Origin of the sequence: Samsonia erythrinae (assembly GCF_004342665.1) — a bacterium.
GTDB lineage: Bacteria > Pseudomonadota > Gammaproteobacteria > Enterobacterales > Enterobacteriaceae > Samsonia > Samsonia erythrinae.
Map to the genome: position 1 here is coordinate 1 of NZ_SMBY01000001.1, position 115343 is coordinate 115343.

The following is a 115343-nucleotide window of genomic DNA, read 5'->3' on the forward strand; positions in this document are numbered from 1 at the left end:
GCCCGGGTGACCGGATTTGGCTTTCTGCACGCCATCCATGCTCAGCGCGCGGATAGCATTGGCAAGTTCTTTACGAGAGGACATGCTTGACTCCAAAAGTTACAGCTTGGCTGCCAGCTGCGCTTCCAGCTTTTGTTGATCGGCAGCGAACTGGCGAATGCCTTCCGCCAGTTTATCGACGGCCATGGCATCCTGATGGTGTTCCCAGCGGAATTCAGCTTCAGACAGCGGTGAAGGATGATGGAATCCTTCGGTTGACGGTGTCAGTTGGCGTTCAACCGGATCGCTGCTGTTTTTCAACTGCTCCAGCAGCGCAGGGGAAATCGTCAGGCGATCGCATCCCGCCAGGGCAAGAATCTGTTCCACTTTGCGGAAACTGGCACCCATGATGACGGTTTGATAGCGGTGGCGTTTGTAATAGTCATAGATATTGCGCACGGAGATCACGCCGGGATCGCTTTCGGCCTGATAGTCGCTTGTGGGCTGTTTTTCCTGATGCCAGTCATAAATCCGGCCCACAAACGGCGAGATCAGAAAGACGCCCGCTTCAGCGCAGGCACGCGCCTGAGCAAATGAGAACAGCAGCGTCAAATTGCAGTTAATCCCTTCTTTTTCCAGCTCTTCCGCGGCGCGAATGCCTTCCCAGGTTGCGGCGAGCTTGATCAGAATGCGCGAGCGCGGAATGTCTTTTTCCTGATACATCCCAATGAGTTTACGGGCTTTGGCGACGCACATCCCGCGGTCGAACGAGAGGCGGGCATCCACTTCGGTGGAGATGCGGCCCGGAATACTTTTCAGCACTTCTGCGCCGATGTTCACCGCCAGCCGGTCGCTGGCGTTGATGAGCCGCGTTTCCGGGCTACCGCCTTGCTGGTTCGCATAGGCAATCGCGTCATCAAACAGCGGTTGGTATTGGGGCAGGGTAGCGGCTTTCAGAATTAAGGACGGGTTCGTGGTGGCATCTTGCGGTGAAAATTGACGAATGGAGTCGATATCACCGCTATCGGCGACCACCACGGTAAACTGCTTAAGGGCTTCTAATTGATTCATGATTGAGCTCCTTGATGTCAATAGAGAAATGGCATGCGTAAAACAGAGCCAACGCACTGCACCATGAGGTCGTGGAATAACATGCGCTTTTTCCGATTGCTGCGGTTGGGCTCTCTCGACTGAACACTATTTTGCTGCACGGGAAGTCGGCTAAACGCACAGTAAGACTGACGGCCTGTCAGTCTGAGGATCACCACGGGCCGTCAGACAGGATTACCGGTGGTTTTCCTGATGTTCGTAGTAGCTGATTTTCTCGACTTTTGGTGCGGATCCGCCGCCTTCAAACTCAGACTCCAGCCAGGCGCCGACAATCTCTTTTGCCAGTTCCGGGCCGATAACCCGCGCACCCAGAGCGATCACCTGCGCATCGTTACTTTTTCTGGCCCGCTGAGCGGAATAGGTGTCATGGCACTGAGCGGCACGAATGCCATTGACCTTGTTAGCCACGATACTCATGCCGATCCCCGTGCCGCACAGCAGGATCCCACGCTGATGCTTACCGTCTTTAATCGCATGCGCCAGCGTGTAGGCGACATCGGGGTAGATCGGGTTTTCCCCAGAGGGATCGTAGCTGTAGTCGGTCACCGTCAGACCCTTCTGCTGTAAATAATCAGTAATCGTATTTTTCAGATCAATCGCGGCGCTGTCTGCGCCAATTGCAATCGAGAGCATATCTATCTCCTGCCTGGCTGAGGGTCAAAGTGAGCCTGATATGTCGCTTTCGTTAGATTGTTTATAAAACCATGAATAAACAAACACTAACGAGAATCTCCCTGCCTGATTCCGTACATTTCCGGCCTTTTCATGGCTAAACATATACCGCTTCTTTCAAATGTTCAATGTGTGATTATTTGTTTTTTATTTTCTCAGAGAAGAAAAGGGGATTAAAAGAGTGATCTTGGTCACTTTTATGGCTTTTAAGGCGATATTTTACCTTTTTGATACATATTTAGATCATGCTCACAATTTTTAAACAGAGAGATAGGCAAAAGATTGGGGCAAATATATCGTTCATATGTTCACAGTGTGTGTTAATGATCTAAATCTTTAGAGGGCATAACAATGTGTCAGACCTGTATGCAAACCATAAAAAAGACAACAAACAACAAAGGTCACACCGGGTATCGAATGACGAGAGAGGATGAAATGCAGGAACAGCCTGGCGTAAAGGCAATGACAGGGAAGGGGTTGGCTATCGGTAGTAAGGGGGTTGTATGAGTAAAGTATCGGCTGCTGCAACGGCGGGGCAATCTGCAACAAAACCGTCCATCACAACACCATCTGCTGTAGAACAATCGGCCATTCGTAAGGTCTCCTGGCGTTTGGTGCCTTTCGTCGGCTTGATGTTTTTCATTAACTTCCTCGATCGTACGGCCATTTCGTTCGCGGGACCGAATGGTATGAACACCGATCTTGCGCTAACCGTGGCACAGTTCGGGCTGGCTTCCGGCATTTTCTTCATTGGTTATATTCTGCTGGAAGTCCCGAGCAATCTGGCGCTGCACCGCTTCGGCGCGCGCAAATGGCTGTCGCGCATCATGGTGTCGTGGGGCATTGTGTCATTGCTGTTTACCTGGGTAAGCAGTATTGAAGGGTTATATATTCTCCGTTTCCTGTTGGGGATTGCAGAGGCGGGCTTTTTCCCCGGCGCGATCCTGTTCCTCAGTCTGTGGGTGCCAGCCCGCTATCGCAGCAAAATCCTGTCACTGTTCTATCTGGCACAGCCGCTGACGGTGGTGTTAGGCGCACCGTTGGCTGCCTGGCTGATTGAGCAGCACGGCTTGTTCGGCCTGTCCGGTTGGCGGGTGATGTTCCTCGGCGTATCCGTTCCTGCCATTGTCGTCGGTATCATTACCTGGTTCTATCTGGTGGATCGTCCGGCCGATGCCAAGTGGCTTAACGCCGATGAGAAACGCTGGCTGGTCAGTGAACTGGAAAGCGAACATGCCACCAAAAATCACAGCAAACACCCTGGTGTGATGACCGTGATGTTCAACAAACGCGTCTGGGTACTGTGCCTGATTTACTTTGGTTTTATTTACGGCCTCTACGCGCTGGCGTTCTTCCTGCCCACGATTATCGCGGGTTTCCAACAGCAGTTCGGCACGACGTTCAATGTCATGGATAAAGGGCTGATTACCGCCATCCCTTATTTGCCTGCCGCCATCGTGATGTATTTCTGGTCGCGTGATGCAACGCGTCGCGGTTGTCGTTCATGGCACATCGCTATCCCTGCTTTGACCGGCGCGATCAGCATTCCGTTGGCGCTGTTTATGGAGTCCCCGACGGCGACCATTGCGGTGATTACCGTAACTGCCTGCTCCATCTTCGCCGCGCTACCTAACTTCTGGACATTACCGACTCAGTTCCTGACGGGCGCGTCAGCGGCAGCGGCCATCGCGCTCATCAATACCATTGGCAATGTTGCCGGATTCTCCGCGGGATACATCACCGGTGCGGTGCGGGGTGTAACGGGAACCTATGTGCTGCCCATGATGATTGTCGGCGGGTTGATGCTGCTCTCCGCCGTATTGATTGTCCTGCTCAGTCGTTCGGACCGGTTATCGAAAACCGCATCAGCCACACAGGAGCATTGATATGACGTATTTGTTCAACCAACCTTCCGCCTTTGCCCGGGAACTGACCGAAGGCTTTGTGGCAGCGCATGCTGACAAAGTGCGTCAGGTGCCCGGCGGCGTAGTCAGAAGCACTCGCAGTCGTGAAGGTGGGGTCGCCATTGTGGTCGGGGGTGGCTCCGGCCACTACCCGGCGTTTGCCGGGCTGGTCGGGCAGGGACTGGCGCACGGCGCGGCGATGGGTAACCTGTTTGCTTCGCCATCGGCCCAGCAGATCTGCGCCGTCGCCCGCGCGGCACACAATGGCGGTGGCGTGCTGCTGACGTTTGGAAACTATGCGGGCGATGTGCTTCATTTCGGACAGGCCAGGGCGCGTCTGAACGCGGAAGGTATTCCGTGTGAGCTGCTGGCGGTGACCGATGACATTTCCAGTGCGCCACTGAACGAATGGCAAAAGCGTCGCGGAGTCGCGGGTGATTTGATGGTCTTTAAGGCGGCTTCTGCGGCGGCGGAAGCGGGCTACGATTTGGCCGCGGTGCTTGAGGTCGCCGAACGCGCCAACCAGCGCACCCGCTCGCTCGGCGTGGCCTTCTCTGGCTGTACTTTACCGGGCGCAGAACACCCGCTGTTTACCGTTCCTGAGGGCATGATGGCGGTGGGCATGGGGATTCACGGCGAGCCGGGCATCCGTGACGTTCCCATCTCAACCGCCGATGAACTGGCCGAACTGTTGGTCGGTTCACTGTTGAAAGAGGTGCCGCACGGTATTACGACGCTCTCCGGGCAGCGGATCAGCGTGGTGCTCAATGGCCTCGGGGGCGTGAAGTATGAAGAGCTGTTTGTGGTTTATCGCCGTATTTCGCAACTGCTGGTGGATCAGGGGCTGACGGTGGTCGAGCCGGAAGTCGGTGAGCTGGTCACCAGCTTCGATATGGCCGGCCTGTCGCTCACGCTGTTCTGGCTGGATGAAGAATTGGAGCGTTTCTGGCGTGCGCCTGCCGATGCACCGGCATTTCGTAAAGGCAGTCTGTCGCCCGCCGAACCGCTGGCTGAACGGGCATTCACGGCAGAACTCGATGTGATCCCAACCGCTACGGCGGCATCGAAAGCGGCGGCACACTGTGTCGCGGCGGCGTTGAATGCGGCGCGCGACATTGTGCTGGCTAACGTTACCGAGTTAGGCCGTATCGACGCGATTGCCGGAGATGGCGATCACGGCATTGGTATGGAGCGCGGGGTGATTGCCGCCGCGGAAAAGGCCGCGGAGATGCTGGAACGGCAGGCGGGTGCCGGCACGTTATTGCAACGTGCGGCAGATGCCTGGGCCGATCGGGCCGGAGGGACGTCTGGCGCAATCTGGGGTGTCGCGCTAAATGCGCTGGGAACCGTATTGGGTGATGAACAACGCCCTGACGGTCGTCGCGTGGCGGACGGGATACGTCAGGCCAAAGAGAGCGTGATGCATTTTGGTAAAGCGAAACCGGGGGATAAAACGCTGGTGGATGCGCTCATCCCTTTTAGTTCGGCGCTGACACAACGAGTTGAAGCAGGAATGCGCTTGCCAGAAGCCTGGCAGCAGGCTGCTCAGCGTGCCCAACAGGCCGCTGACGACACGGCGCAACTGTTACCCAAAATTGGCCGCGCCCGGCCGCTGGCAGAAAAAAGTCTGGGAACGCCCGATGCGGGCGCGATATCGCTCGCCATGATCCTTGATGCGGTGTCGTCCGTGTTGAACAGCGATACGACGCCGATTCCTTCTCATCAAACAGCGACGCAAGCGGAGAGTGAACGATGAGTTCGCGCAAATTGACGCTGGGCGTCAGCCTGAAAATGTATTTCGGCTATCAGCAGACGCTCGACTGGTGCCAGAAAATCCACGAAATAACCGAACAGCATCCGCTGGCGTCACTGCCCTCGGCCCGGCTGTTTGTGTTGCCCGCCTTCCCGACGTTAGCGCCTGTGGTGCAGCGGTTTGCCTCGTCAGCCGTTCATGTCGGGGCACAAGATCTGCACTGGGCGGATAACGGTGCCTTCACCGGGGAAGTGAGCGGCACCATGCTGCACGAAATGGGGTGTCGCTATGTCGAAATCGGGCACGCCGAGCGCCGTCGCTATTTTGGTGAAACGGATGAGCATTTCGCGCTGAAAACGGCGGCGGCCTGGCGTAATGGGTTAACGCCGGTGCTATGCGTCGGAGAGGAGAAACGTGGCTCGACGCAACAGGCAATCGACACCTGTCAGGCTCAGCTAGAAGCGGCACTGAATCTGGCTCAGAAGCAACAGCTGGCGGGCGATCTGGTACTGGCCTACGAGCCGCAGTGGGCGATTGGCAGCACGGAGCCCGCCCCGACGACATACATCCACGAGGTGTGTCAGGCATTAAAACAGCATTTTCCAACACAGGCAGGTGTGCGTGAGGGCCGAATGATTTACGGCGGTAGCGCTGGACCGGGATTGCTGAGTCAGCTCGGCGACGCCGTTGATGGCCTGTTTCTGGGGCGCTTTGCCCACGAGCCGGCCGCGTTTAACGCCATTATGGATGAAGCCTTCGCGCTCTGCTCGCAGGCGTAAGAGAGAGGAAATAAATATGGCAATTGGATTAAGTACCTATGCGTTCTTCTGGCGAGCCTCTTCCCGCGTGCCGGATCCGCTGGGGTTGGACGCCATGCTGGAGCAAACGGCGGAGTCCGGCGCGGGCGTTTTTCAGATTTGTGATTACGCGGCGGTGGAAGCACTTTCGTCTGCCGAGTTGGAAAAATTGCGACAGCGTGCGGCCGATCTCGGTATTCAGTTGGAGCTGGGAACGCGAGGATTAGCCACCGAACACCTGACGCGCTATCTCGCTATGGCTCGTGCGCTGGATGTCCGTTTTATCCGCACCATGTTCAACACCGCAACACATAAGCCGACGCAAGATGAAGCGTTGGCCTTGCTACGTCGCGTACTGCCTGAGTTTGAGCGCTACAACATCCAACTGGGGTTGGAAACCTACGAACAGGTCAAAACGCGCGATGTGCTGGCGGTGGTTGACGCCATCGACAGCCCGGCGCTGGGAATCTGCCTCGATCCCGGTAACTGTGTCGCGGCATTGGAATACCCGCATGAGGTGATTGAATTAACCGCCTCACGGGTGGTTAACCTGCACATCAAAGATTTTGCGTTTGCCCGTCAGGAAGGGTGGGTGGGCTTTACCTATTCCGGCTGTCTGCTGGGAACGGGCCTGCTGGATTACGACGCACTTCACCAGATCGTTCGCCCGAACGAACGAAACATTAACCAGATCGTCGAGCATTGGCTGCCGTGGCAGGCTAACGCGGAGGAAACCTGCCGTCTGGAAGACGCCTGGACGCGCCATAGCCTGAATTATCTCTACATGCGTAATCCCGATGCGAACCGTTCATCACACATTCTTTGAATATCCTAATCTGAGGAGTAATAATCATGGCTGCTGAATTGAAAACCATTACCGTACTGGGCGCTGGCGGAAAAATGGGCATGCGTATTTCTGCCAATTTCCAGAAAAGTGACTATCGGGTGTTTTACTGCGAGAACTCGCCGCGCGCGCAGGAGCAAGTGGTTGCCGCTGGCAGAGAATTGTCCGTTGCTGAACAGGTGATTCCTGAAAGCGATGTGGTGATTTTAGCGGTGCCGGATATTGCGCTGAAAGCGGTCTCCGGGATTGTCGTTCCGCAGATGAAAAGCAACGCGGTGCTGCTGACGCTGGACCCGGCGGCGGCCTACGCCAATCTTATTGCCAAACGTGATGATATCAATTACGCCGTCGCACATCCGTGCCATCCTTCAGTGTTCCTGGATCGCTTCACGCCGGAAGAACACGCCGATGCTTTTGGCGGCGTGGCCGCGCCACAGCACGTTGCCGCCGCTTATGAGACGGGCAGCGACGAGCAGAAAGCCGCCTTAGCTCGCGTAGTGAAAGTGATGTATGGCCCGGTGCTTGATGTGCACTGGGTGACGGTAAAACAGCTGGCCTATCTGGAACCGACGCTGGTTGAAACGGTAGCCTGTATGGTTGGCACCTTGATGAAAGAAGCGCTGGATGAAACCATCAACACCATTGGCGTGCCGGAAGCCGCGGCGAAAGCGATGCTTTACGGTCATATTCAGATCGCATTGGCGGTGGCTTTCCGCAGCACGAACCCGTTCTCGGACGCGTGTATGATCGCGATTGAATACGGTAAAGAGAACATCATCAAGCCGGATTGGAAGAAGATTTTCGATGAGAAAGAGCTCGATCTGGTGATTGCCAAAATGCTGAAGATCGATGCCATTCAGCGGTAATGTGTCACGTTGCCGGAGTCAGCCTTTTCCTCTGGCTTCGGCGCTTCTGCTTCTGTCCGTCTGCACCCCCATCAGGGATAATCTCGCTGGGCTTGAGCCTCTTCTCCCGGCGTGTAACAATTATTCATCGCGACGGTTTTCATCTGTAGACACAGCGTCTGTATAAACCGATCCCCTTGCGTAAGGAAAATGTGACCAGATGGAAAAACAATCAGGATCTCAGGAAAGCGAACTTCTGACTGAAATTGCCGTCGCTTATTATCAGGACGAAATTACTCAGGAAGAGATCGCTAAGAAATTCGGAATTTCGCGTATCAAAGTCGGGCGTTTGCTGAAACGCGCGAAAGAAGAAGGCATTGTTGAAATTACCGTGCGTTATCACCCGGTCTTCAGCACGCGTCTTGAACAGCAGATGCTGGAGCGTTTTTCGATCAAGCGAGCGCTGATTGCACTCGATCATCAGGATGAAGAAGAGCAGCGGCGGCAGGTTGCGGCACTGGTTTCCAACTATCTGGCGCTGTCGTTGAAAGACGGTACGGTAGTCGCGGTGGGTCAGGGGCGTAATGTGGCGGCGGTCGCCGACCATGTGAGCAATGTGACGGAACGTAACTGTCGCTTTATCTGCGGTATCGGCGGAACACACCGTCCCGGCGATGCGATTAACGCCGACCACATCAGCCGCCGTCTGGCAAAGAAATTCGGTGGCAGTAGCGAAACGCTGTATTCCCCTGCTTATGTCGAAAACCGGGCGCTAAAAGAAGCGTTCATGCAGAACGGCACGATTAAGGAAACGCTGGATCGGGCGCGCAAAGCCGATATCGCGCTGGTGGGCATTGGGGATATGAACGAGAACAGTTACATGGTTAAACTCGGCTGGTTCACTCCGCATGAAATTGTCGATGCCAGCCTCAATCAGGGCGTGATTGGGGATATTGCCGGATATGATTTCTTTAACGCGCAGGGGCAGCATGTCGATACGGTGATGAACGAACGGGTGATTGGCGTGAGTATTGAAGAGTTACATCAAATCCCCTGTGTGATTGCGATTGCTTCTGAAAACACCAAAGCCTTAGCGATTCTCGGCGCACTGCGCACGGGAGCCATCGATATTATCGCCACCAGTGCAGGCAACATCCGTACGATTCTGAATATGACGCAGTAACCTACCTTTCTCCGTTGCGTGGTGTGTTGGCATCACGCGACGAGCCTCTCCCTGTTCGCCGAACGACTTCCGGTTATCCCGCGCGGTGTATCCGACCTCGCCAGCGAACCGGGCAAAAAACCGTCAGATAAAATAATTATATTAACCTGCATTCCCCCTCAGTTTTTGCCATCCTCGGTAGTTTAACGCTTGGCAAACATTATACTGGGTACTCTTTACCCTACAAACAACAAAACCGAAAAGGTACATAAAATGGATGAACAGCTGAAGCAAAGCGCCCTTGATTTTCACCAATATCCTATCCCCGGAAAAATTCAGGTTTCCCCGACGAAACCGCTGGCGACGCAGCGCGATCTGGCGCTGGCGTATTCTCCCGGTGTCGCCGCGCCCTGTCTGGAAATTGCGGAAGATCCGCTGGCTGCTTACAAATACACCGCGCGCGGCAATCTGGTGGCGGTGATCTCTAACGGGACCGCTGTGCTGGGCCTGGGGAATATCGGCGCACTGGCCGGTAAGCCAGTCATGGAAGGTAAAGGCGTCCTGTTTAAGAAATTCTCCGGTATTGATGTATTCGATATCGAAGTGGACGAGCTGGATCCGGACAAACTGATCGACGTGGTCGCCGCGCTGGAGCCAACGTTCGGTGGCATCAATCTGGAAGACATCAAGGCGCCGGAGTGCTTCTACATTGAGAAGAAGCTGCGTGAACGCATGAATATTCCGGTCTTCCACGACGACCAGCATGGCACCGCGATCATCTGTACCGCCGCGGTTCTGAACGGTCTGCGCGTGGTCGAGAAGAATATTTCCGATGTGCGTCTGGTGGTATCCGGCGCGGGCGCGGCGTCTATCGCCTGCCTGAACCTGCTGGTGGCGCTGGGGATGAAGAAGCACAACATTGTGGTGTGTGATTCGCGCGGCGTGATTTATCGCGGCCGCGATGAAAACATGGAAGAAACCAAAGCCGCGTATGCGGTGGAGGATAACGGCGCGCGCAAGCTGGCGGACGTGATCCCTGACGCGGACATTTTCCTGGGCTGTTCCGGCCCCGGCGTGTTGACGCAGGATATGGTGAAAACCATGGCGCCGCGCCCGTTGATTTTGGCGTTGGCGAATCCTGAACCGGAGATCCTGCCGCCGCTGGCGAAGGCGGTGCGCCCGGATGCGATTATCTGTACCGGTCGTTCGGACTACCCGAATCAGGTGAACAACGTGCTGTGCTTCCCGTTCATTTTCCGCGGCGCGCTGGATGTCGGCGCAACCACGATTAACGAAGAGATGAAGCTGGCCTGCGTCCATGCGATTGCCGATCTGGCGTTAGCGGAACAGAGTGAAGTGGTCGCCTCCGCCTATGGCGATCAGGATCTGTCGTTTGGCCCGGAATACCTGATTCCAAAACCGTTCGATCCGCGTCTGATCATCAAGATCGCCCCGGCGGTCGCGAAAGCGGCGATGGATTCCGGCGTAGCTACGCGTCCGATCGACGACTTTGACGCCTACGTCGAAAAACTGGCCCAGTTTGTTTACAAAACGAACCTGTTTATGAAGCCGATCTTCTCACAGGCGCGCCAACAACCGCGCCGCGTGGTATTGGCGGAAGGGGAAGATCCGCGCGTGCTGCATGCCACGCAGGAGCTGGTCACGCTGGGGCTGGCGTTTCCGGTTCTGATCGGTCGGCCGAGCGTGATTGAAATGCGCCTGCAAAAACTGGGGCTGCAACTGACCATCGGCAAAGATTTTGAAGTGGTCAACAACGAATCCGATCCGCGCTTCAAAGAATATTGGAGCGAATATTTCGAGATCATGAAACGCCGTGGCGTATCGCAGGAAAAAGCGCAGCGGGCGGTGATCGGCAACCCGACCCTGATTGGCGCCATTATGGTTCACCGTGGCGAAGCGGATGCGCTGATTTGCGGCACGATCGGCACGTATGAAGAACACTTCGACGTGGTAGAGAGCGTGTTCGGTTACCGTGAGGGCGTGCATGCGGCTGGCGCGATGAATGCGCTGATGCTGCCGAGTGGAAATACCTTTATCGCTGATACCTATGTCAATGCAGATCCGACGCCGGAACAACTGGCGGAGATCACCCTGATGGCTGCGGAAAGCGTGCGTCGTTTTGGTATTGAGCCGAAGGTCGCGCTGCTGTCGCACTCCAGTTTCGGTACGTCGGATTCCCCGACGGCGCAGAAAATGCGCGAAACGCTGGCATTAGTCAACAAGCTGGCGCCGGAGCTGGAAATTGATGGCGAGATGCACGGCGACGCCGCGCTGGTGGAAGCGATCCGCCGCGAACAGATGCCGGACAGCCCGCTGAAAGGTTCGGCTAACATCCTGATTATGCCGAATATGGAATCTGCACGTATCAGCTATAACCTGCTGCGCGTGTCCTCTTCAGAAGGCGTGACGGTGGGACCGGTGCTGATGGGGATTGCGAAACCGGTACACATCCTGACGCCGATTGCCTCTGTGCGTCGTATTGTCAACATGGTGGCGCTGGCCGTTGTGGAAGCACAAACTCAACCGCTGTAAGTTATTTCCATTAATACAGACAAACCCAGTCGACTGTTGGCTGGGTTTTTTATTTACCGCAGTTTATCGACCAAAAAAACCGTCTAACCAATATGAACCCTGTGGCATAAGTTAAATCAATGGAATAATTTTCATTTTATGCCATGATCCTGCCTCGTCTGTAGGAGCCTCTTTCCACAGACTCGATAAAAAAACCAACGAGCGAATATCGGCTATGGCAACATACGCAGTGCAAGAAAATACAGTAGAAAAAAGCGATACAGGAAAGCGTCTTCCTTCGCTGTTTGGCGGATCGATGATTATCGCCGGAACGATTATCGGCGCCGGGATGTTTTCCCTGCCGGTGGTAATGTCAGGGGCCTGGTTTTTCTGGTCATTAGCCGCGCTGGTGTTAACCTGGTTTTGTATGTATCACTCAGGATTAATGATTCTGGAGGCAAACCTTAATTATCCGACCGGCGCCAGCTTCGATACGCTCACCAAAGATCTGCTGGGTCAGCGCTGGAACGTCGTTAACGGCATTTCGATTGCCTTTGTTCTCTATATCCTGACTTATGCCTATATCTCGGCGAGCGGCTCCATCATCCATCATACGCTGTCTGAGATGTCGATTGATTTCTCCGCGCGGCTCGGCGGCTTCCTGTTTGCGCTGTTTGTCGCGCTGACCGTTTGGTGGAGCACTGCGGCGGTGAGCCGCATGACCGCTTTTTTTCTGGCGGCGAAGGTGCTGACCTTTTTCATGACGTTCGGAAGTTTACTGTGGAACGTCAAGCCGCTTGTGCTACTCAATGTAGCAGAAGAGGCCCCCAGCTACCTGCCGTATGTGTTGATGACGTTGCCATTTTGCCTGACCTCTTTCGGCTTTCATGGCAATGTCCCCAGTCTGGTGAAGCATTACGGCCATAAGCCACAGGTCATCAAACGCTGTCTGTTTATTGGCAGCGTGCTGGCATTGGGCATGTATGTCATCTGGCTTATTGGCACGATGGGAAACATTGCCCGTCCTGATTTTATCGCGATTGTGGCGCGGGGCGGTAATATTGATGTGCTGGTTCAGGCATTGGGGAGCGTATTGAACGCGCCTTATCTGGACGTGTTGCTTACCGTCTTCTCCAACTTCGCGGTCGCCTGCTCATTTCTTGGGGTCACGCTGGGGCTGTTTGATTATCTGGCTGATTTGCTGAAATTTGACGATAGCCGAATGGGACGTTTTAAAACGGCGCTGGTGACGTTCCTACCGCCGATTATCGGCGGCTTGCTGTACCCAAATGGTTTTATTTATGCGATTGGTTTTGCCGGACTGGCGGCGACGATATGGGCGGTGATTACGCCCGCGCTATTGGCGCGCGCGTCCCGGCGCCGCTTCGGTAGCCCGCAGTTTCGCGTGCGAGGCGGCAACGTGATGATTGCGCTAGTACTGCTGTTTGGCATCGGCACGGCGCTGATACACATTCTTTCCAGCCTCGATCTGCTGCCGGTTTATCGCTAAGTCAGAGGTCTTTCCTGGCACTTTCCTTTCTGTCACACAGTGCGGCGGGGGAAAGTGTCTGCCTGATGGTAACCACGATGCTCACACGTGAGGGAGTTAGCATTTGCTCCGGCGATCTTCACTTGGCGTGAGGTTGAATGCTTGCTTATAGGCTGTGGTGAAATGGTTACTATTCGAAAAACCACATATAAACGCGATTTCCGTAATCGGCTTTTCCGTTTCTCTGACCATCACTCGACCGGATGCAAGGCGTAAACGCTTCAGATAGTTTTCTGGCGTTAACCCAGTCACTTCTTTTATTTGTCGGTAAATTGTTCTTTGTGTTAATAAATATTCTCCCGACAATGCTTCCCAGTCGATATTACTAAAGTAATTCTCTTGAAGATAACCAAGTAACTTATGGATTTTGTACTTTGTACTCCCTTTAGCGGTTGAATCACCCTGTGTCAATATGGTGGAAACCAATTGAAAAAATAGCGATTCCTGTTGGAAAGTGTGATCTGAATAAGATGGGCTGATATTAAAGATATTATCAATTAATGATTTGCAGGTAAATTTTGCTGTCGGAGAAAGCCAGCCGTATTGATTGGGTTTTCTGGCATCCAATTGATTTAAAAGTGAATACATATTAGAAAGGTATGTGAAATCTACATTAGGGTTAAGTAAGAGATTAATTAGCTTCAGGTTTCCCAATTCATCATAAAAATGATAGTCCTTATTACTGACGAAGAATACATCACCCGATTGAATAAAAATAGGGTTCCCGTTAATGACCTGTAAGCCATGACCGGAATCGACAATCACAAGTTCATGAAAATCATGACCATGCTCTTTGTTATTATCTTCAGGGTCGCTGATATAACGTGATAACGTTTTATCTGGTGAAGTAAAGTATTCATCAATGCTTAATATTGTCATGGTGTTTCATCATCATTTTATTGTTTATCTCTGTTCGAACCGTGCTGAGGGTAGAATATCTCACCGTGCAGCGCTAACGAATGTTTCTATTTTGTGATCCTCGCCGCTCAAACCCCATTCTCGTTGCCAACAGTGAACGTTGAATGTCATTTTCAGACGGGTCACCCCCCTGCCTCTCCTCTACTCTATGTCTTAATGACAGTTAAATGGAGAAACACCATGACGCAGATGATGCAGCACTGTGCCGGGTTAAAAACAAAACGTAATGAGGCCTTTCTCGCTATCGCGGAATCATTAAGGCCAGACCTATATTGTGAGATCCGTCATCCGGTGGGGTTGATCGAGACTGTTGCTGATGCTCAGGAACTGCATGGTTGGAAGGCGGTGCAGGCAGGAGAAAAAGAGGATATTTATCAGCAAGTCATCAAACCCGGTGAAGAATTCATCGTTGATTTAGGTACACATTGCGTTGGCTATATCACGCTTTCTTTTGAATCGGTCGGTAGTCCACCGGATGCGCCTGCGCATGTTCAGCTCATTTTTGGCGAAACGTTAGCCGAAATGGCTGAGCCATTTTCTGAATATCAGGGCTGGTTGAGTAGTAGTTGGTTACAGCAGGAAGACATTTATATTGATGTTCTGCCAGCAACATTGTCACTCTCGCGACGCTATTGCTGCCGCTATGTGAAGGTCCGGGTTATTTCCACTTCGCCCAAATTTAATCTGCGTCTACGCGATATCCATATTCAGCATGTTTCATCGGCGGATATGACGTCGTTATTACCACTAATGACGCAAGATAGTCTGTTGAAAAGAATCGATGATGTTAGCGTATTAACATTGCATAACTGCATGCAGGATGTGTTTGAAGATGGCCCTAAACGCGATCGACGGTTGTGGTTAGGCGATCTTCGGCTACAGGCTCAGGTTGCGTATTATACGTTTGAGGGTAGTGCGGACCTGGTGAAGCGGTGCTTATATCTCTTTGCTGGCGTCACACGCGAAGATGGTTTGGTTTCCGCGAATCTGTTTATGAAACCTGATGTTATCCCTGACGATACATTTCTATTTGATTACTCTCTATTTTTTGTTTCAACGCTTCATGACTATGTTCAAGTCACGCAGGATCTTTCTACGCTTGCTGATTTGTGGCCGACGGCATATAGGCAAATCGAACTTGCGCTTGAACATGTGGATGATCGGGGAATTATTCAGGATCAAGATTACTGGTGGTCTTTTGTCGACTGGCATGACGCATTGAATAAACAGGCTTCGTCACAGGGTATATTCATTTATGTACTGAGTCATGCGATTAATCTTGCTCGCTTGATCGACAGAGAAAAAATAATTTTTCTGGAGAAAGTACAGGATGAACTCAAAGCCAATGCATTAAAAATTTTGTGGGATGAAGAAAAAAAATTCTTTATTAGTGGAAAAGAAAAACAGATATCTTTCGCGTCACAAGTTTGGCTTATTTTATCTGAGGTAGGGGACAAGGAATTTAGGAAGAAATTAATTGAGCGACTCTATAATTACCCTCCTGAAATAAAATTAAGAACGCCGTATATGATGCACCATTTTATTGATGCTCTAATGCAGGAGGGGGAAGTCGAGCGCGCAATCATGGAAATAAAACGATATTGGGGGGGGATGATAAAACTCGGGGCTGATACGTTTTGGGAATTATTTGATCCGGATAACCTTAATCACTCGCCCTATGGAAGTAAAATTATAAACAGCTATTGCCATGCATGGAGTTGTACGCCTGCTTATTTTATTAGGAAATATTCATTGTAACTAACCTAGCAACTAATTAATTTTATAAATTCAGAGGTGTTATTATGTCTGGTTTCGCAAGTCTTTGGCGTCAGCGCCTGGGATATGGTATTGCCGATTTGTCCTGTAATCTCGTCTGGCAAATGATATCGTTATATCTCATGTATTTTTATACCGATGTGATGGGGTTGCCAGCTTATTGGGTAGGGTTAATGTTTCTTGTTACCCGTCTGGTTGATGGCGTTGCCGATGTGTTGATGGGATTACTCATTGATAATACCACGACTCGATGGGGACGATGCCGCCCCTATTTATTGATCGGTGCTGTACCATTTGGTGTGCTATGCGTTATGGCATTCTATGTGCCTGATTTTGGCGTTGTCGGTAAATTGGTTTATGCTTTTCTTACGTATCTACTGCTTTCCTTAATGTATACGCTGGTTAATATTCCCTTTTGTGCGATGTTACCATTTATTACCAGTGATTCAAAAGAGCGTACAATATTATCTGCGGTACGAATTTTATTGGGTTCATTAGGGGCGACGATCGTTGCTGTAGCAACGTTGCCTTTAGTTAATTCGCTAGGTGAAGGGGATCAAACGGCTGGTTTTCTGAAAACAGCAGTTATTTTTGGTTTGTTAGCGACATTTTTTCTTTTGTTAAGCTTCCGAAATGTTGAAGAAAAAGTTTTTCTTCAACAAGAAAAGATGACATTGAAACGTGCCTGGCAAGGATTGCGCGAAAATAAACCATGGCACGTTTTTTCTGCGAATATTTTCCTGATGTGGGGGGCTTTTTTCTTCCAGACTGGCGCACTGGTTTATTACTTTAATTATTATATTGGTCAAGCTGATATCACCGCCATCGTCGCGGGTATTTCAACCTTTGTTCCTTTGCTCGGAACGTTAACGGTGCCGTTCCTGGCCAAGAGAATGGTTAAACGCAATGTTTATTTATTATCGTCCTTCATTAACCTGGTCGGTATGATAATCATGGTGATTGCAGATACGCATATTACGATCTTGTTAGTTGGTGCGGTAATAACGTTTTTTGGCGCAGGGCAACGCACTGCGATCTATTTCTCTATGCAGGCCGATCCGGTTGATTATGGTGAATGGAAAACCGGCATTAATACCGCAGGTATTCTGACATCCATTAACGGCTTTTTTGGTAAGGTCGCGATGGCCGGTGCGGGCGCCATTACCGGTATTCTGCTGTCAAGTGGCGGATATGTGGCTAATCAGGTACAAACGGCAGGATCTTTACTGGCGATAAAATCTTGTTATCTCTATATCCCGATGGCTCTTATTTCGCTTTCTATGCTGTGGATGTGGCGCTATTACCGTCTTGATTTTCAATATGAAAAAATCCGTGTTGAGCTGGATTCGCGTAATGCAACCGCTGAAGTGTCGGCATCAACCGCGCATAACTGAATGCATCGGAAAATCATAAATCATTAGTTCTCACTGCTAATCATTTTTATAAGAAGGGTGTTATGCGTAAAAAGACACTTTACGTTGCTGTTGCTTGTTCGTTAGCCACCGGGATTCATACAGAACACGCATTCTCTGCGATGCAGGATAGGTCGCTGGAACAACGTATGCAGTTACTTGAAGAGCGTTTGAATCTTGCGGAAAAAGAGCTGCGTCAGGCATCTTCACGCACGTATCAGGCGGAACAGAAAATGCAGCGAGCGGAGAAACGGGCATTAGCCGCAGAAATGCAGGTGAAAGTCTTGGAACAACGTACGGTACAGGTTGAGCAAAAAAGTGACAGGACCGAGCAAAAACTAGCAAAAAATATCGCCGTGCAGGAGAAAAAAACCACTGATGATAAAGATTCGGGTTTTGAATTTTCCGGCTATGCGCGTTCAGGTTTGCTGGTCGGGGGGAGTGGGCGTGGCGGGCGCGGTGGACCTGGCGTCTCTCCTGCCAGTTCAATCGGCGGGGATGCTCATATAGGCCGTCTGGGAAATGAAAAAGACAACTATGTCGAACTCAGCCTGATTAAAAATTTCCATTACGATGATGGTTCGTGGGCCCGCTTCAAAACGATGCTGGCCGATGGCGCGACTAATCCAGACCCCTGGGTTGATGACAACGACAGCCACCATTTCAATGTGCGCCAGTTGTATGTCGAAATGGGCGATCTGCCAAGCTTTGGCGGCGTAGCGCAGCACGCGACGCTATGGGCAGGAAAACGCTTTGATCGGGATAATTTCGATATCCACTTTACCGATAGCGATATCGTCTTCCTTGGTGGAACCGGAGGGGGAATTAATGACGTACAGTGGACGCCGTCTTTCAAGAGCAACTTCTCCGTTTATGGTCGTAACTTTGGCGATCTTGGCAGCGATCGTTATGAAGATAACGATATTCAGAACATTATGTTTACCGGTAATAATTTCTGGAATAACTGGCAACTGATGCTGACTGGTATGGTAGCGCAAGGCAATGATGAGCTTAAAACGTCCTCCACGACGGGGAGCTATGCTTTGCGCAGTGATAATACGGCAAAAAGTGGCTATTACGCGATGTTGGCTTATCATGACAAGGAACGGTTCTATGGCATTTTACCCGGATCTTCAGAAAGCGCGTTGCAATATGGTTATGGACTAGGAGCCGAAACTCGCCAACCCGGCAGCGATGGCGATTTGACGAAATCGGCAAATTCTGTCCGATTTGCGTCTTACGGTATTTTACCTGTGAACGATATCTGGCAACTCGCGCCATCTGTTATTGCGCAGCACAGTGAAGATCGTTACCGGTCAGGCGATCGCTATGATTGGGCGACGTTTAACCTGCGCGCATCGCAGAAGATCACCAGTAATTTTGCGTTGCTGTATGAAGCCTCATGGCTGTATATGGATCTTGACCCTAATGGGCGCACATATCGTTCAGATGGGGAAACATATCGTTATAACGCCGTAAAAGGCGATGTGTATAAGCTGACATTTGCCCCGACGTTTAAAGTTGATGATGTCTTTGATCTTAAGGCTCGCCCGGAGATCCGCTTCTTTGCCACCTACATGAAATGGGATGACGAGTTGGATCGTTATGCTATCAATGATGACTTCGGCAGTGCGGGCTTTACCTCTGGCGGTAACTGGAACTTTGGCGTTCAAGCTGAAATCTGGTTCTAAGTCGGGGAGTGATGACAAAGGGCTGATTCGTGCCGTGCTAAACACCCCCTCTGTCGCAGTGATAATGTGACTTTATCGACGTCAGAGGGGGCAAGAAAAGGCGTGGCTATATCGAATAGCCGCAGGCTTGTCTCAGCCATGCCCCAGCACCCAGTAAACCGGGGTAACGATGGGTGATCAAATAAACCGGAATGCGGCTTACATAGTCTTGAAAACGCCCTTTATTTTCAAAAGCGGCACGAAAACCGGACTGGAGGAAAAAATCTAAAAAGCGGGGCACGATGCCACCAGCGATATAAACACCGCCAAATGTTCCCAATGTGAGCGCCAGATTACCGCCGAAACGTCCCAACAGTATACAAAACAGAGACAAAGCACGGTGGCAGTCAATACATTGGTTTTCAACGGCATTTCGTGAAATATCTTTGGGCGACAGTGGTTCAGGCGATCGGTTATCAGCCAGTACTATCGCGCGATAGAGATTTACCAGACCAGTACCGGAGAGCAGGCGCTCGGCAGACACATGGCCGAACTCTTGTTGTAGAACCCGTAAAATTAACCATTCTTCTTCATTGTTAGGCGCAAAATCGACATGTCCGCCTTCTCCGGGGAGGTTTATCCACTGGTTGTTGACCTGGATTAGATGAGAAACGCCGAGCCCGGTTCCCGCACCATAAACCGCAATGGGTTTACCTGCGACAGGTTTTTCACCGCCAAACTGTATGAGATCCCGCTCTGAGAGTACAGGTATCGCCATACTGACGGCGGTAAAATCGTTGATGACTTCCAGGCGTTCAAACTGTAAGTTCAGTCGGATTTCTTCAATAGAAAACGCCCAGCCATGGTTGGTCATTTCCACCCAGTCACCGGTGATTGGGCAGGCGATAGCAATACAGGCCAGTTTGATCGTTTGGTGCGCAAATTCGAGGAGATAGTGGCGAATAACGGTTTCCAGACTGTCATATTCCGATACCGAATAATTTTTATAATCAGATATCTCGCCATTTTCTAATGAGCACAGTGCGAGACGCGCATTAGTGCCGCCGACATCGCCGACTAAGGCAAAATGATGCATGAACGTACCTCCAATTCAGAACAGATTAATGCGAGCGGTCAAACGCCCCGCAAATGCGCTATGTTATTCTGATTCTGGCCGATATCGCCTTTTCTGGACTGTCACTGTAATGGTTCGTATGGCAGCCATGCCTGTTTTCTTCGTTTTGGATCACAAAATAGAGAACAAGGCGATCATCCAATCGTCCTATCAGGCTGTTGCAGTGAAGGCGCCTATTTTAATCAGCGCCTTCACTCACTGAAAGCTGATATCAGCCTATCCTAACGCTTTTGCTGCAACCACTTATCCAACTCATTAGCAAACTGTTGGCGATCCCGCTGGTTTAACGCGCTGGGCCCGCCGGTTTGTATCCCGCTGGCGCGCATGGTGTCCATAAAATCCCGCATGTTCAGCCGTTCCCGAATGGTATCCGGCGTATAGCGTTCACCACGAGGGTTCAGCGCGACGCCGCCTTTTTCGATCACTTCCGATGCCAGCGGAATATCCGCCGTGACCACCAGATCGCCAGCTTCGACGCGGCGCACGATCTCATTGTCGGCGACGTCAAAACCGGCCGAGACGCGCAGCGTGCGAATAAAACGCGAAGGCGGCACTTTTATCGTCTGGTTGGCGACCAGCGTGACTGACGTTTGTGTGCGGTCCGCCGCACGAAAGAGCACGTCTTTGATGACGTTAGGACAGGCATCGGCATCAACCCAAATCTGCATGTTTTATGCTTCCTTATGGTGCGCTACGTTCTGCCAGCCAGTCTCTGGCGGGTAAGAAATCCTGATACAACGCCGCTTCCTGACTCCCCGGTTCAGGCTGATATTGGTATTCCCAGCGTGCCAAAGGCGGCATGGACATCAGAATCGACTCGGTGCGCCCGCCGCTTTGCAAGCCGAACAGCGTACCGCGGTCCCAAATCAGGTTGAATTCCACATAGCGGCCACGGCGATAGAGCTGGAATTCGCGCTCGCGTTCCCCCCAGGTCAGCGTTTTACGTCGCTTAACGATGGGCAGGTAAGCATCAAGGAAGCCGTTGCCGACGGCCCGAATAAAGGCGAAGCTGGTCGCAAAATCCGGTTCGTTCAGATCGTCGAAAAAGAGCCCGCCGACGCCGCGTGCTTCGTTACGGTGCTTGAGGAAAAAGTAATCATCGCACCACTTTTTATAGCGGGGATACACATCGTCACCGAACGGCTGACACAGGTCGTGGGCGGTCTGGTGCCAGTGTACGGCATCCTCTTTGAAACCGTAGTAGGGGGTGAGATCGAAGCCGCCGCCAAACCACCAGACCGGCTCTTCTCCCGGCTTTTCGGCGACAAACAGGCGTACATTGGCGTGGCTGGTCGGGATGTAAGGACTTAATGGATGGATCACCAGCGAGACGCCCATGGCTTGAAAGCTGCGCCCCGTTAGTTCAGGGCGGTGCGTACTGGCCGAAGGCGGGAGGGATTTACCGCTCACGTGAGAAAAATTGACGCCGGCCCGCTCAAAGACGCGCCCGCCGGACAGCACGCAGCTACACCCGCCGCCGCCTTCGGCGCGCTGCCATTCATCCTTCGCAAAGTCGGCCCCGCCATCGATCGCTGCAAGCTGCTGGCAGATATCTTCCTGTAAGTTAAGTAAAAAATTTTTTACTGCATGAATGTCAGTTAAGCTAGGCATCTCATTTCCATTGCGATGTTGGCAGAATAATCAGGCGAACAGTATATCATCAATAAAATCGATTCCCTGCCATCTGTTGTGTCATCTCTGATGACGACGCGTAATTTGAGATTGCGTCTGATAAAAATCACGCGATAATCATCATTATCCTTATTGCAAAATGGCGAATGTGATGGAAATCCGCGTATTCAGGCAGGATGACTTTGAAGCCGTGATCACCCTCTGGGAACGTTGCGATCTGCTGCGCCCGTGGAACGATCCTGAAATGGACATCGAACGTAAGCTTAATCACGATCCCGATCTGTTTTTAGTCGCAGAGGTGAGCGGCGAGATCGTAGGGGCGGTGATGGGGGGCTACGACGGCCACCGGGGGTCGGCATACTATCTTGGCGTGCATCCTGATTTTCGCGGTCGTGGTATTGCAAATGCATTGATAAGCCGTTTGGAGAAAAAGCTCATTGCTCGCGGTTGCCCGAAGATCCACCTGATGGTGCGTGAAGATAATGATGCCGTGATAGGTATGTACGAAAAACTCGATTATGACATTGTCGATTGCATCACGCTGGGAAAACGCCTGATTGAAGATCGGGAATATTGATCGATGCCGTTTCGCTGACGGGGGCTCGTTTTCCTCATTGCTTATATACTTTCCTTCCAGCATGAGGCGCATTCAGCGTGTGCGCCGCTCACTGTATTAAATCTCGATTGGACTTTTTGTCATGATTCTGTCTGCAATTTGCTAAGTTTTAGAAATAATTTTGATTTGTAAAACGATTCTCATTTGTATTATTATTTATTGGTAAATGTTGTGTGCGCGGTTCCGGCGTATTTTCCGTGTCCCGAACCTGCTTATCTGCAATTGGCTGTAAACGCTTACATTTTTACCTGGAAGATTGTGATAGCGCGACTGGCTCCAGGAAGTTGATGTTCGAAAGTGGAGTTAGCGAGTGAAGGGTGAAAATCGTCAAGGGGTTTTATCGGGAGGCCGTCGCAATGACGCGCTGAATTCCCATTCTCTTGCTTATGCTTCTTCAACCATCGCGCTGGCCCATGATACGGCTAACTGGCGCCCGTTGGCATTTTTCGTGCTGTCCTGTGTGGTTCATGCGGTACTGGTCGCTTTTCTTCTGTGGCGCGGCTCGCCGCCGCGAACAACCGAGGAGATGGCAGGAAACGCGGGCGGGAACGTGCAGGTGACGACGATGGCGGCACCAATGCCGTCTGCTGCTACTGACGCTCTCCCGACGCCTGAATCACCCGCCAGTCCAATACCTGTTGTTATGCCGGTTTTAACACCGTTGCCAGTACACCCTGCTCCCGTCATTAAACAGCCCGTCGCGGAGCGTAAAACGGTAATGGAAAAGAAGCCGCCAGTACGTGAGAAAAAACAGCCGGACAAGACGCCAGACAGAATCGTCCAACGGTCGATCGCGCAGCAGAAAGGGGAGAAAACACACGATGCGCCCGATGCGCCCGCGCGTGGGGAGGAAAGGGGGTCGCCCGCACCATCATTAGCGGAACAGTCCGGGAGTGCAGCAGCGGCCAAAGCAGGAGAAAGCGATAGCGGTCAGGCCGCTCGTGGTGCAGGGAAAAGCAATAGTCAAAATTTTAAAGCGCTGCATCGTCGGGTGAATTATCCCTCTCGGGCAAAAGCACTGGGTGTGGAAGGAAAAGTGCGCGTCAAATTCGATATTACCGGTAGCGGTACGGTCACTAACGTACAGATTCTGTCTGAAACGCCAGACGGCGTATTTGGCGATGATGTGATGAAAGACATGGCACGTTGGCGCTATCGGACGGAGGCACCGGTTGAGAATCAGGTGGTTTCCATCATTTTCAAACTGAATGGACGCGTTCAGGTTAACGACTAGCAGTCAGATGATATGCGGTACAAATAACAATAATTTTTTATTTTTTTAGATGATAAGGTTCACCGGGGATTTTAAATAAATGAATAAGAACGTCTATTTAATGATGCTGTTGGCATTATTATCAGGGCCGGCATTTGCACAGCAAGATGAAAGTTCTTCCGACGAAAATCAGCAGAGCGATTCCTCTTCGGAAGAAAGTGAAGATACCATTTTAGTTCGCTCAACCCCGACCAGCCAGTCGATGGGCACGCAGATCCTGAATGCCGAGCAGATTAAAAAAATGCCGATCGGAAACGGTTCGATAACAGAGTTATTGAAAAATAACCCGAACGTACAGTTCGCCAATACGGCAAACAGTAGCAATACACCGGGTGAGCTGGCACCGGAAAACGTCTCGTTTCACGGCGAGAAATTTTACAACAATAACTTTATGATCGATGGGCTATCGAATAATAACAATATTAACCCTGGTGCTAATAATGGTGAATTAAGCAATACACCAGATGGCTATAATGCTACAGATTTACCGGGCGGAGGAGCCCAATCGTACTGGATTAACTCAGAGTTGATTGAGTCTTTAGAGGTGTTTGATAGCAATATATCTGCTAAGTATGGTGATTTTACTGGCGGCGTGGTGGATGCCAAACTCAAAGACCCAAAATTGGATAAAGCATCTGGTAAAATATCTTATCGTATAACTCAAGATAGTTGGACTAGCTATCATGTTGATGATGCCATTCAAGATGATTTTTATTCTGCTACCTACCTGCACTACCAGCCGAAGTTTAAAAAACAATTTTATTCCGTATCATTCAATCAACCATTAAGTGACAAGGCTGGGTTTATTTTTGCCTACAATCGTCAACAGTCAGATATTCCAAACTATCACCAGTACTTACAAATGTGGGGTGATCAGGAGCGTATTAATGAAACATATTTGCTGAAGGGGACGTATCTGTCTGATAACGGAGATATTTTTCGTTTTACTGGCATGTATGCGCCGCATGAATCTAAGTATTATAAGAAAGATATAAAGAATGGTGCATTTACTAATACAGGCGGTGGCTATCGTTTCAATATGGAATGGGAGCATAATGCCAGTTGGGGGAAAATGACCAGTTTGGCTGGATATCAGTATGAACAGAATAAAATTGAACATGAGTTTAATTCGTTCCAGACTTGGTATCGCTATCATGATACATATAATTTTGTTTCTAATGAGATTGATTGGGTTAGTGCCCTTCCGACTCGTCGCTATCAAAACTCATTAATAGGAGGGTTCGGGAAATTTGCAACAGAAAAAAATACAATTACATTAAAGCAAAACTATGAACTTAACCCGTTGGCGATTTGGGGAACTCAGCACCAATTCGATTTAGGCTGGCAAGTTGATTCTTATAGTGCAAAATATCGTCGTTTTAGTGATGTTTACTCTGGCCGTGCTACTCCAACTGTAGATCAGGGCGTAGTATGTCAGTCTGGAGATGATTTTTGTATTAATGGCGAACAGTACTACAAGGGCCGGACTCTATATCCAGAACGTACCGTTGAAGGTGATTATGTAAACTATGCTGTTTATCTTCAGGATAGTATATCTTTTGGTCGTGCTGAACTGACGCCTGGTGTTCGCTTACAATATGATGATTATCTGAAAAATACGAATGTCGCCCCTCGTTTGGCTGCGTCTTATGATTTGTTCGGTGATCGCTCAACCCGTATTTTTGGCGGCGCCAACCGATATTATGCTGCGAATATGTTGGCTTATAAATTACGAACAGGGATTAGTTCTAATATTGTACAGAAACGAAATGATGCGAATAGCCCTTGGGTTAGCGATCCGATAAAAACAGATTCTATAGATTATAAAGTCTCTGATTTGAAAACACCTTATAGTGATGAGTTATCTTTGGGCATTTCACAGCGAGTTCTGGATACTATCTGGACGGTGAAATGGGTTAACCGTCAAGGTAAAGAACAGTTTGGGCGTAAAACGACGACTGATAGTAATGGTAAGCGCTATTACGTTTTGGATAACACTGGAAGAACAGAAGGTAACTCATACACGCTGACCGTTGAACCAATTAGTCCTTATCGATTTAGTTTTGCCGATGTGAAGTGGTCACTGGGAGCCGCGATAGAGAAGAATAAAACTAACTCACAACTTTATTACGATTTGACTAATCAAGATGATCAGCGAGTTATCTTTAATGATAAATTGATGAATCGTGGTGATCTTGATGCGATGAATTTCAATACGCCGTGGACGGCATTCCTTAATGTGGATACCTATGTCCCTGCAATTCGTCTCAACTGGGGGCAGCGTCTGGGGTATACCTCAGGATACAAAGGGTATGTCACCTCTGCGAGCTTCGTTCAATGTCCCGGAGGCCATGTCGCGTGCGGTAATGAAACTGGAAGTTTCACTGAATATACGGGCATGAAATACAAAGACTTTATCTCCTACGATTGGCGTTTCTCCTATTCTCAACCGGTATACAAAACTCAGACGCTGGATATCACGCTGGATGTACTGAACGTTTTAGATAACGTGGTAGAAACCAACCAAACGGGAAACTTTACCAAGTCTATTGTCACCTACAAACCCGGCCGTCAATTCTGGCTTGGCGTCGCTTACACCTGGTAAATCCTATGCCCTGTCGTTGGCTAATGTCTGACAGGGCATTTTGCATTGATGCAATCCGGAAATTGCCCTCAGGCAACAAGAAAAACGAAAGGTTGTTATGAACTGGAAGAAATATTGCTGGTTGTCGTTAGCGGCGGTCAGTCTGCTAGTGGGAAGCGTTGTGAGTCAGGCTGGTGACATAAAAAGTCCGTTGCCGGTGATTAAAGAAGGGACGCTGGCGAATGGACTGCGTTATACCCTTGTGCCACTGGCCGGGCAGGCGGCACGGGTTGACATCCGCCTGATGGTGGATGTCGGTTCCATTGATGAGAAAGATAACGAATCCGGCGTGGCGCACATGGTGGAGCACATGGTGTTCCGCGCCAGCGACGCGTTTCCTCTGGGTGTGAGCACGGAACTGCACAAGCAGGGATGGGCGCGCGGGCAGCACTATAACGCCGTGACCAATTACGAACGTACGATGTACATGATGAGCCCGCCGAAAGGGAATCGCGAGCTGGGAGCGACGTTACGGGCGCTGAGCCAGATGACGGGCCATGCCAGGCTGTTGCAACGCGATCTCGATGACGAGCGTAAAATCATTCTGGAAGAGTGGCGCGGCAAGCTGGGCGTAGCAGAGCGCATGAACCAGCAGCGCGTACAGGCGATTCGCCATGACTCCCGTTATCCTTCCCGCCCGACGATTGGCACCGAACAATCGATTAACGACACGCCAGCCAGCGTGCTACAGGATTTCTATCAGCGTTGGTATCACCCGTCGAATATGCGCTTGATGATTATTGGGGATATCACGCCAGCGGATGCGGAACGCGAAATTCAACGCTACTTTGCACCGCTGCCTACTGTCGCGGTGCCAGCACGTGATTACTACGAACCGTTGCTGAAACCGCAGCTCAAAGTCGCGCGTTTGCAGGATAGCCAAAGTGGCAGCAGTCAGGTGTCTTTTGTCTATCGTTTCAATGATAAAGACACATTCGGACAACCCGATTTGCGTCACCGCTTACTGACACAAATCACGATGTCTGCGGTCACGCGTCAGGTTCGTCGGCAGAAAGCGGAACTGCCGCAGGACGTGGGTAGTCTGGTGGTGCGTAAATCGGATATCGGTAAGACCACGGCCGCGCTGGGTTTTTTTGCCAATGTGATGCCGGGCGGCTATGACGCCGCCATTTCCGCCGTACTGAAAGAAATTGAGCGGCTAAAGCGTTACCCGCTAAACGAACAGGACATTACGGCGATCAAATCTGATATCCGTGAAGTCGCACAGCGTATGAGCACCACCCCCGAAATGCGTGAGTTTGCAGACTGGGTTCAGCAGTTGACCATCGTCTGGCAGCAGGGCCGTCTTTATGTCGGCAGCCAGCAGCGTGGTAAAGACGCCCTGGAAGCGCTGAACACCATCACGGCAGAAGATGTGAATCATCATTTGCAGCGTTGGTTAGCTTCTCCCGATACGTTAGTGCAGTTTAGCGTGCCGGGCGCGACGCCTTTCACTCTGCCGAAACCGGATGCGATTAAACAATTGCAGAAGCAGTGGGCGGTAGCGCCGCTGGCGCCGCTACAGGTAGAAAAAGAGCCCGTCATCCCTGCGCTTCCTGTCGTGACGCAAAGTGGAAAACGCACGGCGGTCAAAACCTTTGCCGCACAGAAGGTGGAGCAATGGCAGTTGAGTAATGGCGATCGCGTCGTGTGGCTACGTGCGCCGGAAGCCGGTAAAAAAGTGTATCTCACCGCCGTCAGTCAGGCAGGGTTTATGGCAACCGCGATGAATCCGTGGCAGGCGCAATTGGCGAGTCAACTCGTCAATCAAAGCGGCCCCGCGACGTGGAGCGGTGAAGCGTTAAATCATTGGAAAAAGGAAAAAACGCTGTCGTTGAGTATCGAACAGGACGCGGATCAACTGACGCTGAGCGGGAACGCCCCGATTAAACAACTGGCAAATCTACTGGGACTATACCGTGAACTGAATGTTGCGCCGGGTATCGATCCTGAAGTGATGAAAGAAAGCATGATGAAATTGGTGCGACAAAAAGCCAATGACGAGCAATCTGTTTCAGGAAAACGGGCGGGTGAAATCGCGAAACTGCGTTTCGATGAACCCGCCTGGCGGCAGCCTGACATCACACAGTTGAAGCAAATTACCGGACCGGCATTGCTGATGCAGTGGCATAAAGCAGCCTCCGCGCCTGTTACCTACTATCTGGTGGCGGATATGCCGGCGGCACAGCTCTTGCCACCGGTTGAACGCTATCTGGCGACAATTCCGCGCCAGCCTGTCAGTGAGATCGCTTCGTATCTGGCGCGACCCGGCAAACGTGAGGCGATATCGGCGATCAATATCGAGCCGCGCGCCGTTATCAATACCTGGAGTTTCACGTCGTATAGGTGGACGCCACAGGCGGCGGTACAGGTGAGTATTGCCCGCAATATTGCGAATCAATATCTCAAGGCGAGCCTGCGTGATGATGCATTGGGTATTTATCGCATGCGTGTCGATAGCGTGCTGGAAGACAAAAGGCAGCGAATTGAGACGGAAGTGAGCTTCACCAGTGCGCCGGAACGGGCGCATGCGCTGTGGAAACTGGCGGAACAACAGTTTGCTGAATTGCCGTCAAAGCTGACTCAGCAGGATGTGGATGAGCAGAAAGCGCAGTTTATCCGGGCGGAAAAAGAGCGTCAGGGTGATATCACGACGATACAGCGCCGCCTGATTTTAAGCTATCGCCACTATAACGATCCGCGATATTTGAACAGCGCATCCAGACTGGCGGATAGCATCACGCTGGAAGGCGTGCGCGCGATGGCCGCAAAACTGTATAACCCGGAAAACCGGGTGCTCTACATCACCTTGCCGCAGGAGGGGAAAGAATGACAAAGATGGCGACACAGTTTGTCGATCTTTGCCGCCCCTTTTGGGGCGGTAAACGAAGCTGGCAGGCATGGCTTCTGTTGCTTGTGACCATCTCGATGGGGGGAACGATCGTCTATCTCAACGTGTTGATAAACGAATGGAGTAAATCGTTTTATGATGCGTTAGGCGAGTTCGACAGCAATCTGCTGGTTTCGCTGATGAAGGACTACGGCATTTACATCCTGATTTATATCGGGGTCGTCGTGTATCAGGAGTGGTTTACCAAACTGCTGATTATCCGCTGGCGCAGTGCATTAACCGCAGAGCTGGTGGATAGCTGGTTGGCGAAGCGGGCGTTTTACCGGATGTCGGTCGCGAGCAAGATTGATAACCCCGACCAGCGTATTGCCGAAGATATCCACCTGTTCGTCGACAAAGCCATTAGCCTGTCGGTGGAGTTTTTGATTGTCACGGCACGACTGTTTTCTTTCATCGTTATTCTGTGGGGGCTGTCAGGCGTTCAGCGCTTCACCCTGTTTGGCGAAGAGTGGGTGGTTAAGGGCTATCTGGTCTGGGTTGCGATTCTGTATACGCTGATGGGTAGCCTGATCACGCATGTGGTCGGAAAGCGCCTGCACGATATCAACTATGAGAAGCAAAAAGCAGAGGCGGATTTTCGTGCCGCATTGTTGCGTAAACATGATAATGCCGAGCAAATCGCGCTCTATGGCGGTGAGGCGCAAGAGAAAAGTCATCTCCAACGCCATTTCTCCTCCATCGTGTCAAACTGGCGACGTTTTATGAATGCCGAACGTAATCTGGGCTTTTTCACCACGGGCTATATGCGCGTGAGCCTGATCGTGCCGATTTTTGCCGCTTTGCCCGTTTTCCTGAGTAAGACGGTGACGCTGGGCGGGTTAATGCAAATCCGCGGGGCGTTTGGTCAGGTTCACGGCGCGCTGAGCTGGTTTATCCATAAATATAAAGAGCTGGTGATTTTATCCGCCAGTATGGCGCGTCTCAGCCAGTTCAAGCAGGAAATTCAGCGCCATCAGTCCAATCAGGTCGACGCGCCAGTAGGCCCGGCGTTGCGGGTTGAGCAGATCTCCCTGACCACGCCGCAGAGTGTTCCGCTGTTGCAAAACGTGGATCTGAGCTGTGAAGCAGGGAGTTGGAGCAAGCTGTCCGGTCGCAGCGGGTTGGGGAAATCCACGCTGTTGCGTACCTTAAACGGCTTATGGCCCTATTACGAGGGGAGTTGGCAGTCGCCTGAAGGACGCAGCCTGCTGTTACCGCAGCAAAGCTATCTGGGGCAGGGGACGCTGGCGGAGATCCTCTGTTATCCGCATCCGGCGCTGGCGGACAGCGAGATGCTGAGGCAAACGTTGGATAGCGTCGGGCTGGGGGCGTGGCGCGATCGTTTGGATGAGCAGCTTAACTGGGATCGGGTATTTTCCGGCGGTGAGCGGCAGCGTATCGCTTTTGCCCGCGCGCTGATTGCCAAACCCGATACGCTCTATCTGGATGAAGCGACCAGCAATCTGGACCTCGATTCCGCCAGACAGTTGCTGGCGCTGGTGAAACACGCCTTGCCCACGTGTACTGTGGTAGCGATTACGCACCAGACGGAGTTGGACGACCTGTTCCCGCATCGCTATGACTTAACGGCGTTCGCCTCGTCGCGCGGTTGATGGCACCGCTGGCCTTCCGACTTTCGGGGGCCAGCGGTTTCGGTAGGTTTCTGGCCTCATCATCCCTATAATCTTTTCTGGGGTATCCCGTCTTTTACGGCACTTTTCGTTAATCACAGACTCGAATTTTGCTCTTGCTGCGCTGGCTGACGAGGGAAGCCGTTCAATTTTGAGGAGAGGACATACCATGAATTTTCGCCCGCTGTTGTTGGGTTTTACGTTGCTGCTGACTGGATGCGGCACGCTTTCTCATTTCTCCTGGTCCAGCCTGTCGCCGTTTAACTGGTTCGGCAGTCCGTTACAGGTTAGTGATGCAGGCGTCGGCGGCATTAATACGGGAACGCCGCTGTCTGAAGGGGCGTTACAGCACGCGCTGGAGGGGAATTACTCACTGCGCAGTGGCATGGAAACCGCCAACGGCCAACTGGTCGCGTTTTATCAGGCGCTGGATGGAAAAAACGTCAAGATGATCGTCAGCGGCGAGCCGAAAGGTAGCGTGCGTAAAGTCGAGGTGATGGATTCTGAGATTGCCAGCGTATGGGGCGTGAAAATCGGCGACGCGTTCAGCGACACTTACCGCAAAGCGTTCGAGTCCTGTCAGTTGGGACAAGGCGATGATGCACAAAGCGTCGAATGCGTCGCGCCGCAGAGCAGGCACGTCAGCTACATCTATTCTGGCGAATGGCGTGGGCCGGAGGGCCTGATGCCATCCGACGATATTTTGAAAAATTGGAAAGTCAGTAAAATTGTGTGGCACGCGCAGCCACGAAACTAATTTGTTTTCACGCAAAGTAAAAATCAGGCGGCTTCCGGTATGCTATAACGGTGCCGCCTGATATTTTTCGGGGGCGCCGCAGACAGCGGCCATGGCAGCAAGACGTGACAACCACGGTAGTAAGTCATAACAACAAAGAAAAACTGACGCTTGAGGAAGCAGAAATGACACCAATTCAGAGCGGTATTTTATTGGAACACCGCCGTTTTGCCATTTTTATGGAGGCGATGGTTCAGGGGGAGTTTGACGCTATCCGGCAGGGATGCAAAAAATTTTGTCAGGCTCTGGACGTGCTACAGCAGCAGTATCCTGATGCTGGTCTGGGTGCGGTACTGGCGTTCGGCAACGATGTCTGGCGCGATTTGGACAGTCAGCACGGCGCGCAAGCGCTGAAGCCGTTTACGCCGCTGGGGAAAGGGCTTGCACCGGCAACGCAGCGCGATCTGCTGATCCATATCCAGTCTCTGCGCCATGATGTTAATTTTTCTCTGGCACAGGCGGCGCTGAACGCGTTTGGTAGCGCGATTCGCGTCGAAGAAGAAACGCACGGCTTCCGCTGGGTAGACGATCGCGATTTGAGCGGTTTTGTCGACGGCACGGAAAACCCGCAGGGCGACGACCGTTACGCCGTGGCGATTATTCCTGAAGGCCAGCCGGATGCCGGCGGCAGTTACGTCTTTACCCAACGCTGGGAGCACAACCTGAAACAGCTGCAACGTTTTAGCGTGGAACAGCAGGAACAGATGATTGGCCGCACCAAGCAGGACAATGAAGAGCTGTCACCCGATGAGCGCCCGCTGACGTCACACCTCAGTCGCGTGGATTTAAAAGAAGAGGGGAAAGGACTGAAAATCCTGCGCCAGAGCCTGCCTTATGGCACGGCAAGCGGGAAGAACGGGCTTTACTTCATCGCTTACTGCGCGCGTCTGCATAATATTGAGCAGCAGTTGCTGAGCATGTTCGGCGATCGCGACGGCAAACGCGACGACATGCTGCGCTTAACGCGTGCCGTCAGCGGCAGCTACTTCTTCGCCCCTTCTCTGGAACGCCTGCTGTCATTATGATGGTGAGGGTTCACTTCTACGGGGATGGCTTTTGACAACGCTTGAACATCATATCGGACAGACGCCGCTGGTAAAGCTGCAACGTCTGACGCAAGAGACGGGAAGTGAAATCTGGCTGAAGCTGGAAGGGAATAACCCGGCGGGTTCGGTAAAAGATCGGGCCGTGTTGTTTATGATCCAGCAGGCGGAGCGCCGCGGCGAGATTGCGCCTGGCGACCAACTGATTGAAGCAACCAGTGGCAATACCGGTATTGCCTTGGCGATGATTGCCGCCGTAAAAGGCTATCGGCTGCGTTTGCTGATGCCGGAAAACATGAGTCGCGAGCGGCAGTCCGCGATGCGCGCCTACGGCGCGGAGCTGGTTTTGGTCAATCCCGAAATGGGGATGGAAGGCGCGCGTGATTGGGTGCGTCAGATGGTGCTGTCGGGGGAGGGCAAAACGCTCGACCAGTTTAATAACCCGGACAATGCGCTGGCGCATTTCCTGACGACCGGTCCGGAAATTTGGCGGCAGACGACGGGCAAGCTGACGCATTTCGTCTCCAGTATGGGCACGACAGGAACGATTTCCGGCGTTAGCCGCTATCTGAAGCAGCAGGGTTCCGCAATCTGTACGGTAGGGCTACAGCCGGCTGACGGGAGCCACATTCCCGGTATCCGGCGCTGGTCGCCGGGCTATATGCCGGGCATTTTCCGCGCCGATCTGGTCGACCGAATTCTGGATGTGACGCAGGAAGATGCGGAGCATAGGCTGCGACAGTTGGCGCGGCTGGAAGGCATTTTCTGTGGCGTCAGTTCGGGCGGTGCGGTGGCGGGGGCGCTGCGGATTGCGGCGGACAACCCCGGCAGCATGATTGTGGCGATTGCCTGCGATCGCGGCGACCGTTATCTGTCCACTGGGGTATTTGATTAAGGGCTGATGCCTTATCCGCCGCGATAAGGCATCAGGGGTTATTCTCGCTCCAGCGCGTGAATCGGCTCCATCCGCGCTGCACGACGAGCGGGGAAGAAGCCGAAGAGAATACCGATCAGGCTGGAACACAGGAACGCGGTGATAATCGACGTGCTGGAATAGACCATCGCGAAATTGCTATTGAACTGCGCGAACAGTACGCCGATCCCCAACGACAGCCCTACGCCCAGCAGACCACCGAGCAGGCAAACCAGCACGGCTTCGATAAGAAACTGCTGCATGATATCGCTGGTGCGCGCGCCGACCGCCATACGAACGCCGATTTCCCGGGTACGCTCCGTCACCGAAACCAGCATGATGTTCATCACGCCAATGCCGCCGACCAGCAGTGAAATCAGGGCGATCATGGAGACGAGGAGCGTCAGGGTCGTGGTGGTTTTCTCGATCATTTGTCGGACGCTGTCGGTATTGAAGATAAAGAAATCTTTCGTACCGTGCCGCTGCGTCAGTAGGCGAGTGATATCTTGTTCAGCGGTGTCCATCTCAACATTGTCTTTGATCCGCACCGTGATGCTGGCCAGATAGGACTGCCCGACCAGACGTGTCATCAATGTGGTGTAGGGCACCCAGACGTTCAGACTCTCATCGCTGCCGAAGCCTCCCTGATTCTTGCTGACGACGCCAATCACGCGAACCGGCAGCGACGCCAGAAAAATCACTTGTCCAATGGGGTCTTCACCGTGGGGAAAGAGTCTGTTGTAAGTGTTTTTATCGATGACGGCGTCCTGTGTCAGGTTATCCACGCTGCTGCGGGGGAACAGGATGCCGCGTAGCAGCGTGTAGCCGCGCACGGTAAAAAACTGTTCGCCAACCCCTGAGACGCTGGCCGTTACCGCGATATTCCCGTAGCGCATCGTCGCGCTGGTGGAGATGGTCGGCGTCACGCTGTGTACGTATGGCTGTTGCGACAAGGGGCGAATATCGCTGGCGCGCAGCGTCTGGATCGCGCTGGCGTCCATGTCGCCGAAGTCCGAGCCGGGGAATATTTCCAACGTACTGGTGCCCATCGAATTGATATCGGCCAGTACCCGTTCCTGCGAGCCTTTTCCCAGCGCCACGACGGAGACGACGGACGCGATGCCGATAATGATGCCGAGCATGGTCAGGAACGTTCGCATCCGCTGGGCGTTCATCGCCAGCAGCGCCATCTTGAAGGCATCAATAAAGCGATCTTTAAACTGATTCAGCGCCGATGTTGTCGGCGACGCCGGGGGGACAATGGCCGGGACGCCAGCCTCAGCAGGCCGCGTTTGCCGATCGGCAATCACCTCGCCATCGCGCAGTTCGATGATACGCTCGGCGTGTTCGGCGATGGTCATATCATGGGTGACGATGACGATCGTATTGCCTTGCTTATGAAGGTCGCGCAGGATGCTCAGGACTTCATTGCCGCTGTGGGTATCCAGCGCGCCGGTAGGCTCATCGGCCAGAATGATGCCGCCACCGTTCATCAGCGCACGGGCGATACTGACGCGCTGTTGCTGGCCGCCGGAAAGCTGACTGGGACGGTAGTGAAGCCGATTTTCCAGACCAAGCCTGGTTAACAGCTCTGCCGCCCGCCGACGGCGATCCATACGGCGCTTCCCGGCATAAATTGCCGGGACTTCAACATTGCCCAAGGCGCTCAGGTCGCCGAGCAGGTGGTAGCGCTGAAAAATAAAGCCGAAATGTTCGCGGCGCAGTTCGGCTAACTGGTCGCTATCCAGCCCGCTGACGGCACGTCCCTCAACCTGATAATCACCGCCTGATGGCTTATCCAGACAGCCGAGAATATTCATCAGCGTGGATTTACCCGATCCTGACGCACCGACAATCGCCACCATTTCTCCCTGATTAATGGTCAGGTTGATGTTTTTGAGGATAGTGACTTCCTGCTCTCCGTTGGAAAAATGGCGCGTAATATCAGTCAGTTTAAGCAAGGGGATCGACATGGATTACCTTCCTTTCGCCGGTTCGGGCGGCATGGACGCGCCATCACCGGACGATTGGCCGATAACAACCCGTTCGCCTACGCTCAGCCCGGAGCGGATTTCGGTGCGGACGTTGTCATTGAGGCCAAGCGTCACCGCACGGGATTCAACCTTCTGGTTCGCGCTGACGACCTGTATATGCCACTTCCCATCGCGCATGGTTAACGCAGTGGCGGGAACGACGAGGGCATTTTTCACCGAAGAGAGCAGGATATGCACCTGTGCTGTCATTGAGATACGTAAGATACCGTCAGGGTTTTTTACCTCAAACTGACCGTTGTAATAAACCGCACTATTGGATGATGAGCCTGAACTGCTCATACCGGAAGAGGAGACGGCGTCATCGTTGATGGCGTCCGGAGCGGGTTCAATGGAACTCAAGGTGGCTTCATAACGTTTGCCGGGTTCGCCCAGAATACTGAACCAGACCGGCATGCCGGTTTTCACCTTGACGACATCGGCTTCTGATATTTGCGCTTTGATCGTCATGGTTTCCAGATTGGCGACTTTGGCAATGGTGGGCGTAGTCTGGATCGCATTGACCGTTTGGCCGGCTTCAACAGGAATCGCCACGACGGTGCCATCCATCGGTGAGCGAATTTGGGTGTAGCCCAGGTTAACTTTGGCGGTGTTGACGGTGATCTGCGCCTGCACGATTTGGGCATCCAGCGCGTCGATGTTGGCTCTGGTGGCATCAAGCGTCGCTTTCGCGCTGTCGTAGTCCGCTTGTGCGCCAAGGCCGCGCTTCATCAGCATTTTCTGGCGTTGCCAGCTTAATTCATTATTCCGTAATTCCGCCAGCTTGGCCGCACGCTGTGCCTGAATATTTTTTAGCGCCGCTTCGCCATCCCTCAGCGTATCCTGCTGAGTCAGATCGTCAATCTCGGCGATCAACTGCCCTTTCTTGACTTTATCGCCGAGCTTCACGTGCAGGGCTTTGATTTGGCCTGTGGCCTGCGCGCCGACACTGACCTGTTTCTGCGCTTCAATTTTTCCGTCAGCGAGTACCGTTTCTTCGAGATCCGCAATTTCTGCCGTGGCGGTGATATAGTTTGACGCAGGCGATGACCGGGAGAAAGACAGATGAATAAGCACCCCAGCCGCGATGAGGACAAGAATTATCGCGGCACGCCGTCGTGTCAAAAATCGTGATTGCATGAGTGTGAGTCGTCCTTAATAACTGCGCGGAGGTCAATGACCCCGATGGGTAATTTACGCTGAGTATGCAAGGGTAAAGGTAATCTTTCGTGAAGGGAATGGTAAGGATTCAGTAAATTTAGCTGCGAATACTCACATCAGGCCTGAAAATGTATCGGCTATCTCTTTCATACTTCAAGCGCTATGTGGGTTTTCTTCCCGCACTCGAATTCTCTGGGGTATATCCGATTTAAAGAGGACAGGATATGAATATTTTGCTGGTTGATGATGATGTGGAGCTGGGCGATATGCTCTGCGAATATCTGAATGCGGAAGGATTTTCGACATCCCGGGTGCTGACGGGCAAAGAAGGTGTCGAACGCGTGATGTCGGAAGATTATACCGCGGTGATTTTGGATGTGATGCTGCCGGATATGAGCGGGATTGACGTGCTGCGTCAAATAAGAAAAAACCACCAGTTACCTATCATTATGCTGACAGCGAGAGGCGACAACATCGACAGGGTGATCGGTCTGGAAATGGGCGCGGATGACTATATGCCCAAACCCTGTTACCCGCGCGAGCTGGTGGCGAGGCTGCGGGCTGTGCTACGCCGCTATGACGACCAGCCAAGTACCGCGCGGGATGACAGCGTGGCGGCCTGCGGCGATCTGGTTCTCAATCCGGCAACGCGCATCAGCGAATGGCGTGGGCAGCCGTTTGATCTCACGGCGTCTGAGTTTAATTTGCTGGAGCTGCTGTTGCGTTTCCCGGAGCGAGTGGTGTCAAAAGATGAGCTGTCTGAAAAATGTTTAGGCCGTAGCCGCGAAGCTTATGATCGCAGCGTGGATGTTCACATCAGCAATATTCGTCAGAAACTCAGCGCATTAACGGGGAATACGTTGACGATTGAAACCGTGCGCAGCGTAGGGTATCGGATCCGCTAATGATGATTCGAGGCAGACTGTTCTGGAAGATATTGCTGGGGTTCTGGCTGACATCCCTCGCGATGTCCCAACTGCTGTGGCTGGCGTTTTCCATGTATGGTGAACGCCTTAAACCGCTGGAAGAAAACGTCGTTTTGCGTATTGCCGCGGTGCAAACGAAAATGGTGGCGATGGCGTTACAGCATGGCGGGTTAGACGAATTACACGATGTGATGTTGCTGCTGCCGTATAAAGAGCGACAATATATTTCCGTGACGGAGTCAGCGTTACCACAGTCAGAACGGTCGCTGCTCTCCGCGCCGCAGAGCGCCATGCTCGACGATGATTTTGCACTGAATAATCACGGCGAGCAGCAGACCGCGCTGGTGATCAAACAGGTCAATGGCCCTGGCGGAAAGTGGTATCAGATACGTTATGACGCCGAGCTGCTGCGCAGCGAATTCCGTCCACCGCGCCCGGTTGAGTTTCTCAATGTGCCTGCGCCGTTCGCCGTGATTGCAGGGCTTGGCGGCCTGTTGTTTAGCTCGGTGCTGGCATGGAGTCTGGCGCGCCCGCTCAATCAGTTGCGCGCTGGCTTTGATCTGGTTGCCCAAGGGGATCTGAGCGTGCGGCTGTTGCCCGTGATGCGTAAGCGGCATGATGAAATCAGCGAGGTGGCACGTGATTTTGATTCCATGGTTGAACGCCTGCACAGGCTAGCCAGCACGCGCGAGCAGCTCCTCCATGATGTTTCGCATGAGCTGCGCTCCCCTCTGGCGCGGTTGCAGCTTGCCATCGGGCTGGCAAGGCAGAACGCTGGCAATATCGAAAGCTCCTTGCAACGCATAGAGCGTGAGGCGGCGCTGATGGATAAGATGATCGGCGAGCTGCTGACGCTATCGCGCACGGAGAATGCCAGCATAGAGGAAGCCTATTTCGATTTACTGGGGCTGGTAACGGCAGTGGTAAACGATGCGCGCTATGAAGCGCAGGTGACCGACGTTGAGATCCTGTTAGCGGCGGATGAAGATGAAGACTACACGATCAAAGGCAACGCGGAACTGATGCGCAGGGCGGTCGATAATGTGATGCGCAACGCGCTGCGCTTTTCCGCCCCCGCGCAGCGGGTTCAGGTGTCGTTAATTCGGCATGAGCAGGAATGGATGATTCAGGTTGAGGATCAAGGGCCGGGGGTCGATCAAAGCCGGCTCTCCAGTATCTTCGATCCCTTTATTCGTATTGATTCGCCGCTGTCTGGCAAGGGCTATGGTTTAGGACTGGCGATTGCCCGCAAGGTCGTGCTGGCGCACGGTGGACGTATTGAGGCGGAAAATGGAGAGACGTGCGGATTAATTATTCGTTTGTGCGTGCCGCGTTGGAAAGCCTGAAACGAACACGGCACCTTCCCGGTGCCGTGTTCGTGCAAACGTAGTGAACCACCCGTAGCGTGGCAGTTTACTTCTTGATACGGATAACCGGCGTTTCACCGACGACAACCGTACCACTCAGCTTGGTCAGTTCCTTAATTTCGTCCATGTTGGAAATAACCACAGGGGTCAGCGTCGATTTTGCTTTTTCTTCCAGTAAGGCGAGATCAAATTCAATAATGAGATCGCCTTTCTTCACGCGTTGGCCTTCTTCGGCGATACGTTTAAAGCCTTCGCCTTTCAGTTCAACGGTATCAATACCAAAGTGCACAAACAGCTCGATACCGCTGTCAGACTCGATGGAAAACGCATGGTTGGTTTCAAAAATCTTACCAATGGTGCCGTCTACCGGTGCGACGATTTTGTTTCCAGTTGGTTTGATGGCAATGCCGTCACCGACGATCTTTTCTGCAAATACGACATCAGGCACATCTTCAATATTGACGATTTCACCGGACAGCGGGGCAATGATTTCAATGCTGCCTGTGTCTTTTTTGTCATCAGAAACCAGAGATTTCAATTTATCGAACAAACCCATGATTCTCTCCTAAGCATTAATATTGGGCCAGCATATACCCTAATCTTTCAAGTTGTTGCGGCATTAATTGATGTTGCCCCCGAACGTGCTTATCACCCGTCGAGGGCGCTGATTGCCGCCACCTTGAGAACGATGAGGTAACGCAGAATCAGCAGAGCGTTTTTTCTTCAATGAAACGGCTCACCAGATCGCTTAACTCTTGTGCTGTCGGTTGGGTTAATGCTTGCTCCGCCAGCGCCTTCGCATCTTCGTAATTCGCATTACGGATGATTTTCTTGATGCTCGGGATAGAGATCGCGCTCATGCTGAATTCGTCCAGACCCATTCCCAATAACAGTAGTGTAGCACGTTCGTCACCGGCGAGCTCACCACACATCCCTGTCCACTTGCCTTCGGCGTGGGACGCGTCAATCACCTGCTTAATCAGGTTAAGGACGGCGGGGGACATCGGGTTATAGAGATGAGAAATCAGCTCATTACCACGATCAACTGCCAGAGTATACTGGGTTAAGTCATTTGTCCCAATACTAAAGAAGTCGACTTCTTTGGCCAGATGCGGCGCAATGGCCGCCGCCGCCGGCGTTTCAACCATAACGCCGACTTCAATGCTTTCATCGAAGGGTTTCCCTTCTTCTCTCAACTGCGTTTTCAGCAGCTCCAGTTCGGCTTTCAGTTCGCGAACTTCTTCCACGGAGATGATCATCGGGAACATGATACGCAGCTTGCCAAAGCTGGATGCACGCAGAATCGCGCGCAACTGGGCATGCAGAATTTCTTTACGGTCCAGACAGATACGGATGGCACGCCAGCCCAGGAACGGGTTCTCTTCTTTCGGCAGGTTCATGTAAGGCAGGTCTTTATCTCCGCCGATATCCATTGTCCGAACGATAACAGCCTGATCGCCGAGCGCTTCAGCAACGGCTTTATACGCCTGAAACTGTTCTTCTTCCGTCGGCAGCGAATCACGATCCATGAAGAGGAATTCGGTACGATACAGGCCGACGCCTTCCGCACCGTTACGCTCGGCGCTGGCGACATCACGCACGGTACCGATGTTGGCGCAGACTTCAACCTGATGGCCGTCCAGCGTGACCGCCGGTAAATCCTTCAGCTTGGCCAGCTCATATTTTTCTGCCTGGTATTGCTGCTGGAGGGCTTTTAATTCTTCAATTTTTTCTGCGGTGGGATTCAGATAGATCTCGTTATTGACGGCATCCAGAATCAGATAGTCGCCGTTCTTGACCTGACGGGTCACATCCGTTGTGCCGACGATTGCCGGAAGCTCCAGCGAACGGGCCATAATGGAAGTGTGAGACGTCCGGCCGCCGAGGTCGGTGATGAAGCCCAGCACTTTATCCAGGTTCAACTGCGCGGTTTCAGACGGCGTCAGATCGCTGGCAACCAGAATGACTTCATCCTGAATATCGCCCAAATCGACGATAGGCATATTGAGAATGTTTTTCAGCAAACGCTTCCCAATATCGCGCATGTCTGCGGCGCGTTCTTTCAAGTATTCATCATCAAGCTCTTCTAGCGCTTTAGCCTGATTTTCGATGACGGAAAACGCCGCGGCGTCGGCAGACGCGTATTCCTCTTTAATCAGGGCTATGATTTCCTGCTCGAATTCTTCATCTTCCAGCAACATGATGTGGCCTTCGAAGATGGCTTCTTTCTCTGCGCCCAGCGTTTCACCCGCTTTCTTCTTGATGGCTTCCAACTGCGCAGATGCTTTGGAACGGCCAGTCAGAAAACGTTCAACTTCTTGATCTACCTGATCCGCAGAGATTTTTTTCCGGTTGATGATGATGTCATCTTCTTTCAGTAACAGCGCCTTACCAAAAGCAATACCCGGTGATACTAATATGCCTGAAATCATAACCCTACCTTACTCGATTCTGATGTTGACTAAAAAAGCTCGTTGTTACTCGAGTTCGGCCATCAGCTTAACCAGATGTTCAACCGCTTTTTGTTCGTCTTCGCCTTCCGCGGCGATAGTCACCACGGTGCCTTGCGTTAAACCGAGCGTTTGTAATTTGAACAGGCTCTTGGCGCTGGCGCTTTTGCCGTTGGATGTCACGGTGATTTCAGAGGCGAAGCCTTTAGCTTCTTTGACGAACTGAGCAGCGGGACGAGTGTGCAGGCCATTCGGTGCGGTAATAGTCACTTCTTGCTGGAACATTCTGTTTTCCCCAACTTATGGAATAGATTAATGTTGTGGAGCTAAAGTTTAGTTGATTCCCTGAACTTTAGCCTGTTTGGTTAGCTCCTGATGTATGTTACAGGGGCGGGCCACGATGCGACAAGGAAACGATAAAAAGTTTTCCTGAATAAAATATCATCAAACACCGCAGATTCTGCCTCAATTATTCTAACCCCGCTCGCAAAACGGCGATGTGGGCTATCGTGCGAAGAGGACAAACAATGTGATGAGGCGCGATGTCTGTTGAAGATTAATTTCACGCATCAAAATAATTGTTCGGTTAAATACTAAACCTGATGCAGAAAAGCAATGTGTAGGTGGTGGAAAGTTTGAACCATGCCACAAAAAAGCACCTGAATAGGTGCTTTTTTTGACAATCTGGTCGCTTTTTATGCAATGACGACGAGGTAGGTTACTGTTGCAGCTCCTGCTCGGTGAACAGGTCGGCAAACAGTGCGGTACTGAGGTAGCGCTCGCCGGAAGACGGTAAAATGACGACGATCGTTTTATCGTCAAACTCTTTTTCTTTCAGCAAGTTCAGTGCTGCGGCAACGGCGGCGCCAGATGAAATACCGGCCAGAATGCCTTCTTCTTCCATCAGACGGCGTGCCGTGCCGATCGCTTCTTCGTTGGTGATTTTTTCTACGCGGTCAATCAGCGCCAGATCCAGGTTGCCAGGGATAAAGCCTGCGCCGATACCCTGAATTTTGTGCGGACCCGGTTTCAGCTCTTCACCTGCCAGCGCCTGGCTAATGACCGGCGAGTCGGTCGGTTCCACGGCAACCGTTGTAATCGCTTTTCCTTTGGTGTTTTTGATGTAGCGGCTAACGCCCGTGAGTGTGCCACCGGTACCGACACCGGAGATAAAGACGTCAACCTGACCATCGGTATCTTCCCAGATTTCAGGGCCGGTCGTTTTTTCGTGAATTTCCGGGTTTGCCGGGTTGCTGAACTGCTGCAATAGCAGATAGCGGCTCGGATCGCTGGCGACAATTTCTTCTGCTTTGGCGATAGCGCCTTTCATGCCTTTCGCGCCTTCGGTCAGAACCAGTTTGGCGCCCAGCGCTTTGAGCAGTTTACGACGCTCTATGCTCATGGTTTCCGGCATGGTGAGCGTGAGTTTGTAACCGCGAGCGGCGGCAACGTAAGCCAGAGCGATGCCTGTATTTCCACTGGTGGGCTCAACCAGCTCAATGCCCGGCTTCAGCACGCCGCGTTTTTCTGCATCCCAAATAAGGTTAGAACCGATACGGCATTTAACGCTGAAGCTGGGGTTGCGGGATTCCACCTTGGCCAGAATGCGTCCGTTGCCGATACGGTTCAGACGAACCAGCGGCGTATGGCCGATTGTGAAAGAATTGTCTTCGTAGATCTTGCTCATAGCCTGTCCTTATAACTGTATGAAATTTTTGCGAACGTAAAGAGAATACTCGTTCATATTTTTCAGTGAAGTAAAGAATTGCTATATCGTTATGTTCTTAAGAAATATCTTTTCATTACAATAGTAAGTCATGGTGATGACTTAACGGCCTTCCTTTTTGCTTATGACGGCGGTGTGTTTTTCGGTAATGTCGTTGATAGGTGGCGGTAGCGGTCCACCCACAGCTGTGTTGCGCCGCAGACGGCGATAGGCATGATAACCAGATTAAGAAAAGGCACCAGCGTAAACAGGCTGACCAGCGCCCCGAACTGCATGTTAGTGACTTTATGGCGTCGCAACGCCTGACGCATGGCCGAAAAACTCACTTTATGGTTATCGAACGGGTAATCGCAGTATTGAATGGCCAACATCCATGCGCTGAACAGGAACCATAAAACCGGCGCAACAGTTTGCCCGATGCCGGGAATGAAATAGAGAATTAATAACACGACGGCGCGGGGCAGATAGTAGGCCAGCTTTTGCACTTCGCGCTTCATGATGCGTGGAACATCTTTGGCGATGCCGAGTAGACCGCCGTCAGGCTGCGTTTCCCCGGTTAACCGGGCTTCCAACTGTTCGGCTAATAGGCCGTTAAAGGGGGCGGCGATAAAGTTGGCGATGGTGCTGAATAGATAGCCGAACACCAGTAAGATGGAGAACACGGCAAGTGGCCAAATCAGGTAGCTCAGCCATTGCAGCCAGTTCGGAATATGGCTCATCAACTGAGGGATCCAGTCGCCTAACCGGGTAAAGAGCCACCAGAAAGCGCTGCCCATCAGCACAATGTTCATCAGCAAAGGGAGAATGACAAAACGTCGAATACCCGGCAGCGAAATCAAACGCCACCCGGCAAGAAAATAGTGTATGCCGCTACGAGTCTGGTTTACGTTATGGCCGTAAGGCGATTTTTCGGAAGACGAAGACATAGTGTCGATGAACCTGATGATGTGTTTGTTAGGGCATCATATCGGGATGATCTTAAGCTGACCAGCCTGCATTTGAATGAAAAAACAGCAAAAAAGTGCGTTGTATCTATCTTTATTGTCATAAAGCACCGTGTAGGCTTGCACTTGTGTACGCAGGCAAATAGAGTTAGAGGTATAAGTATTTGCCGTGGTGGCAATGTATTGTTGGAACAATTGGGATTGCAATGATGCAGGACTTGCGTCTGATATTAATCGTTGTTGGCGCGATCGCTATAATAGCGCTATTACTGCACGGCCTGTGGACCAGCCGTAAAGAGCGCTCGTCCCTTTTTCGTGACCGCCCGGTTAAACGTGTCAAAAAAGTGCGCGATGAGACGCCGCTCGAAGAGCTTGATGAAGGCGTTGGTGAGGTTCGCGTGCAAGGTACGCGTTCGCCGCAGAATGAACCGTCATTTGGCCGTTACTCTCCCCAAGAGGACGATCGGCAAGAGGCGCAGTCGCCCTTTGAGTCGATGTCGCCGATCTCTTCTTACGATCCCCTGTTGGATGAAGCGACGCCGGTCGATTCTTCGCGCTCTCAGGTTCGTGGTGACGTCGAACCGCAAGTCGTTGTCCCTGACGGGGAAAATATTCCTGAACCGGACATTGCCGCGCCACGCGATGGGTTTGCTTATGATGTTCCGCCCGCGGAGCCGCCCGCCGTGCATCAGCAGCAGGAGCGTTCACCTGCGCCGGCGCAGAAAGCGCCTGAGCCTGCTGAATCCGAAGCGGCGAAAGAAGCGGTTTTGGTACTGCATGTGGTGGCACATCAGGGCGGCGTGATCGGCGGCGAGCTGTTGTTGCAAAGCGTGCTGCAGGCGGGATTCCAGTATGGTGAGATGAATATCTTCCATCGTCATGTTAACCCTGCCGGTACCGGGCCGGTGTTGTTCAGTTTGGCGAATATGGTTAAACCGGGTTCGTTTAATGTGGATGAAATGTCGGAATTCTCGACGCCCGGCGTCTCTATCTTCATGATGGTGCCCTCTTATGGCGACGCCAGCCAGAATTTTAAACTGATGTTACAGTCTGCCCAGCGTATCGCGGACGACGTTGGCGGCGTGGTGCAGGACGACGAGCGCCGGATGATGACGCCGCAGAAGGTTGAGTCCTACAAGGCCCGCATTCGCGATGTGCTGAAAGCAAACGCCTGATAGCACACAGTGTGCGAACGCATCCCGTAGGCGAATGCAGTGAGTGAAAGAGAAGCCTCCGTTCATGGAGGCTTTTTTTATTCTGCGATTTGACCGGATATCGCAAAGCAAGAAAAGGTGAAACGTGGTGAGTGAAGCAAAAGGATTAAAACAAGAGCTGGGGTTGATTCAAGGAGTGGGGTTGCTTTCTACTTCACTATTGGGAACCGGCGTGTTTGCGGTTCCCACGCTGGCGGCACAGCTGGCACAGCAGGACAGTCTGTGGGCGTGGCCGCTTTTGATCATGTTGGTTTTTCCTATCGCGATTGCTTTTGCCGCTCTCGGGCAACGTTTTCCTCATGCGGGCGGCGCGGCGCATTTTGTCAAGATGGCCTTTGGGCCACGCATGGCGCGCGTCACCCGTTGGTTATTTCTATCCGTCATCCCTCTGGGCTTACCCGCTGCCTTACAGATTGCCGCAGGGTTCTGGCAGGCCGCGTTTGGCTGGAGCGATCTGGGGTTGTTGTGCGTACAGTTGCTGACGCTGGGAAGCATCTGGCTACTTGGGCTGCGCGGGGCGGGGTCTAGCGCTAACATCCAGATTGTTATCGCGCTGCTGGTGGTGGCGCTGGTGGCGGCGATTTGGTGGCAGGGAGATATTACGCCGGCACAGATCCCCTGGCCGTCGCTGGCTGCGTTGTCATGGCCGAATACCTTCAGTTCGCTGGCCGTGATGTTCTGGTGCTTCGTTGGTCTGGAAGCCTTTGCCCATATGGCGACGGAGTTTCGGGTGCCGGAGCGGGATTTCCCGCGTGCGCTGCTCATTGGAATGTTGGCTGCCGGCGCGGTTTATTGGGGATGTACGGTAGCGGTATTGCATTTTCAGGCCTACGGTGAGGGAAGGGCGGCAACCGCCTCGCTGCCGGGGATCGTTGTGCAACTGTTTGGTCAGCACGCACTATGGATTGCCTGTCTGGTGGGGTATTTGGCCTGCTTTGCCAGCGTGAATATCTATACGCAGGGCTTTGCCCGTTTAGTCTGGTCTCAGGCCCCGAAAGGGAGCGCATTGGCGAAGCTGTCCACGGGGCAGGCACCGGTTAATGCGCTGTCGATTGTCGTAGCGTGTTGTCTGGCGTGTTGCCTGCTGATTTACTGGCTCCGTTTGCCGCTGGAGGTACTGATTGTGTACGCGAACGGCATTTTTGTGTTGGTTTATCTGCTGTGTATGCTGGCCGGGTGGCGCTTGCTGCAAGGGCGCGCCAAAGTGATGGCCGCCATAGGAAGTCTGCTTTGCTGCGCGCTGCTGCTGATGATTGGCTGGAAGTCATGGTATGCGCTGATTATGTTAGCCATGCTGTGGTTTTTCTTACCCCGTCGGTCTGCTGATTAAGCGGCTTTTTTCGACCATGTCGTGACGCGTACGGTGGTGACGGAAATGATGGCAGAGAGGAAAGGTAATGCCCTGCGCAGGGCATTACCTCGTGATGCTAACTACTCGTTTTCCGGTGCGGCGGCTGGCTTTTCTTCCCCGGACAGCTTCGCTTCCAGTTCGGTCAGACGTTGTTCCAGACGAGCAATCTTCTCTCGCGTGCGGAGCAGAACCTGTGTCTGAATATCGAACTCTTCGCGGTTAACTAAGTCCAGCCGGGTGAGTTGCGCCTGCAAGACCTGACGGATCTTTTTCTCCACATCATCACCCAATTCCCGGATACCTTTTGGCATGGACTCATGCACTTGGCGGGCGATTTGCTCAATCTTCTTTGGGTCAATCATGTCGCTTTCCTGATAGGTTAAGTAAGGTAATGGCTACAGTAAGTGTAATGCGAGTTGCGGGATGGATAAACTAAATCTGACATTTATCCCCGCCATACTTCAGTGGGGCCGTGTATCGCCCAAAATACGAACGTTTTATCCTGCACTTGGGTGATTCAATGGTTTTCACCTGTTCAACTTTTGCTTACTGAATTTCCGCTTATGTTTTGCCTTATTTCCCGTGGCGGATCAATTGCCCTGTCGAGGTATTCGCGTTATAGTAAATGCGCTTATTCTCAGGGCGGGGTGTAATTCCCCACCGGCGGTAAACCAGTGAACGCAGCATCTGCGCACTGGAAGCCCGCGAGCGCTTACGCTGTGTTTTCCGGCCATTGTCGCCGGTTTAATCGGCGTGAGGTCAGCAGATCCGGTGTGATTCCGGGGCCGACGGTTAGAGTCCGGATGGGAGAGAGTAACGGTACCTGTCGGGCTATATGCCCGCTCGCGTTATTTTGTTAACTATTGCCCCGCAACCGGTGGTAATGGTTACTCCTCAAGTTCGCCCTGATTCTGGTAATTCATAACAACATTGAGGTTTTTACCATGAATCAGACATTACTTTCTGAATTTGGCAATCCGACCGAACGCGTAGAGCGTGCACTTGATGCATTACGTCAGGGGCGCGGCGTACTAGTGCTGGATGATGAAGATCGTGAAAACGAAGGTGACATGATTTTCTCCGCTGAAAAGATGACCGTTGAGCAAATGGCGCTGACGATCCGCCACGGTAGCGGCATTGTGTGCCTGTGCCTGACGGAAGAGCGCCGCCAGCAGTTGGAATTGCCGATGATGGTGGAGAAGAATTCCAGCCATTATCAAACGGCGTTTACCGTGACGATTGAAGCGGCTGAAGGTGTGACGACCGGCGTTTCAGCGGCAGACCGACTGACTACGATCCGCACCGCCATTGCGGATAATGCCAAGCCGAGCGATCTCAACCGTCCGGGGCATGTCTTTCCGCTGCGTGCTCAGCCGGGCGGCGTGTTAACCCGTGGTGGTCACACTGAGGCAACGGTGGATTTGATGACGCTGGCGGGTCTGAAACCCTTTGGCGTACTGTGCGAACTGACGAACGATGATGGGTCAATGGCTCATGCGTCGGAAGTCATTACGTTTGCTAAACAGCACGACATGCTGGTGCTGACGATTAAGGATTTGGTGGCTTACCGCCTGGCAGCAGAGCGCAAAGCCAGTTAATCACGGACCATATAGGCTGCCCGGCGTTAAGGCGATAATCGGGCGGCCATAGCGCGAGGTGCCTTGTCGGCACCTTTCATTCCTGTGCCAGTCTGTATTGGCACCGCGTACCCAGAGCTTTTCTATTCCAAAGCGCGGTTCGCCAGATATTCCGGTTCGCCGATGCCGAAAAAAACTCTCCCCGCTTTGCCCAGTACCTTAAAACAGGGAATTATTCACGGGCGCATGATGTCCTGTTTGTCAGGGGATGATGGTCGTAAAGATATCTTTCATGGCTAATGAAGCCTTTTTGTTCTCTAAATCAAGGAAATGTCCGGCATTCTTGATGGTATAAAACTCGCTATTGGGGAGATGATTCTTCAATAGCTTGACTTCATCACTGGTGGTGTATTCATCAAGTTCCCCATTAATGAAGATGACCGGAGTGGATGTTCTATTAATCAGTTTCCTGTAATCACTGTCTTTAAGTTTTATTATCTGCTCAAGGTGAAAACATGCTTGCTTATATTCATGCTGGTCCAGATTAGAGACGTGCCTGTAGTTAGTGCGTTTCAGCGCACGCGGCAAGTATTTACCCACTTCATCATTTAATAAAATCCCCAGCTCTGAGAAATTGTTTGTATAAACGTAATCACGAGCTTTAAGAATATAATATTCCATTTTCTTATTAATCGTCGTAGAGAATGAAGCGACTACGGCTTTTTTAATAATATCGGTATTCTGGCTCATCGCCATGAGCGCTGCCAGACCGCCCCAGGAAGCAGACATGATGATCTCTGGCTTATAGCGCTGGATGAGGGAGTTAATGAGTTCGACTTCTTGCTCTTTGGTGATAATATCCAGCGAGTCATTCATTAGTTTGGATTTTCCCGCGAAGGGCAAATCAAAAAGAATGGTATTCACCCGACCTTCTAAGTGCCTGACCCAGTTATAGAAAGAAGAAGATGTCGCTAATGCACCGTTAATTAATATGGCAGATTTTAACTGTGTATCATGAATATAGCGTTCAACATTGATTTTGAAGCCATTAAAGACAACAGTCTCTTTTTCGATCACCATCAATTGCCTCCATTAAAAAACATTCCATGTGTTATTAGTGGATGATAAAAACCAGCACACCGATATCATTGTCGAATATAGATCTAAGGGTGGGTTTTTTCCATGATTATTTTAATAAAAGAGAATATTTCACTTTAGTGAAGGGATTGTGATGATTTCAATGAATATTAATTACATTGTTATCTTTAACAGGCAAAGATTTTTTATTTCTTATCTGAGTGATAATATGAGAAAAGTCATTTTTTTATTTCTTTTCGACGGTGAATAAACAGGAGAATACACTGCTGTATGAACATATTATTTCAGGGAACATGAACCTGTCTGATGACGCTGATAGGGAAGCACGCTGGTTGGAGAAAATCGCCAGCGTGGTGCGATAGATTACGGTTTTTGCGCCAGCAGCGTGGCAAAGCGCAGTTTAATACGATTACCCTGTGCATCTGTTTTGTGTAACTCGCCAATATCCTCATTGTATTTAAGGATATTCCAGTCGGCATAATAATTTTTCAACTCGCCCTCTTTGAACGTAAACGGGAAAGGCATGGGGCACGGATAATCTTCGGTCGACATTGCCGCAATGATCAGGTTATAGCCGCCGTTAACGGTGCTGTCCTGCATATTACTGATGATATGCGGAATGCGATCGCGTTCCAGAAACATCAGCACGACGGTCGAGAGAATAAAGTCGTATTGTTCTTTGATGGCCGCCAGATTGATGTTGTAGACGCCTGCCCGGATATTTTCCAGCGCTTCGCTTTTGATGATGTTATTCAGCGAATCAATGCTTTGCTCGCTCTTATCACAGGCGGTAACGTCAAACCCGCGCAGATTCAGATACAGCGCATTACGACCGCCGCCACAGCCTAGATCCAGCGTTTTACAGGGCTTGATGTACTGCATTGCGTTGATGACTTCGGAATGGGTGCGCGTCAGGCCATACTTTTTATGATAGAAATCTTCCGGGGTGCAAAAAAAGCTAAGCTGGCACGCCAGATCGTCAGAGAATGAGACGATACGGTGCCACGCCTGCGGTTCCACAAACGGCGGCTGATGCTGTGCGGAGAACTGAAAGGTTTCCAGCGTCTCCCCTTCCTCGGTCAGCATGGAAAAGGTCATCTCTCCTTGCAACACCGTCAGTTTTGCCCAGGTGCCTTCCTGCGTGTTGTGCTTTTCTTGAAACGCGGCAGGCAGCGTTTGGCTGTTCCACTGCGGCATCTTCTTATAACAAATGAGATCTTGCATTGTTACCTCGGTCTGTAGATTGCAAAAGCGATGGCCGTATTCTATTTATCCCTGCGCGGGCTGACCAGAAATATGTATTTCATATGCATTATTTGTGTTTTCGCGTCAGGCGATGGAGGAAAGCTGTCGCAGAAGCGGAAACGCCTCTTTCATCCGTTCTCCGCCGACGACAAAGGCACGCAGTATTTGCCGATCGTCCAGCGCTTTGGCTACCAGTCCCTGAGCGTTCCACTCCTGCTGCCAGTGTAAATCGTTATTGGTGGTATCGCCGGCCATCTGTAAGGGAAACAGCGGCGTTTTGATTTTAACCAGCATCGGCGGCAGGGTTAGCGCCTCACTGGCCCCCAGCAGGTTTTTCGCCAGCGTAATGGCGCCAAGCTGAATCGGTTGCAGGAAAGGCAGAAGCCTACCGTTAATCTCCGCGCAGTCGCCCAGCGCATAAATTTGTGGATCGCTGGTTTGTAACTGCGCATTGGTCTCGATACCTTTTTGCACCGTTAACCCCGCAGCTTTCGCCAATTGTGCGTTGGGCTGTAAACCGATGGCGGAGATGACGTCATCCACTTCCAGGGTGCGTCCATCGGTAAACCTGGCTTGCACGCCGCTTTCCGTTTTTTCCAGCGTCTGCAAGGTGGTATTCAGCAGTAGTGAAATCCCTTGCTGTGTCAGCGTAAAGTGTAAGCGCGCGCTGACTTCAGGCGGCATCAACGCGGACAGGATGGTGCCGGCACAGTCGACCAGCGTGACCCGTTTCCCGGCGCGACCCAGATCCATTGCCAGCTCGGTGCCGATAAGTCCAGCCCCTAAAATCAGTACCCGTTCGGCCTGCCAGAGCCGCTCTTCGTGCGTGCGATACTCTTGCTGGCTATTGAGCGTCATCATGTGTTCGCGCCCCGCGATCGGCGGCACGATGGCGCGGGCGCCGGTGGCGAATACCAGCTTATGGTAATCATAACGTTCCGCGCCGCAGATGACCTGCTGCGAATGGCGGTCAATCGCCGTAACGCGGGTATTGGCCTGTAGTGTAATGCGGGTTTCCTCGGCAAACGTCGCGGCCTGCATTTTGGTCAGATCGTCCGCATGCTGCCGTTGACTCATCACATGACTTAAATCCGGTTTGTTATACTCATCGCCGCTGTCGGCGGTGATCAGGCGGATGGGGCAGTGGGCATCCTGTTTGCGTAGCTGTCTGATAAGCTGGCGGGCAGCAAAGCCCGCGCCGATAATCACAATGTCTTTCATCAGCCTCTCCTTAGCGAATCGGATTAAAGACGTCTTTACCCAGCCCGCACTCCGGGCAGAGGAAGCTGTCTGGCACATCCGACCATGTCGTGCCGGGCATGACATCCTGCATCGGCTCGCCGACTGCCGGATCGTAGATCCACTGACAGACGCTGCACTGCATACAGCCGCTTTCTGACGCTGGCGCCGCGGTTTCATGGCATCCACTGGCGTTCTCGGCAAGGGCGCGTTCGTTTTGCGGCGCAGGGGGAACTTGCGGTGCGGCGGCCTCCTTGAGCGGGGAGAGGACGCGACGGGCTGGCGTATCATCCAGCGGGTGCAGCGCCCACTGGCGGGCGATTTCCCGGCCGTGCTCGCGGCAGACTTCCAGCGCAGAACCGTCAGGACGCCACTTGGTTTTCAGCGCCAGCGTTGTTTCAAATCCGGCGTCCATCAGGCGGGTTTGAATACGATCAACCGCGCCGCCGTTCCAGCCGTAGCTGCCGAACGCGGAGGCTTTCTTGTTTTGGAAACGCAGGCCGGTGATCTCTTCCAGCATGGCGGCGACTTTCGGCATCATCACGTTGTTCATCGTGGACGATCCCACTAATACGCCTTTCGAACGGAAAACCTGCGTGAGGATTTCGTTCTTGTCGTGTCGGGCGACGTTATAGATTTTCACCGCCACGCCGGGGTCGACATCGTTGATGCCTTGCGCAATGGCGTCGGCCATCATGCGGGTGTTATTGGACATGGTGTCATAAAACAGCGTGATGCGATCTTCCTGATAGCTGTCCGCCCACTTCAGATAGAGATGGATAATTTGAGCGGGGTCATCGCGCCATACCACGCCGTGCGAGGTGGCGACCATCGACAGCGGCAGGTTAAAGCCCAGCACTTCTTGGATCTTGGCGGTCACCAACCGGCTGAATGGCGTCAGGATATTCGCGAAATAGCGCTGGCACTGTTCGAACAGCTCAGTCTGGTCGACTTCATCATTAAACAGGTGCTCATCGCAATAGTGCTGGCCGAACGCATCGTTGCTAAACAGCACTGCATCCTCTGTCATGTAGGTCATCATGCTGTCCGGCCAGTGCAGCATCGGCGTTTCGATAAAGATGAGCTGCTTGCCGTTACCGATATCCAGCGTGTCGCCGGTTTTTACCGTGTGGAAATTCCACTCAGGGTGGTGGTGGTGACCGGTGATGGAGTCGATCGCGTTGTGGGTGCAGTAGATCGGCGTGTTGGGAATACGGGCCATCAGTTCGCTCAGTGCGCCGGCGTGATCCTCTTCGGCGTGGTTGATCACGATGTAATCAATCGTATTCAGATCCACTTCCGCCATCAGGTTCTGCACAAAGTCGCGGCTGAATTTGTGATCGACGGTATCGATCAGTACGGTTTTCTCTTCGCGAATTAGGTAGCTGTTGTAGCTGCTGCCTTTTAACGTTTTGTACTCTGTGCCGTGAAAATCACGGACTTCCCAGTCGCGTTGCCCAACCCAGTGAATGTTGTTCTTAACGTGAATCGCCATCGTCTGAAACCTCAATAATCATAAACGGGAAAATATGCTGTAGAGATTGCAGAAAGCGTGCCAGTTTTTAATTCATTGATTTTTAAATATTTAGTAAATTACCGTTGTCATAATGACATTGCTTGTCTATTGTCTTAATGACACATCTTCTGTCATAAGGACATACCGTGGCGCTTTCTATCAATGATCTCGCGCGTATCGCGATTGAACTGCAAATGGGGATCTCGAATCAGGATCGTTTTCAGCGCCTGATTAACAGCCTGCGCCAACTGCTGCGCTGTGATGCATCGGCACTGCTGCGTTATGAAAATCAACTGTTTCGCCCGTTGGCGATTGATGGTCTGGCGCCGGATGTGCTGGGCCGGCGTTTTCGCCTGTCCGACCACCCTCGGTTGGAAGCGATAGCCCGCGCCGGGGATGTGGTGCGTTTCCCGGCGGATAGCCAACTGCCCGATCCGTATGACGGCTTAATTCCCAGTCAGGCGGCGCTTAAAGTTCACGCCTGCGTTGGCCTACCGCTATTTGCTAATCAGAACCTGATCGGCGCGTTGACCGTCGATGGCATGGATCCTTACCAGTTCGACCATTTCAGCGATGAAGAACTGCGGCTGGTGGGCGCGATGGCGGCGGCGGCGCTCAGTAACGCGTTGTTGATGGAGCGCCTTGAACGGCAATTGCCCGCGCCGGTTCACGCTGAAAGCCCTGCGGCGGAAAGCGTTGATGAGATGATTGGGCTGTCGGAGCCGATGCAAAGATTAAAAAAAGAGGTGGATATCGTTGCAGGTTCCGATCTCAACGTGCTGATTATGGGGGAAACCGGCGTCGGTAAAGAGCTGGTGGCGCGGGCGATTCATCGCGGTTCCCAGCGTGCCAGTCACCCTCTGGTGTACCTGAACTGCGCCGCGCTGCCGGAATCGGTCGCGGAGAGCGAGCTGTTTGGTCATGTGAAGGGGGCGTTTACCGGCGCCATTCATCATCGTACCGGCAAGTTTGAAATGGCGGACAACGGCACGCTGTTTCTGGATGAGATTGGCGAGTTATCCTTAACGCTACAGGCGAAGCTGTTGCGCGTCTTACAGTATGGCGACCTGCAACGGGTGGGCGATGACAGCAGCCTGAAAGTCAACGTGCGCGTGCTGGCGGCGACCAACCGCGACCTGCGGCAGGCGGTGCTGGATGGCGCTTTTCGCGCAGATTTGTTCCATCGACTGAGCGTGTTTCCGCTGTCCGTGCCGCCGCTGCGCGAGCGCGGGCAGGATGTGGGGCTGCTCGCCGGTTTCTTCTGCGAACGGAGTCGTGCGCAACTGGGGCTGACGCGTCTGGCATTAACGGCGGAGGCGAGCGCGCTGCTGGAGCGGTACGATTGGCCGGGGAACGTGCGCGAGCTGGAACACGCCATTTATCGTGCCACCGTGTTGGCGAAAGCAGGGCAGGAATCGGGCGAGGTGCTGTTGGGGCCTGAGCATTTCAATCTCGAACTTTCCTCCCAACCTGTCCTTTCCGCCGTCGGTGCGTCTAATGCGAACGAAAGTTCCCCCGTTTCTTTCATCGGCGGCGGTCTGCGTGAGGCAACGGATGACTATCAGCGTCGGATCATCCAGCAAACGCTGAACCACCATCAGGGAAACTGGTCCGCCTGCGCCCGGGCGCTGGAAATGGACAGCGGTAATCTGCACCGTCTGGCGAAGCGGCTGGGTATCAAATAAAAAAACGCCCCGATAGTCGGGGCGTTGGCACACGAAATATCTCCTAACCTCTCATCACGACAAGACTGAGTTAACCGCATTTCACGCATTTGGCGCTCTGGATCACCTGGAAGAAATCGTTACCTTTATCATCCACCAGAATGAAGGCGGGGAAATCTTCCACTTCAATCTTCCAGATCGCTTCCATACCGAGTTCGGGGTACTCCACGCAGGTCAGACTCTTGATGCTGTTCTGCGCCAGTATCGCCGCCGGGCCGCCGATGCTGCCGAGATAAAAGCCGCCATGTTTTTTACAGGCGTCGGTCACCTGCTGGCTACGGTTGCCTTTCGCCAGCATGATCATGCTACCGCCGTGGGCTTGCAGTAAATCGACGTAAGAATCCATACGGCCAGCGGTGGTCGGGCCTAGCGAACCGGACGGGTAGCCTTCTGGCGTTTTCGCCGGCCCTGCGTAGTAGATAGGGTGATCTTTGATGTACTGCGGCAGATCCTCTCCGTTATCCAGACGCTCTTTCAACTTGGCGTGGGCGATATCGCGCCCCACGATGATGGTGCCGGTGAGCGACAGGCGCGTGGAGACCGGATATTGCGACAGCGTTTTCAGGATCTCCGCCATCGGACGGTTCAGATCGATTTTCACCGCATCGCCTTCGCCGGCTTCACGCAGATGCTCTGGGATGTATTTGCCAGGGTTCTGCTCCAGTTGTTCGAGCCAAATGCCCTTGCGGTTGATTTTGCCTTTGATGTTACGGTCTGCGGAACAGGACACGCCCATGCCGACCGGACAAGAGGCACCGTGGCGCGGCAGGCGAATAATCCGCACATCGTGCGCAAAATATTTGCCGCCGAACTGGGCGCCCAAACCTAAGTCGCGCGCCGCCTCCAGAATTTCCTGCTCCAGCGCGAGATCGCGGAATGCCTGACCGTGTTCGTTGCCTTCGGTCGGCAGTTCATCGTAGTACTTGGTTGAAGCCAGCTTAACGGTTTTCAGCGTCGTTTCCGCCGACGTGCCGCCGATGACAAAAGCAATGTGATACGGCGGGCAGGCTGCGGTGCCCAGCGAGCGCATTTTCTCGATCAGGAAGCTTTTCAGCTTACCCGGCGTCAGCAACGCTTTTGTTTCCTGATACAGATAGGTTTTGTTAGCCGAACCACCGCCTTTGGTGACGAACAGGAATTTATAGTCTTCGCCGTCGGTGCTGTAGAGGTCAATCTGCGCCGGCAGGTTGGTGCCGGTGTTAACCTCTTTATACATATCCAGCGGGGCGTTTTGCGAGTACCTAAGGTTGTCTTCAATGAATGTGTTATACACCCCGCGCGACAGGGCTTCGGCATCGTTACCGCCGGTCCACACGTTCTGGCCTTTTTTACCGACGATAATCGCGGTCCCCGTGTCCTGACAGGTCGGCAGGATCCCTTTGGCGGAAATTTCCGAGTTGCGCAGGAATTGCAGTGCGACGTATTTATCGTTTTCGCTGGCTTCCGGGTCGTGAAGAATATCGGCAACTTGCTGCTGGTGGGCGGGACGGAGCATAAAAGAGGCATCGTGGAAGGCTTGCTGAGCCAGAAGCGTCAAGGCCTCCGGTTCGATTTTCAGAATGTCCTGACCTTCAAACTGCGCGACGGAGACAAAATCGCTGCTCAGCAGGCGATATTCGGTATCATCTTTACCGAGTGGAAAAGGCTCTTGGTAATAAAAGGGTTTATTCGACATTTTTTTCTCACTTGCAATTGCGTTAATTAGTAAATTTTCACCTTATGTCCCCGTCATACTCAGTGGGTTAGCGTATATGATTAAACGTCTTGTTATTAAGGCGTATTACCGCAGCACGACAGGAATATCTCGAATACAAATTAGTCAACGCGACAATAGTATGGCTTTTTATCGGGAACTACTACTTTAGTACATCACAATAATCATCATGTGGCGGGTTATTTTTTATTCCATAATTAATTAAGTAAATAAAATGGTTAAATCAGGAACAATATCCGTTTTATTTTTGATTTTATCTGGCGCGACAGCTTTTACATTGTCCGGCGTTATCATGCCCTGTCAGGCTATCTCTGGGGGTGCTCAGGGAAATGCGGGCGACGGGAGAGAGGCGCGGTTTCATATTAACCAGAGGAGTTATCGCGATGAACCTTGATTTATTCGCTGATGAAGCGCCGCGCCGCTGGACGGAAACGCTGGCGCCTCAGGCGACTGTTCTGCATGGCTGGGCCGGTGACGATGCGCCGGCACTGATGGCGGCGCTGCAATCCATCATTGCTCGCGTGCCGCTGCGTCATATGGTGACGCCGGGCGGTTTTGTGATGTCAGTCGCGATGAGTAATTGTGGACGGCTCGGCTGGGTAACGGATGCGTCCGGCTATCGTTACACCTCGCACGATCCGTTAAGCGGGGAACCGTGGCCCGCCATGCCGGAGATCTTTTCCCAACTGGCGCGACGGGCAGCCAGCGAAGCGGGTTTTGCTGATTTTGAACCCGATGCCTGTTTGATCAACCGCTATGATGTCGGCACGCGTATGTCTCTGCATCAGGATAGAAATGAACGGGATTTTCGCCAGCCTATCGTTTCGGTTTCGCTGGGCCTCAGCGCCACGTTCCTCTTTGGCGGTATGGCGCGTCGCGATAAAACGCGGCGGGTTGCGCTGATGCACGGTGATGTGGTGGTTTGGGGCGGTGAATCACGCCTCCGCTTTCACGGTATCCTGCCGTTGAAAAAGGGGGCTGTCCCTGAAGGGATGCCGGATGACTGCCGCTTTAACCTGACGTTTCGTAAAGCCGGGTAGCACGGTTTTCTCTGCCTGAGTAATCTTTCCGGTACCGCATGGCGGTGCCCATTCCCCCGCGGTATTGACGATGTTTGACTCGTCCTTTGTCTGAAAAACAGCCCCTATATGCATAAATGTGAAGCAATTCAAGTTATCTCTATGGATATACTTGTATGGTAGTATCCATAAAGTGAATCATTCTATGTAAAGAAGGATAAGTAACGTGAAGATTGTCAGCGCTGAAGTGTTTGTCACCTGCCCGGGACGGAATTTTGTCACCCTGAAAATTACGACAGACAGCGGATTAACCGGTCTGGGCGATGCGACACTCAACGGGCGTGAGCTGCCGGTGGCCTCTTACCTTAAGGATCATGTCTGTCCGCAGCTGATTGGCCGCGATGCGCACCAGATCGAAGACATTTGGCAGTATTTCTACAAAGGCGCCTATTGGCGTCGCGGCCCGGTGACCATGTCGGCCATTTCGGCTGTCGACATGGCGCTGTGGGACATCAAGGCGAAAGCCGCCAATATGCCGCTTTATCAACTGCTTGGCGGCGCGTCGCGCACGGGCGTGATGGTCTATTGCCATACGACGGGCCGTACCATTGATGAAGTGCTGGATGATTACGCCAAACACCGCGATATGGGCTTTAAGGCGATTCGTGTGCAGTGTGGGGTGCCCGGTATGGAAACCACCTACGGGATGGCGAAAGGCAAAGGGTTAGCCTATGAACCGGCAACGAAGGGCAACTGGCCGGAAGAACAGCTGTGGTCGACGGAGAAATATCTCGACTTCACGCCAAAACTGTTTGAAGCCGTGCGCGATAAGTTTGGTTTTAACGAACACCTGCTGCACGACATGCATCACCGTCTGACGCCGATTGAAGCGGCACGCTTTGGTCAGCGTATTGAGGACTATCGCCTCTTCTGGATGGAAGATCCGACGCCGGCGGAAAATCAGGAATGCTTTCGTTTAATCCGTCAACATACCGTCACACCGATTGCGGTTGGCGAGGTTTTTAACAGCATTTGGGATTGCAAACAGCTGATCGAAGAACAGCTTATCGACTATATCCGTACCACGATAACCCACGCCGGGGGGATTACCGGTATGCGCCGTATCGCCGACTTTGCGTCGCTCTATCAGGTGCGAACCGGTTCGCATGGCCCGTCGGATTTATCGCCTGTCTGCATGGCGGCGGCGCTGCATTTCGACCTCTGGGTGCCAAACTTCGGCGTACAGGAATACATGGGGTACTCAGAGCAAATGCTGGAAGTGTTCCCGCATAACTGGACGTTCGATAACGGCTATATGCACCCGGGCGACAAGCCCGGTTTAGGCATTGAGTTTGATGAAAAGCTGGCGGCGAAATATCCCTATGATCCCGCTTATTTGCCGGTTGCCCGCCTGGAAGACGGTACGTTGTGGAATTGGTAAGACGAGGCCAAAACATGAAAAGCATTGTGATACAGCAGCCGAATGCGTTGGTGATTGAAGAACGCCAGATTCCCCAGCCCGCGGCGGGCGAAGTGCGAGTAAAGGTAAAGCTGGCGGGCATCTGCGGTTCGGATAGCCACATCTACCGTGGGCATAATCCTTTTGCCAAATACCCGCGCGTGATCGGGCATGAATTTTTCGGCGTGATTGAGGCCGTTGGCGAAGGGGTGGATGCTGCCCGGCTTGGCGAGCGCGTCTCCGTCGACCCGGTCGTCAGCTGCGGCCATTGCTACCCGTGTTCCATCGGCAAACCCAACGTCTGCACCACGCTGGTGGTGTTGGGCGTACATCGCGACGGCGGATTCAGCGAGTACGCGACCGTACCGGCGAAAAACGCGCACCCGATCCCGAACGAAATCCCCGATGAGTTCGCCGTGATGGTGGAGCCTTTCACCATTTCCGCCAACGTGACGGCACAGGTGAAACCGACGGAACAGGATGTCGCCCTGATTTATGGCGCAGGGCCGATGGGATTGACCTCTGTGCAGGTATTGAAAGGCGTGTTTAACGTGCGGGAAGTGATTGTCGTTGATCGTATTCCCGAGCGTCTGGATATGGCGTTACGTAGTGGCGCAGACAGGGTGATCAATAACGCATCGCTGTCGTTGATCGGGGAACTGGAGACGCTGAAGATCAAGCCTACGCTGATTATTGACGCCGCCTGCCATCCTTCTATTTTGCAGGAGGCCATTACGATTGCATCTCCCACCGCGCGTATCGCCATCATGGGATTTTCCAGCGACCCTTGTCAGATCAGCCAGCAGGGGATCACAAGCAAAGAACTCGCTATTTTTTCATCCCGGTTGAATGCCAATAAATTCCCCATCGTGATTACGTGGCTGAAAGAGAAACGTATCGATCCGGCAAAACTGATTACGCATCGGTTTGATTATCAGCAGGTAGTAAAGGCGATGGAGGTCTTTGAAAAAGATCAGACGCGCTGCTGCAAAGTCCTGCTGACATTTAATGAACCTTAATCGTCATCAATATGGTTTTGGCTAACCGGTTTTTATATGAAAGGAAAAACCCTATCGACTAGATAATATTATATCGACCGCTTTAACGTGATTGTTTCTCTCTTAGCTACGCCAGACCATAAATAATGGGCTGGCGTGGATCACGACACCATGATGAACAGTAATTTCATTTGCTGTGCGCTATACCCTAAATAATTCGGGTTGAAAAAGCCAACGAATAAACAGCCTGAATTAGGACGGATAGACCATAATTACAAATCGTCGAGAATAGATATATGAATAACCCTAAGATAACATCTGGACAAAATAAACCTGCAAGAAGTACCTCTGATTTAGTTAAAGCGGCGGTGTCCGGCTGGCTGGGCACCGCATTGGAATTTATGGATTTCCAGCTGTATTCGCTTGGCGCGGCACTGGTATTCCATGAAATCTTTTTCCCGGAGCAGTCGGCGGCGATGGCGCTGATTCTGGCCATGGGCACCTATGGCGCAGGTTACGTGGCGCGGATCGTCGGCGCCTTTATTTTTGGCCGCATGGGAGACTCCATCGGTAGAAAAAAAGTCCTGTTCATTACGATTACGATGATGGGGATCTGCACCACGTTAATCGGCGTGCTGCCGACCTACGCGCAGATCGGTATTTTTGCGCCCATCTTGCTGGTCACCTTGCGTATCGTGCAGGGGTTAGGCGCCGGCGCGGAGATTTCCGGCGCGGGAACGATGCTGGCGGAATACGCGCCGAAAGGAAAACGCGGGATTATCTCTTCACTGGTGGCGATGGGGACCAACTGCGGTACGCTCAGCGCCACCGCGATTTGGGCCGTCATGTTCTTTGCCCTTTCCAGAGAAGAGTTACTGGCGTGGGGGTGGCGCGTCCCGTTCCTGGCCAGCGTCGTCGTGATGCTCTTCGCGATCTGGCTGCGTATGAACCTGAAAGAAAGTCCGGTCTTTGAGAAAGTCAGCAATGATGTCTCCGATACGGAAGGGCCGTCCCCGACGCTGGTCGTTGAGCAGAGCGAGCAAAAATCGATACTGTCGATGTTCAAAAGCAAAGCCTTTTGGCTGGCGACCGGGTTACGCTTCGGGCAGGCGGGAAACTCCGGCCTGATTCAGACTTTCCTCGCCGGGTATTTGGTGCAAACGCTGTTGTTCGATAAACATATTCCTACCGATGCTCTGATGATCAGCTCTATTATCGGGTTTATCACGATTCCGTTATTAGGATGGCTGTCAGATAAAGTGGGGCGCCGCGTACCTTATATTATTCTGAATATCTCGGCGATATTGTTAGCCTACCCGATGCTGTCTCTTATCGTGGATAAAGAGAATAGCGTTAATGTGATTATCGTCAGCATCATCATTATTCATAACTTCGCGGTGTTGGGGTTATTTGCGCTGGAAAATATCACCATGGCGGAAATATTTGGTGGACGCAGCCGCTTTACGCAAATGGCCATAGCGAAAGAGACGGGCGGATTAATCGCCGTCGGCTTTGGTCCAGTGCTGGCCGGTATTTTCTGCAACATGACCGGTTCCTGGTGGCCGATTGTCGTGATGCTGATTGCCTATTCCGTGATTGGGCTATTCGCGGCCATCTGCATGCCGGAAGTCAAAGATCGCGATTTGGATGCCTTAGACGACGCAGCATAACAGAACACGGCAACGCGTCTGTTTGTGGCGCTAAAACGGTCGGAATGGGTAGAAGAATAAAGCGGTTGCGCCATGAGCGAAAGGGGCAGGAACGCTGTTGAACGTCGCTTGCGACGGCCCTGAGAGGGTGAATCTCACGGATGAGATTCATATTCGCGCAATCCGAGCGTACAGGGATGTCTTCACGGCGTCGTTACGATCTACCCATTATCTCCATTTCTCTCCGCTTTCCAGCCGTTGCCATATTTTTTGAATCACCTATCAGGGATAACGATGAGTATTAATGAGTTTTCTACGCTTAAACCGCAGGTTGTGGTGCCGCGTTACGATCGCAGCCAGCTCAAAACACGGATTGCCCATATCGGTTTTGGCGCATTCCACCGGGCGCATCAGGCGGTGTGTGCCGACAGGCTGGCGGCGGAGCAGGGCAGCGACTGGGGATATTGTGAAATTAACCTGATCGGGGGCGAACAGCAGATTGAGGCGATTCGCCAGCAGGATTTGCTCTGGTCGGTGTCTGAAATGGCCGACGCCGACTGGTGTTGCCGGGTCATCGGCGTGGCGACAGCCGCGCTGCATGCGGAAATCGACGGCATTGAGGCGGTGCTGGAGGCGTTAAGCGCGCCGGATATCGCCATCGTCTCGATAACCGTAACGGAGAAAGGCTATTGTCACCATCCGGCCACGGGACAGTTGAATACCGAACATCCGCTGATTTGCCACGACCTGGCGTCGCCCACAGAACCACGCTCTCTGCCCGGTGTGATTCTGGCTGCCATCAAACGCAGACGGGAACGCCATCTACCGGCATTCAGCGTGATGTCCTGCGATAATATGCCGGAAAACGGGCACGTCACGCGTAACGTTATCGTGCAGTTGGCCGAGCAGCAGGATGTCGAACTGGCGCGCTGGATTGAACAGCACGTCACCTTTCCCTCCACGATGGTCGATCGGATTGTTCCTGCGATGACGCCGGAAACGCAGGAAACGCTTCAGGGGCTATTAGGCGTGTCCGATCCGGCGGGCGTCGCCTGCGAACCGTTCTTCCAGTGGGTGATTGAAGACCATTTCGTTAATGGCCGTCCGGCGTGGGAAAAGGCCGGCGCGGAGCTGGTACAGGATGTGCTGCCGTTTGAGGAAATGAAGTTGCGTATGCTCAACGGTAGCCACTCGTTTCTGGCATACCTGGGTTATCTCGCGGGTTATCAGCACATCAGCGACTGTATGCAGGATCCTGAACTGGTCACGGCGGCGCAGCACCTGATGCTGTGCGAGCAGGCGCCGACGCTGCGCACGCAGGGTGTCGATCTCGCGGCGTATGCGCAGGCGTTATTGGCGCGTTATCGCAACCGCGCGTTAAAACACCGAACCTGGCAGATTGCCATGGACGGCTCGCAAAAGCTGCCGCAGCGGATGCTGGATTCTATCCGCTGGCATCTGGCGCACGGCAGCCGTTTCGACGCGCTGGCGCTGGGTGTCGCGGGGTGGATGCGCTATGTCGGCGGCGTAGATGAGCAAGGACAGGCGATTGAAATCAGCGATCCGCTGAAGGATACGATCGCAGAAACCGTGCGGAACAGCGTGGAAGGCGAAAGCCGCGTGGCGGCGTTGCTGGCGCTGAAGGCGATATTTGGTGAGGATCTACCGGCGAACCCTGTCTTCGTCGCGGCGGTGACGCGCTGCTATCTGTCGCTGCTGACGAAGGGGGTGAAGGGTACGTTGTCGGCGATGAATGGCTAAACCGAAAAAGCGATGGCCCGTTGCGTCTTCGCACCGGCGATCGTGTGGATGACAGAGGACGGCAGGGACGCTCTCCTCGTGTCGCCTGATCGCTCGATGACAGGCATGCTGTAACACTGACACTCGCTGCGCTAAGCGTGTATCATAAGCGGTAAATTTCTTGGGTAAGCGTAGCGGCATGGACACCTCTTTTCAGATCAACAACAGCGAACCAGTCAATCAGCAAATTTATCGCGTATTACGTAAAGACATCGTGGAGTGCACCATTCCTCCCGGTAAATTGCTGTCTGAAAAAGAAATTTCTATGCGCTTTGAAGTTTCCCGCCAGCCGGTCAGAGAGGCGTTTATCAAGCTGGCGGAGGCCGGGCTGGTGCAAATCCTGCCGCAGCGCGGCACGTTTGTCATGAAGATCTCTGAACAGCGGGTGGCGGATGCCCGCTTTATCCGTCAGGCACTGGAGTGCGCCATTGTACGCCGGGCCGCGGAGATGGTGACGGATGAACAATTGCTGATGTTGGAGCACAACCTGCGCCGTCAGGAGCTGGCTGCGCAAAACGATCAGGTGCGTGAATTTCTCAGTCTCGACGACAGCTTCCACCAGTCTTTGACGCAGATTGCTCACTGTCCGCTGGCGTGGGAGACCATCGAATCGATAAAAGCGACGATGGATCGCGTGCGTTTTCTCAGTCTGAGTCAGGTTTCTCCTCCGCTCAGCCTTATCCAGCAACATCATATGATTTTCAGTGCCCTAAGAGCGCGCGATCCCGATGCGGCAGAACACGCCATTCGCGAGCATTTGCAGGAGATGATCTATTCGATCACGCCGATTGCGCAACAGAACAGAGACTGGTTCGAAGAGAACTGAGTCTGAAAGATCTGGCTTCCCCCGCAACGTCATGTTTAGGGGAAGCCGGGATCTTACGGCGGATTATTTCAGCGGCTGCGCCAGCGTAATCAGCCACAGTTCGGTGTCGGCTTCCGGCTTCTGTAACGGTTCAATGGTTAACGTCGTCTCGACCGCTTTTCCCTCGCGCGTGAGCTTGCCATCTGCTGTGGCCTGATAGTCATCCGCCTTGTCTTTGGCCTTCACCGGGGCGTTCAGTTTGGATTGCAGGCCAAAATCGTTGTCGTTAATGACGGCCAGCGTTTGCTTATCTATCAGCGCCAGACCTTCCACTTTCTCTTGTTGCCAGCCGAGCTTACGCAGATCAACCAGTTCCTGTTTATGCGCCAGCGTAATTCCTCGTTTTTCCAACTGGGCGCGATCGTCAAACTCCGGCGATTTGCCCTCGGCGTCAAACGGCGTCAGATCGCTTGCCTTGCTGAAATCGACCAGATAAATGCGGTTTTGCACCTGTTTGTCTTTATCCGCACCCTGTTCGATGAGGAGGATGCGCTGATTATCCAGCGCCACGATATCGCCGATTTTGGCGTTTCTTGCTTTCTTGTAGCTGTCGATGTTGATGGGGTAGCCCACCATGCGGCTGGTTTGGGTTTCCGGGTTAAACATCACCAGACGCGTAAACTGCGCTTTGTTTTTGGTTTTGCCGTCGATATCCAGCGTGCTCTGTACGGCCATGACGATCGTGCCATCCGGCAGGCGGGTCAGTCCTTCGAACCCCCGGTTTGGCTGACGCCATTTGATGATATTCGGCAAGCCGCTGGCGACAGAGTGTTCATTGTCCGTTGGCGTCGGCCCGAATTTTTGCAAGATCTTCCCGCTGGCATCAACGTGGATCAGAAACGGCCCGTATTCGTCGCACAGCCAGAAGCCGCCTTTACCGTCCGGCACGATCCCTTCCGTATCCAGCCCGCGCTGGTTGGAACTGAGCGGTTGCAGCGCGTCGTTGAGCGCGGTCTCATTCGTGGTGCCGATAAAATCCGCAGGCAGAGGCAGGCCGGTGATTTTGCCTTCGGCGTCATGCAGCGGACGGGGATTCATGGCTTCGGCGGCTTTTGCGCTGACGCGAATATCCATCATCAGCGGGGCGAAGTCGGGGCTGGCGAAGATCTTGGCCTCTTTTTCTCCCACCAGTGGAGCATCGGCATTCGGGCCGCGATCGGTGACGGTAGTGAACATCAGGTTATCGCCCTGTTGACCGGTAAAATAGAGGCCGGAACCAATACCGACAGGCAGACCGTTGGGAAAATGACCGGCGAATTTTCCCTGATAAGTAACGTGTTCGCCAGCCGGGAAGGTGACGACATAGCGCTTGACCTTTTCCCCTTCGGCCTGTGCGCTGAACGGCAGAAGCCCGGCAATCAGCAGTGCGACCAATGTGTGTTTCATGCTATTCCTTATCAATGTCATTTTGTCGTGATGGCAGCGGCGTGGTGGCCGTGCCGTCTGCGGTGGATGAAGGCGCGTTTTCCTTCTCTTTTTCTTGCACGCCGCCCGGATTGGGCCGCGGGTAGTCATAATCGATGCGTAAAGGATGTGCGTATGCGCTGTCCCAGAGCTGCGTATAGAGGGCGTCTACCCGCTGCGTCATGGTCGGGTTCTGGATCACCATTTCCAGATTACGCGAATTATCCAGATAGCCGCCGCTCCAGTTGCTGGTGCCGATCCAGGATTTCTGACCGTCGATGGTCATGATCTTACTGTGGATCACGCGGGCAAAAGGGATGAAGCCGCTGCGGGCTTGCGGTATCGACACCGTTTTTATCTGGATGTTGGGGAGCAGCGCCAGACTCTTCAGATAGGCGATATTCGGCATTTTGGTGCTCCAGTCGGACACCATCAGCTCAATCTGTACGCCACGGGCGGCGGCGGCGCGCAGCGCGTTATCGATAACCGCGTAGTAAGGGCGCGTCTTGTTGTCGCCGTAGGAGAGGGGGACATAATCCATGACCTGAATGCGAACCCGCTGCCGGGCCTCCGCCAACAGGCGAGGCAATTCCTCTTCGGAGGCGATCACGCCAGCGGGATTAAATGCTTTGGGGCTGGCAACCAGATAGTTGCCCGAACGGTCAGCGGCTGGCGGCGCGACGTGTTGCGCGGAGACGCTCTCGTCATTGGCTAATTGCGCCTGCGCCTGCCAATCCTGCGCGAAAATAGCGTTAATCTGCGTCACCACGTGCGGATCGTCGATCAATAACCCCGTTTCCTGAATATGTTCCAGTGCCCGCCAGTCAAGATTCTGGCTGCCCATGTAGGCCTGTTTGCCATCGACCAGCAGGTATTTGGCATGTAAGATGCCGCCGCTCAGGCGGGCAAAGGGGATCACGCGCAGTTCCAGATTCGGGATGGTTTTGAGCTGTTCCAGCGTGTCCTGAGTGGAGATTTTCAGCCCTTTTTCTTCGAGCAACACGCGAATGCGCACGCCGCGCTCTCCGGCCGCCCGCAGATGTCGTAACACCTTATCAAGGCGTGAACCCGCCTGATTCGCCACATAGAACTGGCCCAGATCGATGGTGTGCCGGGCGTTGTCGAACAGCGATATCCACACCGCGTCGCTGGGGCGCAGATCGGGGTTGTCCAGCGTCGTTTCCGCCGGCGCGTCATACACTAACTCATAGCCGGGAATGCGGAAGTCGGCGTGGGCAGCCGCACTGACAATAAACAATAATCCTCCCGTCAGCAGTGAGTTGATCGTGCGCTTACGGCGCAATACCGGCAGCCTGAAACCCTGCCGATTACGCATAGCGCTTCTCCGCCACCGCTTTTTCCGGCATGACGCTGTGCGCTACCGGCGGTTGTGCCTGCCGTTGGCGAGTATGCGGCATACCGGCGCGGATCAGCAGGACTTTCAGCATTTCGCTGATGTGTTCCATCCGGCTTTGCAGGAAATTATTCCCCAGCAGGCAAACCAGCGCGATGGCGATCCCCAATCCGGTGGCGTACAGCGCGGTGCCCATGCCGGCGGAAACCTGGCTGGGATCGGAAATTCCTGCGGCGGACAGCGCCTTGAAGGTTTCGATGATCCCCATGATGGTGCCGAGCAACCCCAGCAATGGCGCGGCGGTGACGACCGTTTCCAGAACCCACAGCCCGCGCGACAGCTGCGGCTTACTTTGCAGATATTGCGCATCGATCAGGTCGTTAAGCGCATCGCGGTTTTCTGCCTGATGCGACTGGGCTAAAACGGGGGCGACAACCGTCATCGGCAGGCTTGGGCGCTGCGTTAATACCGCCGGCAGATCGTGAACGTGATGAATATCCGCCGTCAGGGCGTGTTCCAGTCGTCTGGCCTGTCGGCGCGTATAGGCAAAGTAGAGACTGCGTTCGATGATGATCGTCAGTGCGATGACCAGCGAGGCATACATGATGTAGAAGATAATTTCGTGCAGCATATCGGCGTTCATGGCCTGATCCTTCTGTGAGTCCCGCGGAGGACATGGGTTATGTCTGTTAACATACCGACAGCGCGGCTAACCGCGCTGTCTTGGTGGTCTTCGTGCTCCGAGCTTAGAACGTGGCTTCCAGCGAGGCGCTGAACGTCCGCTCTTCCCCGACGTTGTAAAACGCGGTTCCTGACGATACGCCGTTATACGGTTTGGTGTTGAAGCTCACCGTGCGTGCGGAATCGAGGTACGATTTGTCGAACAGGTTGCTGACGCCTACGCGTAACGTGGCGCTTTTCACGATCTTCTTATCCACAGGCAGATAGATGCCGGCGCTGAGATCGAACACCGTGCGTCCGCCAATTTTCTCGTCATTGGTCATGTCGCCGTAGAACGCACCGACGTAGCGGCTGTTCACGCCGGCGTAGTAGCGCCCGTCGTCGTAGCCCAGTCCGAGGTTGAGCATATTTTTGGGTGAATTGGGTGACTGTTTGCCCGACGTCGGGAGCTGGCTGCCGCGGGTGGCGAGATTGTTTTTCTGCTCGGTATCGGTGTAGGTATAAGCGGCGAAGTAGTTGAAGTTGTACGGCAGTTTGCCGCTCCACTCCAACTCCAGACCTTTATTGTCCACTTTCCCCGCGTTGATCATTACGTACTCGCCATCGGCGTTACGGCTGGAGATCTGACGGTCGGAAAAACGGATAAAATACAGTGAAGCGCTTAACAGCATGTTCTCATTCTGGAAGCGCCAGCCGAGCTCCTGATTCCAGCTCAGTTCCGGCTTGGTGTTGATGGAGTCGCCAACGTTATATAAGACATAATTGGGCGGGGTGCGCATGTTGCGTGTGATGTTATAGAACACCTGATTTTCGTCATTGATGCGGTAGGCGGCATTAAAGCTGGGCAGGAACTCGTGGTACTTTTTGTTCTTTTTCTCAGCGACGCTGGTCAGGCTGCCGAGGTTGGTACCGTCACGCTCTACGTGTTGATAGGCCAGGCCGCCGGTGAACGTCCATTCCGGTGAGAAGAACCAGGTGTCCTGCACCCAGATTTTATGCGCTGGTGTGATGGTAAACTGGTTACGCCCCTGAACCACCTTCCCGTTTGCGTCGGTGATCTGATGCCCATCGCCGGGTTTGCCGGAGACATTAACCGGGTTGCCGTCGCTCTGGATCGGAATAAACGGCTGCGTCTGACGTTGGCGCGCGCGCTCGAACCAGTAACCGATATCCAAACTGTGCTCGTCGCTGATATCCCATTTCAGCTTGGTGGTGATGCCCGGCCGCCAGGTCTCCGTCCAGGAGGGGCGGTAGTAAGTGTTGGAGGTCAGGTTGCTGAGATCATAGTTACCCGCGCGATCCGATGTCGCGGATAACACGCTGGCGTTTCCGCTGCCGAAGCTGCCGCCGTTGGTCGAGAAATAGTACGGCTGTAACGTCAGCGCCAGATTATCGCGTAGCTGCAATTTCTGGGTGAAGGTCACATTCAGCGTTTCAAAATTATTACGGTTGATCTTGTAGTATTGAGATATCTGCCCGCGGCTGTTGTAAACCGGCGTCGTGGCGTAATCCTTCTTGCGCCCGAATTGCTCGAACTGCTGTTTGCTCAGCGTCGAGTAGTTGATGACATCTTGCTTATTGTATTTGACAATCAGGTTGCTGCTGTGGCCATTTTCATGCTCATACAGGCCGCTCCACTCGACTTTATCGGCGCGGGAATAGCCGGAACCACGCCATTTGTCGGAATCGGTATACGAGTAAGAGAGCCAACTGCTGAAGCCGTTGTGCTGGCCGGTTTCGAGGCGAGCGAAGGTTTTGCTAAGGTTGTTGCTGCCGAATGTTTGCTTAACGAAGCCGCCAAATTCTTTCGCCGGACGGTGGGACACCAGTCCGATGTTGCCGCCGCTGGCGCCGATGTGTGGGCCATCCATTTCTGACGAGCCCTGGGTGACGAAGATCTGTTCCAGGTTTTCCGGGTCGCCCATGCCGTTCGGGTACACGGCATAGTCGCCGGAGTCATTGACGGGAATGCCGTCTGAGGACAGGCCAATCTGATCCGCACTCATGCCGCGCATCGTATAACTGACGCCGCTTAAACCGCTGGCGTCGTTACTGCTGACGTTCAGGCCCGCGGTGTATTTCAGTTTATCAATGGCGTTGCCTGTCGCAGGCATCTTATCCAGCGCATCTTTTGTCACGGTTGAGCGCGATTTGGCGCTGTCTTCCTGAATCATTAAGCCTGCGCCGAGCGGTTGCCCCTGAACACGGATGGTGCCGATATCTGTTGCTTCGTCCGCCTGCGCGGAACCCGCCAATAATGCACTGACGACAGACAAACATACCCCAGAAAGTTTGCAAGATTTCATTTAAAAATCCTAATGTTAGTCGATTGATGACTGTGCTGTTGATGTTATTTGAGTGTTGTTCAGACGCGCAGCGCTACTGCGCCTGATAGTCGAACGTGACTAAAAAACGCTTGGTGTTTTGCCCTGCGAAAGCCTCGGCAGGGAAGGCCTGAACCTGTTTAATGCTCTGCAAGCTGGCCTGCGCTGCCCGGTTCAGCAGCATACTGCGTGCTTTATTGCTGATCCCGGTACGGATTACCCGTCCGCTGCGATCTACTTCCAGCCAGATTTCCACCTGACCTGCGGGGCGCTCCAGAGATGCCTGCCGACCCGTGGGGTAACGTTTGGTTTGTTCTAGCTGTGCGCGTAGCGCCTGAACATAGCGGTTTTCCAATGCGGCCACATTCACCGACGGCGCAGCATTCGCCGCCGGTATCGGGCGCTTGGCTGGCGCGCTCGGCGCTGACACCGCTGGTTTGGCTGGCGCGGGCGTCGGTTTAGGTCGGGTTTCCGCTTTGGTCTTAACCACCGGTTTCGGCTTTGGCTTCACTTCCGGTTTAGGGGGCGTAACCGGCGGTGCTTCAATAATCGGATCCGGTTCATCAACCGGGATCGGCTCGGGTTCGGGAGCCGGTTGTGGCGCCGCTTCCGGTTCGGCGATCGGTTCGGGCTGCGGAAGGGGTTCCGGTTCCGCCAGCGTGAGCGCCATGACGGTATCATCGTATTGTTGTTGCACTTTCAGCGGCGGGTGTTGGCTGGCGAAGAACAGGCAGGTCGCCAGCACCGGCAAGGGCAACCAACTGAGCGGATGACGCGAGCGATAGAGCAGGTACATGTCACAATTTCCGGGTCGCGATAGAAATAGACGAGAACCCGCCCTGACGCAGGGCATCCATGACCGTCACCAGACGCTCGACGGCGACGCTCTTATCACTGTTAATGATAATGGTGGTGGTGTTTGGGTTGTCTTGCTGCTGCTTTAGCGTATTGACCAGCTCGGGCAGTGCCAGCGGTTGTCCGTCCAGCTCAAGATGATCTTGTCCACTTAGCGTAATGATCGCTTTTTTTTGCGGCTTGAGTTGCTGCACGCTGCCGGCGGCGGGCAACTGGGTTTTTAAACCGAGCGCCGGGATCACGTTCATGCTGATCAGAACAAAAAAGACCAGCAGAAACATCATCACATCAATCATTGGAACCAGATCGATGTGGGCTTTTTGCTTCTTTGGTTCGTTCCAGTTTCTCATGGCTCATTTTCCTGCTGGCGTAATTTCCAGCTTTCTGAACGGAGCAATTCGTCAGGTGCCGAAATGAAGCAGCCAATATAGGGTGGTTTTGTTTAATTTTTTTTACATTTATGTGATGAATTTTTCACTCAGAGGCGGTCTGATGATACTTTTTAGTCAAAAAATAGGCTTTTTGATGTTGTTACATCATTTTTAACGGTGACAAGGCAAAAAAGAGGGGCAGGAAGCGGTGTCGCGGCTAAGGCGAAAAATAAGGCTGGAAGAGGCCGGTAGATCCCTCCGGCCAGTGGCTTATTTTTTTCTTCCCGGTTTCCTGAAGGCGAAAATGAGTTGCAGCGTATTGCAGAAAACGAAGAGCGCGGTGATACCGAAAACCCAGCGGAACCCCATCATGGCGGAGACGCCGGAACCGACCAGCGGCCCCAGTACGTTACCCAGATACATGAATGACTGGTTATAGCCGAAGATGCGGCCTGTTACCTGCTGGCTGCTGTATTTGACCAGCAGCGCCTGCACGGTTGGCATGAGCGCGCCATCGGCAAAGCCCAGCAAAAAACGCAGGATGCCGAGCTGCGTGGGGCTTTGAACCGTTGCCATCACCAGAAACAGCAGCACACTGAGCGACAGGGCGACAATCAGTACGCGGTGCGCACCGATGCGGTCCCCCAGACGTCCAAGCGGTGAAGCCGACATCAGGGCTGAAACGCCGGGGATGGCGGCAATCACACCGCTGACAAAGGCGATGTTGTCCATATTGGGGGAGAGATCGCGAATGAAGAGCGTGAGAATGGGGCTGATGGAGCCGTTTGCCATTTGGATCATCATCGTCGTCACAAACAGGCAAACGATGAGCGATGGATAAGGCAGAGAGGCGAACACGGCTTTCCCGCTGAGTCGGTTCTCTTTCGTCACTTTCACCACGCTCTCTTTAATGGCAAAAAGCGTAATCAGGAAGCTGGTAAACAACAGGCCCCCCGTGATGAAAAAGACGGTGCGTAGGCCGATGTGGTCGGCCATAAAGCCACCAAATAACGGCCCGAGGATCACTCCGGCTATCTGCCCGGTTGAGAGCGTGCCCAGCGCCCAGCCGCTTTTTTCGCGCGGAACCTGTGAAGCAATCAGCGCCATCGCATTGGGAATATAGCCGGAAGTGAGCCCCATTAACGCACGCAGGATGAACAGGTGCCAGACATTGGTGGCCAGACCTTGCAGCGACATCACAATGGCCATGCCCAGCGCGGCGCGCAACAGCATTAGTTTGCGCCCTTTGCGGTCTGCGAGACTTCCCCATAGTGGCGCAACAACGGCGGAGACGAGAAAAGACGAACTAAAGATTAAGCCGGACCACAGGCTCAGCGATTCATGCGAACGGACGCCAAGCTGTTCAATATATAGCGGCAGAAAGGGCAATATCTGGCTCATCGCCAGCCCGGTGAAAAAACATCCCAGCCAGGCAGAGAAGAGGTTAAGTTTCCAGGTTTCCATGGGAATAGGAATGAGCCTTTTTCAGCGAATAACTCATGGCGAACCTCAGTGACCGTGCGTGAAAATGTGTGCTGATCAGCACAGAGTAACGCCAAAGTGATAACGGAAAGTGATTAAAATATCGTCTTTCATCATGAGCATAGCATACGCGGCAGGGCATGAGTCACTCATGGGTAATAATTAGCAACAAAAGAAAATCGCTACGGGCGGGAAAAAACGTTGTTGATTTGTTTTTGTGATGTACGTCACAAAAAATTAGCTTTCGCACCACAGTCGTCGTACAATCACCGGCATGGAACACGAGTTATTCCATCGCATAATCAAGCTAACGTCTTAAGTCATTGAGGTGAAAAAGTGCGTAACTTCTTTAAAAAAATGCTGGCGGCTTACCTGAATACCTATAAAAACGTGCCGCCTGGCGCGCTGTTCTAAGCATCTGTACGCTGTGTCAATCAGGCCGCCATTTGGCGGCCTGATTGTTTATCACTTCAGACTCAACGCTGTTGAGTGAGTCTTTATTCTATTTTGCGCTGTAGTTAGGCACGGCGGTGACTTCCGGTACGGCATCCGTCAGGAAAGCGCCGGAATCGCCGCTTCTGACTTCATTTTCATCAATAAAGCCATAGAATACGCCTTGCGACGCGGAAGCGCCGCGAATTTCCGCATCCCCGCGCATCTGCGCAGAACCCGATAGTACAATGCCGCGCTCAAACGCGCCCGGCCCCATGAAGACCGTATGCAAGCGCGCGTTATCGCGAACCACCGTGTCGCCTTGCATGACCGTCAAACCGCCGACAACCGCATGTCCTTCTACCGTACCGCTCAGGATGGTGGCGCGATCTTCGATTCTGGCGTTATCCATCACGTTGCCACCGATGACGCGGGCATACGGGCCGACATAGGCGGTAGGCGCAACATTGGCTGATTGGGATACCCAACCGCCGCCGTTTGCGTGACGGTGGCCATTCGCGGTGGGATTGGGGGCGTCAGGCTGGCTGCCTTCCGGCCAGACGTTGGTGAAATCGGCCATCCAGGGGTAGCGATAGAGTGAGTAATAGGATTGATCCCATTTGATCTTCTGCATGACTGACGGCGTGCCCATCACCACCATATAAATGCCGCGATCGTCGTGGCGGATAGCAAAGTTTTCCACCGTCGCTGACGCGCCGCGCTGCAATTCGCTGTAGCGTGAAACGCCGTCAGCACCGATGGCGACAATCCCCCAACGCCAGTCGGAATGCGGCTGTGGCACCGTTGCCGGATCGTTCTTCAGCCCCGGGAAACGAGTGACGGCGGGTTGATTTTGCACCATACCGTGGAATTGAACGGTGATATTCGTCGCGCCGCTTTCCGGTATCAATCGAACGATGTTGTAGCCTAACTGCTGCGGGGCCTGATCGAACGGCACGGCGAAGCGTCGGGCGCTGGCGCCATCCACCGGTTCAAGCGCTGTGGTCCTCAGCAAACGGTCTGCATTAAACTCATTGGGTTGCACCGTATCATAGCTGCCGTAGGTTGAGCGGTAGAAACGGCCACGATCAAAACCATCGGGATCGACGTAATCCCAGTTAACGTTGTGCATTGCCCAGTCGCCGAAAACATCGTTAAATTCCGACTGGCTCCAGCCCATGTTGGTACGCAGGACGGACAGCGGATCGGCGGTGGCATGGCCGCTTTCGCCTATTTTGGGCGCTTTTGACCACATATCGTTGATGATGCTATAGCCAAAGCGGTTCTTCAGGTATTCCATAAACTGCCAGTTGCAGTAACGGTTACGCGTTGAGCCCAGATAGATATGCGGGTAGTTAACCAGCATTTCTGAACAGTGGGCCGACGTACCGCGGAATTCATCCATCTGGTGCGTCATCCAGTTCGCATGGGATTCCCAAATCCAGCCAACGTAGTTTTCTCCCTCCGCGTTCTGGAAGCTGCCGGTTTGTCCTTGCAGCGCGTGGGTAAATTCGTGTGCCAGTCCCCAGTTATCCTTCAGTGAGGCCGGTCCAATCCACATTCCCATGGTGTTGCCGCCCGCGATACCCCCGCTGAGCCCAAAGGTGGGATCGATATGAATATTGGCTTTATATTTCACCGTCTGTTTGCAGTAAGGCTCGGAGAACTGAATCTGGTTAATAAATTTGTCCCAAATTTGTTCTAATTTCTGCCCAGCGGCAATGACATCGTTACGGTCCGCGTCGTTATTATTCCAACGAAAGGCGAAGTGCTCGGTCTGGTATTGTACGGAAGGCATATCATTGTTGAAATTATCAACCTGCCAGTCACCCGCAACACAGGTTTCAGCGGCGTTAGCCGTATTGAGCATTAATGCGCCGCTTAATATTAGCAGGCAATTGAGTGGCGTAACCATCGTCTTTATTTTTGACATAAATCCTTTTCCTAGCATGAATATTGCTAATCAGCCTTATTATTTATGAGAGGTTATTTCTCATAATGAACAGGCAATCCTATGGCCATCATGGCCAATTTTACTTAAGTAAAAGAAATATATTTGGCCTCTCTATGAGAGGCCGGGTAAAAGTATAATTCAGTTTTATCGTTTAACCTATTTCATTTTAAATTTTTGTTATGTCTTACTTACTCGCGTATAAAAAACGTTATTGAGAGAATAGGTTATTATCCAATAAAGTACGCTGGCTGCCAGTAGCGAATTAAACGCGGGGATGCCCCATTCAAAGGCTAACCCGATAGCGGCCCCCGTCAGGCTGGCGAGCAGCGCAGGCCAGCCAATCAGCGGTGTTTCCTCGCTGGTCGGTAACTCGCCTTTCGCGCGGCTGGCGGTGAGTAACGTTTGGTGTGTGCGTAAAATATAATAGTCGACCAGCATCACGCCAATTATCGGTGGAAACAACACGCCTAATAGCGTCAGGAAATCAACAAAACGGTCGAGGATACCAGCGACGGAAAGTGCGGTGCCAATGAAGCCGATGATTAACGTGATGGAGACATAGCGTAATTTTTTTCCCGTGATGCCTTCTATGGCATTGGCGATGCCCAACGAGGAAGAATAAAGATTGATATCGTTCACTCTTAATGTCGAAAATATAACGGCGACCAGTCCGATGCCGCCTGCCGCCTGAGACATGATCGTGACAACGTCAGCGGTATTGAGCGCCCGGGCAATAACAATGGCAAGGCCATTGACAATAAACTCTCCGACGATAATCGACAGCATCGTCATCCAGAATACGTGTTTCCCTTTTTGCGAATAACGCGTCATATCCGGGGTAATTAAGCTGGCGACGATACATCCCCCGACCACAATGGTTGCCCCTGCGCTAATCGATATCCTCTCGCCGTTAGGTATGGAAACGAGCAGCTCGGTAATATTGTGGCCGGAAAGTGTCATGATCGAAATATAGCCGACGACGATGATAAACATCGGCACGGCGATTTTGGCGGTAAAACGTAACGCCTTGAAGCCAAAGGCCACCAGCAGCGTCAGGGCGATGCCGGAAAGCGCCGCGGACGCGCCAAAGCCGAGCTTATCCGCCATGGCGAAATTGAGCGCTTTGGCGAACACGGCATTCTGAACGCCAAACCAGCCGATAAGGCTCACCGCGATCACCAACCCTATCAGGACGGAGCCTATACGACCAAACCCGCACCAGCGTGCGAGCAGACTACCGGACATGCCTTCTTTCATGCCGGCATAGCCAAGCCCCACCGTCACCACGCCGAAAATCGCGCTGCCAATAAGGATGGCTAACATCGCCTGACTTAACGTCATCGAATGTCCCAGCACCGCGCCCAACATAAATTGATCCAGCGCCGTCAACATGCCGATGTGGACCAGGGCCACGTTGAGAAAAGGCATCCGGACGTTCAACGGGACGCGGCTAACCGGGTAATCATCTACTTTTTCCATGTGGGCTGCTCTCTTATATAAATTGAATGCCTTTTTCGATAAGGGTATTGGGAATATAACTGTCTATCCCAAGATGGCGGCAGAACTCTTCAAACTGAGGCAGCGAATGTGTCCCGGCCTTTTGATACATGTTATATATCCTGTTTTGGATGGTTTTGGGTGAAACGTTCATTTTCCTTGCAATTTCTTTATTTGAGAAACGCTGTAATATTAGAAAGATAATATCCAGCTCTGATTGGGTAAAAATACTGGTGGTTAACTCTGTTTGTAATGTGGTCGGCTTTTTCTGATCGATATATATCAGTGGCGATCGGGTATCCAGCGGTCTGGCATTCCACATCGTACCAATACAATTTTTGTTTGCGTCGAAAATAGGGATCTTTTCACTGACGAATGGCGTCAACGTCTTTTTGCCATACCAGTAATGGGTTTCAATCACCGTGACTCGCTGTTCGCTGTTTTCCGTTAGTCTGTCGTGCTCCTTTAAATCGTCGGCAAGCTCACTCCAACTGGCAGGAAACTCATCATCGAATCGCCCCTCAATATCAAAACTCCTGGGTGTGTTGGTATAAAGATAAGCACTTTTATTCATGTAAACATGACGAGACGCTAAATCTTTAATTCCCCATGGTTCATTTAAGCCTTCCATCATGATAATCAGATTACGAATATAATCAGTGATGTTTTGGGGGGCGGATGGCATCCTGTACTCCTTAATGGTCGTAATGAATTCAGCGAATCAATTTCGCTAAATAATGTCGAGTGTGTTTGTGTGCGTACCCCGGTAGATTACCGTACTCCTTGTAGCCCAGTTTTTCGTAAAATCCTTTGGCCTGAAAGTTGAAGGTATCCACATAAGCCAGATGACAACCGCGTTTTAACGCTTCTTTTTCAGCGGCCAGCATAAGTTGGCGGCCAAGGCCGCTTTTACGCTGGGCTTCAGCGACCCAAAGGTATTGAACTTCCAGCGCTCCCCACCAGGTTCTGGAAATTAATCCAGCGATGATATTATTTTCAGCATCTTTAAAATTCAAGAAAAGGGGAGAAATGTCAACCGCGTCATATTGTTCGTTGTGTTTCCACAGGCTTGCGATGACAAATTCTTCTTCATCGGGATCCGGTGTGGCAGTAATATTCAACTTCATTGTAATAATACCTCATTATTAATTATTAGCATGCTAAATTATAATTCCGGTGTGGCTATTCCTCTATCATATTTAAAGTTATCAGACAAGGGGGGATTTCACCCCTTGCCATGAAACGGTATTGCCTTATGATAAAAAATAATCTGATACGTTAATGATTCTATGTTTATAGAAATCAGAAGTTAAGTGTGAATTCGCTACATCAGGGAAATGTCAGATAATTAATAATAACAGCATATATTATATTGGAAGTATATTTCTTATTAGTTTTTTCTTTGTCGTGCTTTTGGATACTTATTCATATATCCCGGTTAATGCCAGCGAAATACGATTTGATTTCGCTGGCGCACCTCTTCTGATGATCTTCCGCAGGCACCGTTTCACGGTGCCTTCTAATCCTGCTTATACGTCTGAAGGCAAGTTTCGAGCTGGTAGGTTGTGAGGAGCCAGCCACGTTACGATGGAATTCGGTGTCAGGCGGCTGGCTATACGATGAGCAGGTTATATTACGCCTGTTTTTTCAAGGGCAACGTTGTCATACAGGTCTGGCTATCATCGTAGGTGGCGAAGGGCGCGCTTGCTTCACGTCCCTGATAGGTGACGTGCAGCGTTCCTTCAATATTGCGCGGTAGCCATACGCCGACAAAGCCGTTCTGGTGGCTGTTTAAGGCCTTCTGCATGATAACATGGCCCGATTTATCGGTGATTTTGACGTCAAACGTCGTATTAGCAAGCTCCCCCTGACACCCGGATAAACTGTGGTTAAAACAGGGATGCGTGTGTTGGATATAGGGGGCGAATGACAGATAGAATTTCTCTCCCAGCGGATAGTGATATTGCTGCTGCCCATCAGTCAGTTTCAATTCTTTACTGGTAATGGCGGCGCTGTAAGGTAAAGGCCTCGTCTGGGGGGATTGATCGATCGCCTCAACCATTTGTTCGACGGTTTTACCCGACAGCCCTTGTTTTGCCAGGAACGTATTGGCGTCAGACGTCGCGGCGAAACTTGCTCCGCTCAATGTCAGGGTCAGCAAGGCCGCCGTTATATGCATATTCATCATGGTTTCCCTCAATAGCGTTTTCGTTTTGGAATCACAACCCATGAGGCTAAACCTTCCCCTAAGGGGAAGGTCAAAAGGCGGGGCGTATAGAAAGGTAAATTTATGTATTTCATGAATTTTTATTGATTGTGATCAAGTTTTAACCGGGGAGGATCCCGGAGAGAGGTGTTCACTCGCACTACGGATGCCCTATCGCCCGTTGTCGAAAAGGGTTTCAGCGGTTTGTCACTCATGGCGCATGCGCTTTGTCGAATAGGGAATGTCGGTGCCGCTCGCGGTCAGGCGGCTTAGCCTCAATTTCAACCCGTCACATTGCGCCCCGTACCGGAATGAGCGTGTATTACCGCACCGGCATAAAATTAATCGTACTTTGTCGGATGTATCAGAGTCTTGCCCGTGTGGTTATGGTTATAGTGCAGATGGCAGGCGAGTCCTCGCATACGGGGAAAGTCCCCGTTTAGATGGCATCTGGCGGGGAATAACCGTGTGGATAGCCTTATCCCATCATCGTTGTTACTTATGCATCATGCTACGGAGGTTTCGGATGGTTGAATTACGACATCTGAGATATTTTGTGGTTTTGGCCCGTGAGTTACATTTTGGCCATGCGGCGAGCGCCTTGCACATTGAGCAACCTGCGCTTAGCCACAATCTTCGGCAGTTGGAAGAAGAGCTTGGCGTTCGTTTGTTTGTCCGTAATACGCGCAAAGTGGAACTGACCGAGGCGGGCCGCACGTATCTCCATAAGTCAATCCGGCTCATTCAGTATATGGATAATGCGGCCCATGCCGCGCAAAAGGCAGAGCAGGGCGGGGCGGGGTATCTTAATTTCGGCTACGATAATTGTGTCGTGCTAAGCCGTATGCCTGCCGCGATCAAGCAGTTTCAGCGGTCGTTTCCGGATGTTGAACTCATCCCTCATGAGAATATTCCCGATCGGCTTTTGGAACAGGTGTTAACGGGTAAACTCGATGTGATTTATACCTGTGGGGGAAGACGCCATCCCCAACTTGACTCTGTGACGCTGGAAATGCCGTCCTGGCTTTGCGCCATTCACAAAGACCACCCTCTGGCCGCGAAAAACGTCATTCACTGGCGAGATTTGAGGGATGAGAAGCTCGCGTTACCGCCTTACTCAAGCATGTGGGAACTGCATGAATCGCTGCTCAGTCTTTGCCGGGAGGCGGATTTTGTGCCTCATGCGCCATTTTCTGTCTATAGCCCTCTTGCCGTGTTCCCGTTGGTCAGCGCCGGTCTTTGCGTGAGCTTCACGTTTAATACCGGCAGTGCGGTGACCATCCCTGACGTCGTGTTTCGCCCGCTTTTGCCTACGCGGACGCTGCAACTCCAAATGTGCTGGAGTAAAAACGCCAACAGTCGCACGTTGACGAACTTTGTGGAACATTGCACCCGAAGTCTCCATTCAGAGGCGTCGGTATCCGCCTGTGAGCTGGTGTAAACCCCTCGCTAAGCCACGCAGAGTGCGATGATGCCGCATGCGGAGGCGGTGGCCGCGTCTTGTCTCGAAATCGCGGCCTGGTTTAAAGGTATTGTGTTGATTATTTTAAAGTTTTGTTGTAACCCTGATGATGGCGGAACTGACGTCGCCGGTGTTCGTACCGCCCAATGATGTGCCCGCCTTTATCGCTACGATCCAGGGGCGATCATTGACGACGAAAGTCTTCTGTACGATGGGACCCACAATCAAAAGTCGACTGCGTTTGTCGGAAACTTTATCCCCGTGTAACGTGTCGTCGTCGATTTGCGAAAACCAATATCCGGCAATGCCGTACTGCCAGTCCTGCATTCTCTGGGTAAGGGCAAAATCCAGACTGACGACGTCGGCGGTATCGTAATCTGTGTCATCGTTTTTAGTGTAATGGTGGTAAAAAAGTCTGCCGCTATATTCGGTCGCTTCGCCGAAATAGCGACCCAATAGGCTAGGCCCCGTATAAGTCAACGCGACACTCGGTACAATATCCCAAAAATTTGCGCCGACGTTGACGGTTTTATGTCTGTCGTATTCGCCTATGGGCAATTGTAACCCCATGCTGAAACGCACGGCTAAACCGTAAGGGATCGTAGGGTTGCCTGCCATTCTGGCATGGTTTGGGAACAGCTTAGCCCAGGAAAAAACGTCGGAATAGGAATCGACCATTCCGCTGGAACAGTTTTTCTTGCCATGGTTCAACTTGAGACACAGGTCACTGTAGCCCCCCTGGATTGAACTGGAAACAGTCCCTCCCCATAATTTATTTTCGAAAACATACATTAATTGTCCGGCGGCGATATAGCTATGCCCCGATGCGTCGATCGTTTTGTCCCAGTCGGCGGCATACCAGCCGTCGAAGCGCGTATTAACGCCTACGCCCGTGAGATAGATACCTGACGGCAGAGGAATTGCCTGGCCGATATCGGTTCCACCAATCGGCCCGACTGGAATCGTCGCTTCCGATGCCTGCGTCAGCGGAGACCAGCAAAAACATAACAGTATGGCGACGCTGAGAAAAAACGTACCGGCGTCTTTTTTCCGCTGTGTTCTATATGCTGACATCCTGCCTGAATCGGGGCGGTCAGTCGCTGCGGAACGTTTTTTTTCATTTATGTGTTGCTCCATTACCTCCCATACATCACTCATGGCGCTCTCCTGAAAATAGTGTGGTTATGTGGGGCGTTATTTAATAACGTCATGTTTTATCGTTGTTTTTCATTGCTAATGTCTGAGAAATGCGGTCATCCCGATGAGAAGTTAGGCCGCAAGCGTTTTGGCGACAGAACAGGGAACGTTCTGTCGCCCGAGCGTAAATATGTCTCAACCTCTCTGTTGGGCAGGGGAATCAACGAACGCCTGCCAATAAGCGTCGCTGATTCCGGTTGATTACCGAGGTGTCTGGGAAAACGGAATTGATGCCTTAGCCGTCACGCAGCATGTGCGCAACGGCATGTCTCGCAAACGTGATCGTTTTGCCGGAGGCAATGCCCACAACCAGTTCCGGATAGTAATTCGTGGCAAAAAAGCCGCTCGCTGCGTCACCGGTCGCGTAGAGTCCTGCGATCGCCGCGCCCTGTGTATTCAGGACCTGCATATCACTGTTGATCAGCAGCCCATCGGTGGTGTGCATCATCCAGCCCGCATTGGTAACGCCATAGAAGGGGGGATTTTCCACGGCGACCAGATCTTTGGCCGGTTTTCCAAAGTCTTCGTCCACGCCCGCTTTAGCCATCTTGTTGTATCTTTCGACGGTGTCCTTGAACTGCGCCACGGGCAGCTTAAGTTTTTTGGCTAGCTCTTCGATTGAATTGGCTTTCTGAATGTATCCCTTCATCGCTCCTCTGGCCAAAAGTACGCGATTGATCATCTTCCCGATGCCTTCATAAGTTTTGGGTCGGGTCGGGCTGGGAAGCTGTCTGGCGCAGGCGACGACGTGAAAGCGTTTAATGGCATCCCAATAGCTGGCGTCCCAGATGACGTTGCAAACATGATTCTTTTCGTACTGCAAAGGATAAAGAATGGCGTCATAGGGAACGGATTCGTTCATGAAACGCTTGCCGTCCATGTTGACCTTCAGAAAGGGTTGGCTGCCCATGTGAAAGGCGTCCAGCGGCCCCAGCGTCGGGCCGAGGCGTCGGAAAGGCGGGCCTGCCTTGCCGCCCGGCTTCACCATGCCACGATCGAAGAGGCCGGCGGTTCCGTAAGGCGCTTTTTCTCCCCCGGCCCAGATACCGGCTTTAATGCCATCGCCGATGTTCCCTTTTTGTCCGTAATACAAGCTCGTGACGGTGGCGGCCTGAGGATTGAGCCGCGCGAACAGTTCGTGGTCATCCGAATAGCCGCCGGTACAAAGGAGTACGCCGCGGCTGGCGTGAATCCTAAGATAGCCCCCGTCTTTTTTTCTGGCGATGGCCCCAATGACCTTGTCGTCCTGCTTGATCAGTTTCACCAGCGGGGTATTGAATCTGAATTCCCCCCCCAATTTCTGGGCCTTTTTCTTCAACCACGGCTCGATGACGCCGACGCCGCCGTGGACGCGTCCCCGCGGCCCGCCCTTGAGAAGCGGAACAATGAATTTCGTGTGCACGGGAAAGATTTTGAAATTGCCGTGATAGCCGTCGCCGATATCGGTTTCCGCCACATGTTTGATGCCATATTCCGACAGCTCGTCGGCGAGAATGTCGAAAGCGGCGCCACTCTCTTCCACCCATAGCCGGATCAGTTTTTCATCGACGAAATTGGCGTTCGCGATCAATCGCCTGTCGACTTCATCATACTGAAATGGATAGCGAAGCAACTCTTTTACCAGCGCTTCCTTATCCAATTTTGCATTGGCGCCCGCCTCCCGTTGGGCCCTGCAATCGACGGCCGCATTGTAGGTTTTGTAATAGCCGACGGTCGCGTTCTTCTCAATGACAAGGGTCTGCGCCTGTTGTCTTCCTGCGAAGATCGCCGCGGTCATACCGCCTGTTCCTGCGCCGATGATGAGTATTTCGGTATTGACGGTTTCCGTGATAGCCGATTCTGGGATCTGCGGTTCAACGCCATACCAGGGATTATCGGAACTTTCGTGAGATTTCGGTTTGTTTTCCATGTGGTATCCCTTTCGGTCCTGAATTTTCAGAACGTTCGATAGCCGCGTTCCTGGCTGCCCTGAATACCAGACAGCAGGCGATGATGCCGCGATCTCGTCAGGCAGCCAGAGAAGATATATCGACATTGGGCCCTAAACTGCGGAAGGACAAATCATCGAAAAATGTTTTCCCAACCGCTCAATGCCGGAATGCCTTAAGACTCGCTACATCCTGTCTCTCTGCCCCATGACGAATTCTGCCGCTCTTCGGCCAGAATTCAGCGCGCTTTCGACTGAACCGGTATACAGATACTCGCCGGCAAGATAGAGTCCCTTCACATCCTGATAGTGTTGCTCACGGAGTTTTCGCATAGCCGTGGCGGATCCGGCTTGCATCGTATAGATCGCGTATGGGATTTTTTCCGTATGCGCGAAGAGATAATCTTTTGGCAATGAAGGAAAGAACTTCTTGAATTCGCTAGCCGAGACCTGCGCGATTTCTTCCTGACTGGCATTCCAGTATTTGTCTCTGCCCGCCCCGTAGTAAAATAAAGAAACGCACTCTTTTCCGGGGGGCAACGCCGCGTTTCCATAGCGGGAGTTGAGCAACAGACCGCAGAAGGGGGCGCCGGTCCGGCGGGGGATCATCCCTCCCATCATGTCGTCCGATAGCACCGTATCGTAAAAGAGCATGGAGTGCATGCAGCCGCAGTAAGTGACTTTCGAGATGGCCTGTTTCTGCGCGTCACTAAGGCCGGGGATCAATCCAATGACTTTGCTGCCTTCGGTGGCGCAAATCACGGCGTCTGATTCATAAAACGTATCGTTTACCACCACGCCTGTTGCGCGACCGTTGACGACCTTAACTTCTTTCACCGGGGAGTCCGGCACTATCGAATCCCCCAGATAGTTGATCATCTGGGTGGCCAGGTCGCCGACGCCGTATTTCAGCACTTCACACGGGCCTCCTACCACGGATTTCATCAACATCACGCCGTAGGCAATACCGAACTTGTCAGGGTTGTCCTGCGCAAGGGTGGCGACAATGGGCTGGACAAAATTTTCAAGAACCTCTTCTCCAAAATATTTGCGAATATAATCCGCGAAGTTGCCGCTGTCATCGCTATCCAGATCCGCCATCCAGTCGGCGCTTCCCTCGTAGATACCCTGTGATATGTTGGCAACCCATTCGAGTAACCTGGGCAGATTCGGCCCCATACTCTGTGCATAGGCCTCCGCTCGTGCCCGTTCGTCAGCTGAGCGGGGGTTGGTGTTTACCCAGCCGTTATCGTAATAGACTCGCATCAGATTCATGTCTACCGTCATGAATTGATCGGCTATGTCGAGTTCTTTCGCCAGTTGATGCGCCATTTTGTAGGACGGAACGAAGAGTTGGGTGGCGATATTGATTGAGAATCCGTTCTTTTGGTACATCTTCAACCGCCCGCCCGGTCTCTTATCCTGATCGAACAGCGTGACATCATAACCGTGTCTTTTTAGCGTATAGGCGGCAGTCAGCCCTGAAGATCCGCCCCCGACAACAATGATCTTTTTCATGTTGCCACTCCTTTTATTTTGAATGATGAGCCGTGGATTTTTACTTTTCGCCTGTACATCCTGTTTGGCGAAATTCATAAAGTCATGGTAGCCGGAGCGCCAGCGTGAAGAGAAATTCTATTTATTTCATCGATTAATTGATTTTATTTATTAATCTGAAAAGTTACCGTTCCGTCAGACTAAATAACCGAGGTAAACGATTCTTCTGAATTGAAGGAGGGTTATTTGGAGAGAATATGAGAAATGATTTTCAGTAAAACAAGAATATTCATAGCAAGATCAGAGAAGAAGAAATAATCATGGCGCCGCTTTATCCTCGACGGACGGCGCCATGACGTTATTTATTATTCGACAGTTATTCCCTTTTGCCGGCCAAGCGAGAAATGGTATTCCCCCGACCCCAATGCGATACCGGGCGCGCCGCCTACATCTTCCAACGATCGGATTTTCCGGTCCGACTCATCCACAAGGACGCTCCATTGAGCATCTGCTAGCCGCAATACGGCTCTGGCGTTGGCCGGGACGGTCAGCCAGAGCCGGGCGTGTTCTTCATGCCGTTCCCAACGGATGGCGATGATGCCGCGGACCGACCGGTAAGACGCGGCGGCGGAAGTGAAACTGCCGCCAGACAGATCCGGGCGGAAAATGATATCCCCACAGGCTACGCTGTCCGGCGCGAAATCGATGCCGGCCACAAAGCGGTAGAACCATTCGCCAATCGCGCCGTAGGCATAGTGATTGAACGAATTCATGTTTTCACTCCAGAAACTGCCGTCGGGCTTGATGCCGTCCCAGTGCTCCCATACGGTCGTTGCCCCCTGAGACACGGAGAACAGCCAGGACGGATAGCTTTCCTGACACGCCAGCTTTACCGCCGTGTCATGGTATCCATTCTCGGAAAGCGCAACGCACAGCCAGGGCGTCCCCAGAAAACCTGTGGTAAGGTGATAATCCTGTTCGACCACGAGCTGATTAAGGCGGGCGGCGACGTTGACGCGATCTGCGCCCTCAAGCAGGCCGAAAGCCAGGGGCAGAATGTGCGCAGTCTGCGTGTCGGCGATCATCTCGCCTTCCCGCATAAACGTGCGGCGGAAGGCAGCGACGATATTTTCATGCCACAGACGGTACTTACGCTCGTCGGAACGCAGGTTCAGCGCCGCCGCCGCATCCCGCACGATGCGGGTCGACAGGGCGTAGAACGCCGTCGCAACCAGATAAACCGGCGTGGCGCCGAAATAGCTGTCCGGCTCTGCGTCCAGCGCCAGCCAGTCGCCAAACTGGAAATCCGTATTCCATAGCCAGGGGTCGTCTCCCCGGCTATGGATGTAGTTTACCCAGGCTTTCATGCTTGAATACTGCTCCGCCAGCAGTTGGCGATCGCCGTAGAATTGGTAAACGGTCCATGGGCAGATAACGGCGGCGTCTCCCCAGCCGGACGAGGTGTAGGTTTCATCACCCCAGATTTTGGATATGTAGTCGAGCAGTACGTTGGGAACGACGACGGGCACGCTGCCGTTGGGTTTCTGGTCGGCGGCGACGCTAAGTAGCCATTTACGGAAGAAACGACGGACATCGTAGTTGTATGCGGCGGTTCGAATGAAGATCTGCGCATCTCCCGTCCATCCCAGACGTTCATCACGTTGCGGGCAATCGGTAGGAACATCCACGAAATTGCCGCGTTGCCCCCATACGATATTGTCAAACAGACGATTGATGGCGGGATTGGAGCAGGAAAACTCCCCGGTACGCATCATATCGGTGTGGAGTACCTCGCCGCATATCGCCCCGGAAAGCGATTCATCGTTCAGATGCGATAGCCCTGTTATTTCCACATAGCGAAACCCCTGGAACGAGAAGTACGGGGCATATTCCGCGCTGCCGCCGCGCGCGGTGTAAGTCACCGTCTGTCGCGCGTTGCGCAGGTTATCCGTATAGAGCTTGCCTGAGGTGTCCAGCACTTCGGCATGCCGCAGCGTTATCGTCTGGCCTTCCTCCAGTTCGGCCCGGAGCCGGATGCGTCCCACCATGTTCTGACCCATGTCGACAATAACGCCGTCGTCTGTTCTGATGAACGCCACCGGCGTCAGCGTTTGCGTGACCCGGACGGGTTCGCTGATTTGCGGCACCAGACGGTAGCGTTGCTTGCCCATCACCGTCACGGGTTGCCATTCCGCCGCGGAATGCGCGCTGCACCAGCAAGGATCTTCCCGCCGGGCATCATACGTTTCGCCCGCATAGAAACCGCTGTCGAGAATGGGGCCGTTACAGCAGCGCCACTCGCCGTCCGTCACGATGAGGCATTCTTCGCCGTCTTCGAACAGCAGATGCAACTGCGCCAGTAGCGCTTTGCGGCGACCGTAGAGTTCCCGTTTTTTCAGCCACGTCAGTTCGCCCTTGAACCAACCTTCGCCCAGCATCGCGCCCAGCGCGTTGTCGCCGGGGACAAGCAGGGAAGTCACATCGGCGGACTGGAACTGGATGTGGTCGTCATAGCTCGTCCAGCCGGGGCTGAAGAGATCGTCGCCGACCGGCGATCCGTTCAGGTAAAGCCGATAGACGCCTAACGCGGAGCTATAGAGTCTGGCCGACGCCACCTTTTTGCCGGCGGTAAACAGGCGGCGCAACAGATAGACGCTTTCCGCGGGTTCGTCGTCCCTGTCGGGCGTGATCCAGTCGGCTTTCCACTCATGCGCATGCTGTAACGCCGTTTCAAACCAACCGGCGGGGCTCCAGGCGCTCTCCTGCTGCGCATCGTCGATGACGCGTACCCGAAAGTAGTAGCGCGTTCGGGAAAGGGGAATAAACGCGGAGAGCGGGACGTTCACGGACTGATCCGACAAGACCCAGCCGCTGTCGAATTGAAGTTCGTCGAATGCCGTATCCAACGCCAGTTGCAGACGATACTGCCGCTGAACGACGTTTCTCCTTTCTGATGCCAACAGCCATGAAAACAGTAGGTTTTCTCTGGCGACGCCCAGCAGACTGTCGGCGCCGAAACAGGTGATTTGCGTTACCTGGGTCATTACGTAACTCCATTTAGTGCATTAACGGGGTGATGAGGCGTCCGGCATTTCGTCGCCGCAGGGCGAAATTTTGCCATTCCCTGCCGGATACAGGCGGAAGGCGAATAGCACCATGAAACAGAACAGCGCCGGCCCCAGACAGCGTATGAAATTGATGGCGGCGAGCGAACTATCGCTCTGTACCGGCTGGTTGGGAACATAGCCGCTGAGTTGCAGGATGAATCCCGCCAGAGCGCCGGAGAGCGCAAAACCGGTCTGCATCGAGAGAGCATTGAGGGAAAACAGCATGCCGTCATTACGCTGACCGCTGACCGCTTCGATACGGTCCGAGGTTTCGGCCATCATACCGGTGATGGCAACCAGCAGGATGCCGATACCCAGCGCAAACAAGGCAGCCAGCGCAAAATAGACGATGGGATACGCGATTGGCGCGAAAATCATGCACAGGCTGATGCCGCCCATTATCGCAAAGGTAGCGAACGCGCTGCGGCAATTGCCGAGACGGGCGATCGCCAGCGGTGCAATCAACGCGCCGATGACTTTGCAGCTATAGCTCATAAAAATATAAATAGGGATGGCGTCCGGCAGGCGCAGATAATATTTCATGTAATAAATGCCGACGGCATTCTGCAAACCGACGCCCAATCCGAACGTCGTCATGGCCAGCACCACGCAACCGACGGCTGGATTGCGGAACACCTGACGAATGGCCTTAGCGAATGGCGGACTCTCGACCGCCGTCGTGCGATGGATTTCGCGCGTATTGAAGAACAGCATCCATGAGAACAGGATGCTGAGGATGCCGACAACTACCCCCAGCCATAGCCAGCCATGCGCATCGTTGCCGCCGCCGAAAAAGATGACGAGGGGGATGACCACGGGAGCGAACACCATGCCGGCCAGATTGGAAAAGGCACGGCTCAAGGCAATCAGTTGACTGCGCTCCTCTCCGTCCCGGGTCAGGTTGGGCACTAACCCCCAGATGGCGACATCAATGCAGGTGAAACAAAGCCCGGCGATATTGAATGTGATGAGCGCATAGATAAATTTCATCCCGACGGACAGGTCGGGCGTCCAGAACGTCAATATAGTGAAAATACAGAAAGGGATCGGCACGACGAAGAGATAGGGGCGGAAACGGCCCCAGCGGGTCGAGGTGCGATCCATCAATGAACCTAATACCGGGTTGGACAGCGCGTCGATCAAGCGAGTGATCATGAGCACCATGCCAGCCAGAGAGGCGGACAGTCCGAAAACGTCGGTATAGAAAACCATCAGGTAGGAGGTGATGACCACGCTGAAAATGTCTTTGCTGAACGCGCCGACGCCAAAACACCCTTTCTCTCTTATTGTTAGCTTCATGATGATGTGCTCTTTCTTCGTTGCAGGGTAGGGTTTGCGATATTGTCGTATCTGTTTTAACTGCGGCCATAAAACTTTACATTATTCTGGCTGCCAGGATTCGGCATGCCGTGGCGGTTTGAGCATAAAGCGTCAGCTCGGTATCACAATTCGGGACTTTACTGGCGACCGGCGCATTTCCTTGTGTATAAGATAGGCGGACGCGTGTTTACAGGCGGATAAGGCGATGAAAAAGATTCTGCTCGATAAATATTTTGTTTTTCAGGAACAGCCCGTTGCCATTCATCGCACGATGCCCGAAGTGAATGATATCGAACACGACCATGAATTCGAGGAGTTAGTGATTGTTGACAAAGGCAGCGGCACCCATATTCTGAACGGGGAACCTATTTCCATACAAATGGGCGATGTTTTTTATGTAAATCGGTACGATTACCATTATTACGAGAATCTTGGGTCGCTTTGCCTCACGAATATTCTGTTCAGGGATGACGTAAAATTTAACTATATTCCTTCCCAGAAAGAAATTTTGAAAGATATATTCGGAAGCGGAGAATATTTAACTTATTCGCTGAACATCAGGCATCGCGCGCCTTTTTTTAATTTGATCGCACAGATTAATGCGCTATTGCCCGAGTCGGGCGCGTCCGTTACCGCCAGACGTGAAGGGCTGCTGTTACAGTTATTTTCGTTATTGAATTCCAGTAAACAACCGGTCGTGGCGCATCGCATATCCACCAATATCGAACGGCTGCTTGAACAACTGCGCGCGGAGCACTGCTCGCCGGTGGATTGGCGCGAACTTTGCCGGCGGCACGGACTGTCGGAAAGAACGCTCTACCGGGCGGTTCGCCGGATCACCGGTTATTCTCCCGAGAATTACCTGATGCGGCTACGGCTTAGAACGGCCAAGCATTTGCTTCTTTTCAGCGAGACGTCGATTTCGGATATTGCATTGCAAAGCGGGTTTAAAAATCTGTCCCATTTCTCGCAAAGTTACAAAAGGTTTTATAATCTGACGCCGCGGGAAGAGCGACTGAAGGCATCAAATGAATAAAATAAGCGGGAAAATTGCCGCCGTGGTGAACGGCGGCGAAAACATTAACCTAAACGGCGTTTAATTTTCTCAATCATCATGGCGGTAGAGATACCGTAGCGGTCGTGCAGCGTCGGTAGCGCGCCAGCCAGTAAGAACTCATCCGGCAAGCCGACCGTATCCAGCTCGCAGCGCACGCCTTTACGCATCAGCAGCGACGCGACGGCTTCGCCCAGCCCGCCGATACTGGTATGGTTCTCAGCAGTCACCACCAGACGGCCTGGCTTCGAGGCCTGCTCGATGATGGTTTTTTCATCAAATGGCTTGATAGTCGGCACATGCAGGACGGCGACGCTGATGTTGTCAGCACGCATTTTTTCCGCCGCTTCCAGCGCGCGCATGGTCATCAGCCCGGAAGAGATAATCAGTACGTCATTACCGTCTTCCAGCAGTTTGGCTTTGCCAATCTCGAACTTGTAGTCATATTTGTCCAGCACCAGCGGTACCTTGCCGCGCAACAGACGCATATAGACCGGGCCATTATGGTCGGCGATGGCCGGAACCGCCTGCTCGATTTCCCGCGCATCGCAAGGGTCGATAATCGTCATGCCCGGAATGCCGCGCATAATCGCCAGATCTTCCGTCGCCTGATGGCTGGGGCCATAGCCTGTCGTCAGGCCGGGTAAGGCCGCGCAAATTTTCACATTCAGGTGCTCTTCCGCAATCACCTGATGGATAAAGTCGTAAGCGCGGCGGGTAGCAAACACTGCATAGGTGGTGGCGAACGGGATAAACCCTTCTTTCGCCATCCCGCCGGCGGCGCCCATCAGCAGTTGCTCCGCCATACCCATCTGGAAAAAGCGATCCGGGAAGTTCTGCGCGAAAATATGCATGTCGGTGTATTTCGACAGGTCGGCGGTCATGCCGACGATTTCCGGACGCTCCGCTGCCAGTTTCGACAGCGCGGTGCCGAAGGGGGCTGCTACCGTCGCCTGTCCTTCATCAGCGATAGACGCAATCATCGCGGATGTTTTTAAGCGTGTTTTCTGCGTTGTCTGGCTCATTACAGCACTCCTTCTGGTTTATTGGCATCCAGTACCGCAATGGCTTTTTGCCATTCATCAGCATCGACGCGAATAAAGTGGTTCTTGTCACGGGTTTCGAGGAACGGAACAGCTTTGCCCATCAGGGTGTCGCAAATAATGACGCGAGGCTGCTCGCCCTGATAACGTTTGGCGTTGTCAAACGCTGCAATCACCGCTGCCAGATCGTTGCCATCGACACGCTGTACGTACCAACCGAAAGCGGCCCATTTGTCATGCAATGGCTCATAACCGAGGATTTTCTGCGAGTTGCCATCTGCCTGCTGACGGTTGACATCGACGATATTGATCAAGTTCGTCAGCCCGTAGTGTGCCGCTGACATCGCCGCTTCCCAGGTAGATCCCTCATCCAGTTCGCCGTCGGACATGGAGTTGTAAACCCACGACGTGCTCTGTTTCTGCTTCAGGCCCAGCGCCATGCCCACGGCGATAGAAAGCCCTTGCCCCAGAGAACCGCCGGACATTTCCATCGCCGGCGTGTAGGTGGCCATCCCGGACATCGGCAGGCGGCTGTCATCAGAGCCGTAAGTTTCCAGCTCTTCTTCGGGGATGATCCCGGCTTCCAGCAGCGCCGCATAGTAGGCGATGGCATAGTGACCATGAGAAAGCAGGAAGCGATCGCGGCCCTCCCACTCCGGTTCGTCCGGACGAAACGTCATGGAATGGCTAAACGCGGTCGCCAGTACATCCGCGTAACCCAGCGCCTGACCGATATAGCCTTGCCCCTGAACTTCGCCCATACGCAGGGCGTAACGACGGATCCGCCATGCCGCTGCCGCGACGTTATGAAATTCTGTCATATTCATCATACTGCCCTCGATTAATGGATTAACATGCCGCCGTTAACGTCCAGGGTGATGCCCGTTGAGTAAGACGAAAGGTCGCTACCGAGGAACAGGGCCGCACGGGCAATGTCGATGGCGTCGCCTAAGCGATTCATCGGAATGCCGGCGAGAATGTTGGCCGTCATTTCATCGGTCAGCTTACCGGCGGTGATATCGGTTTGAATCAGTCCCGGCGTGATGCAATTGACGCGTACGTTATCCGGCCCCAGCTCCCGCGCCATCGCCCGCGCCAGCCCCAGAACGCCGGCTTTCGCCGCGCTGTAATGCGGGCCGCCGAAGATGCCGCCGCCACGCTGCGCGGAGACGGAAGAGATACAGACGATGCTGCCGGATTTTTGCGCACGCATCGTCGGGATGACGGCCTGCGACATGAGCAGCGTGCCGCGTAGGCTGACGTCAAGCACGGCATCATAATTTTCACGCTTGATATCCATCGTCTTAATCGGCTGAGTAATACCCGCGTTATTCACCAGAACATCCACGCGGCCATACTTCGCTATCACTTGTTCAATCGCCGCCTGAACCTGTTGTTCATTCGCCACGTTTGCTGCGACGCCCAGATGTTGTTCACCCAGTGCGGCAGCGGCTTTTTTACTTGCTTCGGTATCAAGATCAACGATAACGACCTTTGCACCGTTCTCAGCAAATAATTTAGCGGTGGCAAACCCTAATCCGCGAGGCGACGCGGCACCGGTAACAATGGCGACTTTATCTTTCAGTAACATAATTAACTCCAGTGGTTAAATATCGATGTGTGATATTAAGTTAAATATTTTTGTATTAACGATTAACGAAACAATTAACGAGGTTCGTCAATAACGAGTATTGATATCAGGCCAATTGCCGCGCATATGCCGAAATAAATAAAGACAGTACTAAAGCTGCCGGTGTTATCCAGTAAAAAACCGGCCAGCATGGGGGAGACAAACCCGCCGAGGTTACCCCCGGTATTAATGACGGCGGCGGTAATAGGATAGGTATTCGAGTCCGATGCCGCCATGCCATAGGCGGTAAATGCCGGCCAACCAATATTCAGACATAACCCTACGAAGAATAATCCGGCGCAAACTGCAAAGGTGCTTTGCGGAATATTCAACATGATGATCATCATTAAGATTGTACTGATGGCGGTAAATATCATGGTGGGTTTTCTACGACGACCAAGTAATTTATCCGAAACATAGCCGCCAAAAATGGCGCCGATAAATCCACCAATACAAGGCATGGTCGCAACCAGGCCCATGCTCATAAAATCAAACCCTTTCTCTTTGACCAGATAAAGGGGTATCCATGTTAATAACCCGTACAGGACACTCACCATCATAAAATAGGCAAGGCAGTCACCCAGAATGTTCTTTGATGTGAATAATCCTTTTACGGTACTAATGGGCGAAAGCTCACGGACTTTAATGAATTTATCAAGCGTGTTGAATTTTTTATCTATAACAATATTTTGTCTGACAGTATCGGTTTGCGCATGATCCGCGTTGATATAGTCCAGTTCTTCTTTGGAAACGAATTTACTTTCCGAAGGTTTGGATTTAACTAATAAATACCATACGACCGCGATAACTAACCCCGGAATAGCAAAGGAAAAAAAGACCCAGCGCCATCCATATGTCACGGCGATCCACACGGCTAATGGGGGAACCAGTATTGGCGCAAACATCGTCGAGGCAATATATACTCCTGTTGCCGTCGCTTTTTCCTTAGCCGGAAACCAGTTATTGATTGTTGATGCCAGTCCGACCGGACAGGGGCCTTCCGTTAGGCCTAAGCCGAGACGAATGAACTTCAAACTCAGTACGGAGGACGCCGTACCCATCAGCCAGGTAAACGCGGAGAAGCCGAAGATTGATACGGCGACCATGCCTCTGGTTCCCTTCTTGGCGATTAAAAATCCAGCGGGGATCTGACTCAATGCGTATCCGAGAAAAAACATACTGGCAATCGCACCCGCTTCAAAATTATTAATATGGAATTCTTCAATAATGAAGGGAAGTACGGCGCCGATGTTTGTACGGTCAGCGTAATTCAACGTATATACGATAAAAATTAATGCCAACACAACAAAACGATAGTTCGTCTTTTTTGTGGCCTGGTAGGGTACGGTTTGTTCTATACGTGACATTATATAAACCTCTTTGTATGAACAACTTTTTTGTGAATGTTATGTTTGTCATTTTTATGCAGCGTCCTCACTATAACGGGTGCGTTCTGAATTTGAATTCAAAAAAACTCATTTCACGTTGAGTAAAATTTGAGTCGTGTTATTAATCACAAAAAAAGTGTGACAACTGTCAGGTTATAAAAAATAACCAGGTAGGCGGGATTTTTGTGTTCGCAATCACACTTCCTCTTCAATGTTATGAAATTTTCCATTCAACTAATTAATCTGTATGGGAAATCTATATTTTTGGAGTGCCGAATGAAGAAAGAAGCCATAGATAAACTGCCATTGCCTTCTTTGAGGAATCTGCAAGCATTCATTGAAGTTGCCAATGCAGGAAGTATTAATATAGCGGCGATGCAACTGAATGTTACGGCCTCTGCGGTGAGCCATCAGATAGCCTCGTTAGAGGCTTTTTTAGGCAAGAAGCTATTTATCCGAAATGGCAAGGGAATTATTTTAACGCAATTAGGTGAAGAATATCTTTTTCAAATATCCGGCGCGATGAACACCATTGGCAGAATCTCTGATAAAATTATTAATGAGCCTTATAACGATATATTACGTGTGCATTCCTCGCCGTCTTTCGGTATGTTATGGTTGATTAGAAAACTGGGTTCTTTCAGAAGTAAACACCCGGATATATTGATTAACCTGAATTGTTCATATGAAACGCTTCAGTTTTCTCGCGATAATATTGATATTGATATCCGGCATGGTATTCCTGACTGGGATGGATATAAAATATTAACAATTAAAAATGAGAAGCTTAATGTCATGGCATCACCTGAATATCTCCTCAGATGTCCGGTGGAAAATATTAATGATGTTGAGAGTCATGATTTAATTTATTCATCTGTCACGCTGGTTAACTGGGAGCGCTGGTTTTCTTTCTTCAAAATTAACTTAACTAAAAAGCCCGCCTATAACATGATCTTTGACCGATCCTATATGAGCTTTGAAGCGGCGAAGATGGGGCTTGGCATGATATTCGAAAGTTCATTACTCGGCGCTGAATTTGTCGCCAAGGGAACGCTCCACCCGGTGTTTGGTAAAGAATATGAATATCCAATCAATGCTCATCACGTTGTTTTTCCTCACGGAAATGAACTTAACTATAAAGTCAGGACCTTCATTGAATGGATGAGGGCGGAATTATTATCAGATGGCTTTGAGCTATAGCGCATTTATTCGATGCGTTGTGCAGATGAAAGGCTAGTGTGCCGCAAACATGGGCAGGCTTGCGGCTGAGGCCTGCGCCAGTGAGTGATAATCGTCAGACATTACCGGACGCGCTCCCGCTATGTGCGGGTGGAAAGGCGATTGTGGTTAGTGCGCGCGGAAAGACTCAGACGCTGAACCACGTCGTCGCCTGCACAGCCCTTCAACGTCTGACGTGATCTCAATTTTTGGTGCTAAACAGATAGTTGGTCATATCGTTAAGGATTTCAATCAGCAAAGAATTATCGATTTTGTTTTCTGGATCCTGCTGTGGCGTATTTACCGCAAGACCGACAAAAATGGCGGACATAATTTCCATACTTGCTTGCAAGCGCAACATCTCTTTTTCGCTCTTAACCTGACAGCGCAGGCTCAGCTGTTCGTTAAATTGCTTCATAATGCTGTTGCGTGATTGTTTTAGTAATTCCGCAACGGCGGGGTTCCGCGCTGACTCGGCGGCGATTTCAAGCCACAGGCCGACAAACTTTTCATCGGTGTGTCGTTCAACGTTTTCAGCGGTATGTCTGATCAGGACATCGACCATATCTTCTTCAAGTGGCGAAGTCTTAATATCCTTAATCAAATCCAGTAATGAGTTCTCCTGCTGTTTCACCAGCGCTTCAACGATCGCTTCTTTGTTAGCAAAATGATAATAGATGTGTCCTGGGCTCATCCCGGACACTTTCGATATTTTAGCTATGCTACAGCCGTGAATCCCTTCTTTTCTGAAGCATTTCGCCGCAGCATCAATGACTTGCTTCCTTCTTTCCTGACTTTTTATCCGAGTATCGTTAGCCTGACTATGGCTCATATTTCATCCTCTTATCGTTGACGTCTGGCCGTGTCAACGCTTGCAAAAAAAAAATTAGTATGAATATACTAGAATGAATATTCAGTCTCAACGGAGTGTCGATGTGATGTTTGTCTGGTTACGCCATGCAGCATGGCCTGTGGTGCCTGCATTTCTCGTGCTTTCTCTCTCTGGATGCGATAAACCACAGCAGCCTGCTGCCGTGGTTCCTGAGGTTGGCGTTGTCACCCTGAGCGCGACCGATGTCCCGTTAACAACGGAATTACCTGGCAGAACCGCCCCTTTTCTGGTCGCTGAAATCAGGCCACAGGTCGGTGGTATCCTTCAGAAACGCCTTTTTGAAGAAGGCAGTATGGTGAACGCTAATCAGGTATTATACCAGATAGATCCCGCACCTTATCAGGCCGAGCTGGCAAAAGCTGAAGCCAGTCTGGAATCCGCTCGACTTCTTGCGCGCCGTTATGAGGCGCTCGTGAAAACCAGCGCTATCAGCCAACAGGATCGTGATGATGCCCGCTCATCCTGGTTACAGGCGAAGGCCTCGGTAGATTCAGCGCGAATCAATCTGGGTTACACGAAAATCATCGCCCCCATTTCAGGGCGGATAGGACGTTCGTCCGTGACTCAAGGAGCCTTGATGACGGCGAACCAGTCGGATGCGTTGGCGACCATTCAGCAATTGGATCCCATTTATGTAGATATTCCCCAATCGTCGACGTCATTGCTGCGTCTTCAGGATGATTTGGCCGCGGGTCGCATCAAACAAAATGACGAGCAGCAGGCCGAAGTCAGGTTGGTTCTGGATAACGGTTCGGAGTATCCCCTACCGGGACGGCTGAAATTCTCGGAAGTCACCGTGGATGAGGGAACGAACGCCATCATTATCCGCGCCGTATTCCCCAATCCCGATAACCGACTGCTGCCGGGCATGTTTGTCCGCGCGAAGTTGCAAGAGGGAATAAGAGAGCACGCTATACTCGTGCCGCAGCGTGGCATTACGCGCGACGCCAGTGGACAGGCGACGGCGCTGGTCGTGAATAAGGACAATAAGGTTGAGTTGAAAAATGTGGTCACGGAAAGGGTTGTCGGTAATCAGTGGTTGGTGAGCGACGGCCTTATGCCCGGAGACAAAGTCATTGTTGATGGCGTGCAAAAAGCCCAGCCAGGCAATGAAGTCAACGTCGTTGCGGCGAATGCCGATGCAATGGCTTCAACTCAACCGCAATAAGGAACCGCTATGTCGCGCTTTTTTATCGACCGCCCGGTTTTTGCCTGGGTTATCGCGCTGGTAGTGATGCTGGCCGGGGCATTGTCAATCATCAAACTCCCCATTAACCAGTACCCCAACATTGCCGCGCCGGCTATTCAGATTAGCGGCACCTATCCCGGCGCGTCCGCCAATACGGTACAGGACACCGTGGTTCAGGTTATCGAACAGCAACTTAACGGGTTGGATAACCTGCGTTATCTGAAATCCGAAAGCAACTCGGATGGTTCATTTAACATCACGGTCACCTTTAATCAGGGCACCGATGCGGACATCGCACAGGTGCAGGTGCAGAATAAACTCTCGCTGGCTACCCCGCTTATTCCTGACGAAGTCCAGCAGCAGGGCATACGCGTAGCCAAGTACCAGATTAACTTTATGCTGGTGGTCGGCTTGGTTTCAACGGATGGCCGACTTAATGGTTTTGATTTAGGGGACATCATGGTCTCCAAATTACAGGATCCTCTCTCGCGCGTTAATGGGGTAGGCGACTTCATGATGATGGGGTCGCAATACGCAATGCGCATCTGGATGGATCCCGCGAAGTTGAACAGCTATAACCTGACGCCGCTGGATGTCAGTGCGGCCATCCAGGCGCAGAACGTTCAGGTTTCATCCGGGCAGCTCGGCGGTTTGCCGACGGAGGATGGCGTTCAACTCAATGCAACCGTTATTGGTAAAACTCGTTTTACCAACGCCGAACAGTTTGAAAATATCCTCCTGAAAGTACAGCCAGACGGATCGCGCGTGCTGCTTAAAGACGTGGCGAAAGTGGGGTTAGGGTCGGAGAATTTTTCCATTCAGGCTAAATACGGAAAAAATCTACCCAGTACCGGTATCGCGCTGCGTCTGGCAACCGGCGGCAACGCGCTGGAAACCATCACTGCCGTTCGGGAAAAACTACAGGAACTGAAATCAGAACTACCGCGCGGCGTAGAGATTGTGTATCCGTATGATACCGAGCCGGTTATCAGCGAATCCATTGAAGGCGTTGTTCATACGCTGATTGAAGCGATTGTGCTGGTCTTTCTGGTGATGTTCCTGTTCCTGCAAAACTGGCGGGCGACGCTTATTCCCACGCTTGCCGTCCCCGTTGTTCTGTTAGGCACTTTCGGCATCATGTCGGCATTCGGCTTCACCATTAACATCCTCACTATGTTCGGTCTGGTGCTTGCCATCGGTCTGCTGGTCGATGATGCGATTGTGGTGGTGGAAAACGTTGAGCGTGTGATGACGGAGGATAAATTGTCTCCTCTGGAAGCGACCCGGAAGTCAATGGACCAAATTTCCGGCGCCCTGATCGGGATTGGGCTGGTGTTGTCAGCGGTATTTGTACCGATGGCTTTTTTTGGCGGATCCACCGGGGTTATCTATAGGCAGTTTTCCATTACAATCGTGTCGGCGATGGCGCTGTCTGTCTTCGTCGCACTGATATTTACACCCGTATTATGTGTAACCTTGCTCAGGCCAACCCAGCATACTCAGCATGGCGGAAAAGGGTTCTTTGGTTGGTTCAACCGGGTCTTTGACCGCAGCACCGCTCTGTACCATAACGGCGTGAATCGCACGCTGGGGGCGCCGAAAAGAGCCATGGCTTTCTTTTTATTGATTATCGCATTGCTGGCGGTACTGTTTCCTAAAATTCCTACCTCCTTCCTGCCCGATGAGGATCAGGGAAACCTGTTTGTTCAGGTACAGATGCCGCCAAACAGCAGCTCACAGCAGACGCAAAAGGTGCTGACGAAGGTATCCGAGTATTTCCTGAATCAGGAAAAAGACATGGTATCTTCCGTGATGCTGGTCAATGGTTTTAACTTCGCCGGTCGTGGACAAGGTTCGGCGATGGCATTCGTACAGTTGAAACCATGGGGCGAGCGTAAAGGCAATGTCTTCGAACTTTCTGGCCGGGCGATGGGTTACCTAAGCAGTATTAAAGAAGCCAACGTTATCGCCTTTGCGCCGCCAGCCGTATCTGAACTGGGGAATGCGACGGGCTTCAACCTGTTTCTTGAGGATCGTAGCAGTGCCGGTCATGAAAAACTGATGCAGGCTCGAAACCAGTTACTGGGGGAAGCCGCCAGGAACCCTGCGCTGCGCATGGTGCGTCCTAACGGGATGAATGATGAGCCGCAATACCAGATTTTGATCGATGATGAAAAAGTGCAGGCGCTCAAGCTGAGTATGAGCGACGTGAATAACACGATGTCAGCGGCCTGGGGGTCAACCTATGTGAATGACTTTAACGATCGCGGTCGTGTGAAAAAAGTCTATATCCAAGGTGAGCCCGGCGCGCGTATCTCTCCTCAGGATTTTGATAAATGGTATGTACGTAACAGCGACGGCGACATGGTATCGTTTGCCTCTTTTGCTACAGGCAAATGGGTTTACGGCTCGCCAAAACTGGAACGGTACAATGGTACTCCCGCCGTTGAACTACTCGGTGAGCCCGCTCCGGGATACAGCTCTGGCGATGCGATGAAAGCAATTGAGGACATTGCCGCGCGGCTTCCGGAAGGGTTCCACGTCTCCTGGACCGGTTTATCCTTTGAGGAGCGGCTTTCCGGCTCGCAGGCACCGGCCTTATATGCGCTCTCTTTGCTGATTGTGTTCCTGTGTCTGGCGGCGTTGTATGAAAGCTGGAGTATTCCTTTCTCCGTTATGCTGGTCGTGCCCCTTGGTGTCATTGGCGCCGTCAGCGCCACGCTGTTACGCGGGTTGGGTAACGACGTTTTTTTCCAGGTCGGTTTATTGACCACCATTGGTCTGTCGGCCAAAAATGCCATCCTGATTGTAGAGTTTGCGCGCGAACTGCATGAAAAAGAGGGCATGTCGATTAAAGATGCTGCGCTGGAAGCCGCCAGAGTGAGGTTAAGGCCGATCATCATGACATCTCTGGCATTTGTCATGGGGGTTATTCCGCTTGCGGTGGCGTCGGGAGCCAGTTCCGGGAGTAAACATGCTATCGGTACAGGGGTGATCGGCGGAATGCTGACCGCCACTATTCTGGCCATCTTTTACATTCCTTTGTTTTACATGCTGATTGCCGGGTTCTTCAGCAAAAGGCGTCGGGTATCGTCTGAACCTGTTGAAGCCAGTCAGTCTGAGACCTAAACCACTGGCAGGCGTAGCCGGAGTATGGTTACGTCTGCCATGGCATTGTTGGCGCCGTTCAGAATAACGAAGATATCGACAACCCGTTAATAGCAATGGGGTAATGGTCAATGGCACGACGCTCAAAGTATGCAGCGGAGAAGACCCGCAACAAAATACTCGATGCAGCAGAGGATTGCTTCCACGAACGGGGTATTGCAAAAACAACGCTGGGAATGATAGCGGAACGAGCAGGATGCACTCGTGGAGCTATTTATTGGCATTTCACAGAAAAGAATGACCTGGTTCGTCAGGTATTAGAACGTTCCCCCTTGTTACTTCTGGATGAGTTAGCGTTAATAAGCAACGGCGCTTTTTCCCGACCGATAAAAGCCATGTATCAATGTTTACGCCGGAATCTGGAAGACATTCAGGATAATATTCATTTGCGTAACGTCATTCATTTACTGATATTTCAGCGCGAATGTACGGAAGATCTTGATATTAAATATTGGCAGGAAAATGACGTAACGGCGGATTTTATACGGATCCTCAGTGATATTTTTGAATTAGCGAAAAAAAGGGGAGAAATCAATACGCCGGTTCGTAGTGAAACGCTGGCATGTATTGTCTTCTATATTTTTTCCGGTCTGGTGAGAAGTTATATTTTACTACCGCAGGACAAGCAATTGTTTGAAGAGGGCCTCCTGGGACTGGAGTTTATCGCTTCTGTATTGATTCGCTCGGAAAAAGGCGTGGAATAACGGCAAAGAATACCGTCAACCCCACGCTTACCCGGTGAATGAAACGTGGATGGGAAGCCCGGTCACCTTGGTTTTAAGCTATCCGGGAAAATTGACCATCGCACCTTGGTTGACGGTCATTCGGTCCGATTCCCTGCGATACCACTAAATCGTAATGATATTAGTGTTACGGTCGCTGTACGATTAATGTACCGCTGGTGGATATCGTCAGGTACAGGCCTTGCGAGTCAGTGAGCTTATAAGATTTTGCGAGAGGTTTTGCGGATCGGACTTTGCTATCAGTTAACCTATGAGGGTCACTCCCGTTCATCGAACTGAATGACTCGCAATCTGACCCACAAATTCCCCGATACGAAGGGATAAATCAAAACGCATCGGAAAAGATTTTCACGCCAACTTATTGAATCGCAATAACACAGGGATTGATAAGGAGGCATAAAAAGGGAAAGGTGGTCGGACTCGGAATCATACTCACGATTAACTTGCTGTTAATTATCTATTTTGTTGATGTTTATCGTAAACAGCGCCCCCACGAAAGCCCCCATAAAAAATCGCTTTGTTTTTGTGATGGTTGTCACGAAAAATCGGTGTTTAAGCGGTTAACCGTTTCGTTATGTGTGGCGTTAGACCCACACATAACAGTGTTCAAAATTCAGCCCTATCCTTGATTCATCGCAGACAACGATTGGGTATCTATGCGTTCTCATCGTCCTGATGCTTGGTTAGGTTAGCATCATAGCCGAAGCTAAATAGCGGCTGGCAGGATTTTGCACGCCAAACCTAGTTAATCCGGCGAATGGGGGCGGAATGTGCTGGGAATTCCAAAGCTGCATTAGACGATGTCATCATCGCGTATTAACCCGCCATATGATTTTAATTATTTGATATAGATCATTTTTTAACCAATAAGCTGTGAGGTTTTGTTGTGCATCTGGTTAAATAATGATCAGTTTTGTTTTGGGAGACATAGCCGATGTCAGAAAAGGAGGGAACGACAAGGAAGATTAGAGTCGCAGAATATCTACGAATGTCGACCGATCATCAACAATACTCTTTGCAAAATCAGTCCACATTTAATCATGACTTTGCAAAAAAGCATGAAATGGAGATTATTGTCTCATATGCTGATTCTGGTAAAAGTGGTGTAACAATTGCAGGTAGACAAGGATTGCAGCAGCTCATTGAAGATGTTACCCGTCATCTTATTGATGTTGAAATTGTCCTGGTTTACGACGTGAGTCGATTTGGTCGGTTTCAGGATATGAACGAACCTGCATATTATGAGTTTCTTCTAAAAATTCATGGGGTTAAGGTTGTTTATTGCGCTGAGCCGATATCTGATGCCTATCCCGAAGCGTCAATGCTCATATTGAATACACAACGATTTGGTGCAGCGGCTTTCAGTAAGAATCTTTCAGATAAGGTTTTTATTGGTCAGGTAAATTTAGTTAAACAGGGTTATCGGCAAGGTGGTTCTCCGGGGTATGGATTGCGACGCCAACTGATTGATGAAAATCATAACCCCAAGCAAATTCTTATATTAGGGCAAAAAAAGAGTATACAGACCGATAGGGTAATTCTGGTTCCTGGGCCAGAAAATGAATTATTTACTGTTTCCAGAATATTTTCTATGTTCGTTAAACAAGCTAAGCCGGAGAGAGTTATTGCGTCAGAACTTAACCGAGAGAATGTTTCTGCTGAAAATGGGACGTTATGGACAAGAGGGAAAATACATCAGATATTGACAAACGAGAAATACATAGGGAATAACGTATATAATAAAACCTCGTTCAAGCTCAAAAAAAATTTCATAAAAAATGAGAAGAAAGACTGGGTCAGATGTAATAGAGCATTTAAACCAATAGTCGATAAAAATATCTTCTATGAAGCGCAAGAAATTATTAGGTTGAGATCTGAGCGACTAAGCGATGAACAGTTACTCAATTCCCTGAGAAATTTATATAAAAAGAAAGGTTATTTGTCTGGATTTGTTATTGACGAAGAGGATTTGATGCCATCCAGTAGCATTTATCGTAGTAGATTCGGGGGATTGCTCAGAGCATATTCGCTAATTAACTATAAACCTGAACATGATTATAGTTATATTGATATAAATCGGAATCTACGTTGTTATCACTCTGATGTAGTCAATTCATTAATGTCAGAAATTGCCTCTGGCAGTAGTTTTGTTGAAAAAAAGAAAGGAAACTCATTACTGAGAATAAATAATGAATTTGACTTGTCTATAACCATTTCTCGTTGTCAGCATAGATCTCTTGGCCGTAGACGCTGGAAGGTTAGGTTCGAGAATACGTTATCTCCTGATATTACAATTGCTGTTCGAATGGATGACGACAATAAAAATCCATTGGATTATTACATTATACCAGCAATCGATAATGTTTATGATGAGTTGTTAATGAATGATATGAATCCCTGGTTTCTCGATTTATATCGTTTCGACTCTCTGTCACCTTTATTTGAAATGGTTGAGCAAGTTATATTACAGGAGGCAATATGAAAGAAATTAACGAATCTGAAGTTGTTATGTTAGATATATCCGCTATAAAAATCGTTAATCCCAGAGTTCGCAATAAACGTATTCATGATGAAATAACAAAAAATATTGATGCTGTAGGATTAAAAAAACCAATAACAGTCAGGATACTTAAGAATGATTGTGATGGGTATAAATATGCACTAATTTGTGGGCAGGGGCGGTTGGAGTCATTAAAAAAATTAAATCAGGATACCATCCCGGCAATAATAAAAAATGTAGACGAAAAAATTGGACATGTGATGAGTCTGGTCGAAAACGTGGCCAGAAGACGTCCCCGCTCTACCGAGCTATTTGATAGAGTAAAAGATCTGAAAAATATGGGGTTATCTGATCATGATATAGGTAAACGAATTGGTTACTCTACACAATGGGTGAACAATGTGACGATGCTGCTTGAAAAAGGAGAGAAAAAATTACTAGGGGCATTTGAATCAGGACATATACCACTCTCAATTGCGGTAACCATTGCTCGCTCAAGTAATGAAGAGATACAACAGTTATTACTGGATGCTTATACTCAGAAGTTACTAAATATAAAACAAATAACACTGCTGAGAAATATAGTGGCAAGAAGGAATCAAGGTAATAAAGGAAGCTCTAATACTAATTATATTCAGCACAAAGATCAACGGAGAATGACTCTTGAGGAGTTGATGGGGGTGTATCAAAAAAACATTAATGAACATAAAGAAATGCAAAGAAAAGCTGAATTGGCAAAAGAGTCTTTACTATTAGCCAGACAAATGATGTCAGAACTCTTGAAAAATAGTCAATTCGTAGATTTGCTTAAAAGAGAAGGACTAAATGCCGTACCAAAACAGATACTGGATAACTCTCTATTACATAAAGGATGAAATTATGATTAAGTATTGTTTTAGTAATAAGTGTGTGGATATGCCAGTTGAAGCATTAATGCCATCGAAACCACTTCCGGTAAATGTTAAAATCAGTCATAAATATAAGCAAATAGTTTTGTCCGTGAAAGAGTTAGGACTGGTTGAACCCGTTGTTGTTTGTTTTCAGGACTCAGGGAAGGTGATAAAAATTCTTGATGGTCATTTACGCATCGAGGCATTGAAAGAACTTAATATGCCAACTGTACCTTGTATTATATCACCCGATGAGGAGTCATATACCTATAACAAGCATGTAAATAGGTTGTCTGTTATTCAGGAACAAAAGATGTTGCGTATTGCCGTTGAAGCAGGGGTTCCGGTTGAAATGTTAAGTGCAGCTTTAGGTATAACGCCTGCGATTTTGACTGCTCGTTTTCGTTTACTTGATGGGATCTGTGATGAGGTTGTTGTGTTACTGGCAGATAAACATGTCCCCAGAGCTTTATTTGAAGTGCTGAAGAAAATGAAGTCTACTCGGCAGTTGGAAGTTATAAATATAATGACAACGCTTAATAATTTTACCAGAAAGTTTGCATTATCCCTGCTTCAGGGTACACCAACAGAACAACTTGTAAATGATAAAAAATCCAAAATGGAACAGCGAGATCACAAGGCAAGTATCGAGCGATTAGAAAGAGAAATGGCAGCCGTTCAGATTGATACTGAAAAGTTAAGTGATGATTATGGTGGCAATAATCTTAAATTGGTAATTATAAAGTCACATATAACGAAAATCCTTGATAATGCCAGAGTATTGCATTGGTTGATGGACAATAGCCCAGAATATCTCTCTCAATTGAAAAAACTATCTGAAATACGCTCTCTTTAAGTTATGTCGTAGGGTACAAACCTGAAAAGGGTTGATGAGCAAAAGCCGCAGGAGTTTCCGTTACAGATGGACCTCAGGGAGTGATTCGATGGGGAGAAGAGGTAGGTAGATGCAATGCACCTTAAAATAGTCATAATCTGATTATTGCGTGTTTTAAGGTACATAAGTGATGATATCCAAGCTGACATCAGGATTCTTGAGGTTGAAATTTGCTCGCACGCACCTAAAATATGGCACAATCAAAGATAATGATTATTTTAAGGTGCAAAAATGAAACGGTCACAACAGGAGCTCCTCTCGCCGGAACAATCTCTCCAGTTAGTCACGTTGGGTCGAACCCTGGCGTATAGCCGAATTTCGCGCAAAATACTTCAATCAGAAGTCGCCGTACGCGCAAATCTTAGCCGTAACACGGTAAGCCGCATTGAAAATGGCGATGCTGGCGTCGCAATCGGCCAGATTCTTCGTTACCTTAGCGTTATTCGTCCCGGCGCAACGCTGGCAGACGTGTTGACCCAAAAAGATAACGCGGTTACTGCCCTGGAAACCGCTAATCGCCCTCGTCGTGCAAGGCCGCTAAGTAACAAGGAGCTAGAAGAATATGACTTCTGAACAAACGTTAATGGTGCATGCATTTCTACCAGGTTCAACTCAGTCTGTTCCTACCGGTAAATTGCACTTACAGGAAGAAGGCGTCAATCTTCAGGCGTCGCGTTTTGTTTATGGTCTGAAATACCTGAAACGAAATGGAGCAATCGAAATCGACCCTGTCGGGCTTGGTATACTACAAGGGCAGCAAGTAGCAGGACAGGCGTTGTTTGCACAAGAATCTGCGCTGTTTGGTGGCATTCGCGATGCAGCACCTGATGCCTGGGGCCGTCGCGTCATCGAAGCCAAAAAGCGGGTTCCGGCAAACTCATTGCCGGAGTCAGTGTATCTTCTTGAGGCTGGGCCAAACCGGACTGGGGCGTTAGATGTCACTCCCGATGGTGAACCGGCCAGAGAGTTGGGCGCTTCGACGGATATTAAATCATTGGGATATCTGTTAGAGGCCGCCGAGAGAATTGAGAATGGCGTGCCTTTACCTGCAAATCTGCATGGAATATTTGATGCAGGGTCCAGCATGGGGGGGATGCGGCCAAAAGCAACAGTAGTGGTTGAGGATGGTAGCCACTGGCTGGCGAAATTCTCTTCCCGTAACGACCGTGGTTTTTGTTACCCGGCAATTGAACACGCGACCTTAAGGCTTGCGCATGCGGCAGGACTCCGTGTACCTGAAACTCGCCTTGAAGAGATCGGTTCGGGGCGCTTCGCGATGCTGATTAAGCGTTTTGACCGTGTGGGGGGAGGTGATACTACCGGACGACGTCATTTTGTCTCCGCATTGACGCTGATGAATATTCATGAAATGGCATCAATAGAAAGCAGCTATGCTGAATTGGCAAACGCCATGCGACGCTATCTTGATGCTGCCAGCCTCGTTGAAGATTTGAAAGAGCTTTACCGTCGAATGGTATTTAATATATTGGTTAACAATGATGATGACCATTTACGAAATCATGGCTTTGTCCTTATGGAGTCACCAGCGCAAACGCCTGTAAGAGGGGCAAAAGAGCCTCAACATGCCGTCAAGCTCGCATGGCGTATTAGCCCGTTATACGATGTGGTTCCTCGTCCTGTTCATTCTCACCAGCGTCGCCTGCACCTTGGGGTGGGCGCGTTTGGTAAAGAGGCAACGCTGGTTAATGCGCTTTCTTGGTGTGAGCGTTTTAGCTTAAGCCGGGTAGAGGCAATGGTGGAAATTGATGCTATCTGGCGCGTGGTCAGAGAATGGCGTAATCATTTTGAGGAACTGGGTGTAGCAGGAAACGATATTGATGCAGTCAGTCCCGCATTTTTGCATGCCCGTTATCTGGGAGGCGACGAAGTGGGGATCTGTTAACTGCACCTTAAAAGTAACATTATTATGTTAATGCGCCTTTTTAGGTGCTGTATTTCGTTATGTGTGACGATATTAACTTAGTTTACATTTTGTCTGTATTGTCCATCCATAACGGACAATACAGACAAAAGCTAAACTGAAAATGATAGTGCTGGGGAATACCAGAATAAATCAGCCCTGCCAAAACAGAGGGCTGATTTGTGATAGCGACGCAGATTCAGGGCAGTGGCGGTAGGCCAAGCTCTTTAAGAAATGCGTTATGCGTATCTCTGGCCTTGGCTATTTCCTTTTCTAAGTCTGTTAGTTGGCTGTTTACTGTTGCCAGATCGATTTTTTCCTCTGGCATGGCCGTGCTGATATAGCGAGAAATGTTCAGGTTATAGTCGTTCTTTTTTATCTCATCCAATGAGACGCGACGAGAGTAGCGATCCTCTTCCTTGCGGAACTGGTAAGTATCGACAATCTTACTGATGTGATCTTTATTCAGACGGTTTTGGCGTTTGCCTTTGTCAAAATTTTCACTGGCGTTGATGAACAACACATCATCCGGTTTCTTGCACTTTTTCAGCACGAGGATACAGACCGGAATACCCGTCGAGAAAAACAGGTTAGCAGGCAGGCCAATCACCGTGTCTATATTGCCATCTTCCAATAATTTACGCCGGATACGTTCTTCCGCACCGCCACGAAACAGGACGCCGTGCGGTAGGATAATCGCCATGGTGCCTTCTGGAGACAGGAAGTGGAAACCGTGCAGCAGAAAGGCGAAATCGGCAGCGGATTTGGGCGCGAGCCCATAGTTTTTGAAACGGAAATCCTCTCCCATCGCTTCGTTTGGCTCCCAACGATAGCTGAAAGGTGGATTAGCCACTACGGCGTCAAAGTACATCTTATGGGCAGGATTGGCTTCTTTCAGAATATCCCAGTCATTATGCAATGAGTCGCCGTGGAAAATCTCAAATTCAGAATCCTTCACACCATGCAGCAACATGTTCATGCGCGCGAGGTTGTAGGTGGTAATGTTCTTTTCCTGACCATAAATTTTGCCGATGCCGTGTGCGCCAAGTTTGTTGCGCACATTTAGCAGCAATGAACCGGAACCGCAGGCAAAATCGAGCACTTGATCAAGACGTTTTTTCTTTCCGGTCGTCGGGTCCTGACTGTCGAGAGTGACAATCTCGGAAAGAATGCTGGAAATTTGCTGCGGGGTATAAAATTCGCCCGCTTTTTTACCAGAACCGGCGGCAAACTGTCCGATCAGATATTCGTAGGCATCACCCAGAATATCGCTACTAGTGGAAAACTTAGCGATACTTTTAGAAATTTCGCTAATGATGACGCATAGCCGGGTATTACGTTCCTCGTATTTTTTACCGAGTTTATCGGACGTCAGGTTAATCTCAGAAAATAGTCCCTGAAAGGTACTTGCAAAGGATTGATTTTCTATATAGTCAAACCCTTTATCCAGCGTACGAAGTAACTCTTTATCCTGTGTGCGGGCCATTTCTGCGATGCTGCTCCACAGGTATTGCGGTTCAATAACGTAATGAACCCTACGGCGCATCATTGCCTCAAAGTCTTTGATGTCATTAGGGTTATTCTGATACCACCGGCTTAACGGGGCGATGGATGAGTCTTCAGTGCTCGGATAATCCGGACCTAGTTCTTTTTTCGCGGCAGTTTCGTAGTTATCCGACAGGTAGCGCAAGAACAGAAATGACAGCATGTAATCGCGAAAGTCATCGGCATTCATTGCGCCGCGCAGATTGTCAGCGATATTCCACAGGGTATCGCCCAGTTGTTTTTGGTCTTGTTCAGTCATGCGTGATCCACGGGGTCAGGAGATTCAACGGGAATTTCAGGTTCTGTAACTGGCGGATCCTGCTGTTCGGCAAGCAGATCCGGCAGCGCGAATCGATATTTATCCAGAAATGCGTTCAGAATGTCTTTGAATAAGGCTCTGGTATCATCAACCATTTCTCTGGGCTCATAGGCCGAGTATTTGCCATGGCTTAACAGGTTCAGGGCTCGGGCGTACAGCACTTCATCTTCCACGCCGTGAATGCAGGCGGAAAAGTCGTTAAAGCCAAAAAAGGTCGCCGTTTTTTCAAGAATGCTGCGCAGCATATTGAAATGATGCGTATACAGTTTATCCGATGCCGCCGCTTTCTGTAATTCGCAGAGCATGGCAACATGGTGAAAGAACGGTGTATCGTCAGTTGGGCGTAGCGTATAGGTGTTGGACTGCTTTTCACAATAAAAAAAATATTTCTTATGGCTTAACTTTTTAAGCTCATTGCACATCACATTGAAAAACAGGCCATGATGCGACGAGATCGCCGTTTTCAGTTTACCCTTTGCACGCTTAAGCAGTTGAGCCAGATCGCTGGCGACGGCAATGGCATTATTATCATCCAGCGACGAAATAGGATCGTCAATATACAGATATTTCACCCAGTGATAAGGACCGGTTTCGTCGCCGTCAATCGCCAGTTCGCAGATTGCCAGATAGATGCACCAGATAAAGATATTCTCCTCGCCACGCGAGACTTTAATATTTGTCGCATCATTGCGAGAGAAGGTGACGGTCCATTGTTCATAATCAATGCGAAAATCAAAATTCGCATAGCGTTCAAGGTAAGCAAAGATTTTCTCTTCCAACGCCAGTTCCCGCAGGCCAGCAAAGAATTTTGACTCTGAATTGATGCGTAATACACGCTCAGTATCGGCATTGAGATCGTTGTCCCAAGAGAACAAATCCTCGGTGTAGGCGTTAAAATAGAGGGTATCGCCTAGTATTTCTTCGATCATTAACGGCTGACCGACATGATCGCCGACGGAAAAAGGACGACGAATTTTCTTTTTCCCTTTGTCCTTAAAAGCCATCGACAGGCGTGTTTTTCCGGTGCCGTTATAAGCGTAGAGCAGAACATAATCCATATTATTCAGGTCATCACGCAGGCGGGTAACAACGCGCTCTATGGTTTTGTAGCTCAGAATTTTGGGTTTATTGCTCATCAATTTGCCTCATCCATCGCAGGAAAAAGCTGCTGCATCAGACCGGTTTTTTGGGCTTTGAGAACATCTAGTTTTTGGCGTTGGGCAGTAATTAATTCATCAAGAGCAAAAAAATTATCTGCGATTCTTTTCTGTTCATCCAACTTGGGCAATAAAACCAATGTATTTCTTAAACTATCCATATTGGTTTTACACGGAACTGCATTCAATAATGATTTTCCATGTATTTCTGCTTGATATCGACTAGATTGCATAAAATAATGCATAAAGAAAGAGTTAAAAGATTTTGATTTTTTTATTACGGCCAATGTAACATAAATACTAAAATCATAGTCCCAGTCGACTACTCTTGTATAACCAATTTTCCCGATTCTGGTTAATAGAATATCACCTTTTTCAGGTTTGTTTTTTTTAGTGCTAATTTTAAAGTCATTTTCTGAAATGAATTTATTTTCTTTCCCACTGACAATATTTTCAACACTAAAGAATGGAATACCCTCATCTTTATAATTTGGGGTTTGATGTGTGCCATCAAAAATTGAAGAGGAAACTTCGGACAGTTTTCTTTCTTCCCATTCAGGAGCACCTTGAAACTCAGCAAATCGCAACTCTGGCAAAGTCGCCCCCTCGGCCGGAAACAGCTTCTGCATTAGTCCTTTTTTATACTGCTGAAGTGCATCAATTTTCTTCGTCTGTAATGAAATAACGTTATCAAGCGAAGAAAGACAGTCGGCGATCTTTTTCTGTTCTTTTATAGATGGCAACAATAAAGAAAAAGAGCGAATTTGAGCAAAGTTGAGCCCTTGTCTGTTACCACCAGCCTGAAAACTGTCTATCTGTTTTTGGCCGTCAGATGACAGAAGATATTGATTGAGAAAATAGGGGGAAAGCTCAGATTTCTTTGTACGGATGATACAAACATGTTGGTTTACATTGCCGCCTTTAATACAACTATTTGCAACAGCACTTCTTCCAATGGATGCACCGGTAATATTTAATAAAACATCACCGTTTTCGATTTCAGTCGAGGAAAAGGTTGAGTGAGTGTCATTATCGATAAATACGACATCATCAAGGAGCAGATTCCCCCATCCAATATTTTGACTACGAATAAATGGGTGACCTTCATTTTTATAATTTTTATCTCCCCCTTTCGGCGTAATCCCACTACCGACTTTAGTTGCTTTAGAACCAATAGTCACAATATCCCAATCCGTTCCATTTCGAAACTCCGGGAACCTCAATGCAGTCAACTGTTTTTCGACCTTTTTTTTACTCATATCTGAAATTTTCATCTCACTGCTCATACGCCGCCAATCCCGAAATCTCACGCCCCTGCGCCAGCTTATGCAACAACGGCGCTAAATCTTCCATCAATGCCAGACTCTTCTCCGTTCTCGCCTTCCAGCCCAGATCCAGCGGTGACAGCAAATCGCTCAGTTGCTCGCCGTCGAAAATCATCCGCTGCATAATCCCATCGACAAACGCCTGCAACGCGGTGCTGTCCAGTCCGTGCTGTTCCGCCACCGTTGCCAGTTCGCGGGTAAACTTCTGCGCTTTAAACTCTTCATACCCTTGACGTATCTCTTCCTCACTCATTCCTTCGCCCGCTTTAAGCGTATCGATATAGGCCGTGATTTCCTCGCGCTCATCGATAAATTTAGCCTCAGCGCAAATCAGGCCGATCAATTGCTCACGGGTCATCTTCTGCTTGCCGGGCTTGTTCTGGGTATAACGAGCCAGCAAGCTCATAATGTAGTCATAATCAATTACCGCTGAAGCAAACAGTACGAACTCGAAATCCAGCTCTTGCACTTCACGAGCGATGGTATCGTCATTTTTTTCCTGCTGTGCTTTCAGACGTTGCGCGGTCTCTAGGTACACGCCACGGAAAGCGCGTAACGTATCTTCCGGCAGAGCCTGTTCAATGCTGGCGGTATTCTCCGGCGTCAGATCGGTATATTGATCGAGCTGGGTTTTTAGCCGCTGCACCTCTTTAAACAGGTTAATAAACTGACTCCGAGCCTCATCCCCTCTCAGATTCGCCACTTCTTCCGGCGCGCAGGGCAAACCCTGTGATGTCATAAAGCTGTCCAGCGTAGCGACCGCTTGTTCCAGTTTGTCGATGACCACAGGCGCGGGGTCAACCAGCCAGATTTCTCTGGCGTGTTCTTGCTTCTCACCGGAAAACAGCGCGATAGCGTCGTTAACCGAATCCTGCTGCTGGCGGAAATCCAGCACATTGCCGTAAGGCTTGGTGTCGTTCAACACGCGATTGGTGCGGGAAAATGCCTGAATCAAACCGTGATATTTCAGATTCTTATCCACATATAGCGTATTCAGGAATTTGGAATCGAAACCGGTCAGCAGCATATCGACCACAATCACCACATCGATTTTTTGCTCGTGGGGATAATCCTGATTTGGGTACTGTTGCGCTTTAATGCGTGTCTGAACGTCCTGATAATACAGATCAAAATTATTGATATCGTGGTTGGTGCCGTAGCGGGTGTTGTAATCGGCGATGATCGCTTTCAGCGCGGCTTTTTTCTCTTCCGGCGCATCTTCGTTATCCGCTTTTTCCTGCGGCAGGTCTTCCTGAATCTGCTGGACATCTTTGTTACCATCGGCAGGTGGGGAGAACACGCAGGCTACATTCAGCGGCGTAAACGAACTTTCTTCCATCAGCCGTAACGCCTGAATATCCTGAAACAGGCGGTGATACTCAATGGCGTTGTTAATGGATGCGGTTGCCAGAATGGCATTAAATTTTCGTCCGGCGGTGGCGGTATCGTGTTTATCCAGAATCGCCCTGACCACAGCTTCCTGCGCCAGCATTTCGCCGGGTTTCAGTCGGCCTTTCCCTTCCGCTTTGTAATAGTCGACATGGAAACGCAGAACGTTACGATCCTCTATCGCGTGGGTGATGGTATAAGCGTGAAGCTGCTTTTGGAACACATCCGCCGTGGTGACAATGGATTTTTCCTGCCCGTCAATCTGCTTGTAAGTCCCGTTTTCCGGGAAAATAGGCGTACCGGTAAAACCGAATAGTTGGGCGTTGGGGAAAAATTCTTTAATGGCCTGATGGTTATCACCGAACTGTGAGCGGTGGCACTCGTCGAATATAAATACCATGCGCTTATGGCGCAGCGGCTCAAGACGCGCCTTATAGTTGCGTTTGCTGTTACCGTCCAGCGCCAGACCGAGTTTTTGAATGGTTGTAACGATCACCTTATCGGCGTAATCGTCAGATAACAAACGCCGGACCAGCGCTTCGGTATTCGTATTTTCCTCTACGCATCCGGCCTGAAACCGGTTAAATTCCTCACGGGTCTGCCGATCGAGATCCTTACGATCGACGACAAACAGGCACTTTTCGATATCAGGGTTATCCTTTAGCAGCGTCGATGCCTTAAAGGAAGTTAGCGTTTTGCCGCTGCCGGTGGTATGCCAGATATAGCCATTACCCCGGCGTTGATGGATACAGTCCACAATGGCCTGCACGGCGTAAATCTGGTAGGGCCGCATCATCAACAGCTTCTGCTCGCTGGCAACCAGTACCATATAGCGGCTGATCGTTTCACCGAGCGTACATTTAGCAAGAAATTTACCGACAAACGTATCAAGCTGAGTGATTTTTCGGTTGCTTTCATCGGCAAGCTGGTAAAGCGGCAGAAAACGTTCGTCCGCGTCAAAGCTGAAGTGGCGGTTATTATTGTTGGCGAAATACCACGTATCACTGCGGTTGCTGACGATAAACAGTTGCAGGAAACAAAGCAGAGTACGGCCGTAACCGTTACCGGGATCATTTTTATAATCGACTATCTGCTGCATGGCGCGACGCGGACTGATCGCCAGCGCTTTCAGTTCGATCTGCACCACCGGAATGCCGTTGATCAGTAGCAGCACGTCATAGCGGTGGTGGCTGTTGTCGGTGTTTATCCGTAGCTGGTTAACACATTCAAAGGTGTTTTTGCACCAGTCTTTAATATTCACCAGCGTGTAGTGAAGGGGTGTACCGTCGTCGCGTTCAAAGCTGCTGCGCTCGCGAAGTTGCGTTGCAGCTACAAATACGTCCTGACTGACGATCTTCTCCATCAGGCGGGAAAACTCACCATCGGTCAGATGTACACGGTTCAGCGCTTCGAACTTCTCGCGGAAATTGTGCTCCAGT

89 protein-coding genes, 1 pseudogene and 1 riboswitch (1 of these 91 running past the window's edge) are annotated in these 115343 nt (G+C 51.4%); of the genes and pseudogenes, 43 read left to right on the forward strand and 47 right to left on the reverse strand.

The genetic code is table 11. The annotated features are described in order from the left end of the window. The 3 genes from EDC54_RS18195 to rpiB form a co-directional block, all read right to left on the reverse strand. The coding region (locus EDC54_RS18195; RefSeq protein ID WP_196238466.1) for a hypothetical protein at window positions 1-84 on the reverse strand (84 nt) is incomplete at its 3' end. A gap of 15 nt (window positions 85-99) precedes the next feature. Continuing rightward, entirely contained in the window at window positions 100-1050 is a 951-nt protein-coding gene (tal, locus tag EDC54_RS00010) for a transaldolase (RefSeq protein WP_132452047.1), read from the reverse strand. A 213-nt stretch (window positions 1051-1263) separates the two neighbouring features. Continuing rightward, on the reverse strand, window positions 1264-1722 hold the full coding sequence (gene rpiB / locus EDC54_RS00015) for a ribose 5-phosphate isomerase B (protein ID WP_132452049.1): 459 nt from the start codon (window positions 1720-1722) through the stop codon (window positions 1264-1266). 542 nt (window positions 1723-2264) lie between these two features. On the opposite strand from rpiB, the gene EDC54_RS00020 reads away from it, so the two are divergent. The 8 genes from EDC54_RS00020 (at window position 2265) to mtr (ending at window position 13108) form a co-directional block, all read left to right on the forward strand. Continuing rightward, complete coding sequence (locus tag EDC54_RS00020; RefSeq protein ID WP_132452051.1) at window positions 2265-3647, forward strand: MFS transporter; 1383 nt, start codon at window positions 2265-2267, stop codon at window positions 3645-3647. 1 nt (window position 3648) lies between these two features. Then, window positions 3649-5421 carry an L-erythrulose kinase gene (gene lerK / locus EDC54_RS00025; RefSeq protein ID WP_132452053.1) on the forward strand — a complete coding sequence of 591 codons (1773 nt, stop codon included), beginning with the start codon at window positions 3649-3651 and terminating at the stop codon, window positions 5419-5421. After that, a complete protein-coding gene (gene lerI / locus EDC54_RS00030) occupies window positions 5418-6197 on the forward strand; it encodes an L-erythrulose-1-phosphate isomerase (RefSeq protein ID WP_132452055.1) in 780 nt (259 codons plus the stop codon). The genes lerK and lerI overlap by 4 nt, the downstream gene beginning before the upstream one ends. 16 nt (window positions 6198-6213) lie before the next feature. After that, window positions 6214-7041: a sugar phosphate isomerase/epimerase family protein gene (locus tag EDC54_RS00035; RefSeq protein ID WP_132452057.1), complete on the forward strand. Its 828-nt coding sequence runs from the start codon at window positions 6214-6216 to the stop codon at window positions 7039-7041. Between the two features lie 26 nt (window positions 7042-7067). Next, complete coding sequence (locus tag EDC54_RS00040; RefSeq protein ID WP_132452059.1) at window positions 7068-7925, forward strand: phosphogluconate dehydrogenase C-terminal domain-containing protein; 858 nt, start codon at window positions 7068-7070, stop codon at window positions 7923-7925. A 199-nt stretch (window positions 7926-8124) separates the two neighbouring features. After that, on the forward strand, window positions 8125-9087 hold the full coding sequence (locus tag EDC54_RS00045; RefSeq protein WP_132452061.1) for a sugar-binding transcriptional regulator: 963 nt from the start codon (window positions 8125-8127) through the stop codon (window positions 9085-9087). A gap of 252 nt (window positions 9088-9339) precedes the next feature. Then, window positions 9340-11619: an NADP-dependent oxaloacetate-decarboxylating malate dehydrogenase gene (maeB, locus tag EDC54_RS00050; RefSeq protein ID WP_132452063.1), complete on the forward strand. Its 2280-nt coding sequence runs from the start codon at window positions 9340-9342 to the stop codon at window positions 11617-11619. 214 nt (window positions 11620-11833) lie between these two features. After that, entirely contained in the window at window positions 11834-13108 is a 1275-nt protein-coding gene (mtr, locus tag EDC54_RS00055) for a tryptophan permease (RefSeq protein WP_132452065.1), read from the forward strand. Window positions 13109-13204: 96 nt separating this feature from the next. On the opposite strand, the gene EDC54_RS00060 is transcribed toward mtr, so the two are convergent. Continuing rightward, window positions 13205-14026 carry a helix-turn-helix domain-containing protein gene (locus EDC54_RS00060; RefSeq protein WP_132452067.1) on the reverse strand — a complete coding sequence of 274 codons (822 nt, stop codon included), beginning with the start codon at window positions 14024-14026 and terminating at the stop codon, window positions 13205-13207. Between the two features lie 219 nt (window positions 14027-14245). Between EDC54_RS00060 and EDC54_RS00065 the strand changes: the two genes are divergently transcribed. From EDC54_RS00065 to EDC54_RS00075, 3 genes are all read left to right on the forward strand, one after another. Continuing rightward, complete coding sequence (locus EDC54_RS00065; protein ID WP_132452068.1) at window positions 14246-15823, forward strand: alpha-L-rhamnosidase-related protein; 1578 nt, start codon at window positions 14246-14248, stop codon at window positions 15821-15823. A gap of 44 nt (window positions 15824-15867) precedes the next feature. Further along, a complete protein-coding gene (locus EDC54_RS00070) occupies window positions 15868-17235 on the forward strand; it encodes a glycoside-pentoside-hexuronide (GPH):cation symporter (RefSeq protein WP_132452070.1) in 1368 nt (455 codons plus the stop codon). A 62-nt stretch (window positions 17236-17297) separates the two neighbouring features. Continuing rightward, window positions 17298-18944, forward strand: a complete 1647-nt coding sequence (locus EDC54_RS00075) for a carbohydrate porin (RefSeq protein ID WP_132452072.1) — start codon at window positions 17298-17300, stop codon at window positions 18942-18944. 106 nt (window positions 18945-19050) lie between these two features. Here the strand turns inward: EDC54_RS00075 and glk are convergent, their stop codons facing one another. The 3 genes from glk to hemF form a co-directional block, all read right to left on the reverse strand. Further along, window positions 19051-20019 carry a glucokinase gene (gene glk / locus EDC54_RS00080; protein ID WP_132452074.1) on the reverse strand — a complete coding sequence of 323 codons (969 nt, stop codon included), beginning with the start codon at window positions 20017-20019 and terminating at the stop codon, window positions 19051-19053. Between the two features lie 260 nt (window positions 20020-20279). Beyond that, entirely contained in the window at window positions 20280-20726 is a 447-nt protein-coding gene (locus tag EDC54_RS00085) for a YaiI/YqxD family protein (RefSeq protein WP_132452076.1), read from the reverse strand. A 13-nt stretch (window positions 20727-20739) separates the two neighbouring features. Then, window positions 20740-21669, reverse strand: coding sequence for an oxygen-dependent coproporphyrinogen oxidase (hemF, locus tag EDC54_RS00090; RefSeq protein WP_132452078.1), 930 nt, complete (start codon window positions 21667-21669; stop codon window positions 20740-20742). A gap of 172 nt (window positions 21670-21841) precedes the next feature. On the opposite strand from hemF, the gene EDC54_RS00095 reads away from it, so the two are divergent. The 8 genes from EDC54_RS00095 to cysM all read left to right on the forward strand — a co-directional run bounded on the left by EDC54_RS00095 (window position 21842) and on the right by cysM (window position 33478). After that, window positions 21842-22267: a GNAT family acetyltransferase gene (locus EDC54_RS00095; RefSeq protein ID WP_132452080.1), complete on the forward strand. Its 426-nt coding sequence runs from the start codon at window positions 21842-21844 to the stop codon at window positions 22265-22267. A gap of 349 nt (window positions 22268-22616) precedes the next feature. Continuing rightward, a complete protein-coding gene (locus tag EDC54_RS00100) occupies window positions 22617-23540 on the forward strand; it encodes a TonB family protein (RefSeq protein ID WP_132452082.1) in 924 nt (307 codons plus the stop codon). A gap of 79 nt (window positions 23541-23619) precedes the next feature. Further along, window positions 23620-26184, forward strand: a complete 2565-nt coding sequence (locus EDC54_RS00105; protein WP_132452084.1) for a TonB-dependent receptor plug domain-containing protein — start codon at window positions 23620-23622, stop codon at window positions 26182-26184. 97 nt (window positions 26185-26281) lie between these two features. Continuing rightward, window positions 26282-29056 carry a M16 family metallopeptidase gene (locus EDC54_RS00110; RefSeq protein ID WP_132452086.1) on the forward strand — a complete coding sequence of 925 codons (2775 nt, stop codon included), beginning with the start codon at window positions 26282-26284 and terminating at the stop codon, window positions 29054-29056. After that, window positions 29053-30726 carry an ABC transporter ATP-binding protein/permease gene (locus EDC54_RS00115; protein WP_132452088.1) on the forward strand — a complete coding sequence of 558 codons (1674 nt, stop codon included), beginning with the start codon at window positions 29053-29055 and terminating at the stop codon, window positions 30724-30726. The genes EDC54_RS00110 and EDC54_RS00115 overlap by 4 nt, the downstream gene beginning before the upstream one ends. A 187-nt stretch (window positions 30727-30913) precedes the next feature. Next, entirely contained in the window at window positions 30914-31501 is a 588-nt protein-coding gene (locus EDC54_RS00120; RefSeq protein ID WP_132452090.1) for an RpoE-regulated lipoprotein, read from the forward strand. Between the two features lie 164 nt (window positions 31502-31665). Continuing rightward, window positions 31666-32565 carry a Dyp-type peroxidase gene (locus EDC54_RS00125; RefSeq protein WP_132452092.1) on the forward strand — a complete coding sequence of 300 codons (900 nt, stop codon included), beginning with the start codon at window positions 31666-31668 and terminating at the stop codon, window positions 32563-32565. A 31-nt stretch (window positions 32566-32596) separates the two neighbouring features. After that, window positions 32597-33478: a cysteine synthase CysM gene (gene cysM / locus EDC54_RS00130; protein WP_132452094.1), complete on the forward strand. Its 882-nt coding sequence runs from the start codon at window positions 32597-32599 to the stop codon at window positions 33476-33478. 38 nt (window positions 33479-33516) lie between these two features. Here the strand turns inward: cysM and EDC54_RS00135 are convergent, their stop codons facing one another. After that, entirely contained in the window at window positions 33517-35469 is a 1953-nt protein-coding gene (locus tag EDC54_RS00135) for a MacB family efflux pump subunit (protein ID WP_132452096.1), read from the reverse strand. Between the two features lie 3 nt (window positions 35470-35472). Next, window positions 35473-36666: an efflux RND transporter periplasmic adaptor subunit gene (locus EDC54_RS00140; RefSeq protein ID WP_132452098.1), complete on the reverse strand. Its 1194-nt coding sequence runs from the start codon at window positions 36664-36666 to the stop codon at window positions 35473-35475. Window positions 36667-36911: 245 nt separating this feature from the next. Here EDC54_RS00140 and EDC54_RS00145 point away from each other — a divergent pair, with 245 nt between their 5' ends. Together EDC54_RS00145 and EDC54_RS00150 are read left to right on the forward strand one after the other, a co-directional pair. Next, window positions 36912-37592 (forward strand): response regulator transcription factor, encoded by a 681-nt coding sequence (locus tag EDC54_RS00145; RefSeq protein WP_132452100.1) that lies wholly within the window; start codon window positions 36912-36914, stop codon window positions 37590-37592. Then, window positions 37592-38959 (forward strand): ATP-binding protein, encoded by a 1368-nt coding sequence (locus EDC54_RS00150; RefSeq protein ID WP_132452102.1) that lies wholly within the window; start codon window positions 37592-37594, stop codon window positions 38957-38959. The genes EDC54_RS00145 and EDC54_RS00150 overlap by 1 nt, the downstream gene beginning before the upstream one ends. Window positions 38960-39026: 67 nt before the next feature. Here the strand turns inward: EDC54_RS00150 and crr are convergent, their stop codons facing one another. From crr to cysZ, 5 genes are all read right to left on the reverse strand, one after another. Beyond that, window positions 39027-39536: a PTS glucose transporter subunit IIA gene (crr, locus tag EDC54_RS00155; RefSeq protein ID WP_010301392.1), complete on the reverse strand. Its 510-nt coding sequence runs from the start codon at window positions 39534-39536 to the stop codon at window positions 39027-39029. A 148-nt stretch (window positions 39537-39684) separates the two neighbouring features. After that, a complete protein-coding gene (gene ptsI / locus EDC54_RS00160; protein WP_132452104.1) occupies window positions 39685-41412 on the reverse strand; it encodes a phosphoenolpyruvate-protein phosphotransferase PtsI in 1728 nt (575 codons plus the stop codon). A gap of 45 nt (window positions 41413-41457) precedes the next feature. After that, window positions 41458-41715, reverse strand: coding sequence for a phosphocarrier protein Hpr (gene ptsH / locus EDC54_RS00165; protein WP_009114311.1), 258 nt, complete (start codon window positions 41713-41715; stop codon window positions 41458-41460). Window positions 41716-42148: 433 nt separating this feature from the next. After that, window positions 42149-43117 (reverse strand): cysteine synthase A, encoded by a 969-nt coding sequence (cysK, locus tag EDC54_RS00175; RefSeq protein WP_132452106.1) that lies wholly within the window; start codon window positions 43115-43117, stop codon window positions 42149-42151. A 161-nt stretch (window positions 43118-43278) separates the two neighbouring features. After that, entirely contained in the window at window positions 43279-44082 is an 804-nt protein-coding gene (gene cysZ / locus EDC54_RS00180; protein ID WP_132452108.1) for a sulfate transporter CysZ, read from the reverse strand. A 224-nt stretch (window positions 44083-44306) separates the two neighbouring features. Between cysZ and zipA the strand changes: the two genes are divergently transcribed. Together zipA and yjeH are read left to right on the forward strand one after the other, a co-directional pair. Beyond that, window positions 44307-45275, forward strand: a complete 969-nt coding sequence (gene zipA, locus EDC54_RS00185; protein ID WP_196238421.1) for a cell division protein ZipA — start codon at window positions 44307-44309, stop codon at window positions 45273-45275. A 127-nt stretch (window positions 45276-45402) separates the two neighbouring features. Beyond that, on the forward strand, window positions 45403-46644 hold the full coding sequence (gene yjeH / locus EDC54_RS00190) for an L-methionine/branched-chain amino acid transporter (protein WP_132452110.1): 1242 nt from the start codon (window positions 45403-45405) through the stop codon (window positions 46642-46644). A 101-nt stretch (window positions 46645-46745) separates the two neighbouring features. Here the strand turns inward: yjeH and ubiK are convergent, their stop codons facing one another. Beyond that, window positions 46746-47027 carry a ubiquinone biosynthesis accessory factor UbiK gene (gene ubiK / locus EDC54_RS00195; protein ID WP_132452112.1) on the reverse strand — a complete coding sequence of 94 codons (282 nt, stop codon included), beginning with the start codon at window positions 47025-47027 and terminating at the stop codon, window positions 46746-46748. 267 nt (window positions 47028-47294) lie between these two features. Continuing rightward, window positions 47295-47484: riboswitch (FMN riboswitch) on the forward strand. 125 nt (window positions 47485-47609) lie between these two features. Here ubiK and ribB point away from each other — a divergent pair. Further along, on the forward strand, window positions 47610-48263 hold the full coding sequence (gene ribB / locus EDC54_RS00200; RefSeq protein ID WP_132452114.1) for a 3,4-dihydroxy-2-butanone-4-phosphate synthase: 654 nt from the start codon (window positions 47610-47612) through the stop codon (window positions 48261-48263). Window positions 48264-48503: 240 nt separating this feature from the next. On the opposite strand, the gene EDC54_RS00205 is transcribed toward ribB, so the two are convergent. From EDC54_RS00205 to norV, 4 genes are all read right to left on the reverse strand, one after another. After that, window positions 48504-49322 (reverse strand): alpha/beta fold hydrolase, encoded by an 819-nt coding sequence (locus EDC54_RS00205; RefSeq protein WP_132452116.1) that lies wholly within the window; start codon window positions 49320-49322, stop codon window positions 48504-48506. Between the two features lie 381 nt (window positions 49323-49703). Then, entirely contained in the window at window positions 49704-50564 is an 861-nt protein-coding gene (tehB, locus tag EDC54_RS00210; protein ID WP_132452118.1) for an SAM-dependent methyltransferase TehB, read from the reverse strand. A 105-nt stretch (window positions 50565-50669) separates the two neighbouring features. Next, window positions 50670-51806: an NADH:flavorubredoxin reductase NorW gene (gene norW, locus EDC54_RS00215; protein WP_132452120.1), complete on the reverse strand. Its 1137-nt coding sequence runs from the start codon at window positions 51804-51806 to the stop codon at window positions 50670-50672. Between the two features lie 10 nt (window positions 51807-51816). Then, window positions 51817-53319 carry an anaerobic nitric oxide reductase flavorubredoxin gene (gene norV, locus EDC54_RS00220; protein ID WP_132452122.1) on the reverse strand — a complete coding sequence of 501 codons (1503 nt, stop codon included), beginning with the start codon at window positions 53317-53319 and terminating at the stop codon, window positions 51817-51819. 167 nt (window positions 53320-53486) lie between these two features. Between norV and norR the strand changes: the two genes are divergently transcribed. Continuing rightward, window positions 53487-55025, forward strand: coding sequence for a nitric oxide reductase transcriptional regulator NorR (norR, locus tag EDC54_RS00225; RefSeq protein WP_132452124.1), 1539 nt, complete (start codon window positions 53487-53489; stop codon window positions 55023-55025). A gap of 70 nt (window positions 55026-55095) precedes the next feature. Here the strand turns inward: norR and fumA are convergent, their stop codons facing one another. Further along, window positions 55096-56739, reverse strand: coding sequence for a class I fumarate hydratase FumA (fumA, locus tag EDC54_RS00230; RefSeq protein ID WP_132452126.1), 1644 nt, complete (start codon window positions 56737-56739; stop codon window positions 55096-55098). A gap of 422 nt (window positions 56740-57161) precedes the next feature. On the opposite strand from fumA, the gene alkB reads away from it, so the two are divergent. From alkB to EDC54_RS00260, 6 genes are all read left to right on the forward strand, one after another. Beyond that, entirely contained in the window at window positions 57162-57818 is a 657-nt protein-coding gene (gene alkB, locus EDC54_RS00235; protein WP_132452128.1) for a DNA oxidative demethylase AlkB, read from the forward strand. 205 nt (window positions 57819-58023) lie between these two features. Continuing rightward, window positions 58024-59238 (forward strand): D-mannonate dehydratase ManD, encoded by a 1215-nt coding sequence (manD, locus tag EDC54_RS00240; RefSeq protein ID WP_132452130.1) that lies wholly within the window; start codon window positions 58024-58026, stop codon window positions 59236-59238. Window positions 59239-59252: 14 nt separating this feature from the next. Further along, window positions 59253-60275, forward strand: a complete 1023-nt coding sequence (locus tag EDC54_RS00245; RefSeq protein ID WP_132452132.1) for a Zn-dependent oxidoreductase — start codon at window positions 59253-59255, stop codon at window positions 60273-60275. 275 nt (window positions 60276-60550) lie between these two features. Continuing rightward, complete coding sequence (locus tag EDC54_RS00250; RefSeq protein WP_132452134.1) at window positions 60551-61924, forward strand: MFS transporter; 1374 nt, start codon at window positions 60551-60553, stop codon at window positions 61922-61924. A gap of 273 nt (window positions 61925-62197) precedes the next feature. After that, complete coding sequence (locus EDC54_RS00255; protein WP_132452136.1) at window positions 62198-63664, forward strand: mannitol dehydrogenase family protein; 1467 nt, start codon at window positions 62198-62200, stop codon at window positions 63662-63664. A gap of 178 nt (window positions 63665-63842) precedes the next feature. Continuing rightward, a complete protein-coding gene (locus tag EDC54_RS00260) occupies window positions 63843-64529 on the forward strand; it encodes a GntR family transcriptional regulator (protein ID WP_132453566.1) in 687 nt (228 codons plus the stop codon). Window positions 64530-64592: 63 nt separating this feature from the next. Here EDC54_RS00260 and EDC54_RS00265 read toward each other — a convergent pair whose 3' ends face one another. From EDC54_RS00265 to EDC54_RS00295, 7 genes are all read right to left on the reverse strand, one after another. After that, window positions 64593-65954, reverse strand: coding sequence for an esterase-like activity of phytase family protein (locus EDC54_RS00265; protein ID WP_132452138.1), 1362 nt, complete (start codon window positions 65952-65954; stop codon window positions 64593-64595). 1 nt (window position 65955) lies between these two features. Next, a complete protein-coding gene (locus tag EDC54_RS00270; RefSeq protein ID WP_132452140.1) occupies window positions 65956-67308 on the reverse strand; it encodes a phospholipase D-like domain-containing protein in 1353 nt (450 codons plus the stop codon). Next, a complete protein-coding gene (locus tag EDC54_RS00275) occupies window positions 67301-67969 on the reverse strand; it encodes a MotA/TolQ/ExbB proton channel family protein (RefSeq protein WP_132452142.1) in 669 nt (222 codons plus the stop codon). Before EDC54_RS00275 ends, EDC54_RS00270 begins: the two co-directional genes overlap by 8 nt. A gap of 103 nt (window positions 67970-68072) precedes the next feature. Next, complete coding sequence (locus EDC54_RS00280) at window positions 68073-70313, reverse strand: TonB-dependent receptor family protein (RefSeq protein WP_132452144.1); 2241 nt, start codon at window positions 70311-70313, stop codon at window positions 68073-68075. A gap of 73 nt (window positions 70314-70386) precedes the next feature. After that, window positions 70387-71127, reverse strand: a complete 741-nt coding sequence (locus tag EDC54_RS00285; protein ID WP_132452146.1) for an energy transducer TonB — start codon at window positions 71125-71127, stop codon at window positions 70387-70389. A gap of 1 nt (window position 71128) precedes the next feature. Further along, window positions 71129-71536, reverse strand: coding sequence for an ExbD/TolR family protein (locus tag EDC54_RS00290; RefSeq protein ID WP_132452148.1), 408 nt, complete (start codon window positions 71534-71536; stop codon window positions 71129-71131). Window positions 71537-71827: 291 nt separating this feature from the next. Further along, complete coding sequence (locus tag EDC54_RS00295) at window positions 71828-73021, reverse strand: multidrug efflux MFS transporter (protein WP_132452150.1); 1194 nt, start codon at window positions 73019-73021, stop codon at window positions 71828-71830. 354 nt (window positions 73022-73375) lie between these two features. Between EDC54_RS00295 and azuC the strand changes: the two genes are divergently transcribed. Next, a complete protein-coding gene (gene azuC, locus EDC54_RS18200; RefSeq protein WP_225602203.1) occupies window positions 73376-73453 on the forward strand; it encodes a stress response protein AzuC in 78 nt (25 codons plus the stop codon). A gap of 88 nt (window positions 73454-73541) precedes the next feature. Here the strand turns inward: azuC and EDC54_RS00305 are convergent, their stop codons facing one another. From EDC54_RS00305 to cueP, 5 genes are all read right to left on the reverse strand, one after another. Then, window positions 73542-75404: an Svx/AvrXca family virulence/avirulence protein gene (locus tag EDC54_RS00305; protein ID WP_165904242.1), complete on the reverse strand. Its 1863-nt coding sequence runs from the start codon at window positions 75402-75404 to the stop codon at window positions 73542-73544. A gap of 198 nt (window positions 75405-75602) precedes the next feature. Further along, the gene (locus EDC54_RS00310; protein ID WP_132452152.1) at window positions 75603-76904 is read right to left on the reverse strand and encodes a cytosine permease; all 1302 of its coding nucleotides are present in this window, start codon (window positions 76902-76904) and stop codon (window positions 75603-75605) included. A gap of 13 nt (window positions 76905-76917) precedes the next feature. Next, window positions 76918-77607, reverse strand: coding sequence for a helix-turn-helix transcriptional regulator (locus EDC54_RS00315; protein WP_132452154.1), 690 nt, complete (start codon window positions 77605-77607; stop codon window positions 76918-76920). A 28-nt stretch (window positions 77608-77635) separates the two neighbouring features. Further along, the gene (locus tag EDC54_RS00320) at window positions 77636-78049 is read right to left on the reverse strand and encodes a GNAT family N-acetyltransferase (protein WP_132452156.1); all 414 of its coding nucleotides are present in this window, start codon (window positions 78047-78049) and stop codon (window positions 77636-77638) included. Between the two features lie 506 nt (window positions 78050-78555). After that, window positions 78556-79107 (reverse strand): copper-binding periplasmic metallochaperone CueP, encoded by a 552-nt coding sequence (gene cueP / locus EDC54_RS00325; protein ID WP_132453570.1) that lies wholly within the window; start codon window positions 79105-79107, stop codon window positions 78556-78558. 547 nt (window positions 79108-79654) lie between these two features. Between cueP and EDC54_RS00330 the strand changes: the two genes are divergently transcribed. Then, complete coding sequence (locus tag EDC54_RS00330) at window positions 79655-80569, forward strand: LysR substrate-binding domain-containing protein (RefSeq protein WP_165904243.1); 915 nt, start codon at window positions 79655-79657, stop codon at window positions 80567-80569. A gap of 105 nt (window positions 80570-80674) precedes the next feature. On the opposite strand, the gene EDC54_RS00335 is transcribed toward EDC54_RS00330, so the two are convergent. From EDC54_RS00335 to EDC54_RS00355, 5 genes are all read right to left on the reverse strand, one after another. After that, a complete protein-coding gene (locus EDC54_RS00335; protein ID WP_132452160.1) occupies window positions 80675-81748 on the reverse strand; it encodes a SphA family protein in 1074 nt (357 codons plus the stop codon). A gap of 274 nt (window positions 81749-82022) precedes the next feature. Continuing rightward, a complete protein-coding gene (locus tag EDC54_RS00340; RefSeq protein ID WP_165904244.1) occupies window positions 82023-83696 on the reverse strand; it encodes an FAD-dependent oxidoreductase in 1674 nt (557 codons plus the stop codon). A 204-nt stretch (window positions 83697-83900) separates the two neighbouring features. Further along, the gene (locus EDC54_RS00345; RefSeq protein ID WP_165904245.1) at window positions 83901-85232 is read right to left on the reverse strand and encodes a protoporphyrinogen/coproporphyrinogen oxidase; all 1332 of its coding nucleotides are present in this window, start codon (window positions 85230-85232) and stop codon (window positions 83901-83903) included. Between the two features lie 344 nt (window positions 85233-85576). Then, the gene (locus EDC54_RS00350) at window positions 85577-88255 is read right to left on the reverse strand and encodes an alpha-L-rhamnosidase (protein WP_132452166.1); all 2679 of its coding nucleotides are present in this window, start codon (window positions 88253-88255) and stop codon (window positions 85577-85579) included. 21 nt (window positions 88256-88276) lie between these two features. Further along, window positions 88277-89617, reverse strand: coding sequence for an MFS transporter (locus EDC54_RS00355; RefSeq protein WP_132452168.1), 1341 nt, complete (start codon window positions 89615-89617; stop codon window positions 88277-88279). Window positions 89618-89918: 301 nt separating this feature from the next. On the opposite strand from EDC54_RS00355, the gene EDC54_RS00360 reads away from it, so the two are divergent. Then, window positions 89919-90674, forward strand: a complete 756-nt coding sequence (locus EDC54_RS00360; RefSeq protein WP_165904246.1) for a helix-turn-helix domain-containing protein — start codon at window positions 89919-89921, stop codon at window positions 90672-90674. 44 nt (window positions 90675-90718) lie between these two features. On the opposite strand, the gene EDC54_RS00365 is transcribed toward EDC54_RS00360, so the two are convergent. From EDC54_RS00365 to EDC54_RS00380, 4 genes are all read right to left on the reverse strand, one after another. After that, on the reverse strand, window positions 90719-91717 hold the full coding sequence (locus tag EDC54_RS00365) for a transketolase family protein (protein WP_132452172.1): 999 nt from the start codon (window positions 91715-91717) through the stop codon (window positions 90719-90721). Further along, on the reverse strand, window positions 91717-92562 hold the full coding sequence (locus EDC54_RS00370; protein ID WP_132453572.1) for a transketolase: 846 nt from the start codon (window positions 92560-92562) through the stop codon (window positions 91717-91719). The genes EDC54_RS00365 and EDC54_RS00370 overlap by 1 nt, the downstream gene beginning before the upstream one ends. Before the next feature lie 14 nt (window positions 92563-92576). After that, window positions 92577-93326 (reverse strand): SDR family NAD(P)-dependent oxidoreductase, encoded by a 750-nt coding sequence (locus EDC54_RS00375; RefSeq protein WP_132452174.1) that lies wholly within the window; start codon window positions 93324-93326, stop codon window positions 92577-92579. A gap of 74 nt (window positions 93327-93400) precedes the next feature. Continuing rightward, the gene (locus EDC54_RS00380) at window positions 93401-94732 is read right to left on the reverse strand and encodes an MFS transporter (protein WP_132452176.1); all 1332 of its coding nucleotides are present in this window, start codon (window positions 94730-94732) and stop codon (window positions 93401-93403) included. Between the two features lie 297 nt (window positions 94733-95029). Here EDC54_RS00380 and EDC54_RS00385 point away from each other — a divergent pair, with 297 nt between their 5' ends. Further along, window positions 95030-95953, forward strand: a complete 924-nt coding sequence (locus tag EDC54_RS00385; RefSeq protein WP_132452178.1) for a LysR substrate-binding domain-containing protein — start codon at window positions 95030-95032, stop codon at window positions 95951-95953. A 220-nt stretch (window positions 95954-96173) separates the two neighbouring features. Here EDC54_RS00385 and EDC54_RS00390 read toward each other — a convergent pair whose 3' ends face one another. Continuing rightward, complete coding sequence (locus EDC54_RS00390) at window positions 96174-96803, reverse strand: TetR/AcrR family transcriptional regulator (protein ID WP_132452180.1); 630 nt, start codon at window positions 96801-96803, stop codon at window positions 96174-96176. A gap of 106 nt (window positions 96804-96909) precedes the next feature. Between EDC54_RS00390 and EDC54_RS00395 the strand changes: the two genes are divergently transcribed. The 3 genes from EDC54_RS00395 to EDC54_RS00405 all read left to right on the forward strand — a co-directional run bounded on the left by EDC54_RS00395 (window position 96910) and on the right by EDC54_RS00405 (window position 101924). After that, on the forward strand, window positions 96910-98031 hold the full coding sequence (locus EDC54_RS00395) for an efflux RND transporter periplasmic adaptor subunit (RefSeq protein WP_230514456.1): 1122 nt from the start codon (window positions 96910-96912) through the stop codon (window positions 98029-98031). A 9-nt stretch (window positions 98032-98040) separates the two neighbouring features. Beyond that, window positions 98041-101181, forward strand: coding sequence for an efflux RND transporter permease subunit (locus EDC54_RS00400; RefSeq protein WP_132452184.1), 3141 nt, complete (start codon window positions 98041-98043; stop codon window positions 101179-101181). A gap of 110 nt (window positions 101182-101291) precedes the next feature. Continuing rightward, a complete protein-coding gene (locus EDC54_RS00405) occupies window positions 101292-101924 on the forward strand; it encodes a TetR family transcriptional regulator (protein WP_132452186.1) in 633 nt (210 codons plus the stop codon). Between the two features lie 190 nt (window positions 101925-102114). On the opposite strand, the pseudogene EDC54_RS17960 reads toward EDC54_RS00405, so the two are convergent. Beyond that, window positions 102115-102234, reverse strand: a pseudogene (locus tag EDC54_RS17960) (Arm DNA-binding domain-containing protein); the annotation flags it as partial. A gap of 663 nt (window positions 102235-102897) precedes the next feature. Here EDC54_RS17960 and EDC54_RS00415 point away from each other — a divergent pair. From EDC54_RS00415 to EDC54_RS00435, 5 genes are all read left to right on the forward strand, one after another. Next, window positions 102898-104445, forward strand: coding sequence for a recombinase family protein (locus EDC54_RS00415; RefSeq protein ID WP_268991078.1), 1548 nt, complete (start codon window positions 102898-102900; stop codon window positions 104443-104445). Beyond that, window positions 104442-105338, forward strand: a complete 897-nt coding sequence (locus EDC54_RS00420) for a plasmid partitioning protein RepB C-terminal domain-containing protein (RefSeq protein ID WP_132452190.1) — start codon at window positions 104442-104444, stop codon at window positions 105336-105338. The genes EDC54_RS00415 and EDC54_RS00420 overlap by 4 nt, the downstream gene beginning before the upstream one ends. 4 nt (window positions 105339-105342) lie before the next feature. Then, window positions 105343-106209 carry a plasmid partitioning protein RepB C-terminal domain-containing protein gene (locus EDC54_RS00425; RefSeq protein WP_132452192.1) on the forward strand — a complete coding sequence of 289 codons (867 nt, stop codon included), beginning with the start codon at window positions 105343-105345 and terminating at the stop codon, window positions 106207-106209. A 270-nt stretch (window positions 106210-106479) separates the two neighbouring features. Next, window positions 106480-106821 carry a helix-turn-helix domain-containing protein gene (locus EDC54_RS00430; protein ID WP_132452194.1) on the forward strand — a complete coding sequence of 114 codons (342 nt, stop codon included), beginning with the start codon at window positions 106480-106482 and terminating at the stop codon, window positions 106819-106821. Further along, entirely contained in the window at window positions 106811-108151 is a 1341-nt protein-coding gene (locus EDC54_RS00435) for a type II toxin-antitoxin system HipA family toxin (RefSeq protein WP_132452196.1), read from the forward strand. The genes EDC54_RS00430 and EDC54_RS00435 overlap by 11 nt, the downstream gene beginning before the upstream one ends. Before the next feature lie 217 nt (window positions 108152-108368). On the opposite strand, the gene EDC54_RS00440 is transcribed toward EDC54_RS00435, so the two are convergent. The 4 genes in view from EDC54_RS00440 to EDC54_RS00455 are tightly spaced (each overlapping or abutting the next) and all read right to left on the reverse strand, a layout consistent with a single transcriptional unit that may run on beyond the window. Further along, a complete protein-coding gene (locus EDC54_RS00440) occupies window positions 108369-109973 on the reverse strand; it encodes a type I restriction-modification system subunit M (RefSeq protein ID WP_132452198.1) in 1605 nt (534 codons plus the stop codon). Continuing rightward, on the reverse strand, window positions 109970-111169 hold the full coding sequence (locus EDC54_RS00445; protein WP_132452200.1) for an AAA family ATPase: 1200 nt from the start codon (window positions 111167-111169) through the stop codon (window positions 109970-109972). Before EDC54_RS00445 ends, EDC54_RS00440 begins: the two co-directional genes overlap by 4 nt. Then, window positions 111169-112476 (reverse strand): restriction endonuclease subunit S, encoded by a 1308-nt coding sequence (locus EDC54_RS00450; protein WP_132452202.1) that lies wholly within the window; start codon window positions 112474-112476, stop codon window positions 111169-111171. The genes EDC54_RS00445 and EDC54_RS00450 overlap by 1 nt, the downstream gene beginning before the upstream one ends. Beyond that, window positions 112466-115343: the 3' portion of a type I restriction endonuclease subunit R gene (locus tag EDC54_RS00455; RefSeq protein WP_132452204.1), read on the reverse strand. Its footprint extends 95 nt past the window's final position; only the last 2878 of its 2973 coding nucleotides appear in the window; its start codon lies beyond the right edge, outside the window — the gene reads right to left on this strand; it ends in the stop codon at window positions 112466-112468. The genes EDC54_RS00450 and EDC54_RS00455 overlap by 11 nt, the downstream gene beginning before the upstream one ends.

What these genes read in the sequence shown, in the direction of transcription:
- lerI (WP_132452055.1), top strand. Translation starts at nt 5,418, where the DNA reads ATGAGTTCGCGCAAATTGACGCTGGGCGTCAGCCTGAAAATGTATTTC.
- EDC54_RS00450 (WP_132452202.1), bottom strand. Translation starts at nt 112,476, where the DNA reads ATGAGCAGTGAGATGAAAATTTCAGATATGAGTAAAAAAAAGGTCGAA.
- EDC54_RS00430 (WP_132452194.1), top strand. Translation starts at nt 106,480, where the DNA reads ATGAAACGGTCACAACAGGAGCTCCTCTCGCCGGAACAATCTCTCCAG.
- EDC54_RS00420 (WP_132452190.1), top strand. Translation starts at nt 104,442, where the DNA reads ATGAAAGAAATTAACGAATCTGAAGTTGTTATGTTAGATATATCCGCT.
- EDC54_RS00445 (WP_132452200.1), bottom strand. Translation starts at nt 111,169, where the DNA reads ATGAGCAATAAACCCAAAATTCTGAGCTACAAAACCATAGAGCGCGTT.
- EDC54_RS00110 (WP_132452086.1), top strand. Translation starts at nt 26,282, where the DNA reads ATGAACTGGAAGAAATATTGCTGGTTGTCGTTAGCGGCGGTCAGTCTG.
- EDC54_RS00060 (WP_132452067.1), bottom strand. Translation starts at nt 14,026, where the DNA reads ATGACAATATTAAGCATTGATGAATACTTTACTTCACCAGATAAAACG.
- EDC54_RS00145 (WP_132452100.1), top strand. Translation starts at nt 36,912, where the DNA reads ATGAATATTTTGCTGGTTGATGATGATGTGGAGCTGGGCGATATGCTC.
- EDC54_RS00355 (WP_132452168.1), bottom strand. Translation starts at nt 89,617, where the DNA reads ATGAAGCTAACAATAAGAGAGAAAGGGTGTTTTGGCGTCGGCGCGTTC.
- EDC54_RS00350 (WP_132452166.1), bottom strand. Translation starts at nt 88,255, where the DNA reads ATGACCCAGGTAACGCAAATCACCTGTTTCGGCGCCGACAGTCTGCTG.
- ptsH (WP_009114311.1), bottom strand. Translation starts at nt 41,715, where the DNA reads ATGTTCCAGCAAGAAGTGACTATTACCGCACCGAATGGCCTGCACACT.
- EDC54_RS00270 (WP_132452140.1), bottom strand. Translation starts at nt 67,308, where the DNA reads ATGCGTAATCGGCAGGGTTTCAGGCTGCCGGTATTGCGCCGTAAGCGC.
- EDC54_RS00305 (WP_165904242.1), bottom strand. Translation starts at nt 75,404, where the DNA reads ATGTCAAAAATAAAGACGATGGTTACGCCACTCAATTGCCTGCTAATA.
- EDC54_RS00205 (WP_132452116.1), bottom strand. Translation starts at nt 49,322, where the DNA reads ATGGTGATCGAAAAAGAGACTGTTGTCTTTAATGGCTTCAAAATCAAT.
- EDC54_RS00415 (WP_268991078.1), top strand. Translation starts at nt 102,898, where the DNA reads ATGTCAGAAAAGGAGGGAACGACAAGGAAGATTAGAGTCGCAGAATAT.
- crr (WP_010301392.1), bottom strand. Translation starts at nt 39,536, where the DNA reads ATGGGTTTGTTCGATAAATTGAAATCTCTGGTTTCTGATGACAAAAAA.
- EDC54_RS00285 (WP_132452146.1), bottom strand. Translation starts at nt 71,127, where the DNA reads ATGTACCTGCTCTATCGCTCGCGTCATCCGCTCAGTTGGTTGCCCTTG.
- EDC54_RS00330 (WP_165904243.1), top strand. Translation starts at nt 79,655, where the DNA reads ATGGTTGAATTACGACATCTGAGATATTTTGTGGTTTTGGCCCGTGAG.
- EDC54_RS00310 (WP_132452152.1), bottom strand. Translation starts at nt 76,904, where the DNA reads ATGGAAAAAGTAGATGATTACCCGGTTAGCCGCGTCCCGTTGAACGTC.
- EDC54_RS00105 (WP_132452084.1), top strand. Translation starts at nt 23,620, where the DNA reads ATGAATAAGAACGTCTATTTAATGATGCTGTTGGCATTATTATCAGGG.
- EDC54_RS00335 (WP_132452160.1), bottom strand. Translation starts at nt 81,748, where the DNA reads ATGAGTGATGTATGGGAGGTAATGGAGCAACACATAAATGAAAAAAAA.
- EDC54_RS00070 (WP_132452070.1), top strand. Translation starts at nt 15,868, where the DNA reads ATGTCTGGTTTCGCAAGTCTTTGGCGTCAGCGCCTGGGATATGGTATT.
- alkB (WP_132452128.1), top strand. Translation starts at nt 57,162, where the DNA reads ATGAACCTTGATTTATTCGCTGATGAAGCGCCGCGCCGCTGGACGGAA.
- EDC54_RS00120 (WP_132452090.1), top strand. Translation starts at nt 30,914, where the DNA reads ATGAATTTTCGCCCGCTGTTGTTGGGTTTTACGTTGCTGCTGACTGGA.
- EDC54_RS00020 (WP_132452051.1), top strand. Translation starts at nt 2,265, where the DNA reads ATGAGTAAAGTATCGGCTGCTGCAACGGCGGGGCAATCTGCAACAAAA.
- EDC54_RS00140 (WP_132452098.1), bottom strand. Translation starts at nt 36,666, where the DNA reads ATGCAATCACGATTTTTGACACGACGGCGTGCCGCGATAATTCTTGTC.
- rpiB (WP_132452049.1), bottom strand. Translation starts at nt 1,722, where the DNA reads ATGCTCTCGATTGCAATTGGCGCAGACAGCGCCGCGATTGATCTGAAA.
- EDC54_RS00255 (WP_132452136.1), top strand. Translation starts at nt 62,198, where the DNA reads ATGAGTATTAATGAGTTTTCTACGCTTAAACCGCAGGTTGTGGTGCCG.
- EDC54_RS00040 (WP_132452059.1), top strand. Translation starts at nt 7,068, where the DNA reads ATGGCTGCTGAATTGAAAACCATTACCGTACTGGGCGCTGGCGGAAAA.
- EDC54_RS00045 (WP_132452061.1), top strand. Translation starts at nt 8,125, where the DNA reads ATGGAAAAACAATCAGGATCTCAGGAAAGCGAACTTCTGACTGAAATT.
- EDC54_RS00400 (WP_132452184.1), top strand. Translation starts at nt 98,041, where the DNA reads ATGTCGCGCTTTTTTATCGACCGCCCGGTTTTTGCCTGGGTTATCGCG.
- EDC54_RS00340 (WP_165904244.1), bottom strand. Translation starts at nt 83,696, where the DNA reads ATGGAAAACAAACCGAAATCTCACGAAAGTTCCGATAATCCCTGGTAT.
- EDC54_RS00075 (WP_132452072.1), top strand. Translation starts at nt 17,298, where the DNA reads ATGCGTAAAAAGACACTTTACGTTGCTGTTGCTTGTTCGTTAGCCACC.
- EDC54_RS00380 (WP_132452176.1), bottom strand. Translation starts at nt 94,732, where the DNA reads ATGTCACGTATAGAACAAACCGTACCCTACCAGGCCACAAAAAAGACG.
- glk (WP_132452074.1), bottom strand. Translation starts at nt 20,019, where the DNA reads ATGCATCATTTTGCCTTAGTCGGCGATGTCGGCGGCACTAATGCGCGT.
- lerK (WP_132452053.1), top strand. Translation starts at nt 3,649, where the DNA reads ATGACGTATTTGTTCAACCAACCTTCCGCCTTTGCCCGGGAACTGACC.
- cueP (WP_132453570.1), bottom strand. Translation starts at nt 79,107, where the DNA reads ATGAATATGCATATAACGGCGGCCTTGCTGACCCTGACATTGAGCGGA.
- cysK (WP_132452106.1), bottom strand. Translation starts at nt 43,117, where the DNA reads ATGAGCAAGATCTACGAAGACAATTCTTTCACAATCGGCCATACGCCG.
- EDC54_RS00275 (WP_132452142.1), bottom strand. Translation starts at nt 67,969, where the DNA reads ATGAACGCCGATATGCTGCACGAAATTATCTTCTACATCATGTATGCC.
- EDC54_RS00385 (WP_132452178.1), top strand. Translation starts at nt 95,030, where the DNA reads ATGAAGAAAGAAGCCATAGATAAACTGCCATTGCCTTCTTTGAGGAAT.
- EDC54_RS00370 (WP_132453572.1), bottom strand. Translation starts at nt 92,562, where the DNA reads ATGAATATGACAGAATTTCATAACGTCGCGGCAGCGGCATGGCGGATC.
- EDC54_RS00260 (WP_132453566.1), top strand. Translation starts at nt 63,843, where the DNA reads ATGGACACCTCTTTTCAGATCAACAACAGCGAACCAGTCAATCAGCAA.
- EDC54_RS00265 (WP_132452138.1), bottom strand. Translation starts at nt 65,954, where the DNA reads ATGAAACACACATTGGTCGCACTGCTGATTGCCGGGCTTCTGCCGTTC.
- tal (WP_132452047.1), bottom strand. Translation starts at nt 1,050, where the DNA reads ATGAATCAATTAGAAGCCCTTAAGCAGTTTACCGTGGTGGTCGCCGAT.
- EDC54_RS00405 (WP_132452186.1), top strand. Translation starts at nt 101,292, where the DNA reads ATGGCACGACGCTCAAAGTATGCAGCGGAGAAGACCCGCAACAAAATA.
- fumA (WP_132452126.1), bottom strand. Translation starts at nt 56,739, where the DNA reads ATGTCGAATAAACCCTTTTATTACCAAGAGCCTTTTCCACTCGGTAAA.
- EDC54_RS00440 (WP_132452198.1), bottom strand. Translation starts at nt 109,973, where the DNA reads ATGACTGAACAAGACCAAAAACAACTGGGCGATACCCTGTGGAATATC.
- EDC54_RS00290 (WP_132452148.1), bottom strand. Translation starts at nt 71,536, where the DNA reads ATGAGAAACTGGAACGAACCAAAGAAGCAAAAAGCCCACATCGATCTG.
- EDC54_RS00315 (WP_132452154.1), bottom strand. Translation starts at nt 77,607, where the DNA reads ATGCCATCCGCCCCCCAAAACATCACTGATTATATTCGTAATCTGATT.
- tehB (WP_132452118.1), bottom strand. Translation starts at nt 50,564, where the DNA reads ATGCAAGATCTCATTTGTTATAAGAAGATGCCGCAGTGGAACAGCCAA.
- EDC54_RS00375 (WP_132452174.1), bottom strand. Translation starts at nt 93,326, where the DNA reads ATGTTACTGAAAGATAAAGTCGCCATTGTTACCGGTGCCGCGTCGCCT.
- EDC54_RS00115 (WP_132452088.1), top strand. Translation starts at nt 29,053, where the DNA reads ATGACAAAGATGGCGACACAGTTTGTCGATCTTTGCCGCCCCTTTTGG.
- EDC54_RS00035 (WP_132452057.1), top strand. Translation starts at nt 6,214, where the DNA reads ATGGCAATTGGATTAAGTACCTATGCGTTCTTCTGGCGAGCCTCTTCC.
- norV (WP_132452122.1), bottom strand. Translation starts at nt 53,319, where the DNA reads ATGGCGATTCACGTTAAGAACAACATTCACTGGGTTGGGCAACGCGAC.
- maeB (WP_132452063.1), top strand. Translation starts at nt 9,340, where the DNA reads ATGGATGAACAGCTGAAGCAAAGCGCCCTTGATTTTCACCAATATCCT.
- hemF (WP_132452078.1), bottom strand. Translation starts at nt 21,669, where the DNA reads ATGCCTAGCTTAACTGACATTCATGCAGTAAAAAATTTTTTACTTAAC.
- EDC54_RS00390 (WP_132452180.1), bottom strand. Translation starts at nt 96,803, where the DNA reads ATGAGCCATAGTCAGGCTAACGATACTCGGATAAAAAGTCAGGAAAGA.
- EDC54_RS00125 (WP_132452092.1), top strand. Translation starts at nt 31,666, where the DNA reads ATGACACCAATTCAGAGCGGTATTTTATTGGAACACCGCCGTTTTGCC.
- zipA (WP_196238421.1), top strand. Translation starts at nt 44,307, where the DNA reads ATGATGCAGGACTTGCGTCTGATATTAATCGTTGTTGGCGCGATCGCT.
- cysZ (WP_132452108.1), bottom strand. Translation starts at nt 44,082, where the DNA reads ATGTCTTCGTCTTCCGAAAAATCGCCTTACGGCCATAACGTAAACCAG.
- EDC54_RS00065 (WP_132452068.1), top strand. Translation starts at nt 14,246, where the DNA reads ATGACGCAGATGATGCAGCACTGTGCCGGGTTAAAAACAAAACGTAAT.
- norW (WP_132452120.1), bottom strand. Translation starts at nt 51,806, where the DNA reads ATGAAAGACATTGTGATTATCGGCGCGGGCTTTGCTGCCCGCCAGCTT.
- EDC54_RS00395 (WP_230514456.1), top strand. Translation starts at nt 96,910, where the DNA reads ATGTTTGTCTGGTTACGCCATGCAGCATGGCCTGTGGTGCCTGCATTT.
- EDC54_RS00085 (WP_132452076.1), bottom strand. Translation starts at nt 20,726, where the DNA reads ATGCAGATTTGGGTTGATGCCGATGCCTGTCCTAACGTCATCAAAGAC.
- EDC54_RS00250 (WP_132452134.1), top strand. Translation starts at nt 60,551, where the DNA reads ATGAATAACCCTAAGATAACATCTGGACAAAATAAACCTGCAAGAAGT.
- EDC54_RS00095 (WP_132452080.1), top strand. Translation starts at nt 21,842, where the DNA reads ATGGAAATCCGCGTATTCAGGCAGGATGACTTTGAAGCCGTGATCACC.
- EDC54_RS00280 (WP_132452144.1), bottom strand. Translation starts at nt 70,313, where the DNA reads ATGAAATCTTGCAAACTTTCTGGGGTATGTTTGTCTGTCGTCAGTGCA.
- EDC54_RS00150 (WP_132452102.1), top strand. Translation starts at nt 37,592, where the DNA reads ATGATGATTCGAGGCAGACTGTTCTGGAAGATATTGCTGGGGTTCTGG.
- EDC54_RS00295 (WP_132452150.1), bottom strand. Translation starts at nt 73,021, where the DNA reads ATGGAAACCTGGAAACTTAACCTCTTCTCTGCCTGGCTGGGATGTTTT.
- EDC54_RS00135 (WP_132452096.1), bottom strand. Translation starts at nt 35,469, where the DNA reads ATGTCGATCCCCTTGCTTAAACTGACTGATATTACGCGCCATTTTTCC.
- EDC54_RS00245 (WP_132452132.1), top strand. Translation starts at nt 59,253, where the DNA reads ATGAAAAGCATTGTGATACAGCAGCCGAATGCGTTGGTGATTGAAGAA.
- ubiK (WP_132452112.1), bottom strand. Translation starts at nt 47,027, where the DNA reads ATGATTGACCCAAAGAAGATTGAGCAAATCGCCCGCCAAGTGCATGAG.
- EDC54_RS00425 (WP_132452192.1), top strand. Translation starts at nt 105,343, where the DNA reads ATGATTAAGTATTGTTTTAGTAATAAGTGTGTGGATATGCCAGTTGAA.
- EDC54_RS00435 (WP_132452196.1), top strand. Translation starts at nt 106,811, where the DNA reads ATGACTTCTGAACAAACGTTAATGGTGCATGCATTTCTACCAGGTTCA.
- ptsI (WP_132452104.1), bottom strand. Translation starts at nt 41,412, where the DNA reads ATGATTTCAGGCATATTAGTATCACCGGGTATTGCTTTTGGTAAGGCG.
- mtr (WP_132452065.1), top strand. Translation starts at nt 11,834, where the DNA reads ATGGCAACATACGCAGTGCAAGAAAATACAGTAGAAAAAAGCGATACA.
- ribB (WP_132452114.1), top strand. Translation starts at nt 47,610, where the DNA reads ATGAATCAGACATTACTTTCTGAATTTGGCAATCCGACCGAACGCGTA.
- EDC54_RS00320 (WP_132452156.1), bottom strand. Translation starts at nt 78,049, where the DNA reads ATGAAGTTGAATATTACTGCCACACCGGATCCCGATGAAGAAGAATTT.
- EDC54_RS00365 (WP_132452172.1), bottom strand. Translation starts at nt 91,717, where the DNA reads ATGAGCCAGACAACGCAGAAAACACGCTTAAAAACATCCGCGATGATT.
- EDC54_RS00345 (WP_165904245.1), bottom strand. Translation starts at nt 85,232, where the DNA reads ATGAAAAAGATCATTGTTGTCGGGGGCGGATCTTCAGGGCTGACTGCC.